This is a genomic window from Methanocalculus natronophilus, from assembly GCF_038751955.1.
GTDB lineage: Archaea > Halobacteriota > Methanomicrobia > Methanomicrobiales > Methanocorpusculaceae > Methanocalculus > Methanocalculus natronophilus.
Genome location: NZ_JBCEXH010000004.1, coordinates 1 through 112,347, shown reverse-complemented (window position 1 = coordinate 112,347; position 112,347 = coordinate 1). Strand labels below are relative to the sequence as shown.

The window sequence follows — 112,347 nt, the reverse complement described above, 5'->3', positions numbered from 1 at the left end:
CAAGATCCACGGAGATTTCATGGCGCCGCAGAGGACGCACTTCTGGGGGAGACTCGTTGTCGAGGGTGACTTAAACCTCGGGCCGCAATCAACAGTGGAAGGCGAGATCGTCTGCGAGAACGCTTTTATAGGCCATGATGCCGTTGTCAAGGGGAAGATCTATGTGAATGACAATGTGACGATCTGTGATCGGGCAGTACTCAATGGGATCGAGGCAGGAGGAGATATCATCATCCGTCCCGGCGCCGTGGTCGGGGATGTGAAAACAGACAATTCTGTCCTCATATACGGCAAGATAACATCAGGAACCTTAATTGGACGAAATGTGAAGATTATCGGGGATTGATTCCGGATCGATCCCGATACTGACCACATCAAAGAGATCCTGCCAGCCGACGATCGTCTCGACACACCCGTCCTTCATCGTCACGACACCCATCCCGACAAGGCCAACCCGGTTACACATATCAAGCCCCTCTTTCACCTCCATGAGACACCCGACACCGATGATCGCCTCGGGATGATACTTCTGCACCATCCGTTTAATAAACGTTGATCCCGGTATGATGAAAATCCTGTATCCAAGGGATTTCATAGCCGGGATGGTTGTACCCAGATCACATCCGCCACAACTAACACAGACGAGACCTTCAGGGGTGAGGTGAGCCGGGCATTTCGCGGAGCGGAGGCACTGTGGCAGAAATACCGCACGTTTTTCGACAGGTATCTCGGCAAATGCCTGGGTATTCATCCGGTTATCAAGCCGGATCATAAAGCGGAGCAGCTCACCTGGCTCAATGCCAATAAAGGTGCAGATACTTTTCACAACACCTTCAAGGAGAACAAGAAAGGGCCGTAAGAGAGCAGGGAAGATGACACGCCCCGACCGGATCGAGGTGACGATCAGAATCGCCATGACTATTGCCAGGGCAAAGAGGAAGAGAGCGACAAAGAGCGTCACCTCTCCAAGGATGACCATCAGGCGTTCCCATGTTGGATCGAGAATGAACATATAGTATTCAGATTATTGATCCTCTGTATGCTTAGCACCTTGCTTCAGGGCAGGAGCCAGGGATGATCATACGGGGGCCTGATCAGACCTTCCTCGGTTATGATTGCGGTCACCAGGGAAAGCGGTGTCGCGTCAAAGGCATAGTTCAGGACAGGCACAGTATCCGGTACCGTCTTCGTGCCACAAAATGATGCCACCTCGTCACGGCCGCGCTCCTCGATGATCACATCAGCCACACGCCGGTTGGAGTCAAAGGTTGAGTGTGGAGCGGCAACATAGAACGGGATGCCATGATGGTGTGCAGATACCGCGTGCATGTATGTCCCGATCTTATTGAAGACACCGTCAGCGCAGATCCGGTCTGCACCAACGATGACGCAGTCGACTGCACCTTTCTGCATCAAAAACGCCGCTTCAGAATCAATAATCGTCGTCACCGGGATACCATCCCTCTCAAGCTCCCACGCTGTCAGGCGGGAACCCTGGAGGAGGGGGCGGGTTTCACACGAGAGAACCGAGACCAATTTCCCATCAGCCACAGCGCTTCTGACAACACCAAGAGCAGTCCCATACGCAGCACAGGCAAGGGCACCGGCATTGCAGTGTGTCAGGACGGTGCATTCATCCGGAAGCAGGCCAGCACCATGTCCTCCGATCATGCGGCAGGTCTCCTCATCCTCATCTGCCAGGCGTTCTGCGCAGGAGAGTGCTTCATGAAATGCCTGCTCCGGGTTCTGCGAGGCTTTCACAGCAGCCATGACCCGATCAACACCCCACCCGAGATTGACTGCTGTCGGGCGGGCAGTACGTATCAGGCCCGCATCCTGCTGGACACGGGAGTAGAAGGCACCCTCAGGCCCGTCAAGCGCATGCTTACAGGCAAGGGCAACGCCGTATGCCCCGGCAACCCCAAGTGCTGGCGCCCCGCGAACCCTGAGAGTCTGGATGGCATGGATCAGGCCGGCCAGGTCAGGAGTCACAATCTCTGTATACGCACCCGGAAGAAGGGTCTGGTCGATCATACCGACACCTGCTTCCTCCCACCAGATCGTCCGCGTTCGCATTATTCACCAGACATCAGGATATCCCGTGTCGCCCGCATGGCAGCAGCTCCAGCGGTCATCACCGAATCAGGGATATCACGGGGTGCAGTGACAGTACCGGCACAGTAAATCCCGGGACGAACAGTTCCAACGGGATCAAGTTTTGCATCGGTTGTGTTCAAAAACCCGTTCTCATCCATCTCAAGGCCGAGTTGGCGGGCAAGCTCCTGTGTGTCGGGAACCGGCTCAAACCCGGCGGAGAGCACCACAAGATCCGCATGGAGACTGATGAATTCACCAGTCTCTGTATCCTCGATCGGGAGGATGAGATCATCCTTGCCTTCAGTCACTTCACCGGGGAAGCCACGAACCAGATTGACGCCTGCTTCCTCGGCACGCATCCGATACTCTTCGTATCCTTTTCCATATGCCCGGATATCGTTGTAGAGGATAGAAACCTCCGTCTCAGGATAGTGTTCAAGGATCAGCATCGCATTCTTCAGGGCATACATGCAGCAGACTGATGAACAGTATGGCCTCTGCAGCGGAATATCACGGGATCCGACACACTGGACAAAGACAACTGAGCGCGGAACCGTTCCATCCGAGAGCCGTCTGAGAGCGCCGCCGGTCGGCCCGCTCGCATTGATCATCCGTTCAAACTCAAGGCTTGTCAGAACATCGGGGTAGCGGAGATACCCAAAGATCTGCTTCTTCCGGGCATCAAAGAGCTGGTAGCCGGTTGCGATGATGATGCTCCCTGCCTCGATCACCTCTCTCTTCTCTGCATCCTCACGAAGAACAGCCTCCCTTCCACAGATATCATAGCAGAGGCCGCATTCGATACAATGCTCTGCATCACGGACAACGAGATTCGGGACTACCTGCGGATGCGCTTTATAGATCGCCTTTCTCACCCCCATACCGGCGTCGAAGCGGTTATAGACCTCAACCGGGCAGATCTCCTCGCAGTCCCCGCACCCGGTGCAGCGTGATGCGTCAATATAGCGCGGGTGCCCGACAACATTCACCCGGAACGCTCCCTGTTCGCCTTCAATTGAGGTGACCTCGGTCATAGTCCTGATAGTGATGAGGGGATGCCGCTCGACATCTACCATCTTCGGCGAGAGGATGCACATCGAACAGTCATTTGTCGGAAACGTCTTGTCCAGCTGGGCCATATGGCCGCCGATAGTCGGTTCACGTTCAATTAAGGTGACCGGGATCCCATGGTTTGCCACATCAAGCGCAGCCTGGATACCGGCAACACCACCCCCAATAACAACAACTCTACGCATTGGTATACCTCGCTGCAAGTTCCCGGTAGTCTGTTGCATTCTTCAGGATGGATTCCCGCTGCTCTGCATTCGTCATAGCAACAACCTTCCCAGGAACACCAAGGACAAGCGAATTCTCCGGGATTGTCTTTCCTTCAGTCACAACCGCACCCGCGCCGATGATGCTCCCAGATCCGATCACCGCACCGTTCATCACAATCGCACCCATTCCAATGAGCACCTCATCTCTGATGGTGCAGCCATGGATTATTGCTCCATGCCCAACAGAGACTTCTTTTCCAATTGTTGCCGGATAGCCTGGGCTTGCGTGGACAACCACATTATCCTGGATATTTGATCCGTCACCAACAACAATGGGTTCGCGATCTCCCCGGATAACCGCAGAAAACCAGACACTCACGTCTTTTCCACAAACCACATCTCCAATGATTGTGGCATTTTCTGCAACAAATCCACACAATCCGGTGAGTCCACCACTACACATAAGAGTATATATGTAGAAGGATTCTTGCATGAACGTTATGGTAGGGGGCACCTTCGATCCCTTTCATGTCGGCCATAAAGTGCTCCTGACACGATCCTTTGAAATCGCTGGGAAAGGCGGTTTTGTCACAATAGGACTTACTTCTGATGATTTTGCATCTGCAAAGACCCATCCTGTCCGCCCCTTTGAAGATCGATTGAGGGAACTGGACGCATGGATCAGTTCAGCTGGTTTTCCTGCAGGCCACCGGATCGAGTGCTTAACGGATAGGTTTGGATCTGCACTCACTGAGGATTTTGAAGCACTTGTCGTCTCTGAAGAGACGTTTCCTGTCGCCGAGGAGATCAACCGGATACGGGGCAGGAAAGGGATGAAGAAAGTGGATATCTACCAGATACACTGTATCATGGCAGATGACGGGAAGATCGTCTCAAGCACCCGGATCTGCCGCGGGGAGATCGATTTGGAAGGCCACCCGATCGAATAATGCAGTTTCTGGCTGTGTGGCAGTCCGGGAAAAGCAGAAAGGAAGAGAATCAGACGATGTAGGATCCAACATCCCGGGTGATCATGGTATCGCAGTACCTGCACCGGTATCCTCTCCGCTGGCAGGCAAACAAGCTCCGGATAGGTTCATTTGCATTTGAGATACAGGCAGGATTTGGGCAGCGGATCACCCCAACCACTTCAGAGGGTATCTCAACACCAATCTTTTGGACAACCCGGTACTCACGGATGATATTGATGCTCGCCTTTGGGGCAATTAAGGATATTCTGTCGACCTCTTCCTTGACAAGTTCGCGGTTCTCGATCTTGACGATATCCTTCTTCCCCATCTGTCTGCTCTCCACATTTGTCGCAACAGAGAGTTCTTCTGTTGTCCTGCCGGTGATCCCGAGGATGCGGAGAACCGGGAGTCCTTCGCCTGCTGCAATATGATCGATGACTGTCCCGTTCCGTATAGGGCTGATCAGGAGTCCGTCTTCAGGCTTTCCTTTCATAAAAACACCTTCTGGAGCATCGCCATACGGACGGGCACACCATTTCTGGATTGTTCAAAGTACCGGGCACAGGGAAGAGCATCGACACGGGGATCTATCTCATCAACCCGTGGAAGCGGATGCATCAGGAGGAACCGATCTGACACACCCCGGATAACGTCAGGTGTCACCCGGTAGCTGGAGGCAATCGAGGCATAATCAGCGGGATCCGGAAACCGCTCCCTCTGGATTCGCGTGACGTACAGCACATCAAGATCCTCCACAACATCCTCTAGATGCTCATGGACGACTATGTCTGTCCCGTACTCGATGAGATCTTCTGTCAGTCCCGGTGGGAGTTCGAGCCCTTTTGGCGTTATCGTATGTATCCGGGCATCATAGCGTGAGAGCGCGGCAGCAAGCGAATGGGCGGTCCTCCCGTACCTGAGATCACCCAAAAACCCGATATTGATCTTCTCAAGGGACATCGACTGCCGGATGGTGAAGAGATCAAGGAGTGTCTGGGACGGGTGCTGGCCTGCACCATCTCCGGCATTGATGACAGGGATGGTTGCAGACTCAGATGCAAACCGTGCTGCCCCTTCCAATGGATGCCTCAATACAATGGCATCTGCATAACCTGAGACAACCCGGATAGTGTCTGCCAGTGTCTCGCCTTTTGCAACCGAACTTGCCTCAACCGATCCAAGCGAGATGACCGACCCGCCAAGCCGCATCATCGCCGAGGCAAATGACATCTGTGTCCGGGTACTTGGTTCAAAGAAAAGATTTGCAAGAATTTTCCCTTTCAGGGCTTCAGAATCAAAATTGCCGGAGTCAATCGCAGACGCGCGATCGAGAATATCATCGATCTCCTCCCTGGATACCTCCCTGATCGAGATGATGTGATGCATCGTGAATCGCCGCTCTTGGGTTCTATACCTCTGTTGCCGCGCCATCAAGATAAAACGAGAGGATCATTTTCGTGCCACGGTGAGGAACCCACTGTGGCCAACTCTCGTTGACGGCCGTGTCCCACGGTTGCTCCGTGTCAGTTCACGCTCCATACACTCAAAACAGGTAACCCCGCCATGAAAGATATCAGAACAGGCATCCATCACAGCAAAGGTCTGCTCAAAAAAGGGCGTATAACTTACAAAGAACCCTCCCGGAACAAGGAGCGAGTGGGCATGGACGACATGTTCCCTCCCAATCATCATATCGAGATGCACAATATCGTAGCTGCCGGATGCAGAAAGAAGATCCCCGGTATGAACCGTTACCGTCTCAAGGCCGGCATCTGCTATATTCTTCTCTGCGAGTTTTGCAAATTCCGGGCGTATCTCATACGTATCGACATGACCTGCGATCCCCCCGAAATAGAGAGCCGCAACCCCGCTCCCGGTGCCTGCATCAAGAACGGTGTCTTTTCTGTTCATGCCGGTATAGGCAATCACCATACCGATATCTTTTGGGAGCATCGGGGCGCCGCTCCGCTTCCCATGTGCAAACAGATCAGGAGGACGCGGAACCCTGATGAGAAACTTCTTCCCAAGATGCGTCTCGATTATCTCTCCCGGCATCTTCCCGATGAGATCAGGGAGCTGAATCTCTCCTGCATCAGATCCAAATTTTCCAGGTCCCGCCCTGAGATAATACTCGCGTCTGGATCCAACCAGGATGACGCGATCACCCTCCTGGATCATTCGCTGCCAAGTTTCATGATTGCTTCAGCAATATCTCCGTTTGCCTCTAGAAGTGCAGAACGGGCTGCGTCTTCAGAAACACCTGTCTGCATGGCGACAAGCTGAACATCATCATCAGTGATCTCGACGTCCAGAGGCTCTGAATCTGCCACTTTCGGGGCTTCAAACCGGGGTTCGCCGGTCAGCTGGTACGTTACCGTGCCCTGCACCGACATAACCACAACCTCGGCTTCGTCAAAGATGTAGTTCCCGCCTTCAGATTCGATAATAACACGGGTTACACCTTCAATCGGATCCATCTTCATGCCGAGCTTGTTCATCATCTGTTTCATCTTCTTTGGGTTCATTCCACCGGGCATCATTGTTTATCCCTTCCCTGTCGTACTTGTACGGCACCGCCGTACTTAAAGTCAGGCATCTCGGTTCCGGAGAGGAGCGCCATCCCCGTTGCAAGCAGGGTGCCATCCTCAGCCACCACAAATACCTCTTCTTCGGCGCGGATCTTCGGATCTGCCGATACAACGTGTTTTGCCATCGCATTCTTTCCAGCCGCGACAAACGGCACTGCATCTTCCATCACCACAACGCGGGCAGCAGGCGGCTTCAGAAATGCAAAGAGACGGGACGCCCCGACAAAACTGAGTGTCAGATGGCCATCCTGCGCACGGACTGTTGCAAGCCTCACACCATCATGGAGGACATAGCGTATCCGCTTCGATGTCGAGTACTGGAATGTACACTCCTCTGGAAAGAGTGCAACTCCGGCTCCGCGCCCAAACTGGAATTCAGCTATTTTCCGCACCCTGCGCAGACTGGCGTGCGAGGATCTCATCGATTCTTCTGACAAAATCTTCCTCCGTTCCTGCAGGAATATATGCTCCTGCGGCAATTGCATGGCCGCCCCCGGCTCCACCCACAGAATCAGACGCCTCACAGAGCGCTGCCTGGAGATCGATTCCGGAACGGACGACCTTATCAATGGTTCTCATCGATACCTTCACCACGTCCGGATCATCGGGGAGGTTGCAGAAGACCATGATCGGGTATCTCCGGTTCAGTTTTGAGAGTGCCATCCCCGCACCGATACCAACGATCGTATCGGGGAAGAGATCACGCGTATGTATCCATTGGAGATGGTCTGTTCTTGCAACACCGGTATCGAGGATGTACTGGAAGAGTTCCCTGATGACACTCCTGTGGTGCCTGAGCATATGCTCCGCTTCCTGGTACAGCAATTCCCGATCACCGCTGCAGACGGCGCTCCCGATGACGGGACGTGCCCACCTGCCGCAGGCATTCAGCATCGTCGCATATTCAGAGGCATTCCTGAGAGGGGATCGCAATGCTTCGTCAGGGAAGATATAGGACTCGCCAAAGAGCCGCTCGACTGGTTCACCATGGGCAATCAGCTGTTCGACCAGGGCCGAGACGATGATCTTTCGCTCATCAGCCGTCAGTTCTTCCCAGACCCGCCAGTTCCCATCGCTGTTCCGGAGGGAGATCCCAAGCTTCTCAAGGAACGCCTGCGCGCCGTTTGGGTTATTGCTGATACCGGGGATAGGCGGATCGTCACTGTAGCTCAGGCAGATATGCACCGGCCGCGTGGAAAGGCCATAGCAGTTGAGATCATGGGGAATAGCCAGGACATTTCCTTCTTCAACGCCGTCCATGGCTATTGCACGGGCAACGCTGACCAGCCCGCACCCCTCACGCGCCATCATGTCACCGACGTTTCCGACAACCGCGAGCTTTGCCAGGTCCCGGTTCCTGCGATCCAGTTCCTTTGCCACAAGGTAGGCTATCCCGGCAGCAGAGAGCTTGGTTATCCCGTATGGGAGGCAGTTTACCTGCCTGTACCCGATGGTCGAGGGCTGACTGATATGATGGTCAAGGATCAGCACGTCGTCAAAAGGAAGACCATGGCCTTCGATCAGGTTCTGCTGGCCTGCTCCAAGATCAACAAAGAGTTTGAGCGTGTCGTCCTTTGGAACCCGCTTCATCATCAGGGGTTCAAGCTGCCTGAGAAAGACCGACTGAACAGGAATCTCCGCTCTCTCAAGTGCCATCCTCATGATGGCCTCGCTTGCAATGCCGTCAGCATCGATATGCGAGATAATGGTGACGGCAGATGCGGATCTGACGATTTCGGATGCCTCCACCAGATCGTCAGCAAAAACCATACACTAATAGTTTCGATCTTCACATACAAGAATGGTGTGTCATGCCTTCCTGGTTAGCAGCGTTGATCGATTGGGAGCCGGTTGGGATCAGACGGATGCAGGCGATCGAGAAGAACGCCGAAGCACTCGGTGTATCCACAATCCAGATGATGGAGGCCGCAGGAAAAGCGCTTGCGGACCGGGCACTCAGTCAATTCCCGGAGTCGGTTCTTATCCTCTGCGGGAAGGGCAATAACGGGGGAGACGGCTTTGTCGCAGCCCGGCATCTTGCCCGCCATACGAAATGTACCTGTATCTATACCGCAGGGGATCGGATCGGTGATGCGGCAGCAAATCTCTCTGCACTCAGATACTGTGGTATCGCCCTGCAGGAGGTCGCATGCAGGGAGGATGTGGCAGAGCAGCAGCACCTCTTTGATGGTGCAGACCTGATCATCGACGCGCTCCTTGGAACCGGTGCGGGCGGAAGCCTGCGCGAGCCGCTTGCATCACTTGTGGAGTCAGCGAACAGATCAGGTGCATCTATCCTTTCAGCAGACCTCCCGACACCAGGTATTCTCTCTGACTTCATCCTGGCATTTCACCGGTCAAAAGGCAGATCAGATGCCGTCTGCGATATCGGGATCCCAATCGAGGCGGAATGCTGTACCGGACCGGGAGACCTCCTCGAAATCCCTGCCAGGGAGACAGGTTCCCATAAGGGAGACGGGGGGAAGGTATTGGTTGTTGGTGGCGGGCCCTACCAGGGTGCACCATACCTTGCAGGCCTTGCCGCGCTGCGGGCAGGTGCTGATATCGTCAGGGTGGCAACGCCGAATGTGATCGATCTGCCAGATCTTATCCATCTGCCAATATCCGGGTCGGTGCTCGGGGAAGCAGATGAAGAGCTGCTTCTTGGCCATGCACGTGACGCTGACGTTGTCGTTATCGGGCCCGGGCTTGGCACTGAAAGCCACGAGACCGTGGTCAGGATTGCCGCGGCATCCCGGCGGGTTGTCGTGGATGCAGATGCACTACGTCTCCCGCTCCCTGGTGGGAAGGAGACAATCCTGACTCCGCACGCGGGCGAGTTTCTGCGCGCATTTGGAGAGTCGCCCACGGGGAACCTTAAGGGAGATTCAGATCTGGTCCGGGAGGCAGCCTCAAAAACAGGTGTCGTGCTGCTAAAAGGCACGTGTGATATTATCAGTGACGGCAGCCGCGTCAGGTTCAACAGGACCGGCACCACCGCCATGACCGTCGGCGGCACAGGAGATATCCTGGCTGGCGTTGCTGCCGCTCTCTTCTGCCGCATGCCCGCATTTGAAGCAGCAGCTCTTGCCGCATATGCAAACGGGCGCGCCGGGGAAGAGGCAGCAACAGAGATCGGAGATGGGCTGATCGCAGGCGATCTTCTTCTGCACCTCTCACGCATACTCTATGGGGAATGAGAATAATGGTTGAATTTACGCATCTTGCAGGTGATCGTGTCCGGATGGTCGATATCACGGAGAAGGCAGACAGTCACCGGTCAGCAACCGCCACCGGCACAATATTCTTATCGGCTGAGACGCTTCGTGCCATCGCTGAAAAGACGACACGAAAAGGGAATGTCCTGGCAACCGCCGAGGTGGCTGCGATCCTGGCTGTGAAGAAGACAGCCACGATCATCCCGATGTGCCACCCAATCCCGGTTGGCGGTGTCACCGTATCATTTTCAGAAAATACCGACTCCATCGGGGCAACCGTCACAGTAAAGACCTACGGAAGGACAGGTGTTGAGATGGAAGCTCTCACCGGCGTCTCGGTAGCCCTTCTTACCATATGGGACATGGTGAAGTCTGCTGAGAAAGATGAGGATGGCCAGTACCCGGCAACCCGGATTGAAGGAATCTCGGTTGTGAGGAAGGAGAAAAGCCTTGCTGAACCATCATCCTTTAAGTCTGCCGGTGACGAATAATAAAGAACACGGGATCGCTCCCGTCAAGGAATGTGGCTTCAATTCAGTAAGCCGAACCTGGAGAATAACATGTCAAAGTCAATGTATTCATATGTCCGTTCCGCATGGAAAAAACCTGACGAGACGGATGTAAAAAAGCTCCTCTGGCATCGTATGCAGAAATGGAGGAGAGAGGAATCAGTCGTCCGGGTCAAACGCCCGACACGTATCGACCGTGCCCGCACACTCGGCTATAAAGCCAAGCAGGGCATCATCGTCGTCCGCGCCCAGGTACGCAGGGGCGGTCGCAGAAAGTCCAGGTACGTCAGGGGACGGAGGACTGCACGGATGGGCATGGCCCGCGTCACAGCCGCCAAAAGCATCCAGCGGATCGCTGAAGAGCGTGCAGGCCGGAAGTACCCGAATATGGAGGTCTTAAACTCCTACTGGGTTGGTGAAGACGGCGTCCGGAAATTCTACGAGGTAATCCTGGTTGATCGCGACCACCCCGGCATCAGAAATGATCCGACACTCAACTGGATCTGCGATGAGAAGAACCGGGCTTTCCGCGGGAAGACCTCCGCAGGCAAGAAAGGCCGTGGTATGCGCCACCGTGGAAGAGGGACTGAGAAGACCCGGCCCAGTATCCGCTCACATAAAAACCAGGGGAAATAACCCCTTCTCTCTTTTTTATGACGGTCACGGATGTTTTCATCCATCCCTTCCCAAAGGGTGACTCGACACTGCTTCGGATGGCTGACACCGCCTCTGCATTTGGCTATGACACCGTCGTTGCCATTGGCCATCCAAACACAGAGATCAAAGGCGTCAGGGTTCTGAATGGAACTATTGTCCACGAAAAATCGTTAAAAGCAGTGAACGCGGCCGTCAGAAAGAGAACCTATGATATCATCGGAGTGCAGGCAGGAGAGAACAGCTTCAACCGGAGCGTCATCCAGACAGACGGGGTGCACCTCCTCACCGATCTCTTCCAGACACAGAGAAATGCATTTGATCATGTAACAGCAAAACTTGCTGCCAAACGGCATATTGCCATTCACCTGGATATCGGGAGGATCATAGTCTGCCATGGCCACATGCGGCAGAAGGTGCTCTCCCGGTACCGGGAGCTGCTTGCCCTGCAGAGAAAATTTGGGTTCTCCTTTGCACTCGGGAGCGGGGCTGAGTCCATTCTTGGCCAGCGGTCTGTCCGGGAGATGGTGCTGCTTGCGGAACTCTTTGGCATGACAGAAGACGAGACGATCCAGGCTTTAGGCACGGTTCCGGATCTCTTTTCAGGATCAGACCTGCCGAAGGTGATCAGATGAAAGTTCTTCCGCCGACGCTCCGGGAGAAGCGGAGATATATCCTGCTCAGGATCACGCCGCGAGGCCTGGTTGCTGATGAGCGTGATCTCTACTATGCAGTCAGCAGGTGCGTCACCCAACTCTTCGGGGATACAACCGCATCACTCATCCACACCGCAACAATCAGCCGCGAAGGAGATTTCCTGATACTCAGGTGCAGGCGGGGATGCGAGAGAATGCTCGCTGCAGCTGTCGCTACAGTGCACCAGGTAAACGACACCCCTGTACACCTGGAGACAGTAGCCACTTCGGGGACACTGAAAGCCATCAGGAGAAGAATGTCAGGAGAAGTTGAGGGTGTCTTCGTCTCCTGCACCATCAACGGAAGGGAGCAAAGCGGGCTCCGGTACCCTGATGGAAAGATTGACCTTATCAGAAGAGATATGAAAGGTCAGGAAGTAGTATTTCTCACACAAGACGATATGGAGAATGTCAATGCAACCACAACCAAATCAGATGGGATATGACCGGGCGATCACTGTGTTCAGCCCGGACGGCCGCCTCTATCAGGTCGAGTATGCACGTGAGGCAGTAAAGAGAGGAACAACTGCTGTTGGAATAAAATGCAAGGAAGGAGCGGTGTTGATCGTTGACAAGCGTGTCAGCTCAAAGCTGCTTGAACCCTCATCAATTGAGAAGATATTCCAGATAGACGCCCATATCGGGGTTGCTTCATCCGGTCTCGTCGGCGATGCACGGGCACTTGTCGACAGGGCGCGGGTCGAGGCTCAGATCAACCGCGTCTCCTATGATGAGGCGATCGATGTGGAGACCCTGGCAAAAAAACTCGGCGACCACATGCAGACATACACCCAGTTCGGGGGTGCACGCCCCTATGGAACGGCCCTGTTGATCGCAGGCATTGCAGATGGTACATGCCACCTCTTCGAGACCGACCCCTCAGGGACGCTGCTTGAGTACAAGGCAACCGGCATCGGTATCGGCAGACCCGCGGTTATGAAAGTCTTTGAAGAAGAGTATAACCCCGAACACACCTGCAAAGAGGCAATTCTCCTCGGCTTAAAGGCCCTCCATGCCGCAACCGAGGGGAAGTTCGATGTGAATACCGTTGAGATTGGGCTGGTCTCCCTCCAGGCGGGCACGTTCCGGAAGATGACACCGGAAGAAGTCGCCATCTGCGTCGAAGAATTCGAGCAGTGAGGTGCATACAATGATCCCTCTCGATCAGGCCGTTGTCGCGCGCCTCGAATCCCATGGGGAGAGGTTTGAGATCCTTGTCGACCCGGATCTGGCGCAGGCGATCCGGGAAGGCGGGGATATCGATGTGGAGGATGCGGTTGCAGCCCGGTATGTGTACGAGAATGCCGCTCATGTCGAGAAGGCATCTGACGAAGCCCTGACAAAGGTCTTTCAGACAACCGAATTTGAGGAAGTCGCACGTGCAATCATCGAAAAGGGAGAGATTCACCTTACATCCGAGCAGCGGAAGCAGCGTTCCGAAGATAAGCGGCGGCAGGTGATCACCTATATCGCCCGGAACGCAATCAATCCCCAGACGAACCTGCCCCATCCTCCCCAGCGGATCGAACTTGCGCTTGAGGAGGTCAGGATCAATTTTGACCCATTCAAATCTGTTGAGGCACTCGTCAAAGAGACTGTCAGGGCGCTCAGGCCGGTTCTCCCAATCAAGTTTGCCGAACGGAAATTCGCTGTTAAAATTCCCCCGGACCACGCGCCACGCGGATACGGCGAGATTGCCGGATCCCCGATGGTGACGATGGAGCGGGAGGAGTGGCAGGCTGATGGATCGTGGATCTGCCTTGTAAAAATCCCGGCAGGCATGCAGGAAGAGTTCTTCTCGCTCGTCAACCGCATCTCCAAAGGTGATGCCGAGGTCAGAATCATAGAGTAACTTAATAGGAACAAATCGCAAATACAATAAGACATCTCTCGGAGATCCCAATCATGGCTAAAGGTAAACACAGAGCAAAAGGTCGCGTCTCTGGAAGCTCAGGGCGTTTTGGACCTCGCTACGGCAGATTCATCAGGAAGAGCATAAACGCGACCGAGAAGGTACAGCGGCGCAAGCACCTCTGTCCACGGTGCGACACCCTGTCAGTGAAGCGCGACGGTACAGGAATCTGGAACTGTAGAAAATGCAGTTTCAAGTTTGCAGGCGGAGCCTATGCACCGCAGACACCCGGCCTGAAGGTCGCGCTGCGGAACATTGATGCGTCGCTGAAGAAGGAGGCGTAGACTGACGTGACCGGATCATACAAGTGCGCCCACTGCAAGAAGAGGGTTGAGATCGATGTGAATGTCCGCTGCCCGTACTGCGGACACCGTATCCTCTTCAAAGAGCGCGGCGCAGTCATCAAAGATCTCAAAGCCAGATGACGATCCTGACAACGTCACGACGGCCGACACAGGAGATCCGGACATTTGCAAAAGATCTTGCATTTGCCCTTGGATGCGAGCATATCAACAGGGGCAAAGCAGGACTCCGGGATCTTGAATCCCGGGATCCGGTCTTTATCTTTCTTGAAAAGCAACAGAACGAGGTTATCCTCCGCCTGGAAGTTGAGGGTGACACCCTGGGAGAGATCAGGCTGGCAGCATGGACTATCAGTCACCGGGTGGGCGAGATGCGAAGAGGAATCTTTGTTTCAGACCAATCGGTTTATGATCTCCTAAAGAAATATGTACCTGTCACCCTGGTGATGGACCAGGAAGAGGGAATCTCCTTCGATGGACGGCAGAGACGGTTATATGGGTGTGATCTCAGGAGATGACGCATACAGCAGAGTTCTGGTTTGCTTCACCGCATGCAGAGGCCATCTGCCAGGCAGTCGCGCCGGAGATGGAAGACGAAACCGGAGAGAGATCGCGCGCAACTATCAGCCAGGAAGGAGAGAAAATCTTCCTCACCATCACTGCCGGGGATATCCCGGCATTGCGGGCCTCATTAAACATGTGGCTCCGCCTCATAACAATAGCAGAAGAGATGCAGGAGATTGATTACATTGGAAAATCCTAACATCCCCCAGAAGGTTCAGAATCAGATTGCACAGCTCCAGCAGATGCAGCAGCAGATGCAGACGATTCTTCAGCAGAAGAGCCAGTATGAAATGACGGTCCGTGAGGCAAAACGGGCAGAAGAAGAACTGAAAGAGACCGAAACTGACGCAAATGTCTACATGAGCGTCGGTTCAGTGATGGTCCAGCAGTCAAAAGAGTATGTCGAGAAGGCCCTCTCCGAGAAGATCGATACACTTGAACTCAGGATCAAGTCACTCGAAAAACAGGAGAAAGCCCTCTCAACAAAATTCGAGGAACTCCAGCAGCAGGTCAGAAACGCCCTTGAAGGCCGGATGCCTGAGGCTGCATAATCTCACTTTTTATTGTAATCTCACTTTTTATTGACAACCAGCATCTTTTCCACAGTCATCTCCCTGATTGTATACGCCGGTCCTTCACGGCCCATGCCTGATTCCCTGACTCCGCCATACGGCATCTCATCAACCCGGAATGTCGGAACATCATTTGCCATCAGCGCACCAACCTCAATTGTCGAGAAAGCCTCCTGCACTGTTTTAAAGGAGTCTGTAAAGATCCCGGCCTGAAGCCCATAAGTCGACTGATTTACCATCCTGAAGGCCTCCTGAGCCGTCTCAAAGGGAGTGAGCAGAAGGACAGGTGCAAAGATCTCCCTGCATGCGATTTCAAGGTCTGGTGCGACATCTGTGAGGACGGTCGGTGCAAGGAATGCTCCATTTCTCTCCCCACCGGTGAGGAGGCGGGCACCACGAGCGAGTGCAGACCTGATCGCCTGCTGCGTGGATTGTGCAGCCTCAGGTGAGATCATCGGGCCAACATCGGTTTTTGGATCCTGTGGATCACCGGTGTGCAGGTTTTTGACACCCGATACAATCAGATCAGCCATAGCCTCATACACGGGCTGCTCGATGAGGACGCGCTGCACCGAGACGCAGTTCTGCCCCGCATTGGCAAACCCGCCGGTGACAATTCGTTCTGCGGCATACGCAAGGTCAGCATCGGCGCAGACGACTGCTGCGGCATTCCCGCCAAGCTCAAGACCGACTTTCTTCTTTCCGGCACGGTTTTTGATATCCCACCCGACAGCCGGGCTCCCGGTGAAGGAGAGATACCCAAACCGATCGTCTCCGATGATTGTATCTGCAACAGCACCCGGCGCCGGTATCATCGAGACAGCTTCCTCAGGGTATCCGGCAGAAAGAACGATCTCTGCAAGGATACCAGATGAGAGGGGTGTGGCTGTTGACGGCTTCAGGAGGAAAGGCGCACCAACGGCAATTGCAGGTCCGATCTTGTGGCAGGCAAGGTTTAACGGGTAGTTGAACGGGGTAATTGCAAGCACCGGGCCAACCGGCACACGGGTCAGGTACCCGGTGCGTCCGGCACCACCAGCGGTCCGGTCAAGCGATAGTATTGTCCCCTCAATCCGTGCGGCCTCTTCCATGGATATCCGGATCGTTTCGATAGCGCGAAACACCTCGCTCTCCGCAACCTTCCTTGTCTTTCCCCCTTCAAGGATGAGCGTCCGTACCAGTTCGTCCCGCCGCTCGTCAAGGAGTGCGGCAATAGTCCTGAGCGTCCGTATCCGTTCATAGAGAGGAAGGGAGCGGGTTTTTTGGAATGCGTCTGCTGCATGGACTGCAGCCAGTCTCAGATCTGCTTCTGTGCCGGTACAGATTGTTGCGATCGTCTCGCCGGTATAGGGATACCTCACAGGTATGGTCTCAGAACCAGTTTTCCATCTTCCGGCAACACAGAACGGCCGTGGTGCTTCCATACAGACGAAATGGTATGGAAAGAATAAAAAAGGTCAGGGTGTGTCCCTGGTAAACTGGAGGAGATTGATCGCATTGATCATCGCCTCGGCTGATGCCATCACGATATCATCTCCGGATGAACTTGCATCATAGGTTCGCCCCTGCTGATCCTCGACCGTAATGGTCACATGGCCGATGGCATCGGTACCACCGCTGATCGCCTCAATCCGGAAGTCCTTGAGCTGGATGCCGATTGGCATCACATTGAGGACAGCCTTTACCGCAGCATCGACAGGGCCGTTTCCAATGGCGCTTGCCACCTTCTCGATACCATCAACCATCGCCCGGACACTGGCTGTTGGAATACTATGATTCCCGCACATCACCGCAATGTCACGGAGCTCAATGGTCTTCTGGACAGCCCGGATATCCATGACATCCTCAGCAATCGCGTAGAGATCGTGATCAGTCACACGCCTGCCCCGTGACGAGATCGTCTTGATCCGCTCAACAATCTCATCCAGTTCGGCGTCAGAGGGATTGATATGAACCAGCGAGAGCATCTGGCGAACCGCATGCCTTCCGACATGTTTGCCAAGCGCCAGACGCCTGCGGTGGCCGACCATCTCGGGAGTCATGATCCCCGGCTCAAATGTCTGTGAGTTTGCGATGATTCCATGCGAATGGATGCCTGATTCATGCGCAAACGCATTGTCACCGACCACCGGCTGGATGGGAACAATCGGTATCCCCGAATACCGGGAGACGAGGCGTGACATTTCGACAAGACGGGTTGTCTCAATGCCTGTGCTGATACCGTGGACAGACTCAAGGATCATCACGGTCTGGGCGATATCGGCATTTCCTGCCCGCTCCCCAATACCATTGACCGTCACCTGCACCTGTGATGCACCGGCTTCAACGGCTGTTGTGGTGTTTGCAACAGCAAGGCCGAAGTCATTGTGGCAGTGGATATCAATTGGGATGGAGATCTCTTCTGCCAGTGCTGAGATCAGTGCCTGCATCTTATTCGGCGTATACACGCCGACAGTATCTGGGATGTTGACGACTGTTGCACCAGCATCGCTTGCGGTTTTCAGGACCTCGATTAAGTATGGAAGATCAGTTCTGGTTGCATCCATCGCAGAGAACATGCAGGCGTCCAGGTGATCGCGGACATACCCGACGATCTCGCCGGTCATTCTGAGAACCTCTTCACGGCTCTTCCTGATGGTATTCTCCCGCTGGATATCTGATGTCGGAATGAAGACATGCACCATATCGACATCGCAGTCAAGGCAGGTGTTGACATCCTCTACCCGTGAGCGGGAGAGACCGCAGATTGAGGCGTCGAAGCCCTCAGCTGCAATACTTTTGACCGTCAGCCTCTCCTGGTCTGAGGAAGAGGGGAAACCAGCCTCGATTGCATGAACGCCAACCTCTGAGAGGATGCGTGCAATATCCAGTTTCTGTTCATAGGTGAATGATACACCCGGTGTCTGTTCACCATCCCTGAGGGTGGTGTCAAAAACAGTTACTCTCTTTGGCGACTTGCTTTCAACAAAGAAAGCAATTCCCCACAGTAGCTTTTGCCGTAGGCATACCAGTCTATTGGCGGTATGAAAAGATAAAGCATTGTATCACGTGAAGCGTCAGCAAAAGAAGTTGGTACGCCCAGATCGGAATTCGAATCCGAGTCGATGCCGTGACAGGGCATCATGATAGGCCACTACACTATCTGGGCACGTGAATACTGATCCCGCCTCCCGGAGTCGAACCGGGGACATCGCGGTAGCCGCGCAGTTCGCCCGCAGGCGAGAATCTTACTACAGCCGCGCACTCTACCAGTCTGAGTTAAGGCGGGTAACTGCACTAAATAAAAAGGATAAGATGACATATAAACATGTCGAATAAGGAATTGCGCTCAAAATCACTCAATACCACGATAAGGGCCAGCATACTACCAAAATAAAGGGAAAAAGTCAGCAATTCAGAGCCTTTCACCCCTCCCCGAAGAGGGTTGCAATGCCTGCTCTGCTCAATTAGGAAGATTGCCGCGCAGCTGATCACGTGGCTCTTTTGATCACGTCCACGGCAAAACCAGAACCAAAGGTTTTCCTGAATACCGGGGCAGCAGATTGAAGGCCGGAGATCTCAAGCGTGCAGTCACCCCGGCAGGCAAGTTTCAGCCTGATACCACCGGCCTGATCACGGGTGATCCTGGCATCGCTGACAAGCCCTGAATGGGTGCGATCCAGGTGCTCTGCAAGCCGCAGGAAGAGCGAGAGTATCCTGATCTCCTCCTGGAGAGCCGGGTCAAAAAGAGAGAAGATGGTATCCTTCTTCCGTGGCGCTTTCTTCCGGTGATACCGGGCAATCTCTGCCATGATCCCAATCTCCTGCAGGTCAAAGCCGACCAGATCGGCATGCCTGATGATATAGGCTGAATGGAGATGGTGATCCGAATAGGATATGAAGTAGCCGATATCGTGGAGATACGCTGCATAGAGAAGGAGGCGCCGGGATTTATGAGAGAGCGTGTGAAGACCCGCGTCACGTGCCGAATCAAAGAGGCTTCCGCTGAGAGTGACGATGGTTTTTGCATGATTCTCATCAATTATGCACGATCTGGCGAGCTGGAGAACGCTTCGTTTCCGGGCAGAGATCTTCAGGGCATGCGGAAATCCGGGGATCCCGGCAAGATATTCCATGAGAAGACCTTCACGGAGACCATCTGGCGAGATCAGTATCTCCTCGCACCCAAGTCCTTCCATGATGGTTTCAAGGATCAACGCTCCACCGATAATTATATCTGCCCGTTCAGGATTGATTCCGGGAACGTTTCTCCGTTCCTCAAGTGTGAGGGAACAGAGCCTGCTGATCACGTGTTTCAGATCCAACAGCCGCAGCCGGGATCCCGATGAAGTCTTTGGAGAGAGGCGGGAGGCGATCCCGGCAAGATTCTGGATCGTCCCCGAGCTTCCATACACATGTGAAAAGTGCTCTCTTCCAAGCCGGTTCAATGGCTGGGCAAGGAGGTTTCTGGCATACGCCTGCATAGTTGCATACTTCCTCTTTGAAACCCTGCCTGTACCGGATTCACGGAAGAAGATGTTCGTCAGCCTGATTGCACCGAGTTTTGTTGACTCAAGCGCAAAATAGTCATGCTGGTTCCCGATGATAAGCTCAGTCGATCCACCCCCGATATCTATGAAGAGTGCACGGTTTTTGCCAAGAGCAAGACCGAAGACAACTCCCCGATAGATCAGGCGCGCCTCCTCTTTTCCGGATACGACCCGCACGTCAAGGTTTGCCTCACGGAGAAGCATCTCCAGAAAGATATCCGCATTGTTTGCCTCCCGTGTCGCCGAGGTGGCAACGGCAACAAACCCGGTTGAGCCAAAGGCAAGACCCAGATCCACAAATTTCCTGCAGATAGTCACTCCACGGCTGATTGCTGCATCCGAGAGCTCTTCCCGGGTAAAGACACCTTCCCCAAGACGTGCCACCTCTTTCTGCTCCGTCAGGACAGTGAACGAAGCATTCCGGTTCAGGCGGACGACAAGGAGCCTGATGGAATTTGTGCCAATATCGATAAAGGAGACGGTCTCTTCCTGTATTCGTTGTTGTTCAGTCATTTTGGCTCGATTGTGGGTACTGATCGGTTGACCGTGCAGTCTGCAGAGATACCATCATCCCCCTGACCAGCAGCATACTTCCCTGCATGAATCTCTGCCTCCTCCATACTGATTCCATACCTGAGCATGGTGCAGAAGATATCCGGGAGACCGGCTTTCTGTATGGCACCAGAGACATAATCGATGTCATAGGGAATCCGGATATGGCAGAGGGAACGGGTTTTTGCCTCCAGAATGCAGTAGCAGGCCCTGGGATCGCCATCAAAGGGCCGTCCGACTGAGCCGCAGTTGATGAAGAGGCAATCATTGACAATACGGTGAAATGGCTGATGGGTATGTGCGGTGACGATGATGTCTGCCTGTGCTGTCCGGGTAAACCGTACCAGATCGGAGTCTGGCGTCTCCACACCAATCCTCCCGGTTGTCGAGTCCGGCGATCCATGGGTGAGAAGGATGGTGTTCCCTCCTGCCTCTGTCCGTAGCTCTGCTGGAAGCGATCGGAGATGCCGGATACTCTCCTTTGTCAGCTTCTTCTTTGTCCAGCAGAGGGCATGCATCTTGGGATCAGGTCCCTCTCTCTGTTTTGGACAGTCTTTCTTTGAGAGAGCAAGGGTTTCCCGATCTATATTTCCGGCAACCCCGGTGATCTCTTCATCCCGGATCCGTGCTGCGGTCTCTTCGGGGAAAGGGCCAAAGCCGACGATATCGCCAAGATGCAGGATATGGGTGACACCGCGTTGCTCAGCATCAGCCAGAACCGCAAGAAGTGCAGGAAGGTTGCCATGCAGATCCCCGATAAAGGCGATCCTGACAGCACCGTCTGCATCATGCAACGAATGCGGCATTGCTGCGAGTGGGGTGGCGATGGCCTGCCTGATCGCCTCGATCACGCCGTCTGCCTTCATCGCGTCCCAGTGGCGGGTGAAGGCAGTATACAGTTCCTCACGGCGAATCCTCCTGTCGTCTGCAAGATGGAGAATGCCCGGCCTGATAAAGCGCATGAACCCGGCATGCCCGAAGAACGACACGACACGCGCTTCCTCCTCGTCCATGAAGCGGGGAAGGGTCTCCAGCCAGACATCACAGTCATGCATATCACCAAGAATATCCTGAAGCCGTTTGATCTGCATGATCGGATCTTTTACGTTGTCGGGATAGAGTTCACGAAAGATCTCCATTGTATACCGCAGCCGTTTTGCAGCAATCCGCATCTCATGGTGTTGAGCAATCCGGGTTCTATCAAAAACATATCGTTCAAATGAGAGGAGTTCAAGCAACCGGGTGCTGATCGATTCGTATGCTGCCTCATATGTATACCTGGAATGGACATCGGTTCCCCGGAGTTCTGCCGTGACAATCTGCTGCCTGCACCAGCTGAGAAGCTCCTCACCAACTCCAGACTCCTCGAATGTATCAACTGAGCAGACAACATCGGGATGAATCCGTCTCCGCATCTCATTCCACCGGAGAAGGAGGCATTCGATACCCGGCCGCACCGGGATCTCAAACGGTGGTGGCGGGGTCTGCACAACAGGAGTGAAATCCCCTGTGATTGCAGACCGTATATGCGCAAGCATCTGTCGGATACGAACGAGTAATCCGGGTGATTTGGGACGTGCAGGACGGGTGACAGCAGACTCGAAATGACTGTCTGGAGGGTGCTCAAGAACCGTGGTTTCTTCTCCGGGAGGCAGAAATTTCGCATGCCAGACCGGGGGAGACTCCGGGGGAAGGGTGTCAAGATACTGGTTGAGAAAATCTATCTGGACATCGAGATCACGGGCAGCTCCAAGCGAACGGGTGATTGCACGGACACCCTTCCTCGTGCGGGTATCCATACCAGTGGGGAAACAAACCGCAAAAAGAGGAAGCGCTGCCCGGATGCGCCGTGATGCCACACGCATCCGGTGGATGTACTCGATATCCTCAGACTGGCGGACACCATCTGCCTCAGCCAGGAGATCGTCAGTCAGCTTCTGAAGTGCCAGAGCCCCAAACAGGCAGAAACCTGCATCGGGCCGGTTTTGTTTCTTACCACCCATGCCAGGCACCCCGGTGGGCAATCAGCCACTCCTGTGAGTTGCATGGTTCTTCACCCTCACCCGGCTGGATCTTCTCATAGACGCCATCGGATCTGAGGTGCCATGCCTTGACGTTGTCCCTGAGATGAATCTTCAGTATCCTGATGAGAGCCCGCCTGATGGCCGGATCACGCACCGGAAATAGGACTTCGACTCTCCGCCTGAGGTTCCGCTGCATCATGTCGGACGAGCCGAGTAGGACCTCGTCATCACCACCATTATGAAAGTGATAAATCCGTGCATGTTCAAGAAACCGCCCCACGATGGAGGTGACGGTGATCGTCTCAGATATATCGGGGACACCGGGCCTGAGTGCACAGAGACCCCGGACATTGAGATCTATCCTGACACCCGCTCCGGATGCACGATAGAGTGCCCCGATGATATCCGGATCGAGGAGTCCGTTTAACTTGAGCGAGATGTAGCCGGACTGGTTCTTCTTCTGGCATTCGATCTCCCGCTCGATCCTCATCAGGATACCATCTCTGAGCGTTATCGGCGCAACAAGAAGTTTTCGAAATGTTTCCCCGTCAGCATACCCGGTTAAATAATTGAAGAGTTCGGTCACATCGGCTGCAATCTCCGGATCTGCTGTCAGATACCCGATATCGCCATATATCCGGGCAGTTTTTGTGTTATAGTTACCTGAACTCAGGTGGATGTAGCGGCAGATGCCGTCACGTTCTTTTCTGACGATCATCGCAACCTTCGCATGAATCTTCAGGCGTTCATGGCCATACACAACATGGACGCCTTCCTGTTCAAGTGCCCGTGCCCAGGTGATATTGTTCTGTTCATCGAATTTGGCTTTTAACTCAAGGACCACCGTCACCTGTTTGCCATTCTGCCGTGCCTTCATCAGTGCATCAACAATGGGAGAGTTGCGGTCGATCCGGTAGAGCGTGATCTTGACTGCAAGAACATCAGGGTCCTCTGCCGCCTGCCTGAAGAGCCGCACCAGCGGACTGAAGCTGTCATAGGGATGGTAGAAGAGTATGTCCTGCCCCCTCGCTGTTGCAAAGATATTTGCGTCGATATCAGGAGCTTGTGGAATATGGGGAACAAACGGCGTATCAAGGAGATCCGGGCGGTGGAGATCATGCAGCTGCCAGAGATCCGCATGTGCAATGAACCCCGATGTCCCAAAGACATCATGTTCTAAAAGACCCAGCCTCTCAGAGAGGAGGAGGATCAGGCGGGAAGGCATCCCTGGATCCACTTCCAGCCGTACCGGCATGCCGGTACGCCTGCACTCAAGACATCCCTCGACTGCCGAGAGGAGATCAGACGCCTCATCGAGCACCACCTTGATCTCAGCATCCCTGGTGAGCCTGAACCTGTAGGATCCCTCGACGATCATACCAGGAAAGAGGAGCGCCAGGTTTTCTGCAACAAGGTCTTCAAGGAGCAGAAACCGGTATCGGCCTTTGCCGCCGGGTGGAACCGGTATAAACCGGCCAAAGGTGAGAGAGGGCACCTTCACCCGTGCAAGGTATCGTCTGCCATCTGTCGTCTTCAGAAGAACTGCAAGGTTCAGCGAGAGGTTGGAGATGAAGGGGAACGGCCGGGCCGCATCGATTGCTATCGGTGTTAAGATCGGGTATATGGTCGTCTGGAAGTAGTTCGTCATCGCCTCTTTCTCTTCAGTTGAAAGATCACTGTATCTGAGAATTGTAATCCCGGCATCGTGGAGTGCCGGAAGAAGCGACCCCTGCCAGGTCTCATCATAGAGGCTGTAGAGTTCAGCGACCTCAAGCTGAAGCTTCCAGAGGAGTTCTGCAGGCAGCATCCCATCCGGCGGCGGCTTTGGGACACCGTCCTTCAGCTGGTGCCTGAGCCCGGATACCCGGACCATGAAGAACTCATCCAGGTTGCTCCCGCAGATCGCAAGGAACTTTATCCGTTCAAGGAGCGGGTGGGTGCTATCATGTGCCTCTGCAAGCACCCGCCGGTTGAAGGAGAGCCAGGAGAGCTCCCGGTTGATGTAGTAGCCTGGTTTATTGATATCTACTGGTTCTTCAGACGCCATGCCAGATCCCCCTGTTCTGGATCATCCATGCCTGTGAGTCAAGTGGCATCTTCCCCGGAGATCCCCGTGAGTATGTCCCATCCTGGTTCATGGTACGCAACTTCAGGGTATCACGGATATGCGGATCAAGTATATGATCGATGATTGCTTGTCTGATCCTCTCATCCCGCACCGGATAGAGGACTTCAACCCGCCTGTCAAGGTTTCGCGGCATCAGATCCGCAGATCCGATCAGTACCTCTGCATCACCCCCGTTTCCGAAGTAATAGATCCGTGTGTGCTCCAAAAACCGCCCGACAATTGAGGAGACACAAATCGTCTCCGAGAGACCCACGACACCGGGACGGAGGCAGCAGATGCCACGCACCTGGAGGTGGATGGCAACACCCTCCTGTGAAGCCCGGTAGAGAGCGGCAATAATTGCCGGATCCACAAGCGCATTACACTTGAAGATGATAGAGCCATTCCCCCTCTCCTTGTGATGCCGGATCTCAGAATCGATCCTCGCTAGAAGGTATGTGCGCATCGTCCCGGTTTTGCCATGGGAAACAAGCAGTCTCCTGTACCGGGTCTTTGTCGAGTAGCCGGTGAGGGCATTGAAGAGATCGGCTGTATCTGCACCCACGTCCGGATCTGCTGTGAAAATACCAAGATCCGTATACACCCTGGCGGTCTGGGCATTGTAGTTGCCGGTCCCGATATGCGTATAGGTAACAAGCCCCTCATGTTCCCGGCGCACCACCATGCAGAGTTTTGCATGGACCTTCAGGCCGATTAAGCCATAGACGACATGCACCCCTGCACGTTCAAGTGCCCGTGCCCAGGTGATATTGTTCTCCTCATCAAACCGCGCCTTCAGCTCAACCAGAACAGTCACCTGTTTGCCCATCTCACGGGCTTCCATCAGGGCGGAGACAACCGGGGAATCCGGGCCAACCCGGTAGAGCGTCTGCTTGATTGCGAGCACATCAGGATCCCGTGCAGCCTGCCTGATGAAGGCAACAACCGGGTTGAAGCTGTCATAGGGATGATACAGGAGATGATCCTGCCTCCTGATCGCAGAAAAGATCGCCTTTTCCAGTTCAAGGGCCCGTGGAACAGAGGGAAGGAAAGGAGGGTCTTTGAGGTCAGGCCTGTTGCTATCGGTCAGTTCCATCAGATCAGCCATACCCATCGGACCGGTGCTGGTATCGACCTGAACGGGGTGGAGACGGAGTTTTGACTGGAGCATCTCCCTGATCCAGGAGGGAGCCGAGTGATCGACCTCAAGCCTCACAGCTCGTCCGATCCGGCGGTGCCCGACGCTCTCCTCGATTGTTGTGAGGAGATCAGATGCTTCATCCTCCTCAATCTCAAAATCGGCATCCCGTGTTACACGGAACGGATAGGCAGCAACCACCGTCATTCCGGGGAAGAGAAGATCCAGGTTTGCCGTGATGAGATCCTCAAGCATGACATAATGGCTCTCACCACTTCCTGTATCCTCCATGGCAGGCAGCCTGACGAACCGTTTTCCAAGGGTTCGCGGTACCTTCACACGGGAGAAGAGCCTGCCGCGCTTCTCATCAGTTATCACAACAGCGAGATTCAGCGAGAGGTTTGAGATAAAGGGGAATGGATGGGAGACATCAAAAGCCATCGGCGTGACAACAGGGAATACCTCTTTCTGAAAGATATCCCGCGCATGCTTCTGATCCTCCGGCCTGAGATCGGCCATCCGGTGGATGATGATCCCCTCATCCCGGAGTTCGGGGAGCAGCTCATCTTCAAAACAGGAGACTGCCTCCTGAAGGAGAGGAAGCAGTTCCTTTCGAACTCCCTGTATCTGCTCCTGCGGAGAGAGGCCATCCGGTGGCCGCTCAAGTGCTCCTGCTTCGGCCTGTCTCCAGAGTCCGGAGAGACGGATCATCACAAATTCATCCAGGTTATTGCCAAATATCGAGAGGAACTTTACCCGTTCCAGAAGCGGATGGTTCGGATCCCTGGCCTCCTCAAGGACCCGCCTGTTGAACTGTATCCAGGAGAGTTCACGATTCAAAAACACTTTTGGCGTGAATAAGAGAACCGAGTGTGCTGGTTCGTCCCGGCTCATGTTGTTCGTCTCCATAGGGATCATTGATACCATTGGGCGCTCAGAAGATAGTTTTTCCCGCGTGCAGGCATACCAGATGGGGGAACAAAGATATGATCCCGTGGAGATATCTGTATGATGAACAACACCAAAAATCATACACGAGCAACCATTGAGGAGGCACTTGAGATCCTGCAGGGAGAGGAGGGCACTGACGTCAGGATTGCAGCTATTGGCATGCTTGCGCAGGAAGCAGCAGAGGGCAATCCACCTCAGGTGGCAAAGGCAGCTCTCCCTCACCTCATCGGAGCACTCAGGGATGAGTCAAAGGAGGTCAGGAATGCGAGTACGAGAGTGCTTGCATCTTTTGGTGAGACTGCATTGCCCGGGCTTGCTGCGCTCCTCTCAGATCAGTGGTGGGTCGTCAGGTACCGTGCCTGTGAGGCGCTTGGGCTGATGAAGAGGCCAGAGGCCCTGCCCCACCTCTCTGCTGCCCTCTCTGATGAGAAGGATCATGTCAGGTACATGGCAGCCAAGGGGCTTCTGCTCCTTGGCATCTCGTCCGCAGTTTTGGATCTTCGCCCGCTTCTTGAAGATGAGAATCCCTATGTCCGGTCGATGGCAGGCCAGGCGATTGAGACGCTGCAGGATACCTGACCACACGTGGTATCATACCCAGACGACATGGGGTTTCCCTTCACCCCAATTTTTTAGCAGTGTACTTCTCAAGAGAAGGGAAATGCTTATAGCCTAATGTTCTAATATACGAACATATGTTCACATTATCGAACATATGTTCGGAAAGAGCCTTCACACTCATCAGGCACCTGGGCAGGCACCCCCGCGACACCTTCTATGTGAGGGAACTGTCGCGGGAACTCGGGCTCCCGCTTGGCCCGGTGAGTGAGACCTTAGTGGAGCTTGCAGGTGCCGGAATAATCAGGCGCAGGGAGCGGGGGCGTATTGTCACCTACCAGGCACGGGAATCAAGCCCCCTGCTGCGTGAGATGAAGATTCTGATCACCCTGTTTGAATGCAGCAGCCTCCTCTCCGACCTTGAGGCTGTATCCAGTACAATTATTCTCTTTGGCAGCTGTGCAGACGGAACCGATACCGCAGAGAGCGAGATTGGACTCTGTATCAGAACAGATGATGCAGGCGTTGCAGAAGAGTGTATCCGGGCTCACACCCCGGTTGGAGGAAGAGATGTCGCTGCAATGATACTGACAGACGATGCATTCAGGAGACTTTCGGAGAGAGAGCAGGCAGTGTATCAGCAGATAATCGCAGGCAACGTCCTCTATCAAAGAGAGGGGGGGCAGGCAGGCAGGCTAAAAGCAGATCAGTTTCAAAAACCCCGGCACTCATCCCATGTCTGGACAGACGACAGTTACGAAGCGTGATGCTGGCAAACCAAGTGCTATCGTACTCTGCACCCGGCTCAATGGCTAAAATACCGTATTGGATGAAACCCAATCGGTTTTCTGCAGAAGATATCAATGACCCCGTTTCTGATGGTATATGTGGAGTGGACGACACGGATCTCTGCTGGAAGCACAATCCATGTCTCATGTTCATTGACCACAAGTGCAACCCTGTCACGCTCGATTCGTGCATAGGGAGCTGAGGTGAGGAGATCGTCTGCTGGCAGTGATGCGGTGATATAAATCCGGTTTTCGGTTTCGATCATCTCGTAGGGGAGATCCGGGGGCCTGCTCTCCACCGGAACAAGCACATAGCCACCAAAGCCCCCTTCCGGGCGGAGTACACACCCGATGATACGGAGGCTTCCTTTGCGGAGGTCTTTGTCATGATCCCTGTGGTGTTCCATAGATACCCTCGATAGAGAAGCGATCCCCCTCCTGCGTGACAATCCCCCGGGCTTTCAGGTCTGCAAGCGAGGCCTGGATTATTGATGTGTCTGTCTCCATGATTTCTGCAAGCTCATCAAGGGTGAGATCCTGGTGGGAGAGCGTAATAATGATATCGAGATCAGTCTCCCTGCTCTCCTCGCTCCGACTCATCCTGACGATCTCATTCATCGTCGCCTCGATGTCCCGCTCAAGGTTCTCAAGCGTATCAAGAAGGCTCTCGCGGGCGCGTGCCATCCGGCGGAGCATGGAGAGTGATTCGATGAGGCGGAGATCAGCAGATGGAAGGCTTGCAACCCGCTGTGTGCGTCTGGTCTCTTTCACCGAGACGACGAGATCGAACTCGGTCTGAAGGAAATAGTATTTTCGCCTCCGTTCATCCAGGAAAAACGAGATAAGCGCCTCACGCTCCATCATATTCAGGTGCTCGATCACTGCTTTTGGGGAGAGGAGGAGCCGATCGGAAATCTCGGTGACAAAGCATGGCTTCTGGCGGAGCAGTTCTATAATCCGCCTCCGGTTGCGGTTTCCAAGGATGTCAAGCAGGCGGGACATCTCGACATGATCAAGCATACTAGCATTATGTTAGTATTCCTGATATAAAACAGCTAGCATAACTGACAATCCCGGACACAGGCAGGAATCGGGGTTTTGATACCGGATCTGATCAGGTTTTTATATATCCCGTGTGAGAGGGAAGCTTTGAGGGAGACAATACAGAGAAAAGTGGTAAGAGAGGCAGGTAAATTGTCTACTCTAAGCCAAGAGAGAAGACAAACCTGCACCAAACCTCAGGAGAGCCGGTAATTCGGAGCCTCGTCTGTGATCACAATATCGTGTGGGTGGCTCTCCTTGATTCCGGCTGCGGTGATCCGCACAAAGCTGGACTTTGTTTTCAGATCCTGGAGCGTCTGTGAACCGGTATACCCCATGGCCGACTTGAGACCCCCGATGAGCTGGTAGATCACATCCGAGACTTCACCAGAGTAGGGAATAGCCCCTTCCACACCCTCAGGCACAAACTTGGTGGCACCAATCCCCTTGGACTGGAAATACCGATCACTTGACTGGCCGCCGGTCATGACTCCAAGTGAACCCATACCCCTGTACTGTTTATACCGCCTGCCCTTTATGACGATGATACGCCCAGGGGATGCATCTGTTCCTGCAAGCATGCTCCCGAGCATGACACAGTCTGCACCAGCAGCAATCGCTTTTGCGACATCGCCAGAGAAACGGATACCGCCATCTGCAATCACCGGCACATCTGCTTCATGCATCACATCAGCAACCGAGGCAATCGCAGAGATCTGCGGGAGACCAACACCGGCGACCACCCGAGTGGTGCAGATGGACCCAGGACCAATACCAACCTTAATCCCGTCGACAACATCCACAAACTCGGATGCTGCCTTTCCGGTGGCGATATTGCCTGCGATGCAGTCTGCTTTTGCACTCTCCTTGATCTCCTTCACCGATTTGACGACCTTCATGTTATGGGCATGAGCGCAGTCGATGACAAGCGCATCCGCACCCGCCTCATCAAGAGCCATCGCACGTTCAAAATCAAATGGGCCAACCGCAGCGGCCACCCGGAGCTTGCCGTGCTCATCACGGTTCGACCGCGGAAACTGCCGCTTCTCAAGGAGATCCTGCATCGTTATAATGCCCAGCAGGTCGCCCTTTTTGTTTAAAACCGGCAGACGCTCAACCTTCTTTGCATACATCAGCTCAAGCGCCTGCTCAGGCGTGACATCCTCACCAACCGTGAATGGATCCCGTGTCATCACCTTCTCAACAGGCTCTTCACCACGCCTGCCAACGATAGCCCGGATATCACGCCTGCTGACGATACCGACAAGCCGGCCGTCCTCAACAACAGGCGCTCCACCGATCCCGTGCTCGTTCATCAGCCTCTCAACAGCAATGATTGTGGACTGTGGGTTGACAAACAGTACATGCCGTTCGATTAAATCCTCTGCACGCTTGACGATACGAACCATCTCGACCTCAGCTTCTGCGCTGAGGTTGCGGTGGAGCACCCCGATCCCCCCTTCCCGGGCCAGGGTGATAGCCATCATTGATTCGGTTACCGTATCCATTGCGGAGCTGCAGATGGGGATAGTCAGCTGGATGTTCTTTGAGAACCGTGAGCGGATATCGGCTTCACTCGGTTCGACATAGGACTCCGCAGGCTCAAGGAGGACATCGTCATATGTCAGTGAAACAGGAATATTCAGCTTTTTTTCAAACATGATTAACACCGGATGAGCTCAAGTGCTTTTTCGACCAGCACAGGGTTAATGGAAGACGAACGGTCACCGCCACAAACCATGCCCCGCACGCCGATGATCTCAGGATCGATCCGCCTGAGCAGTGGAAGATCCTCAAATTTCAGAGAACCTGCAAGTGCGGTCTTCATACTAAGACGGCGGTTCTCCCGGGTAAAGCTGGAAAGCGATGATTCATCCATAAAGGCAAAGGTGCTTTTCCCATCTTTTATCCCGGTATCAACCATCGAGACATCGGCACCTTCCTCGGCTGCAATGAGCGCCATATCAAAGGGAGATATCGTGTTGAGACGCTCATAATCCGAATATGCAGCGATGACAACAGTTTTTTCCGGGAACTTTGGTTTCACCGCATTCACAACAGCATGGATCACCTGGCGCGCATCATCGTGGTCTGCAAAAAATAACCCGATTTTGATATAATCTGCACCTGCACAGGCAGCTCCATATGCAGCAAGGGCAGCAGACCCCGGTTTAGCCGGAAAGTCACCGATAGCCGCCGAAACTGGTTTTTCTCCTGCAATCGCCTTGATCGAGTGTATCACCCATGGAAAGTTCGCACCAAGTGAGCCTTCAGCCGGGCGTTTCACATCGATTATGTCAGCAGATAGAGAGAGTTTCGCCTCTTCCAGAGAACTCGGGCTGACAAGTAATTCCATAGAACTTAATGATCTCAAATGATAATAGTGATTGCGTTCTACGATGGAGCTCATTTGTGCAATAGATCTCAAGTCCGGCATGGTGGTGCACGGAAAAGCTGGAAGACGGTCGGAATATGCCCCTCTTGACTGGGGGCTGGCAAAATCTGCCGAACCGCGAGAATATATCAGTTCGATCCGTCCAAAGTCTGTATATATTGCAGATCTTGACCGGATCGAGGGAAGAGGATCGCATGACGCACTTGTCCTTGGCCTTGGTGATCTCATCTCCCGCTGCTATCTTGACCGTGGATGCAGGGGACCAGACGATATGCTTGATGCGCCATTTATCGAAAATGTCGTTGGAACAGAGACTGCCGGAAGCAATCTCTGTGGTTTTCCCGGGAGATACCTGAGTGTCGATGTCAGGGAGGGGTTCGTTGTACCCGGAGGAGAAGATCCGGCAGCCATCCTGGCACGCGCAGAGGAATTGGGGTTTGCAGGCTGCATCTACCTCAATATCACCGCAGTCGGCGGGAGAGCAGGGATCACACCTGAAAAGGCCTGCGAGATCCGATCCGCAACCGATCTCCCTCTCATCTATGGCGGGGGTGTCCGCGATACACGTGATCTTGAGATGCTTGCAGATGCCGGATATGATGGCGCGATTCTTGCGACTGCCATTCATACCGGAGGTGTGGAGCCTGACCATGTACGGAGGGGAAGATTCTGCTGATAACAATTGAGGGAATTGATGGATCCGGGAAGAGCACGTTGATTGAGTCGCTCAAAACCAGGCTTGCCGATATAGACTGCGTCTTCACGCGGGAGCCCGGTGCAACCTGGATCGGGGAAGCGGTCCGCAGGGTGATTGCAGAAGAGACCGACCCGATAGCAGAAGCCCTGCTCTTTGTCGCCGATCATGCAGTACACCTGAAGACGGTTGTGCTGCCAGCTCTTTCTGAGGAGAAGATCGTGATCTCAGATCGGTTTACTGATTCACGGTTTGCCTACCAGCAGGTGACACTCGCTGGCATACTTGACGATCCAGGAGAGTGGCTTGCCGCACTGCACAGGGGATGGTCAATCACCCCGGATCTGACATTCCTCCTCGTTCTCCCTGTAGACCGGGCTCTTGAGCGGCTCGGATCAGCAGAGGCACTGGAGCATTTCGAGCGTGAAGAAGTGCTTGCCGCTGTCCAGAAAGAGTATCTTGCACGCGCAGAGTCAGATCCCGCGCGGTTTCTGCTCATTGATGCAGAAGAAAAAATGGAGGTGATCGCCTCCTTTGTGGCAGACGAGATCAGGCGCGTCTGCGGATTGCGAGAACCACATCCGGGATCGTAAGGAGATCCACCTCTTCCCCCTCAATTGCATAGGAGAATACCGGGGTATATGCACCCTCCGGAATCTCGCGTGGTGATCCCGCAATCTCAACCGAACTGACTCCTGCTTCAAGTGTTTCCGGTGGAAGTGACCTGATTGCTGCCATCACGGCGCCTGCATCTTTTCTGAAGGCGGGGCCGATGATCCCCATATTGAAGGTGACATCCGAGAGCACGCGGTCAAGACGCGGTTCGGTTGATCGCCAATCGATCTCCGCATTGGTCGTTCTCCCGGCATCACCACCATCATTGATAGAACGGCCCGGAGTATAGACTGTCACATGACCAAGTGGAGCATTCAGGGCCAGTCCGGCATCGTGCTTGTATTTCCTGAGAAGCGAAACGATCGAGACGAGCAGATCACCATCCTGGAGGGATGTGGCATCATCCAGTGGGATCTCAGGCCACGACTGATCAATCACCCGGTTCCCGGTGAGATGATGATAGCATTCGGATGCGAAGAACGGAGTATAGGGCGCGATCATCCGGCAGAGTGCATCCAGCGTCAGGCGAAGGGTGTAGACCGCACCACCACGTGAGGGGAGATCAGAATAGAGCCTGCCCTTGACCAGTTCAAGATAGTTGTCTGCAAGTGAAGACCAGGCAAAGTCACGGATGGCTCGCAGCCCACGGTCATACTGGTAGTTATCAAGGGCATCGGTCACTTCGGCAAGGGTTTCTGAGAGCCGGGACAGGAGCCAGCGATCCGCAAGTTCGGATGGAGCATCCGCAGGATGTGTATCATCTTTTCTAATCTGGAGCAGGGAGAACCGGACGATATTCCACATCTTTGTCTGGAACCGCGAGGCAGCAACGACATCGTTCCAGCTGAAGGTGATGTCAGATCCGGTTGCCCCGCCTGCTGCTGCCCACTGGCGGAGCGCGTCCACCCCGTGCCGGTCGATCAGTTCGTCCGGGGTGATGACATTGTTCCTTGATTTGGACATCTTGAACCCGTCTTCACCAAGCACCATCCCGTTGATCATGATCGCATCCCATGGTTTTTTCCCGGTGAGTGCAACTGACCTGAGGATGGTGTAGAAGGCCCATGTCCGGATGATGTCATGGCCCTGGGGGCGGAGCTGGGTGGGATAGGTATCAGGCGTCTTTCTGCCATCCCACCTGCAGACGGCAAGTGGTGAGATGGATGAATCCATCCAGGTATCAAGGACATCGGTCTCTCCTTTAAAGGAGGTCGATCCGCATTCCGCACAGGGATTCTTCGGAGAGTCGATCGTCGGGTCAATGGGGAGGTCCTGCGCATCCGGAAGAACCATCTGCCCGCAGTCGAGACAGAACCAGACCGGGATAGGTGTTGCAAAGAGGCGCTGGCGGGAGATACACCAGTCCCACTCCATCTGTTGTGTCCAGTTCAGGAGGCGGGTCAGCATATGTTCCGGATACCACGTTATCTCGCGTGCAGACCTGGTTATCTCATCAGCCTGCACTTTGACAAACCATTGCCGGGCAGAGAGGATCTCAATTGGGGTTCCGCAGCGCCAGCATGTTCCGACACGCTGGGGAAGTTCCTCCTGCCGGATCAGGATACCCTGATCCTTCATGGCCGAGAGGATGGCGTTTCTGCATTCCGATGCCGTCATCCCGGCATATGATCCGCAGATCGACGTCATCACACCCTGCTGGTCAATTGCAGGCCTGAGATCGAGATTGTGGGTCTTCCACCAGACGACATCCTGCCTGTCACCGAAGGTGCAGATCATCACCGCACCGGATCCAAATGCCGGATCGACCGCCTCATCTGCGACCACCGGGACAGGATACGTAAAGATCGGAACCGTCAGATGGTTGCCAACCAGATCGCGGTAGCGGGTATCGTCCGGGTGCACGGCGACTGCCACACACGCTGCGAGGAGTTCTGGGCGCGTGGTTGCAATCTCAAGGCCGTCGAAGTCAAAGTAGTTGAGGCGGGTGACATTATCAGAGTAGGCGACTTCGGCAAACGCAATTGCGGTCTCGCACCTGGTGCAGAAGTTGACCGGGTGCTCTGACTGGTAGATATAGCCGTTCTCAAGCATCCTGAGAAACGACTCCTGGGTGAGGCGGTAGTAGCTCTCATCCATGGTGATATATTCCGAGCTCCAGTCCACCGAGAATCCCATCACCCGGATGGAGTTGCGCATCGTCTCGATATTCTCCCGTGTCAGTGCCCGGCACATCTCCCTGAACTCATCACGTGGCACGTCATTTTTCGTGATCCCATGGATCTCCTCGACTTTCACCTCGGTTGGGAGTCCGTGGCAGTCCCACCCTTGCGGAAACATCACATTGTAGCCCCGCATCCGTTTATACCGGGCAACAATATCCATGTATACCCAGTTCAGGGCATGCCCGATATGGAGGCGGCCGGTCGGGTAGGGGGGAGGAGTATCGATGATGTAGCGGGGTTTATCCGAATTCCAGTCAAAATAAAAATCTTCATCCTGCCAGAGATCGAGCCAGCGCCGCTCGACTTCGGTATAATCATAGGTCTTTTGGAGATCCTCGGGTGACGACATTTATACAGGGTTGTCTGCGTCATCTGATATACTGTTCGCAGATCCAGGATTCCGGATAAGAACCTTCTTCTCGTTCTTGAGCCAACTCTTCTCTGTTCATGAAGGTCCCGCCCCGCCTCCTGGCCGCTTCCGCACTCGCCATCGCCGGCATACTGGTTGCTCCCTTCATTCAGCCCCCCTGGCTCTTCTCGATGCTTGTTATCGCCTTTTCAGCAGTTCTTCTGCTGATCCGGGGGACACAGTACATATCGGTTGCACTCGGTGCAACAGCCATCCTCTATGCAACAGGACTGCTGCCGCTTGTTGCGTTTGGTGCAACGATCGCAATTGTTCTCTCTGGAGAACTTGCCTATCGTGCGGGAGGGTGCAGGCCACGGGCATATATTCATTATACCGCAGGGGCATCTGCCGGTGCATTCCTGGTGATGCTCTATCTCGGCTATATTCAGCCGCTTGTCCTCATCATCGGGGTTCTGGTGGCGCTGCTGCTTCGCTCCATTCTGGCAGGACGTGACGATGCCCAGATGATCATCATGCTCGGTGTTGCCATGACGCTGTTCCTCTTCCTGGAACTCGGGTTTCAGGTGGATATCCAGATTCTGGCTCTCGCATTCACTATTGCGGTGCTCTTTGGGTATTTCTCCTACCGGATCGGGGCAGCAGATCTCTCCGGGCTCTTTGCAGGCGCGCTTATCGGAGTCCTGCTGATGGTCTTTGCTGATGTCAGCTGGTTCCTGGTGATGCTTGCCTTCTTCATCATCGGATCTGCCAGTACCCGCTACCAGTATAATCAGAAGCAATCCATGGGTGTTGAACAGGAGCGGGGTGGCGCACGCGGGTATATGAATGCCTTCTCTAACTGCCTCGTCGGCACTGTTGCCGCTGTGCTCTTCGGGCTGACGGGGGAGCCGATCTGGGCTGCGGTCTTTGTCGGGAGTGTTGCAACTGCAACAGCCGATACCGTGGCATCTGAGATCGGTGTGACCGGCGGGCAGCCCTATATGATCACAACCTTCAGGCGTGTTCCTGAGGGAACAAACGGCGGGGTGACGCTACGGGGAGAGGTAGCCGCACTGGTTGGATCAGTTGCCATCGCCGGGATCGCACTTGGGTTTGGGATGATCACCGCTGAAATGTTTCTGATCTGTACACTTGCAGGCCTGATCGGAACAAACATCGACAGCCTCATCGGCGCCACCCTGGAAAACAGGGGGACTGTCGGGAATGCAGGGACCAATCTCCTTGCAACGGCAGGCGGAGGGATTGCTGCTGGCCTGATGGTGCTGCTCTTCTTCTGAATTGCCGATAACAGCACCCGGATTGTTTTTACTAAAAGAAGAGTGAGCAGGAGTCCTGCCTGTCGTTAATACTTATACCATCTGCCTTTCTCATCATAGACACCCACCTGCTGTTCCACACGGGGTGCCTGTTCCAGGCGCTGGAAGAATGCGGCTTTGAAGGCAATTGTAAACGGAGTTGCAATGGTCGCCCAGATAAAGAGGACAACTGCGGTTGCAAAGAGCGCGTCAGGGCCGAGCATTGCCATCACCTCGTCTCCTGTCATCGCACTGATGATCTCTGGATCCATCTCTGCAATCTCACTCATCGATTCCCAGAGGAGCCCGGCCCAGACAAAGGCAAGGCCAAAGAGAAGAGACCCAAGGACAGCAATATTCACAGCAACGAAGAGGAGGATTTTCCAGGAGTATGCCAGCACCATCGTGATGCTTGCCCTGATCGAGTCAAAGATCTTCTCGTCACGGAATACTGCAAAGGCATCATAGAAATACGTGAGAAGAAGGATCGGAACAGAAACACCCATTCCAAGGAAGAAGGCGAGATCTGCTGTCGGAGCGATTCCGACAATGGAGATGCTGAAGAGAACAAGCAGTATTGTCAGGAGTACCGCAAAGAGAATGATCAGAAGCGGCAGCAGGACACGGAAGTAGTATTCCATCCCATATTGTGCATAGAGGGCAAGGGAGCCCTCTTTTTCCCTGATGATGCCATAGCTCCCTGCTATGATGAAAGGAAAGACCAGGAACGCGAGGATCTGAAATCTTCCTGCAAGTACGGTATCTGTTCCTGCAATGAGGAGATCCAAAAGCGTGATCAAGGCAGCAATCAGGCCTCCTGCCCAGAGGAGCGGATAGTTCTTCAGGTGGCCGAGGGTATCGGCCAGGGCTTCGCGGATCATGGATCACCGGTTTCTCGGCATCGCAACGATCTCCCGTACCTGCAGATCAAAAAACGATGCGGTGTGGCCTGGACGGATGACAGCGACACAGTCTGCACCGGTTGCGGTTCCTCCAACAGCCACCACCTCATCGTGGATAGAGATCGCTCCCTGGTCGCTTGCGATCAGCACGCATTCGACCGCCACCTTCATGCCGACAGCAATAACGCGCCTGAGGGCTTCTGCAATCGCCTCGGTGCGTGAGCCCCCGCCTATCCGGGCGGCCCGCGAGAGCGAGCGTTCAAGCCCGGAGAGGGCATGGGTGCCGGTGACGACGAGGTGACCTTCAGCGAGCAGGGCGTCTTTTGCATCGTCCTCAAACTCAGAGACGCCGGGTTCTGCAAACCCGACGACATGCGTCACCACGACAAGCCGGATATCTTTTCCCCGTGCCGCCTCCATGAACGCGCGTGCTGTTGCGCCGGATGTGCTCGCAAGCACAATTGTTCTGCTCTCCAGTTCCTGCGCCCGTGAAACGGCAAGTTCCACAGCATCAGCGGTGTTTGCCGGGCCGGGCGCATCAAAGTATGCAGTTGGTCGCGTGATATATCCCATGCATGTTAATATGCATCGGTCGTACATGTGAATTACGATGATCACGCTTGCTCTTGCTGGAAAACCAAACTGCGGAAAGTCGACGTTCTTTAAGGCCGCGACGCTCGCAGATGTCGAGATTGCAAATTATCCCTTCACCACCATCGATGCAAACCATGGTGTCGCCTATGTCCGGACACCCTGCCCCTGCAGAGAACTCGGGCTGGATTGCGGCATCTGTAAGGAAGGAAACCGGTTTATCGGGGTTGAACTGATTGATGTCGCCGGGCTTGTGCCGGATGCGCACAAGGGAAAAGGGCTTGGCAACCAGTTCCTCGATCACCTGCGTGCAGCAGATGCCATCATCCAGGTGGTTGATGCGAGCGGGGGAACTGATGCCGAAGGCAACCCGGTCGATCCGGGTACCCGGGACCCCATGGAAGATGTCCGCTTTCTCAATGTGGAGATGGCAATGTGGGTTGCAGGCATCATCGAGAAGCATCTCCCCCGCCTGATCCGGACTTCGCAGGGAAAAGAACCGGCACTCATTGAGCTTCTCGCAGACGCGCTTGCCGGGCTTGCAATTTCAGCAGATGATATCAGATCCGCCCTTGATGCAACCGAGGTGGATCTCTTCAAAGCAGATCTTGCTGCACTTAGCATGTTTGCAGATGCCCTGGTTGCTATCAACAAGCCGACTGTTGTGGTGGCAAACAAAGCAGATCTGGCAACCGATGAGATGCTCAAGGAGCTTGATCAGGAGATGATGCGCGCAACTGCAGCAGGAGAACTTGCACTCAGAAATGCGGCGGCAGCTGATCTGATCAGGTATATTCCGGGGGATCCGGGGTTTCTTGAAGTTGAGGAGGCCGCATTGTCACCGCAGCAGAAGAAGGGGCTTGAACTGATACGGGTGCAGATGCAGCGGCTGCACGGCACCGGGGTGCAGCAGGCGATCAATACTGCCGTCTTCTCGCTCCTTGGACTGATTGTTGTCTATCCGGTTGAGGATGAGAGCCATTTCACCGATGGAAAAGGCAGGGTTCTGCCTGATGCGTTCCTCATGGAGAAGGGATCGAACCCCCGCGATCTTGCCTTCCGGGTACACACAGATATTGGAAAGGGTTTCCTGCATGCTGTTGATGCACGGTCAAAGATGCGGATCAAGGATACAACCGAACTCAAAAACGGCGATATCATCAGGATTGTGAGCACCGCGAAGTGACGGGGATTTCCCTGGATTATCTTTACGGCACAATACAGACCTATAGATACCTATGGGAATTACGACCATCCAGGTCTCAACAGAGGTGAAGAGCCGGCTTGATGACCTGAAGTGCTATTCCAGGGAATCATACAATAATGTCGTGAGACGTCTCCTGGATCTGGCCATTGATACCGAACCTCTCAGTGATGAGGCGATTCTGGGGATCGAAGAGGCGCTCCAGGATCTGAAAGCGGGACGGATCTATTCAGAAGAGGAGATCAAAAAAGAATTTGGAGTTCGATGACGTATCTTCCAGTATACGGTCGGCCAATGAAACTGTATACCCATGAGATACACCCTCTCCTATACAGCACGTGCACGGCGCGATCTCCGATCTCTTTCTTCATCTGATGCAGAACGGATCATCCGTTGACTCTCCGCGATTCAGGATGAGCCCTATGCGCACGTCAGGAAGCTGAAGACCGGATCTCCAACAGTCCTCTATTCATGGAGGGTTTGGAGCTACCGTGCGATACTCACTATTGAGGATGAGCAGCTTCTGATACTTGTCCTTGAGATAGATCACCGTCGTGCAGTGTACAGAAAAGTATAGAGAGGAGGCGCCTTGAATGAGATATCACAGGAGACGGGCGCTCCACAGGAAAGGGATTGCTGGTGGTGCCGGGTGTGGCCAGCCAGAATAGCCCTATGGCCATCCCTCTTCCAAACAGCGGTGACGGGTTTGCATGGCAGGTATCCAAAACAAGCCGAAAGACCCTCAAACCATCGAAAGCCTTATATTACCTTGATGAGAAGGAACTATTACGTATGGCTGGCGAGGTCTATCAGGCACAGGTTCTCAAAAACTTCTTTGATACGATTACCGGTACTGATAGAAACCTCACCAGAATATCGATGTGTGTCATCACGCTTGCAAAACTCAGGAGTGAAGACCCAGCCCAGGTGACGTTTCTGATGGACCAGATGCGAAAGTCACGCGAGAAGAAAGAGCTCTCTGTTGATATCCTTGATTACATGGTTGATGCAGCAGCTGCTCTTGATCTTGAAATTGTCCAGACGGCATTTGGCGTCACCAATATCCGGCAGGTTGCAGACGAGTTTGGCTCGGTCTCACTTGATTCGTTTTAGGCAGGGTGCCTGAAAAACTTTATTTCTTCATTGGTAATCTGCATACCATTCTATAGATACGCATCAGGTTGCGGTATACCACGACGTTTTACATCATTTTTTTTAAAATCCTGTTCAAATGTGATTAGTGTCCATTTCCAATGGTCATTTTTGTCCAATTGAAGTGTTCAATACTGTCCAATAGGAATGAATACTTTTATCATTTCCCATGTTCCTTTTCACTATAGCATGATCCTGAAGAGTGAGCTCGCCACAATCCTGAGATCAGAGAGAGATGCATTAGAGAAGTTCAGTCCGGGTGTTATACGGCAGGAACTGGTACGGGTGACGCCACGTGAAAACTTTGCTATTATTATATCAGGCATACGAAGATGTGGGAAAAGCACACTCCTTCTCCAGTCGATGAAGAGAGAAGAGGAGTTTTTTTACCTGAATTTTGAAGATCCCCGTCTTGCTGAGTTTGAACTCAAAGACATTGCACTGCTGGAAGAAGTTTTTTATGAGGAGTTTGGAGAAAAGGATCTCTATTATTTTGATGAGATCCAGAACCTTCCCGGTTGGGAATCATATGTGAGATATCTTCTCGATCGGAAGAAGAAGGTGATCATTACCGGATCGAATGCATCACTTTTGAGCCGGGATCTCGGGACAAAATTAACAGGAAGAAATCTGCGAATAGAGCTCTTTCCATTCTCATATGATGAATATCTAAACTATATGGAATGCAAAGATTCAGCAGATTCTTTTAGGGATTATCTCTCTTCCGGCGGCTTTCCGGAGTACCTGAGAACCGGGCTGGATGAGGTCCTGCAGAACCTGTTGATGGACATCATCGCGCGGGATATCATCTACAGAAACCCCGTAAAAAATCCGGGAATGGTAACTGAACTTGCAATCCACCTGCTTGGAAATATTTCCAGAGAGTTCACGCTTTCGAAATTGCATAAGAAATTTTCTGCTATTGGATCAAAAACCACCATTGCATCATATCTGAATCTCCTTGAAGATGCATACATCATCTTCACCCTCCCACGGTTCTCGTACTCCCAAAAAAGCAGGCAGATCAATCCAAGGAAGGCATATGCCATAGATAACGGGCTGATCCATGCAAATTCAGTTCTCTTTTCAGAGGATCGTGGCAGGTTCCTTGAGAACCATGTTTTTCTGGAGCTCAGGAAGAGATACCGTGAACTCTTCTATTTCAGGGAGAAGGGTGAGTGCGACTTCATTGTGAAAGAACAGACGAAGATTACAAAGGCGATACAGGTCTGTTATGAAGTCAATAGCAGGAATAAAGATCGGGAGATAGGGGGGTTGCTGGAGGCAATGGATTTCTTCGGGCTTGATGCTGGATACATTCTGACGTATGATCAGGAAGAGACTATGATCGTATCCGGAAAACAAATCTCACTCATTCCGGCACGAAATTTTGAATATTGAGAGAAAATTACAGAGATTCTAAAAGATTATCAGGGGGGAGCCTGATTTGAGCTGCCGACTCTCTTCTATATGTTCCTGATCCGGTGCTGGAGCCGGGCGGTCAGGACGATGATCGTCACTGTGAAGAGGGTCATCAATGGGAGTTCCTGCGGAAATTCACTTGGAACAACAAAGAATATGAATGCATAGAGCGGGGTGAACATCGAGACCAGATCCCGCTTTGGATCGGCAAACGCCATGCCGAAGAGGAGGAATGACGAGATGATACAGCCCCAGATGCCCGGTTCGACAATGAACGGCAGGGGGAGCGTGATGCCAAAGAAACTGAGCACCACCCCAAAGATTGCAACACCCGGAGTCAGGTACCAGTACCGGTTAATCAGTTCTGCAAAATGTGGAGTTTCTTTTGTAGAGACCATACGTATACTTCCTTGTGCTGAAGGCAAAATATTCAATCGGTTTCATCCGGCTGTTCTATCAGGCTCTCCGGCCATTGTGTGTGCAGGCGTCAATTCCGGTATATGCGCCAATTCCAATAGGACTGCCATTGGAGGATCAGATCGTTCTCTTGGGGATTTTGAGTTATTCATAATCATTCTCTGCGATCGTCTGTATCCGCTCAACACCCCTGATCTCCCGGATGACATGGACAACTGCTTCCGGAACACAGTGTTCCCACGCTCCTTTAGCCAGGATCAGCCGACGGATCGCTGTTCCGGAGAGGGTTTCGCGGCGGTACATGGGCGGGGACTGCACATTGATGCCCGCTTCCCTGAAGAGCTGGATAACAAGCGGGTTTGAGGTATAGCAGATGTCAAAGGGCGGTGTCATCGAGGTGACATGGGCAACCCAGAGGGCGTTTCTCCTGAGATCCTCAATCGGGATCACGTAGAACGGACAGCCGATATCCTCAAGCGCGCGGGTGATCATCAGCACCCGCTCTCCCGCGGTGAACGGATTCTCAGCATCATGGGAGAGCTGGGCGCTCCCGACACCGATGATGATCTCATCAACCTCCCTGGCGATTCCTTCCAGCACTGCCTGATGGCCGTTATGGTATGGCTGGAAGCGCCCGATGTAAAAGCCGCGTTTCATGGTTTTTCTGCTCCATTGGCGATCTGTGCCGCAAATGCCCCGGCAGTGAAGCCTGCATCAATATTGACGACCGCAAGCACCGCACATGACTGGAGCATGCTGGCAAGTGCCGCTTCGCCTTTGCCCATGTACCCATACCCGACCGAGACAGGCACCCCGATGACAGGCCGGCCAACAAGGCCTGCAACAACAGCAGGGAGCGTTCCTTCCCTCCCGGCGCAGACGATATAGACATCTGCATCCCGGAGGGCCTGGAGGGCCGGAAAGAGCCGGTGAATACCTGCAGCACCGACATCATATGCCGTGAGTGTGCTGCATCCCATCTCCTCTGCAATGATCCGTGCTTCTTCTGCCACGCGGATATCTGATGTACCGGCGGTGATAATAGCCACAGTTCCGCCGGTGGACGGTCTCATCCGGCCATCCGAGAGGATGATGATCCGGGCATCAGGATGATACTCGCAGGTGAGATCAGGTGCTGCCTCTTGTATTGCAGCTGCCTGTTCCTCTGTTGCCCTGCTCGCAAGGCAGCGGCCGGTTGTTTCTGCATACCGCCGCATGATCTTTGCAAGATGCGGGGTATCCTTTCCTTCTGCAAGCACCACCTCAGGTATGCCGCAGCGGATCTGTCTGCCGAGATCGAGCCGGGCGAGTGCGCCAACCTCTTCTATCCTGAGGCCGCCGATCTGCTCTGCTGCCTCTTCAGGGGTAGAGCGGCCGGATCGGACATCTTCAAGGAGTTGTACCAGGCGTTGGTTCATTGGCATGGTCACTATTATCAAGGGACGAGGCGCATAATAAGTTCATTGTATGGATATCCTCTTTCTTGTCACCTGTTTTGGAGCCGCCGTCACCATATTCCTCTGGCTGCGTGATCTCCGGATCTACGGGCGGACCGGATATGCAGGGTACCGGAGAGCGGCAGTCCGGGGAGTCCTCTTCAGCGCTGCTGCAACTGCCGGGATTGCTGCTGCGTGGTTTGGCCAGCCATTCCTTGGGATAGGTCTTGTACTGCTTGCACTCTACCTGCAGGGGAAGGATGAACGGGAGCGGATCTGGACCGATGAGGATGCATTGACACGGTTCTTCGGTGCGGCAACGGTAAAGAAGAGATAATATCGAATGAAGTGGTGCGTGATGATTCAGAGACCAAGAGGAACACGTGATTTTTTTCCTGATGAGCTTGAAGGGCGAAGGAGTATCGAGGCAGCCATGCGAAAGGCCGTCTCATGCTGGGGATACCGGGAGATTGCAACCCCGGCATTTGAACATCTTGAACTCTTCACCACACGGTCAGGCGAGGGTATCGTTGGGGAGATGTATGCCTTCCAGGATAAGGGTGGACGGGATATTTCCCTTCGGCCTGAGCTGACAGCCCCGGTTCTCAGGATGTACGTGAATGAGGCGAAAGTCCTGAAAAAACCGGTCCGCTGGTATTATATGGGAGACTGTTTCCGGTATGAACGGCCCCAGAAAGGGAGATACCGGCAGTTCTGGCAGTTTGGTGTGGAGCTGATCGGAGCGGATTCTGCATATGCAGATGCCGAGGTGATGGCAGTCGGCCATGATCTTCTGAGGTCTGCGGGTGTATCGTTTGAGCTTCGTGTTGGGGATCTTGCGATGATGCGGAGCCTGCTTGCGAACCTTGATCCCGTTCTGCAGAAGCAGGTGCGTGGCTGCCTTGACAAGCGTGACTATGGTGCGCTTGAGGAGATCGATCTGGATGCTGATCTCAGTCTGAATCTCAGGGCATTAATCGAGTCAAAGACACTGGATGATGCCTTTGCAATCACCGGACCAATCCCTGAGGAGGAACGGATCAGGGAGACGTTTGGGATGCTTGAGGCGCACGGCGTGCCGTTTGTCCAGAATTTTGGGATCGCCCGTGGCCTTGATTACTATACCGGATCGGTCTTTGAGGCATTTGCTGAGAACCTTGGGGCCGAGAACCAGATTATGGGTGGAGGCGCCTACCGCCTTGCACACCTCTTTGGCGGCGAAGATACCCCCTCCTGCGGGTTTGCCATCGGCTTTGACCGTGTGATGGTCTCACGGGGGGAGACTCTGGTGAAGCGTCCCTGCACGGTTGCAGTTGCGACCACGCCTGAGGGGCGGAGATATGGGATCTCGGTTGCTGCTGCATTCAGAACGGCAGGGGTCCGGACGATTGCTGATCTGCTTGGACGAAGCCTCTCTGCCCAGCTCTCGCAGGCGGCAAAACATGCCGATTATGTTGTTGTGATCGGTGCTCGCGAGGCAGAAGCCGGGATGGTGACACTCAGGAACCTGGCAACCGGAGAGCAGGAGATGGTGACAATTCAGGATGCTGTCGCCGGGGTGGTTGGCAGTGGTACTTGCTGAGGAACTTGCAAAACAACAGAAAAGCATCAGTGTCGCCGAGTTCTTTGAGAAGAACAAGCATCTGCTTGGATTTGATTCGCCGATACGCGGCCTGATTACCACGCTGAAGGAGGCAATCGATAATGCCCTTGACGCCTGCGAGGAGGCAGCAGTCCTCCCCGATATCCTGGTGATCATCAGAAAGACTGAGTCAGGGACATTCACAATCGCTGTTGAGGATAACGGCCCAGGCATCGTCCCGCAGCAGGTGCCGTTTGTCTTTGGGAAGCTCCTCTATGGATCGCGGTTCCACCAGGTGCGCCAGAGCAGGGGGCAGCAGGGGATTGGGATATCAGCAGCAGTCCTCTATGCACAACTGACGAGCGGAGTTCCTGCCACGGTGATATCGCGCACCAGCGCGAAGACGAAGGCTCATAAATTCTCCCTGATGATCAACACCCGGACAAATGAGCCGGATGTGCTCTCCCACGAGGAGATAGAATGGGCGCTTCCGCATGGAACAAGGATTGAGCTTGAGTTTGAAAGTTCGATCTCGGCAAAGAAGCGGCTGCTTGAGTACCTGAAATATACCTCTATTGTGAACCCCCATGCCCGGTTCCGGATCGAGATTGATTCCGAGGGAACGGTATTTGAACGGGTTTCAGGAGATATTCCGCCATGCCCGCAGTCTATCAGGCCGCATCCATACGGGATTGAGTTTGGGATTTTAAAGAGGATGGCTGCTGCGAGTGATGCAACAGTTGAAACATTTCTCCAGGAGGAGTTTTCAAGGGTCGGGAAGAAGACGGCAACAGAGATCCTCGCCCATGCTCGAGTGCCTGCATCTGCACGGGCCGCTGACCTTGACCCGCAGAACCTGAAGAAGATCCTCGCTGCCATGCAGGAGGTGAGGATCCCGGCTCCACCTGCGTCCACCTGCCTCTCCCCGATTGGAGAGGAACTGATCCTCTCCGGCCTTGAGAAGGAGTTTGCCCTTGATTTTGTGAAGTCCAGAAGCCGGGCGCCGGGCGTCTTCTCAGGCCACTCATTTGTGGTGGAGGCGGCAATCGGGTATGGAGGGCGGCTTGAGGCAGAGGGTTCAGCCCGGATCATGCGGTTTGCAAACCGGGTGCCGCTCCTGTACCAGCAGGGAGCCTGTGCCATTACCCAGTCGGTTGCCTCGGTGAACTGGAAGAGTTATGGGATTGCCCAGTCCGGTCTGCCCCAGGGTCCGGTGCTGATTCTCGTGCATATCGCCTCGACCAATGTGCCCTTTACCAGTGAGAGCAAGGATGCGGTCGCCTCCATCCCTGAGATAGAGAAAGAGATCGTGCTCGCACTCCAGGATCTTGGCCGCGACCTGAAGGCGTTCCTCTCCCGCCGGGACAGAAGCCGGATTGCTGAGGATCGTGCCCGTGCGGTCTGTGCGATCATACCGGATATTGCAGACAAGGTTGCAGAGATCGTCGGGAAGCCGGTGCCTGAGACCGCCGCAATTGAAGGGCGGATCATGCGGCGGGTGGTGGTGAAACGCGGGCTTCTTGATGGAAGGGTGCAGATACGAATTGATAACCACACCACAAAGACAGTTGAACTGACTCTCTATGACATCTCAAATGATTCCGGGGAGGGAGCAACGGTTGCCCCGGACTTTTCAACTGATCTTGATGGCGAGGTGACAAAGTGCTGGCGGGTCGCACTTGAGCCGGCTGCTTCATGGGCGACACAGTATCCGGGTGCCGGTGGCGGCAGCCTGACGGTGCAGGGGATGGATGAGTCGCAGATGGTGGTGATGGACCTTCTGGAGTGAGGTGGGGGGTAGATGGATGGAAGAGGGTCGATGCATGGAGAGGGGTTTTGTGATCTCAGTTGAAAAGGACGACGATGGCTATTTCGCCCATATACCAGCAGTCCAGGGATGCTACGCCCAGGGTGACACCTATGAGGAGGTTCTTGCCAATATCTCGCCAATATACATGAAGTGCTACACCTGATTCTGGAAGGGGAATGAGCAGATCGGGACATAAGACCTACAGAACTCATACAATATTTCACAACATGAGTAGTTCGGGATCAGACCTGTATTCCTGCACGAACGAGAGCTGCCGTGCTAGAGACTGTTTCCCACCGGATATCCTTTTAAGATGAGATTTGACCGGATCTCTTCTTCACACGCAACAGTGGATGAGAACCAGTGTTTGATGGAGAGGGAGAGAGCAGTAACAAGAAATAGGCGCGATAGCGGCCTAATCCCAATGGCGGGTGCGAACAGCACCCGCTCGGTGACCGTTTGGATCGCCAACCCCGAAGACGGAGCGGGGGTTGAGCGGTGCCCCCCCGCGGAGTCTGAGTGGGTCTTATTCTATCAAGGCATCCAATTGCGATTATATGCCGACAGAAATTTATCTCTTTGCTGAATAGAGATACTATGAGTAGATCAATATGACACAAAGCCCGCAGGTACCCATCCCCCATGAGGAGATTGCAGACTTCTGCAAGAAGTATTATATTCGACGCCTGGCCCTTTTTGGATCGGTTCTCAGAGAAGATTTTTCGAGAGAAAGTGATATCGACGTCCTTATCGAGTTTGAAGAGGGAAAAACCCCCGGATTTTTTACAATATTTTCAATGGAAGAAGAATTATCTGAACTCTTTGGAGGAAGGAAGATTGATATCAGGACACCGAAAGATTTGAGTAGATATTTCAGAGATGATGTCATAAATTCGTGTGAAGTCTGTTATGCAACATAACGATACAGTGTACATTCGCCATGCAATTGATGCGGCTGAAAAGGCGATTGAGATCTCTCAGGAGATAAGTAAAAAAGACCTCCATGGAGATGATGTCTACTCCCTTGCACTTATCAGACTTCTTGAGATAATTGGTGAGGCAGCCAATCACGTTTCAAAAAAATATAAATTGGATCATCCAGAGGTTCCATGGAGCCATATGATTGGAATGAGAAACAGACTTATCCACGGTTATTTTGATATAGACATAGATATTGTCTGGGACACTGTAAACAAAGATCTTCCCCCTTTAGTTAGTTTGCTCAAAAAAATATTATGAGACTATAAAGTAGCAATCATCTACCAAAAAATCCATATTCCCGAACATTTCGATTAGAGAAAGAATTGTCACAGAGGAACCCACATTGAAAGAACTATCAGAAAGCGATCAACAGAAGAACACACACACTATCAACCGCCTCGTCGGCATTGCGAGTGCGTGGTATGACCAGATCGCAGATGGCGAGATCCCCTCGATCCGGCTACCGACCCGGACAAAACAGAATATCGCCTATGATGAGGCAACTGACGTCTGGAAGTACGGGGAGAAGGAGAGCACCCGGTCTGCATCGACTGCCCGGAGTGCGATCCATCTTCTGAAGATGGCGTATGTGATCGGGTTTCTAAAGGGCCAGCTCACAGAGAACCGCTCCTCGACGCTGAGGGAGATGTACTATATCTCTGAATCATGGAAGAAGGCGAAGTTCACGGCACAGGATGAGAGCAACTATTTAGTTGAGGATCTTGAGATCGTCACCGCACTTGAACGCGAAGCCTTCCATCTCCGGCCTGAGGAGGATGGGGCAACGATCTTTGGCCCTCTCAGACTCCGGGAGTCGACCCGCCGTGGGATCCGTGAGATACACTGCCGGGATGATGTGGGGGAGGCCGGGTATTCCATCCCAAATAATGTCGGCAATGTTGATCTGATCGACCATGACGCGAAGTTCGTCATTGCGATGGAGACCGGCGGTATGTATGCCCGTCTCCAGGAGAATGGCTTTGATGACGAATTTGGCGCAATCCTCCTCCACCTGAAGGGGCAGCCGGCACGGTCCACCCGGCGGATGCTGAAGAAGCTGAATGAGGAGCTCGGCCTCCCGATCCTCATCTTCACCGACGGCGATCCCTGGAGTTACCGGATCTATGCATCGATCGCCTATGGCTCCATCAAGAGTGCGCATATGTCCGAGCTCCTCGCCACCCCGGCGGCCCGGTTCATCGGCGTCCAGCCCTCGGACATCCGGGACTATGACCTCCCTGCCGACAGTTTAAGCGAGCAGGACATCGCCGCCCTGAAGGCGGAGCTGACCGACCCCCGGTTTGCAACGGATTACTGGCGCGAGCAGATTAACCTTCAGTTGTCGATGGGGCTGAAGTCGGAGCAGCAGGCGTTTGCGGCACGGGGGCTGGACTTTGTGACGGGGGAGTATCTGCCGAAGAGGTTGAGAGAGATGGGGGTTGTGTGAAGAGTAAGGAGATACACTGAATTGTTTAACTACAGGGTAATGGATTGTGATATTGAATAGCTTATCCCTCTCTTTTATCAGGAAAAGACTCCAGAGATTGGTTTAAAACCTGTGAGAATTTTTTAGCCATCTCAAGATGGCTGAATTTCATGATCTCTTCCTTTATACCATAATATGAAACAAACCCTTTTTGTTTGAATTCATGATAGACCTGAATAAGATACCGTTCAAGTTCATCTTCATCTGAAAAGTGTTTACCTGCACGAGTCTGTTTGAGAAGAGTATTCTCGACCCCTCCATTTGTAAAGCCGATTGATAAGATAGGACGTCTGGCTGCAAGATAATCAAAAAATTTTCCTGTACTTACACCATCTTCACCCGGCTCATTCCATGTCAGAAGAAGAAGGAGTTGTGATCGTCTCTGTTCTTCAATGGCAGTTTCCCTTGGAACCCGTCCATGGAGAATAACCACATCATGAAGTTGATATCTGGAAATATACGTCTCCAACCATTCATTATCCCCACCATAGAATTCAATAGAGATATCTTCCTGATCAATCTGATTTGAACTGATTAATGCACTCATCACCCTGAACAGTTGCACAGGGTCCTGATATCCATAGTATAGTGTACCAGTATATACAATTCTAAACTTCTTAGACAGAGGTATACCTGGATTCATCATTTCAGGATCGAACCCATTTGTGACCGAATATGAATGTTCCTTCTTATGAAACTCCTTAAGTTTATCAGCCCATGGCTGTGATAGTGTTGTCAGGGCAGATGCCCGCTCTATGGTATGCAATTCTAATTTTTTCTCGAAATACTTTCGAATAAATGAGTAATCTAAAAAAATATTGAGTGTCCAGAGATCTCGAAAATCAGCAATCCAAGGAATATTATATGTTTTAGCAAGGGTGTGAGCAATAAGATGAGTTGTATTTGGCTTAGATGTGCTAATGATAGCGGCAATAGCATGCTGTTCACAGATCCTGTTCCCGGCATCGACGGCATATGTATACCATCCGATATCTAAATCGGGGTATACCAGGAATTCAACAGGAAGGAATGCAATTTTTTTAAATGTGGGGGGAACTTTTTGTGTATTATATATCCTCATCAATTTATCTTTTGAAAAGGGATCTGCACCCTCACCCTCTTGTTTTTGAATCGATATGTGCAGTTTTTTAAGCCAATACCTGATGATATCATCATATTCAGTTTGAACTACATTGAACGCCCCATCTGGCTCACCTGGAAGTTGTGGTGTTAAAAAGATAGGATTCCACCCATGCTGTGGGAGATATTTTGCAAGTCCATGAGGCCGAACTGATGCAACTTCGGACATGGGAGGAAATGCAAACGTGATAACAAGGACATTTTTCATGAACAGACCTGTTTATTACAAATTATATGTATACACTTACACATTCTCCAAATAACTGAATTTTCCTTTTGGTCGTTTCCTCTCACATTAACGGCAATCTATTTTGGACGCCTGTCAATAAATAGGTTATGTCAGTATCTCCCTGTAAATTAGGCAAGACCTGTACCTAACATCAATTCGATCTCTTCTATATTAAACATTATGTGCAACAATTGGCTGTCGCAAATTCTCTGCCAGTACAGCGGGCTATCCTCACGACAAGGGGGTGGGCTCACCCACCCCCGACCACATGCAGCCACAGGGCACCAGTCACCCGTCATTCCTTTTCTACGGGGATTCAACGGCAGTTCATAGACAGAGCTATTAAACAGCTGCAGGACACTCTCTCGGCGATCTGGTCATCTCATCGACAGGAGGCGATATCGTCAGGTATCGTTTGCCACAGAGCCAGTCTTCATTGATATCGATCAGGATCGACCCTATAAGACGCATCGCTGAATCGCCGTTCGGAAACGCCCCAATACTTCGTGATCTCCTCTTAATCTCAAGATTCACGCGTTCCAGCATATTCGTTGTCCTGAGACGTTTCCAGTGCTCTTCAGGAAACGCCTGGTAGTTGAGAAGGTCCGTAGAGAACCGTTCAAGACTTGCCGCAGCACTCTTGTATCCCATCTCTTCCAACTGTTGTATGGCGTTCTGGAGTGCCTGGAAATCTCCCTGAATTCCATTTCTGACAATCTCAACAACGTTTTTTATATCGGACCTCCTGATCCCCTTGGATTTGATGATCCTGTGCATATGGACATGACACATCTGCCAGCTAGAACCGAGAAAAGCTCGTTGAACTGCATTCTGAATCCCTGTGTGTCCATCAGAGATGAGAAGTTGTACTCCGTGGAGACCACGCTCCTTGAGCATCTCAAAATGTTCGTACCAGAAGGCTTCACCTTCGCTGTCCATCAGGTCGATACTGAGTATCTCACGGAACCCATCCTCCCGGATCCCGGCTGTGATGAGAAGAGCCTGGGATACAACACGGGTACCGCGACGGACCTTGAGATACGTTGCATCAACGATTAAATACGGGAAAGAATGCTCGATTGGACGATTTCTGAATTCTTGTACAACACCGTCAAGTTCCTTGGTGTCAATGTCGGTTTACTTTTCCCCAGTTTCGTCGGCGTAAAAATACCCAAATACGTCGGGATAAAATTCCCCAGTTGTGTCGGAATAAAAATCCCCAATGTGCAACCAGAGAGTATCTGGGATTCACATGCTCAAGGACGAGGAGTATTTTATGTTACTGGATTTAGCTCGTGAACAGGAACTGGCAACAGGGAAAGTCAATATCAGCTTGCTGGCCCGAGAAACCGGTTATGACAGAAAAACCATAGTTCGGCACCTGTCTTTGGATCAACCATCAAAACATCCTCAGACCAGAAATAAGCCAAGCAAGCTGGATCCCTTCAAACCATACATCAAGGAGAGGCTGAACAATTATCCTCGTCTGAGCCGTGTTCGACTTCTGGAAGAGATCCAGGATCTCGGGTATGATGGCGGAACAACAATACTTGGCGATTATATCCGGCAGATTCGTCCTAACATCACCATTCCTGCTGAAATCAGATATGAAACCAAACCAGGAGAGATGATGCAGTGTGACTGGCTTGAGTATCCCTATGAAACGGCCAATGGATCCAAAAAGAAGGTTTATGGCCTCTCAATGGTTCTTGGCTATTCGCGAATGAGATATGTAGAATTCTTCCCCCATCAGGGTCTTCCTGCTCTTCTCAAAGGACACCTGGGCGCCTTTGAGTATTTTGGTGGAGTTACTGAGATGATCCTCTATGATAACCTTCGGAGTGTCGTTCTTAACCGGAAATATCCCTCAACCTCTTCAGAATTTCATCCCCTCTTTGCAGACTTCCGTGACCACTTCGGGTTTACATCACGGCTCTGCCGGCTGGGTCGGGCCAAAACCAAAGGTAAAGTTGAGCGTGCAATTCACTACATCAAAGACAACCTCTTGTACGGCCGAACATTCCATTCTATTGAGGATCTGAATCTTCAGGCACGTACCTGGCTCAACTGCGTCAATGGGAAAGTTCATGGAACCACCAATGAGATTCCGTTTGATCGCCTGGTTCGGGAGAACCTTCGTCCTTTCTCCTCGTACAAACCGTATCTCCTCAAGAGGAAAGAATCCCGAAAAGTTTCCAAAGACTGCTACATCTCGTTATACGGGAATAGCTACTCAGTTCCCTGGAAGTTTGCAGGAAGACGTGTTGACGCATATGTCCACGAGAATCACGTGTCAATTCAAGCTGATGGCACAGAGATCTGCACCCATATTCTCCTGAATGGAAGAAACGAGCGTTCAAAGAAAAAAGAGCATTTTGAAGGGCTTTACAAAGAAATCCTGGGTTTATCCAGCAATACGGCAAAGAAAGAACGGGTAAAAAAGCCAGCCATTGATCAACATTCTGTTGAAACACGAGACCTTGCCGAATATGACGCTTTTGCAGAGGAGGGCCGGGTATGACGACTCTTCTTCTTGAGCAGATCCATCACCGCCTTACCATGATGAAACTGGATGCAATGGATGCTCTGCTTGAACCAACGCTTGAACGTGCAATGAATGAGAACCTCAGTCCCATAGAGACGATCGGGTATCTGGTTGAACAGGAATGGAACAACAGGACATCGACGAGAATTAGAACCCGTACAAAAAGTGCTGGTTTCCCTCTTCTGAAGCGAATTGAAGAGTTTGATTTTACGTTTCAACCCTCAATTGATCAGACGGTGATCAGAGATCTTGCCACTCTGAGATTTATCGATACTGCAGAAAATGTGGTCTTCCTTGGACCACCAGGCGTTGGAAAAACGCATCTGGCGATTGGTCTGGGTGTTTCAGCAATTGAACAGGGGATCCCGGTTCTCTTCATCAATGCGTCTGTCCTGATCGAACAGCTCAAAGAAGCATATCACAGTGATCAGCTTGATCGGTATCTGAAGAAACTCACCCGACCAGGTCTCCTGATCATCGATGAGATCGGGTATCTTCCATTTGATGCTCAGGCAGCGTACTGCTTCTTCCAGTTGATATCCCGGCGATATGAGCAGGGATCAACGATCTTCACCTCGAACAAATCGTTTGGTAACTGGGGAGAGATCTTTCAGGATCAGGTGATTGCCGCAGCACTTCTGGATCGAATCCTGCACCACTGTAGAACGGTGAATATCCGGGGAGAGAGTTATCGTATGAAAGACAGAAAGAGCCACAAATTATGGGTGAACAAGCATGAATCGGCAGAATAGAGGTTTCCTAATGTTTGATAGAGAATTGACGATAGGTTTAAGTGAGGTGGGGAGAATTATTCCGACATACTTGGGGATTTCTAGACCGACGTTGACACTTGGCCATCCTGGAGACGGTATCCGGACAGATATTGGTGATCCCGAAGTGTTTCATCGTTTCATTGATCTTTCGGGTCGAGACACCGTTGATATACGACTCGGTGATTGCAAGAATAAGAGCGCGTTCAACTCGTGAGTATCGCTCAAAGATAATTGTCTGGAATGGCCTCTCACGAAACTCAGGTTTTTGAAGCCGTATGTCGCCGTATCGTGTTTTTAAACCTCGTTCTGAATACCCGTTCCGTGTGGCGGTCCGGTGTTCAGAACGCTCATAATACCCTGCTCCAGCTTGCTGCTCAGCCTCACAGCGCATAACCATGTTCATAAAGGTGGTCAGCAGGGTCTGCATTGCACCCTGTGGATCGGAAAGATAATCTTCTGCTAAATCGTATATATCCATGGCTCTGTTCCTCTTTTGCAATTCTAACTTGGTACAGAGCCTTAATTAAATTTACAGGGAATTACGGATACTATCAATAAATATGTTGAGAATGCGGAAATACACACTAAATATTTACATACAGATCATAACTTATAAATATATTAATTTATAATTATATTTCTTGAACGTACATACCAAGTATATTTATTGTAAAATTCTGATTTAGCGTTTTCTCCTAATTTAAAGCGCAATTCAGTATTATTAAGTAGCCGGGTCATTGCTATAACCCAAGTATCGATATCCTCGGGATCGCAGAGAAGTGCATTATATTCGTCATATAAAACTTCCCTTAAAACTGGTAAATCAGAAGCAACTATAGCTTTTCCTACAGCCATATACTCAAAGATTTTCATCGGAGACATCCAGTTCTCTGTGGTCGTATCGCCTTTACCAAAAACGGATACACGAAGCTGATATGGTGCAATAAGAACGTCACACCCAAGACGATATCGTTCAGCATCACGTGGTGTTTTAAAGCCGTGTATATATAAATTAGAAAGGTGTGAAGTATTATTTTGTAAATAATGAATATCTGTATCTCTTCCACCAATTATGTGAAAATCTGCCCATGAACAAATATCTGCTAATTGACAGATGATATCAATGCCACGCCCCTTATACAAATGGCCAACATAACCAACTTGCAGCTTCCTACCTTGATTTGGAAATTGAAATGGAATAGTTTGTTCTGGGACCATATCCGCCCCATCAGGAGCTACTAGAATTGTCTCTGGTGGTATTGGATAATTATCTAGATAATATTTTTTTAAGGCCTGAGTGATCACTATGATTTTTTTAAGTGTTGGCATGCTAATTAACCTTTGGAAAATCCAATTCGAAAATATCCCAGAATCCTTGATTGGAGCGTGAGATTCAAAGATAACTTGCATATACTGAAGTGTTGCAAAATATGAGGTGACGACATCTCGACTGTATAAAATATGAGGTGACAATTTTTTTGCCTGTTTCACTGCCTTCAGACCATAAGTAATTCTGTTTAGCTTACCAGGTTGGGTGCCACAATATTTTATACTAAAACACCTCTCCACCCCATAAAATTCATACACATCCTCCACACCCGACTCAATCCCCTCTTTCCAGTCCGGTACAATAAGCGTCACCTCATGCCCATTCTGCGCAAACGCCTGGCACATCTTCATCACATGAATACTATTAGCCGTCCGTGACGGGATGGTCGAAGTCGCAATATAAACAATTCTCATACTAACACCTCTACTCCACTACCCAACGGCTTCTCCACCATGTTCGCCGCAAGCCCAATCAGCACACAAAACGCATCCCAATGATCCCGCCGCATATGCTCATCCCGGAGCAGATCCAGGTCCAGCCACGGCACAACCTCTTCATCCTTCAGATAAGAAAAGGCAGCCGCAAGCGTCGCCTGGTAATCCTCCCTGGTGCGGAACATCTCGTCATAGTCCAGGTAGTTTGCCGTGAGCGTCGACCTGATACCAAGCCACGGGGCTCGCCGCTGTACCTGCGATTTGAGGAGATGTGATCCCCCCTGAACAGGGAGAGGAGACGATGCCCCCGGTGAACGCCAAAGTTCGCCTTCCCCGGCAGCGCAAAGAGCGCCGGAAACTTCATGTTGAGCATCTCCAGGTAGAGCTTCTGGCCTTTGCGCATCTCTCGCGGGGCAGCGAGCCAGTAGCCTGCCCAGGCGGGATCGGCGAAGGGAGCGATGACCTGGGCGCCGGATTGATCTTTTCCGATGAAGGGGTTCCAGCGTTTATGGTTGTGCCTGGGATAAATTATCGAGGAGATTGAATGAAGGCAAATTGCGAGGTAATCAAATCTTTGTATCTTGAGTATTGTTGCGTCTTGATGAGTTTTTCGCTCCTTAGTTACGGTATCGTATCTGGATGCTTTAGAGCTATTATTCAATAAAATGTTGTATAAAAAATATTCAGATTTAAGGGAATTGCAATAGAAATTAACTGCGCCGGTATTCATGCACCACCTCTTCCAGAAAAGCTTCAATTTCGTCAACCATTCTATCAGGTGTGAAGTTGGCATGCGCAAAGGCTTGTGCCCGATTGCCGATCTCATCACCTAGCTTTTCATCTTTCAATAACGTCTCAACATCATTAGCCATCTGTTCTATAGTACCGGATACGAAACCCAAATGTTCAGTTTGGATAAGACCATCAGGATCAAATTCTAATGTAATGGTCGGGCAACCCTGTATCCAGGCTTGAATAAAATTATTCCCAAAACCTTCGGGCTCACATGTATGTAGCATACATTCTGCCTTGGCTAAAACGCCATTAACAAATTCAGGTGATTGAAAACCAAGATAGTAAAAATTATTGTGTTCTTCAGCTTCCTGAATGATTGAATTATAGAATTTGTTCTGTATAGCACCAATCATTAAGAAATCTAGTTCAGGGCACCTTTCCTTTAAGATCGAAGCGAGTTTAATATATGCTTCTGGTCGTTTACTAGGTTTGATATTTGCAATCCACACACAATATTTTTTTTCCCAATTGAATGGATCTTCGCTTAGCGGTACACTATTCCATACGACGCGTTGTTTTTTAACCGGAAGTCTTCCTAAATATTGGCTATTGAGTGTGGTCACTGCTGTGACATATTGAAAAGCCCTATAATTCCATCCAGAATGAATCATCTGCACCAAGATAAGAAAGTAAGATAATGCTTTATCCATTCTTGAACGAACCATTATTGGTTTATAAGCATACTTTGTAACATCATTCACATGTGAAACTGCAAAGACAAACGACACGCCTGCCCGTTTACTCTCCTTCACAGCCTGGAGAAGATAATGCTTATTAAACCTCCAATAGATCACATCCGGATTCTCCTCCTGCAACACCTTTGTTAACGCCCCACGACGCTCAATTGCAAGTGACACCACACGATACGGCAATCCTGTATAACTCTCCTTTCGTTTGCGGCCCACAGCCCCGTAGATGACTTCATTCCCCCGCTCTGTAAGCCCGCGTGCGATAAGGTCGCACTGCATTTCGCTGCCACCGAGGGCATCGGAGGGATGGGAATTTATGATAAGAATTTTCATTTAATCTACTTCCTATTAATAGCCAGTGGCACCACACGATACGGCAGCCCCGGATACTCCTCTTTTCGCATGCTCCCCACGGACGCATAGACCACCTGATGCCCGCGCTCCGTGAGCCCGCGTGCGATGAGGTCGCACTGCATTTCGCTCCCACCGAGGGAGTCGGAGGGGTGCTGGTTAATGATGAGGAGGTTCATGACTATCGATACTTATACACATCTAATTCTGGGTGAAGAACAGTTTTTGTATTCATAATAAATAATTCTACACCATTCTTTTCATACATCCAATCTCGTAAACAATAGACATACCGAGGGACAGTATTTGCTGATACAGACTCATCAGTAAAAGTCATTAAATTTGCCGTTCCTTTATCAGGAAGTGAATACTTTTGTTTCACTGAAAGATATGGTTCATAATCCCAAAAATGATCAGGTTTTTGCATATCTATACCACATAGTACAATTCTTTTATAACCCATCTGATAAGCCAACATAATCAATAAGCCCAATGTTCCTCTCCACTTTGGAATGAATTTTGATATATGACTATAAGTCATAAATCCAAGGGCCTCCATGTATCTGAATAGTAGATATGGATCAATTGAACATCTTCCTGCAATAGGATATTCATTTATATAAAAAACAGGATTATTCTTTAGGAGATTTATTCGCTCATCATCAAAATTGAACTCACCCTTTGCAAATGCACTCCCTCTGATGATAAAAGGAATATTGTGGTATTCAGAGTATTTATCCTGAAGGATTTTTAGCATTTCATCATTGCCACCCTGAAACGCATAGAAGGTTGGAACAAATTCATGAGCGAACCAATAATTAAAACCAATTGAGTTATGTTGCCGAATATGCTCCCATTCGGAAGAAGTTATTTCATTAATACTTGGTCCACTTCCAAGTATGAATATCGTATCACTCGTCTTATATTGAATAATATCATCGCTAATAATTGTACCATGCCATTTTGATGCAAGTGTGCTATTCTCATACATTCCAACTAATTCAGTAACAGTGTATTCAAATCCATGGAGATCATTTTTTGGGAGATACTGCATTATTTTATTTTTGAGTGGAGACAAAAGTTTCTTCATCAATGTTTTATCACCGTTATAATTGATATACATTCATATTTTGGTAAGATATATGTAATATAATTCATTCTTATATCCCTTACTTTTGGATTTTCCTCATCCAACCATCCCCCACTCAACACCCTTACCCTTCCTCACATCCCTATTAGCCCGCTTCCCCAATAAAACCTCATAATACTTTGGCGCAAGCCCCAGCCCCGGCCGGACGCACCGCAGGTTCTCCCGCGTGAAGATATCCCCAGCCTTCATATCCTCGGCAACATACAGCGACCGGCGGAACATCAGGGATTTCTTCTCTGCCTCAGTCGGCCCGTACACGACCCCGCCAAGCGACTGCCAGGCGCGCTCTGTCTCCTCTACCAGCATTTTCAGCTCAGCTGGCTCCATCGAGAAGGCGCTGTCCACCCCGCCGTCAGCGCGGCTGAGCGTGAAATGCTTCTCGATCACCGTTGCGCCGTGGGCGACCGCCGCCACCGCTGCGCCGATCCCAAGCGTGTGATCCGAGAGGCCGACCTCACAGTTGAAGAGCTCGCGCATATGCGGGATGGTGAGGATGTTGCTGTTCTCAGGGGTGGCCGGGTAGGTGCTTGTGCACTTGAGAAGGATCAGATCCCGGCATCCGGCATCGCGAGCGGTGTGGATCATGCCTCCATACCAATCTTATTGAGTAGATTAATGATCTCCTCTCTCGTCAACAACTGCGCATCCTTTGAAGAATACGAATCCATTGTCACAAGATGAAAGCCATCATGCACATGGTCCTGAGGTGAATACCCCCTAGCGAAGGGTTGCTGTTTTGGGATCACGACAATCATATCCTCATTATCATATACACAACTTGTTTCATCACTTATCAGGAGTTCTTCATCGATCTTTTCACCAACCCTCATACCAATGATCTCGATAGCAATCTCTTCCGGCTTAAAGCCATATTCTGGAGCAAGGAGATCCCGCATAACCTCTGCAAGATCCATAATACGGGCTGCAGGCATTTTCAGGATGAAGATTTCATTTCCGGTAGACAGCATCCCCGCTTTGAGGATAAGTCCTGTGGCAGATGGAATATCCATGAAGAATCGTCTCATCTCCGGATGAGTGACGGTTATCGGTCCTCCCTTTTGAATCTGCTGTGTAAAGAGTGGTATAACCGATCCCCGTGAATTGAGGACGTTGCCAAAACGGACACAGGAAAAAGACGATCGCTTATGCCCACGGTACATATTTGCAGAGATGGTAAGCCGCTCGGCAAGAAGTTTTGTCGCCCCCATCACATTTGAAGGATTCACTGCTTTATCAGTGCTGATGGTGATGACTTTTTTAACACCCTGATCGTACGCAGCGTCAAGTACATTCTGGGTACCAATGACATTTGTCTTCACCGCATCATACGGATTGAACTCACAGAGAGGAACGTGCTTGAGAGCTGCCGCATGGAAGACGATATCAACACCTTCCATTGCGACAGTAAGCCGCTCTTTATCGCGTATATCCCCAACAAGCAGGCGAATTCGATCTGATTGGAGAGCCTGTTCAAGATCGAAAAGCCCGGTCTCGTTATTATCGAGGACCCGGACACTCATAGGCTCGTACTTGAGGAGTTCCCAAACCAGATAACTACCAATCGACCCAACCCCGCCGGTGACAAGGACCGTCTTTCCCTTATAGAAATCTGCAATATCCATCTACTTCACCGCATAGTACTCTGCCATTGTATCAACCACCCGGATCACTTCCTCTTCTGGCATCCCCGGGTAGATTGGCAGGCTCAGAATATCTCCAGTCACCGTCTCAGTAATAGGAAGTGAGACATCATATCCGGGCAGAGAACGGTAATGCTGTGTCAGATGCACAGGATCAAAATAGATCTTGCTCATAATCCCCTGTTCTGCCAGATACTTCATGAGACCATCCCTCTGTGGTACACGTACTGAAAATAACTGATTCACATGCATATAACCATCCGGAGGACTCATGACCGAGATCTCAGGCACTTTTTCCTGAAGCAGTGTTGTATACAATCCTGCAATAGCCTTTCGCATGGCGATGATTTGATCAACCTTCCGAAGCTGTGCCCGGCCCAGGGCAGCAGCAATATTGGAGAGCCTGAAGTTATATCCCAGCGTGATATAATCCATGCTTACGCATGAAGAGAAATAATCTGCGGTCTCCAGCCTGCCGTGTGAGCGGATCAGTTTTGACCTCTCATAGAGATCACGATCATCTGTAACAAGAGCCCCTCCCTCACCGGTCGTAATCACTTTGTTCTGGCAGAAGCTGAGCATCGATGAGTCACCATACGATCCAACCTTTTTGCCTTCAATAGAGGCACCTAACGCCTCTGCGGCATCTTCGATGAGGATGAGATTATGGTCATCAGCAATCTCCCGGAGCTCCCGAATCATACAGGGGCACCCCCCATAGTGAACAGGCATGAGTACACGGGTTCGTGGAGTGATCTGCTCAAGAACACTATCCGGGTCAAGGCCGAGTGTCGTCTCCTCGATATCGGCAAAGACCGGGCGTGCCCCAACGAAAAGCGGTGCGTTCGCTGTAGCAATGAAGGTGAATGACGGGACAATGACCTCATCCCCAGCGCCGATTCCGTGCGCCAGCAAGGCTGTGTGCAACGCTGATGTACCGGAGTTGAAGGTAAGGCAATATCTGGTGCCGATGTATTCTGCCAGCTCGTTTTCAAATGATGTCACGTCAGATCCAACGGCCCAGTTCATGCCTGAGCGAAGAGCGGCGGAGACTGATTCGATGTCATCTTCATCGTAGTACATTTTAAAGAGGGGTATGTTCCACATGAAATTCACCTAAATAATTGTATGACTTTGTCCATATCTGTAAGCAGGAAAGAATGTATTTTCAGCATTATTAAAAGTGCAAAACTGTGAAAATTCCCGGTATTTTGCATCGTCGAAAATAATTCTACCAGTGTAGTAGGGTGTGATTGTATTTGAAAAACCTTTCTTAAAATTAAATAATGAGTCACTCTCTCCAAATCCACCCCCTAGATGTAAATATGTAAAATCGTTATTTTTTGCCCACTTTATGGCATTCCATATGATTGTTTCAGAAGGATAAACACCTTTTATATTTTTTTTCGATCCTGAAAGATGATAATTAACAATGGAGTTTCCAGCAATAAACATACTAGCACCCATTAGTTGTTCAGAACAATTTACTTCAACTAATACTGAAAAGAGAGATGAAAAGTGATCTTTAATGAAAGATGGAGCAAAAAAATATTTATCGGATGCACAATTATTTTTCATTGTATCATAATATAAAGAAATGAATTCATCAATATCGCTTTCTAGAGGATTTTCAGATATTTTCACTTCACAATTTTCTCTTTTCGTTTTCTTTATGTTGTACTTATGCCCTTTACGTATTCCCTGCCAAATTTTATCAAGATCGTTTCTAAGGTCAATAAGTACTGTATCATTGTTATAATGCAATGATATGTGATTCTCGAAACCCTCAGAAAAGGTTTCCCAGTTCTTTAAGACCGGATGAAAACGAATAAATTCAGAAATATAATTATTCTCTTTGGCGAAGTGATAATAATCCCTCATAAATAATTGCAATGATTTCGTTCTTTTTGAAATATCATCGTTTTTATAATGGATTAGGGGACCTCCGTATCCATAAGGAGTTATAAGATCAAAATAATTATGCGTATCATTTAATGTGTTCGGAATCCCTCTTATAAGATGTGACCAGAATATGCATACGTGCTGATCTTCCCATACTAGTCCTTCAGGTTTTGCATTATAATGATTAGCGAATAATTTAAAATACTCATAATGAAAATAAACATCATTGAAATTTGAAAATCGTGTTAGCACCCGATTCCATTCATCTTTCTCAGTTATTATTTCCATCAATAGACTCCAGGGTTCGCATTATATGACTCACTATCTTTTCAGATGCGCATCCATCACCATATGGATTTTGTATATGTTTTATTTTCTCTATAAATGAACTATCATGCATTGCAAAATGAACGGCATCAATAATCTCATCTATATCACAATTAACATTCAGTGTGTTACCTGCTCTCAATCTGTTATTCTGCCTTGAACCGATGCATACGAAGGGTTTTTTAAAACTTGGTAATTCAACAATTCCCGCACTTGAATTTCCGAGCATTATAGTGCACTTATCTAATAACCCAAGAAAATCCCGCCTTTCAAGGTGTGGGAAGACTTGAAAGAATGGTAATTCTTTAGCTTTTTTTTCAAGGACTGAATTAATTATTCTTCCTCCAGAATCAGCATTCGAATAAACTGCAATAGTAGATATTTCTAATTCATTAATTGCATCCAAAATTATTCTCATTTGTGTTTCAACATCCAAAATTTCTTTAGTGTCTGGATGATGCATCAACAATATTAATGGTTGTCCAGATAAAAGACAAAACTTTGCATCGATTTCATCTTCGGGTGTATACTCTCGTAATATAATATCGTCAAGACCCGGTTCCCCCACCATAGCAATTGTTTCTTCCACAATTCCTGAATTAATGAGTCTTAGATAACTCTCCTGATTTCCAGTCAGGTGAAAATCAGATAAAACGGTTATTGCAGATCGAATTTTGTCATCTATGGAACCTGAAAGATCGCCACCCCCATGGTGGACAATAGGTATATTTAAATGCGTGGCAGAGATAGCACCAGCAAGACTTTCACCTCTGTCTCCTTCAATAAAAACGAGATCTGGTTTAATCTCCTCTAGAATTTGGGTTATTCCATACAGTCCAATCCCAAGAGATTTAGCCATCGATCCAAGACTGTTATTGTCAAATAACATATCAACTTTTCTAATAGTAAATCCATCAGTTTGTATCTCTCTTAACGTATTACCAAATTGATCACTAAGGTGCATACATGTTGCCACGATAGTAAGTTCTGTTAATTGATTCAAATGTAACAGAGTTCGTTTGATGAGAGAATAATCTGATCTTGAACCAGATACATAAACAATTTTTTTCTTCATGTTTTCACCTGATTAAGAATTTTACAAATGCCCGTCATTTGGTCTGAATCATATCGTTGATCAATCGGAACTGATAAAATCTTCTTACTTAACTGATGCTCATAGAGAAATGACCCAGGTACTATACCCTTGATATCCCAATGAATAGGTGGATAAATACCATTATTTATTAATAGACTTTGTAGATCTTCCCTCTTTTGGTTATTATGTAAAACCAATGGAACCATAAATGGACTTTTTATGTCATTCAATCCATATAAAAATAATTCATTTTTTTTACAACAATCATAAAGTGTATGAATATTTTGCCATCGTCGCTCTACAATTGTGTTAATATCGAGACTTGAAAGAATTAATAATGAAATTTGGGGGATGTGATGAAGTGCAATAGATCGGCAATCTTTATCTTCTTCATATTTTTTATATTTCACCATAAATAAATTTTTTACATCCATATTATGAATTCTAGAAAGATTATAATTCTTATTTAGGTATGTTCTTTTTAAAATCATCGCATCAAGCATGGGTACATAAGATTCTGAACCCTCCATATTAATATCAAATTCAATATTAGAATGAAGAATCACTCCACCATCTGGAATTGGAAATGTTTTTCTGAGACTTGAAATATAAAAGAGATTCTTATGACTTAATTGAAGCCTTGACTTATCTAATAGAGAATGAGTTACGTCAAGTATGATAGAATTGCCGTTTTCAAGCAATTTCTTTATTTGATTTAATAAGTAAAATTCTGTTCCAAAATAATCTATAATTAGAATTATGGAGTTGTATACATTTTCATCAATATTCTGTGTCAAAGGATGTATGTGATCGTAAAAAAAGATATTTAATCGCATTTCCTGGAAGGGCTGAATAATCGAATGACAAAGATATGTAGGGAGGTAACAATTTTTCTGTTGAACGTCTTGTATCTGCTGAAGGACAAATTTTATTGCCTGGCGCCCATCCTGAATAAAAAGACACTTGTTATCACCGATAGAATTATTTAAATAATGTAGGACTGAATTTTTGGAGTCTATATACTCAATATCCGGAAAATGAAAAAAACCTCCAATCTCCATATGCAATCACACATCGTAAATATATTTTCTCATTTGGTAAGTTTTATCATCACACGGAATATATTGATTTCTTACATCAATTGTTGGATAAAAACTGTTTTTTTTAAATATTTTCTGTGATGTAACATTATTTTCTAGAATCCAACAAATTATTTTAAAAAATTTATATTCATTTTTTATCAATTTCAACAAAGTTTCAATTGCAAAATTACCTAATCCCTGATTTTGATAAACCTCACTGATCCCAATAGATATCTCTATAATTACCTTATCTTTTTTATTGATGTAAGAATTATCAATTAATGTCTTTGGTGATTCCAGAATTTTTTCCAATCCTTCCGTTTCAATTATACTATCTGTTATGATATCTAAATATGAATAACCTACCTTCACGTCATTCAAATAAATAATATATATTAATCTTTTTTCACTATTTATTTGCCCTTCAAACCATATTTTCAAAGAAAAGGCGTCTGGTTTTTTATCGTGACCTGTCCAATATATATTTGATTTTTCGGACTTTATTGAATAGAAAAAATCAAAATCATCGATTTTTGCTTTTCTAAGAGAAATCTGTTTAACATCATGTTGCATAAAGCATCAGAGACTCCAAACGATTATAAATTTTAATGATATAATACCTTTTTTCAAGAAACCATCATACGATCTCATCATGAGTTGTTAAGTTAATCCAACAAGCCCATTGTCTGCACGTGTTCCGGTTATGTAGAGTATTTTTCTGGTCATTCCACCATATCCCATGTAATGACATGATCTCTTGGAATCGCTATCTTTGCCTTTTTACCAATCAATAGATCTATATATTTCGGTTCTATTCCGGTCCCAGGTCGTTTTATTGCCAGGTCTTCAGATTGAATTAATGCCCCAACAGCGATGTCTCTTTTCGCCACAATACTACGCCGGGCAACCTTCTTTATTGCCATCTCCTCTTCACACGGACACTTCACGCCATCCCCAAATGCACGCTCCACATCCCGTATTGCCTGAACCATTGCCTTCAGTTCATCCGGCTCAAGAGATGCCCGGTGATCCGGCCCTGGGAGCGAGCGATCCAATGTAAAATGTTTTTCAATTACTTTTGCCCCCATGGTGGCAGCAGCAATCGGGATGGTGATTCCTTCCGTATGATCCGAATACCCAACAGGCACCTTGAATGCACAGCCCATCGTCTCCATTGCCCGCAAGTTCACCGAATGGATAGGAGCGGGATAGCTGGTTGTGCAGTGAAGAAGCATAAGCTCCTGAGCACCATGCTGCCGAAGATAGTTAACTGCCTCCTCCACCTCGCCGAGGGTTGCCATTCCTGTGGAGAGGATAATAGGCTTCTTTTTTTCTGCAATCTTCTTCAGGAGGAGGACATTGGTGATCTCACCTGAAGGTATTTTGAATGCCGGAATTCCAAGCCGAACAAGGAAGTCAACACTCTCTTCATCAAACGGAGTGGAGAGGAAGATGATGCCCTTGCTCCCGGCATAATCATACAGCTCCTGAAACTCTTGATAGGTGAGTTCAAGCTGCTTGATCATCTCATACTGTGATGCTTCAGATCCTGTTGTTTGTTTCTGATATGCTGCCTTCTCGGCAGTGAAGGTGACAATGGCATCTGCCCTGAATGTCTGGAACTTGACAGCATCGGCTCCCGCATCCACTGCTGCATCAATGAGCCGTTTTGCGAGGTTGATATCGCCGTTGTGGTTGACACCGGCCTCGGCGATGATGAAGCAGGGGTGATCTACACTTATGGTTTTATGGGCGATGTGGATTGGTTGCATCATTGTATCCAGCCTTTTCATTCTGCTTTAGACATTTCAATATCTCTCTGAATTGCACTTATTCTGAGTCGAAATGTATCTTAAACAAAGAACATCAATTCATTCAGATATATGATCTATAGACTCTTTCCTTAATATCCAATATCTGTTGAAGATTATTAGTATAATACTCATCAATGCTTTTTTTCACACCATCCTCTACATCTAATTGTACACAGTTTTTATTTATATCTACAATGCTTTGGTGTAGATCCAGATAATCGATTACATCTGCAAGATTTAACACATTTTTAAACGGTACATTTGTATGGATGGCTCTCATCACCTCATAATCTTCCAGGTAATCCAGCGTAAACCGCAATTCAGGACGGCATAGTTTCCCCTTTGCACCAATTGTTTTTATGGAAAAAACTTCCGGACGTCTGATAAGATACCCCCAAATTTCTGTATCCACAATCTGCTTAATCTCACACATTGTTTCCAGTGCCTGAATCTTCATCCCATATGTTGCACTCCCAAGGGGGAGTCCATCAATCTCTATGAAATCATAGTGGCCTTTCTGGATCTCATCAACAATCAGGTTGGAATAATATATTGAAATCAAAGGGTTATCTGCTGTTATTCCAAGAAAATAATCAATCCCAAAAAAACGGCCTGCATCATAAAGACGCTTGAGGACATCAACTTCATCTCCGCAGAAATAGTAGATATCATTTTTTTTTGCGATATTCACCAGAATTTTATCCTGTGGATGAGTTGAGGTACAGAGCACAATTTCCGAAATTCCCTGAATCTCTTTGATTCTATCGATGAGACGTTCGATCACAGTCTTACCATTCAGATCCATAATCACTTTGAGTGGAAGTCGGGATGACTTAAGCCGGGCAGTTATTAAAAAGCCAATTTTCATTCCAATTACCTTTTAATATTTGTATAATCCTCTGCACTACCTGTTTTGAAATTATATTCAATATCACTGAATGTAATACTATCATCTTTTTTCAAAGCTCGACTTGCTTTCAGACCAATAAACTTTGAAAAGTCCAATTGCTTTATTGGACTTTCCGTTTCTGTCCTTTTGAAGATTAAATCGTCTGCATCGAGGATTGTTCCTTTTTGGATATCATGTGCTGCTACGATTGCTTTTTTCATGGGACCGGTGTTTCCATACTTTTTCTCAGCAGAGCTCATTCCGGGGGATCCATCTCCAACAACTAGTAGCGCGAGTTCCATCAACTCTTTTATCTCTTTCATCTGATCCTTTCCAACAGCTGCATGATAATCAATTCTTTCCACCCCATAATCCGGAGTATAATGTTTTTCAAGGATTGGGATACCCATCATGGCACCCATGCAACTGATGAGAACATTATTTGAATCATCATAGGCTGTGTGATCGGCATATCCTACCGGTAGGTTAAAGAAGTCCTTTATTTTGAGCATCTTTTTCAGGTTAATCTCGGCATAGTTCGTGGGATAACTCTGAAACCCATACATCAGAAGAATATCCTCTTTTCCTTTATTTCTCAAAAATTCTACAGCATAATGAATTTCATCTAATGTTGAACCGCCAATACCAAGAATAACCTTACCGGGGAACTGTGCTGCTTCTTTGAGCATGTGATAGTCATTTAAACTTACAGCATGCAATTCGACAGCGAAGATATCTGGAAATGTTGTAATAATAAACTCAAGACTCTCTCTATCATCGCAAAGAGCAACGATATCCAGACCTCGCGCATGAGCAATCCGGAAAGCCTCCATCCATTGTTCTTTTGAAAACATCCAGCTTTTAATTGTTTTTGAAAGAGGATGGTTTTCGACCATATAGGATGACGTATCAAGAAGAAGGTGATATTTGATTGCCTGGACGCCGAGTGCTCCGATCTCTTCTGTCATCTTCAGAAGGTAATTGAAATTACCTTCATGGTTGTATGCAGTTTCTGCGATGATGTAGGGGATCATAGTTAACACCTTAGAATTCATAATAACTTGTTTGTAATTTGTTTTATTAACTTAAAGGGAAATAACATATACGCTAGAGTTTTTCGTTTATAAACAAAAACCCTGTAAATTCTATAACAATATCGTCCATATCCATAACACAACTCTTCATCAGTAGTTTTGAAAAAATTTTGACAATCTTTTTTCAAGCAGTTGTTCTGTTTGATACTTACTAAGCTTTGGTGTTGACGCCCCCAAGACTCTTTGATGTTTTCTCGAACCAACCAAAAATCCTTTGATATGATGATATTCCCACAAAATGAAAAATGTGTACCTAATACAAGCTCATAAAAATTATGATTCTTATAATGATACAAATTTAACATTTTATATCCTTTTAATAGAACATTTCTTTTCGAAAGACTCCATAACACATTTTTATAGTTTATAAAAAAAGATTTTGCCCTATTCCATTTATCCCCACAAACAATCCGTTTTTCTTGAGCATTGGCTTTCTTTTGTAGAATAAAAGATCCATTATCTTGAAGAAATGAACAACTATTTCCATAATACAAAACATAATCGGGATTATTCTGCATAAATGTATATCCATTTATTAATTCATGAATAATCAAGAAATCATCATCTGCACAAGTACAAACAAATTTGGTATTAATCTTTTCCAAAGCATAAATCATTTTTTCTACAAACGAATAACCTGGTAAGTGGAGATATTGAATATTATCATAGTAGTCATTTATTGTATACTGAACATCAGTTGAGTCAACATAAATACATTTGATTCCAAATATTTTATAATAATTTATTGAACGCTCTATCATATCATGTCTATTATGACTCGGAATAACTATGGTTAAATCCAATGATTTTTTTTCAACACCATAAGTACCATTGATAATATTGTACGTACCATTTTCAACTAATCCTTTAATACACTTTAAATTCTCCTTTGTATCCAATATCAACACCTTTTTTGATTCAGTATGATATTTATCTACTTCTTCAACCATTTCTCTGCACCTTCCTTACCACTCAACAAACTCTGGTCGCTCCAGAAATAGTCCCATTCACCAAACCTTCCGATCGTTATTATTCCTTGCTGCTCTAGATATTCACGGATGATCTTTCGACTATCATAGATCTCATGATTAAAAATTACATTCGCATATTGCTCTATCCGAATATCTTTTACGATTAAATCATCTTTTGTGAAAAGACCCATATGAACATAATTCTCTATTTCGTCCTCCAATAAAGTTGAGATCTCTTTTTCCAATGGTTTTTCCTGAGAGAAATATATCTCCCCCTGAATTGAGCTGCACCCATCAGGTACATTATCTCTAGATTTTATGCTCGGAGAATATATTCGCGAAGTCAAAATATCCTCATCATAAATATAGAACCAGAGACATCTCGGGATATCAGGTTTGTTAAAACCTAATGAGATAATTGCACCAGACGTCCATTTTAATTTCTTGCTCGCCTCACGAACAATATCCGGGACATTGTCAATCAATCGAACGATCTCGGGCAATGGAAGACTAGAGATAAGCCAATCAAATTTTTCGATTTGCCTGCCATTTATCTCAATTTCCTTTGTTTCCAGATTAATGCGTGTAATTTCAGATTTAAGGTGGATATTAGCATCTAATGCCATATTATTTATAAATGATTTATACCCACCTTTTATTGGATATCTCATCTCTTTTGCATAATAGGTATTTGGAGTATCAGACGTCATTGCCCCTTCAAGTACTTCTTCGATTGTAGGTAGATACATCCTGCCACCTATCCATCGCGTTTCAAGTTCATCTGCATCAACGGTCCAATATTTCCTTGTATAGACAAGAGGAAAATTTTCTGCAAAATAGTTACCAAATTGAACCCGTAACCATTCTTCATAATTGTCAATAATATCTTCAGAGGATGTATCTACCCTGTTGATGAAGTCAACAATGATCTTAATTTTTTCCTCAATATCCAGATGAAATAAGTTATTTTGGACAGGATGCTTGAGCCAATGCCCTTTGTAATAATTCAATGGATGAGGAATATGCACCTGAGACTGTACACTTTCCGCAAAAAGATCTCTTACATATCTCTCCTCCGTAAATGACAGATGAATAAATGTATCAAATCTAAACCCATCGATCACAAAATTATCACAAAGGCCCCCCCAGGAGTTGGCTTTTTCATAAATAATTGAATCAAAACCAGCTTCTTTAAGATGATAAGCAGCTGAGATACCTGATATTCCAGCACCGAGAATAATTATTTTCATTGACATGAAAAACATACACACATACTAAAAAATTAATTAATATTCAATGGTTTCTTTAAACCGATTCTAACTAGATATAAGATAAGCCTCAATTTTTTCCTTTGATGTTGAATGAAGCCTCTCAAACATTTCAATAAGGGTGGGAATGTGATAAGGCAGATCTCTCTGAATCTTCTCTGACGAGATAGTTCCCATTTGAGGTCTTTTTACAGAAAAAAACTCGGAAGTAACTCCTTCGATATAATTACGATCTAAATCAAATATCTCCATTAACAAGCTATTAAATTCATATTTACTAATAACTTCAGTTGAACCAATATTATAGATACCCTGAACATCACTTTCAATAATTTTTACAAGTATATCGACAACAGTATCTACATAAATTGGATTGAAGAACTGATCTCGTGGTGAATACATTACCCTTTTGGAACGAATAATCTCAAGAAGTTGCATAAAATAATTATTATTTTTGTGATGATCCACAAATCCAAAAATTACAGAGGGGCGAAGGATAACATGGTTATTCATTTTTTTAACATATTCTTCTGCCTCTAACTTTGTCTGAACGTAATAGTTTGATGCACTGGTCTCACAGAGTTCATTGCATCGACCTGTAGGTGTATCATAAACAGCGCATGTTGAAAAATATATAAAATATGAATTTGAAAATATTTCGCATAGATTAGCGGTTGCATCAACATTTGTTGTATAGCAGATCTCAGGATATTTATCACACTCATTAGCCCCGACAATTGCAGCCGTGTGAATTATAACATCAGGTTGTATGGATTTTTTTATTCGTTCCACATCTACTTTTTTTGTGAGGTCTGCAATACAATCTACCATAGGCCCTTTCTTCCGACTTGTTCCAATAACACTCCAAGATGTCATTTCACGAAGGTATTCACTCAATCGATAACCAACAAGACCGTTCACTCCAGTAATCAGTATTTTTTTTTGCTTAACCATGTCGAATACCCCAAGTATACCCAATCGTTGGATCAAAGGGATCAAACCGCTCTATCTCATCTGGATCATGTGGTATAGATGCACAATTTGCAACAATTGCTTTCTCTCCACCCATACTGGTAAACCCATTTACAACATGCGGTGGTACTTTGACAAGTACATAGTTATCTTCACCTATGAAGATCTCCTGTAATTCCCCATGTGTTATTGATTCTTCCCTGGCATCATAGAGGACAAGCTTAATATTCCCGGATATAACTGCATAATTCAATTCCATCTTCCGGTGTACATGCCATGCCTTTATAGCATCTGGAAAGATGATTGAGAAATATATTTCACCAAACTGTGAAAAATGAGGATCAGACGACCGCATCATGTGTCGTACCATCCCCCGCTCATCCATGATTGTTTTTAAGGGCGTTATCATCACACCATCTATCATGTAATCACCTTCTTTTTGAGATTGTCCGGCCAGATTAATAGGTGAAATGGTTTGCATAACAGTTTAAAACAGGTCATAATCAAGCTCCAAAATCATTGAAAAATTGATTAAAGGAATTCAGAATATACGCATTCTGTTCTTCATCAATACCCGGGTAAACACCGATCCAGAAGAGGTTATTCATCACGCGATCGGTGTTTTCAAGCGAACTGGCCACTCGATGCGGTATACCAAGGTATGCTGGCTGTTTGAGTAGGTTTCCCCCAAATAACATCCTTGTTGCAATTTTATGTTTTTCAAGATAGGTAACAATATCTCCTCTCGTAAACGATGCATCATCGTACACCATAATGGGGAAACCAAACCAGCTGGGATCTGATTGTTCCGTGGCGCTGGGCAAAACCAATTCATCCTCATATTCTTTTAATCCATGATGAAGTGTAGCAAAGTTTTCTTTCCGCTTTTGAATGAATCCAGGAAGTTTCTTCAACTGTTCAACTCCGATAGCAGCCTGCATTTCAGTCACTTTGAGATTATATCCAATATGCGAGTAGATGTATTTGTGATCATACCCATAGGGAAGATCACCCATTTTCCAATCAAATCTCTTTTTGCAGGAGTTATCACACCCTGGACCACACCAGCAATCCCGCCCCCAATCCCGGAAAGATCCAAGTATCCTGTTAAGCAGTGGATCACTGGTAAGGACTGCACCCCCTTCACCCATGGTGATATGGTGGGCAGGATAAAAACTGCATGTGGAGATATGACCAAAAGTACCAGTATACTTACCCTGATAACGCGATCCAAGGGCATCACAATTGTCCTCAACAAACCAGAGATCATGATCTTGTACAATCTCCATGATTCTACCAAGATCTGCAGGATTTCCCAGTGTATGTGGGATCACAATTGCCTTCGTTTTTTTAGATAATGCCCCTTCAATCTGGTCTGCCTGAATATTATAGGTTTCATTTTCCACATCAAGAAAAACAGGAATCAGGTTATTTTGTAGAATTGGATTCAATGTCGTGGGAAAACCACAGGCTGTTGTGATAACTTCATCGCCTGTTCTTAAGCGTTTTTCACCAAGTTTTGGAGAAGTAAGAGCTGACACTGCTAGAAGGTTTGCAGATGATCCAGAGTTTGTCAGCAAACAGTGTTTTGCACCAAGAAAAGCTGCCAGTTCTTTTTCGAACTGTTCAGTGTACCGTCCATGAGTCAACCAGAAATCAAGAGAGGCATCAACGAGACTAATTATTTCGCGTTCATCGTAGATTCGCCCAGCATATTGTATATATGTCTCTCCCGGAATGAAAGGATCGGTTTTTTTTTGCAGAAATAGTTCCTTTACTTTGGTAAAGATTTCTGTCCTGTCTTCTGAAGTATGATTCATTCGTTTCTTCTCCAATTGAAATTTATATAATAGGTTCTATCAGGGTCTTGTGTAGAATATAGTTGCAATTGGGTAGCAGGAAGATCTGGTAATACACTGGATACCTCATGAATCATACTCTGAGGTACCTCTCATACTATGTTCATATGCATCAATATCAGTCAAACTGACAGCCTGAATAGACCCAACATCTCCCTGATAATACGCCTTATACCACCCAGCTGTTCTCCTCACAGCCTCATCGAGATTCCACCTTGGCTTCCATTGTAACTGGTGGATTGCCTTATCAATTGCTAACCGTAACACCGAAGCCTCATGGGGCGCGTGATCCTGATGAAGATGCGTCCATGATGCCCCAGAACCCCATTCCTTACAGAAGATATCCATCAGTTCCGAGACCGGACATTCATCATAGCTGAGCGGGCCGAAATTCCATGCAGATGACAGGCCCGGCTCCCTCGTCTCAGCCATCCTGGCTGCTAGTGTCAGGTAGCCGGATAATGGCTCGAGCACATGCTGCCAGGGCCGGACTGCATGAGGATTACGAACATGAACTGCCTTTCCTTCAGATAAAGCCCGCACCGCATCCGGGATGATCCTATCTGCTGCCCAGTCACCTCCACCGATAACATTGCCAGCCCTTACGGTGGCAACACACACCCCATGATCATCTATACAGTCTTTTGGGAAGAAAGAACGCTGATATGAAGAGATGGCAATTTCCGCGGCGGCCTTGCTTGCACTATAAGGATCATGCCCTCCAAGAGGATCGCACTCACGATACCCCCATGTCTGGCCAGAATTCTCATAACACTTATCACTAGTTACCATGACAACCGAGCAAGGCTGCTCACGTTCGTGGATAGTTTCAAGAACATTCAGCGATCCGATGACATTTGTCTGAAACGTACTGATTGGATGCTCATAGCTCAACCTCACAAGGGGCTGGGCAGCAAGATGAAAGACGAAATCAGGATCAGCCTGCCTGATAGCGGTTTTCAAAGAACTCACATCTAAGATATCAGCGGTTGTTTCCCCGGAAAGAAGATCACTTACTGAAGAGACCGAATAATTATTTGGAGTGGTATCCGGAGATAACGAGTACCCATATACCTCGGCACCCAGCTTTGAAAGCCATAGAGAGAGCCACGATCCCTTAAAGCCGGTATGACCGGTAACAACCACCCTCGAGTTCCGGTACTGTGAAAATGGTGATTTCATATTATCTCTTATCCCATACTTTCCATCGGGCCTTCCCTTCATTCCATAACTGATTCAACTGCTGCATATCCCTTTGGGTATCCATGCACTGCCAAAAATCTGTATGCTTGTATGTAAATAGCTGCCCATCTCGACTTAATTCTTCAAGAGGTTCACGTTCAAAGGTAGTCATATCTCCATTTTGTATATAATCAAAAACCCCGGGTTCACAGACAAAAAAACCACTATTAACCCAATTGCCATCGCCAACAGGCTTTTCTATGAATGATTTTACCTTTCCCGATTGATCAGAAGAGATCGACCCAAAACGTCCTTCTGGTTGCACTGAGGTTAATGTCGCCAGATGACCATGTGAACGGTGGAACTCAACAAGTGTTTGAAGATTCACATTGGCAACCCCATCACCATATGTCAGCATAAAAGTCTCATCGCCTATATAATCCCGTGCTCTCAGGATGCGCCCCCCCGTCATTGTGTTTAACCCGGTGTCAAGAAGGGTTACCACCCACGGTTCTGAATGGTTGGTATGAACTTTGATTGAGTTTGTGGCAATATCGATGGTAACATCACTCTGGTGGAGGAAATAGTTTGCAAAATATTCTTTTATAATATATCCCTTATAGCCAAGGAGTATGACAAAATCGTTGAAACCATAGTGTGAGTACAGCTTCATGATATGCCAGAGTATCGGGCGCCCACCGATCTCAAGCATCGGCTTTGGGATAGTGTGTGTTTCTTCGGCAAGCCGTGTGCCAAATCCACCGGCAAGGATGATGATTTTCATGAGGGATCACCCAAATACCATCCAGTGAGTTTCAACCAATGTTTGTTTTCTTGTCTTTCTTGAATCACGCTGCATCTACTCCAATCTAGATAATTAAACGACATTTGCAACCTTCTTTTCTCTACACATCAATATTGAAACCATCCTAAATCGGATTACTAATCAGTTAAATTCAATCCAATTATAACCATTAGAAAGGCAATTGATCGGTTGGGTGTTTATCATATACTTCATCCTAACAATCACCATACTTTGTAATTTTGATTTTTTGGAGAGTGATTTTTCTAAAATATACTACCAAGTATATTTTAATCCTAACTAAATAATTTAATAATGCAAATAGGCAAAATTTAATTTTTCTGGTAGGAGACATATCTCTCCGTCTAACTTGATAAAAGAAAAATTTCATTTCGTACCTCATTGGCTTAAAAATAACTATTGGTGCCAATAGGTACATTACGTAATATAATAAGTTTCCATGCTTTCGAGGATGATTAAATGCCATGAATTGATTATGATATAAAAATTCGATTATAAGATTATCAATTTGACTTAATTTACCTTTCCATCTATTGATTTTCCCAAATTCCGGATTAAAACCATTAATAAATTTAGGGGACATAATATCTCCCCACCACAATTTTCCATGATAACTTGATTCCAATAATATTTCTGGTAAAAATTGTATATTTACATCTTTACAAAAGCAGCTAAGTATCTTAGATGGCTCATGATGAAGATCCCTGAGAGAAAGGAAGATGACATCATCATATTTCTTAACATAATAAAAAATCGATGAATATGTGCTCAATGGGGCAATATGAGAGTCTGGTCGACAGTAACTAGCTGATCCAGGTTTTCTATGTTCAATATATGAAACTAATCCATCTCTGAGATCCCTTGTCATTATTATAATTTTAAAATTTGGGAAATCAGGCATATATCTTTCCCAGTTTTTAATATGATGAATATGATAAAAAATAATCTTCGCATTTTTAATATTCTGACCCAAGGTTAAAGCATATGCACCATGAACCGCTAAAAAGAAATTACGGAAGTTTACTTCTTTTCCTTCCATAAAACCCAGTGCATGTTGGCGGAATAACGGAATATCTACTTCAAAATGTTCATTTTTATTAACACCAAGTTTATTCCATCTCTCTGTAACTCTGAATCTTGAATCAAAAAGGGGCATATGATATGGGAAATATATAAATTCTTCAACTAGATCCTGTACATTATCTTTTGATACAGCAGAACCCCAAAACCCATGATATCTATAAAGGCAGGTTCCAGTTGTCTGAATAATTTCCGGATGACCATCAGTTAAGCTCTGGAAAAAATCAGATCCGGGTCGTGTATAATCTATACCAAGAACAACAATTTTCAGGTTTTCAAGGTGATGAAATAAATCATTATAATTAATACTCATTAACGCACCATTCATTTTTTATATGAACTACTCACACTACCGACTTGATGATAAAAAATGATAATAAATCCTTACCCCCATGAAAATCCGATCCTCCGGTCATCATCAACCCATACGTAAGTGCCAATCCCTTATAATACTCAACCTGCTCTTCTGTATGCTTTGCATAATACACCTCCACCCCATCCAACCCTAACCCGACATACCGCGCAATATCTTCTTCACCAAGCGTACTCCGATCACCAAGATAACCTGGATGCGCAAGAACAGCCACACCGCCAGCCTCATGAATCAGTGAGATGGCATCCGCGGGCGTTATCTTAAACCGCTCAATATATGCCCTTCCGCCGCTGCCGATGTACTCTGTTGTGAATGCTTCAGACTGCTCTTCAATATAGCCCATCTCCTGCATTACCCGCGCAATATGCGGTCTGCCGATAAATGTTGTTCCTGAAATCTCACGCACCCTTTCAACGGTAATCTCGATCCCAAGCTCATTGAGTTTCTCCACCATACGAACAGCCCGATTCTCCCGGGCATCAATCATCTTTTGGATGATGGCATTTAAACTGCAATTCGTGGGATCAATGAAATAACCCAGGATATGAATCTCCTTTTTGCCGTCTATTGTAGAGAGTTCGATTCCAGGGATCACCTCCAGATCAAACTCGCGGCCAGCTCGGCATGCCTCTTCGATGCCATCGATCGTATCATGATCGGTGATAGCAATGGTGGAGAGCCCTGCATCTTTTGCCGCGATAACTAGCTCACGGGGGGTGAGGGTGCCGTCGGAGGCGGTGGTGTGGAGGTGGAGATCGGCGTATTTTGGAGGAGGTCCATCTGTTTCAAGAGCAAGGATCTCCTGTTCTTTACCAAATATCCAGCGATCCAGCCGATTTTTCATACAATCCCCGCTGCTTTTAAAATACCATAAGCGATGTCTTCAGGGCTGGGTGCTGTTTCATCATTACAAATTGTATAATCAGAAGTTTTTGGAGGGGTGAAGGGAAGATCGATCCCAACAACATTTGTTTCTGTACCCGCTGCTGCCCGGCTGTAAAGACCCTTCGGATCTCTCTTTTTCAGAAGTTCAATTGGTGCATCAATAAAGACCTGATAGTACTTAGAAAACCGCTCCCGATTATTGATATAGATATCTTCAAAGTTACTGATGGTACAGCAGATCACATTAATATCCTGTTCATCCAGCCATAAACAGATCTCAGCATATTGCATGGCCAGATTTCTTCGCCCCTCCATTGTATAGTCACGGGGCTCGGTATCACAGCCAAGTATCCTCCGGACATCGTCCCCATCAACCATGACGGTATTTGGAGCATGAGGCTTCCAGAGCTTATACATCTCTCTTCCAATGGTTGTCTTCCCTGACCCGGACAACCCTACCAGCCATATGATCATATCAGAGAACCTCAACAAATCGTTTTGAACTATTTGGGAAAAACAAGCTCTCCTGCCCGAACCTTTCCTTCAGCAACTTCAAGATCAGATCCATCATCAACCTCGCACCATACCCCATCCCAGGGTACTCCCTGAATAGAATGTCCGTCCTGAATAAGGCGTGATAGTAGAGACGTCATATCCAGTTTGTTCTTCAACTCGACCTGATTATCAAGCAGTGTAGCAATCCACCGGTATGATTCAGGAGTGAACTTCAACAAACCCATGTATTGTCCATGGATATCATCAAATGAAACTCCTTTCCGCCCAATATCCAGAATATTTCCATTCTCATCAACAGAGAAACTCTCTGCATCAGAGAGCGGATCATCAAACCGCTCCTGCCAGAGTTCGCGCCACCGTGTATCATAGAGGATGGCAAGTGATCCATCCGCATTACTCAACTGAGTAATGGCATCTGCACCATACACGATATCAGAGTATGATATAATACACTCATCCTCAGCAAGCCATTCATGGGCACACATCAGGCTTGCTACCATGTGTGTCTGCGGCCAGTCGGGGTTATCACGCACCTCAAATGCTCCTTTTATCATCTCACCGCGATATCCTCTGACAACAAGAATATCATCGATGCCTGCATTATGCATCGCTCCCAGTTGCCACTCTAATAGCGGATGTCCGGATAGCTCCACCAGGCATTTCGGCCTGTCATCGGTTCTTCGGTCCAGTCGTGAACCGCGTCCTGCTGCAAGTATGATTCCACGCATTTTTATTCCTCTTATCTCGAAAAGAAAGTTCTAATTAGATATTCGTCAAAGTCTGACGCCGGATTCTCTCTCTCGGGATGCCACATGATACCAAGCAACGTCTTTTCGGCATTTATGACCCCCTCAACAAGTCCATCATCGGCAATGGCAAATGACTTTAACTCTCCTCTAAAATGATCGCCTGTACCCACACACTGCTCATGGAATGAGTTGACCGTCAATTCATCTTCATCCCATTGCAGAAAATTGTCTGTCAAATGTACCCTGTGGATTGTTGCAACATGGTTGTGAGGATTCTGGCAGGGGAGAGGACTCTGATTATAGTAATGGCAGATCATCTGCATCCCCCGGCAGACCCCAAGGACCGGCAATGTATTCCGGGTTGCATACTCCAGCATAGTCAATTCGGTTTCATCACGTATTGGAGCATCATGGATATTGTTCCCACCTGTCAGGATGAAACCATTCAAACCCCAGTACTCAATTAATTCACTAACATCCTTCCCAATATTGGGTACAGGAATCCAGTGGGCGTCCGGAAGTACACGCTTTAAAAAGACCGACCAGTCCTGTGCCAGGGCATCACGAGGCTCAACATATCCGGTCGCTTCCACAACCCGCATGGATAGACCCAGACGGAGATCCGTACTACCCCTCATAATACCCCAGAGGTCTGATTACCCTTGATTCACAATTCAGTACAATCTTCCGGCAGTTCCGTAACCTTTCAAAGAGATCCTCACCACAGCCGATGGCAGCAGGCAGCTGCAGTTCGGCACAACGGATCGCCATATGAGAGTTTGCCCCCCCATATTTAGTAATTAATCCTGCAATACCCTTTGAAAAGATCCAGTCAAAACCGGGGTCCGCATTGTCGATACAGATGATATAATCTTTCAATGAGCCTGAATTGAGCGTTGTTGCATCAAGGAACTTGCAAGGCCTCTCGATCTTCTTCTGTGTAATGAAGTTCGGCTCAGAGCGGTGGATAGGTACGACATGAATGTCCCGGACACCACGAATCAGATAGCTGAGTTTCAACAGTTTGGCAAAAGATTGTCCGATGCGTGCCTGATCTACTTTCTGCATCAGGACAGATGTCATTTCATCCCGCGTTGAGGTGTAGCAGCTGTCGATGATATCATCAATTGTGAGATAAGAAAGATCCTCTCTCCCGAGGGTATAGAACTCACCCCATGATGCAATCGCCTCAAGCGCTGCTGAAAGGTTGCGGGAGAAGACAAACTTCCCATACTCCCTCCCGCAAATTGCTGCCTGAGCATATGCAAAGAGTCCTTCTGCGTCTATGGAGCCAACGCCCGCCTTTTGCAAAAGAGTATTGATTGCCTGCTCTTCCTCATCTGTTAAAGTGAATGGACCCTGATGATCGGCTCTATCTGCTATGTTGCAGTTGTCAAAGAGATCGGGTCGATCCCGATAGCAGGGTGACATAATATCAAAAGTACCGGGACGCAGGTGACCGTAGCGCTCGTGAAATACAGCTTCATCGAGGCGGCCTTCACAAACCGCCTGCGTATCACGTGCAAGTTCACCCATAATAGTATTGAATGATGATTTGAACTCAGCGACCCTTTCCCTGGTGATCGCGCCACGTTGTATGGCAGAGCGAAGCAGCGTCTCAGCTATGAACCCGTGCCGGGCAATAATGGTAAACGGAATGGTGCCATACTGAATACAGTCTTCCAGAAGATCGGCAATAAACGCTGCCAGAGCAACAGGGCTCTCTGTCTTGATTTCAAGGGCACCATTGCTCTGTTCCTCTGCCAGGCTATCAATTCTGGAGAGTGCCTTTGGCAGGCTGCCAGCAGCGGTCATATCAAGAGCATTGTTCGTAAATTCCTGTAGGCAGGCTTTGAAGATACAAGTCTCCTCAGGAGTTAGAACGTCACCATATCGCTCAGCAAATACGGTATCAAATGTGAAGTCCAGCACTGTGTGGGCGACCTCAAACTCGACTTTATCATGGAGACTTGGGTTGGCCGAGAGTCTGGCAAGCCATGCATTGATCAGCTTCTCTCCAATCTCTTCAGGGATCCCTTTTGGGAGAAATGAGTTGAAACTGGCCCGGACATCAATATATGCCCGTCCGCCGATGAGCACCATCAACTCTGTACGGGGTATCTTATGGTAGCCAATCTGCGCCCGTGCAACACTCCAGGCATTCGAAGAGATCAGTTTTCGGAAGAGTGATGCGGCGAGGGGAGAAGGGATTGGACCGATCAGTTCTGCCGGATTCCAATCCGGCATATTGCCAAATATTGACGATGCCCCGAAAAGACCTTTTCTTCGTGCAGAGAGGTGCTCAATAAAACGTTCTACCTGAGGGATTACACGAGATACCCGGTGTTCTGTATCCGGATGCCAGCCTCCAACGGTGCTGATCCTCCGAACCTGTAATAGATACACGGAGCCATCATGATCAATAGCAAACTCAATATCAAGGGGGACCCACCCGCAGATCTCTTCAATTTCCTGAGCTAAAGCAAGCATCTTTCGGACACGGGGAGAATCGAAATATTCTTCCTTATATTTCCGGTACACCATCACCGTCTTGTGAACGCCGGTACCGCCTGTGATGGAATCGGTTCGGCCGGTCTCGTCATCATAGTTGAGCACATAATAGGGAGATCCATCATCAACGAAGCGGGTTAGGATGACACCACTGACGGCAATCCCTGTAACCATCTGTTGAACAAGAACCTGATCTGCTTCATCCTGTTCAGGATAAGAGGCGAATACCTTTTCAATCGCTTCACGAAGTTCTTTTGTATTGTCTGGATTAATATTGAGGATAGATTCAAATGCCCCGGCATTTGACAGACCGATTCCGTCTTCACAGGCTGCCGAGCTGCGTACTGCAACAAGATAAGGTTGGAATGATTTTGATATCTTTTCCAGCAGAGAAGCTGACTGAATTCTCCAGTCTTTTCGAGAGAAGAATGTGAAGGGCGGTATCGTACATGATAATGATAAATTATTGATTTGTGCAAGCGTCTCGGCTTTCGAGCCGAATTTGATTTTTTTCTGTGAATCAATAGAAATCATTCAGATCTCCTTCAATCACAATAATGAATATCATCATCTCATTCACACCCCACTTTCATACAACTCCCAGTACTTCCCCTTCCTCTCCAGCAACTCCTCATGTCCCCCGCTCTCAACGATCCTCCCCTTGCTCATCACATAGATCGTATCTGCCCTTCGGATCGTCGAGAGCCGGTGGGCGATGATAAAGGTGGTGATCGTCTCTGATATCTGGTTGATGGATGCCTGGACGATCGCCTCTGACTCGTTGTCCAGGTTGCTCGTCGCCTCGTCCAGCACCAAGATCTCGGGCTCGCGGACGAGGGCGCGGGCGATCGCGATCCGCTGCTTCTCGCCGCCGGAGAGCTTCAGCCCCTGGTCGCCGACGATTGCGTCATAGCCATCCGGGAGGGCGGCGATGAAGGTGTGGATGTTGGCACGCTCTGCAGCGGCGATAATCTGGTCATCCGGAGCTACAAAGTTCTGTAAACACATTCTTCCCTGACCTTTATATCATTCCGCAACATACCGGTCACATCAACAACGATCGGTTTGCCATTGCAGATCCCGCAGACCGTCTCCAGCGTCAGTTCTGAGAAAGACGCGTGTGGGGCATTGATCACAATGCAGTCAACCGGGCCACCAATCTCTCCAAGCGATGTCACAGGTCGCGCCCCAAAATACTCGATATCCTCTGCCCTGAGGAGGGGGTCGTACCCATAGACCTCGATCTCAAACTCTTTTAACTCCCGGATCATCTCCTCCACCGGGCTCTCACGAGTGTCAGGGACATTCTCCTTGTAGGTAAGGCCCATGATGAGGAGGCGGGAGCCTTTGATCACCCTGCCTGCCCGGTTCAGCTCCTTGATCGCCAGCTGGGCAACATGCCGGGGCATCGCGTCGTTGATCGCCCGGCCGGCCAGGATCACCTGCGGGTGGTAGCCGAGCTCTTCTGCCTTCATCACCAGATAGTAAGGGTCAACCGGGATGCAGTGGCCGCCGACGAGGCCCGGCCGGTAGCGGTGGAAGTTCCACTTGGTGGCAGCCGCCTCAAGGACTGCCCGGGTGTCGATACCCATCCTGCCGAAGATGATCGCAAGCTCGTTCATCAGAGCGATATTTAAGTCCCGCTGGACATTCTCGATCACTTTTGCCGCCTCAGCTGTCCGGATGTCAGGCGCAAGATGGACAGTTGTGATCATTCCATACAGGGCGGCGAGCCGGGCCGCGGTTGCCTCGTCCATGCCGGCGACGACTTTTGTGATCTTCTCGAGGGTATGGTCGTCGTCGCCCGGGTTGATCCGCTCAGGCGAGTAGCCGACGAAGAAGTCGCGGCCGCAGACAAGGCCTGATGCACGCTCAAGCGCCGGGACGAAGACCTCCTCGGTGAGGCCGGGGTAGACGGTTGATTCAAGAACAACGATCGCACCTGCTTTCATCTGCTTCCCCACCGTCTCCCCGGCAGAGACGATATACGAGATATCAGGATCCTTGGCCTTTGTGACCGGTGTCGGGACAGCAACGATGACAATATCTGCAGTTCCTATCGGCGTTGGATCAGTCGTCGCCTCGATTAGGTTGCCGGGGGTAGCGTTGATCGCGGCGATCTTCTTCGCATCGACGTCATAGCCGATCGTCTGGATCTTTTCAGCAAATGCACATGCGAGCGGGTAGCCGACATACCCGAGGCCGACGACGCAGACTGTGGGATCCGGATGTTCTGTTAAAACCATGTGCTGACAATGCACCTCTCTTCATACTATTCGTACAGAAAGCGATAAGTGCTTTGATAAGTGCTCTGGTAAGGGGCGGCTGAGAACAGCACCACAGTCCAATCCAGTTCAGCCACCAGAAAACTTCAGGAAGATAGCTCGTTCTTCTCGTTCTTCTCTTCCCTCTCCTGCCCAAGATACAACCGATAGTACTCTCCTCTCCGCCCCAGCAGCTCTTCATGGCTCCCGCTCTCCACTATCCTCCCCTCACTTAACACATAGATCACATCCGCATTCTGAATTGTTGAGAGCCGGTGGGCAATTGTGATCACCGTCATATTCTTTGAGAGCTGCTGGATTGCATCAACAATCCGCTTCTCAGAGATATTGTCAAGCGAACTTGTTGCCTCATCCAGGAGCAGGATCTCCGGGTTCCGAAGAATAATTCGTGCGATCGCAACCCGCTGCCGCTGGCCGCCTGAGAGCTTCATGCCCTGATCGCCAATGATGGTATCATAGCCATGATCGGTTGCCATGATGAATGAATGGGCATCCGCACGTTGTGCGGCAGCGATAATCTCTTCATCGGTGCAGTGGAGCCCAAACCGGATATTCTCTCCGATTGTATCGTGATAGATAAACGTCTCCTGGCCGATGTAGCCAAGAGCTCGCAGGTACTCTCTGGGATCATATTCATGTACATCTGTTCCATCGACTGCGATCACCCCCCTATCCGGCGTATACAGAAGGGCAAGGAGATTGGCAATCGTCGTCTTCCCAGATCCGGAATCCCCGACAATTGCAACTGTTGACTTCTTTTGTATCTCAAAGGAGACATCACGAATCGTATCCCGTGTTGCAGCAGGATAGCGGAAATAAACATTCTGAAACCGGATTGAGTCTCTGAATGCAAACGGCTTGCCCTGCCCCTCTTTCGCCCGCTTCTCCCGCTCACCGTCCTCACGGCTCAGTTCTGCATAGATGAGTTCAAGCGCCGGGAGATACTGTACCATTGACGTCAGATTGGTCTGCGCCTGGGTTGCTGCAGGAACAAGACGGTACAATGCAAGCATGAATGTCCCGAAAAGTCCGATGTACGAGAGGAAATCCCCGCCTGTCGACACATACAGCACAACCGCACCAAGCGCGATGATCGAGAACATGAGAAAGTCATTGATGATGGAGGGGAGTTTACCGAGTGCCTGAACAAAGGTATATGCCTTCTTGAGCTTGCGGACCGCAGCATCATACCTATCAGCCCAGAAGGAATGGGAGCCGGTGATGAAGATCGTCTTGATACCTGAGATGAACTCCTGGTAGGCAACCGACTTCTCCATAAGTGCTGCATTTAAAATCGAGCTGTTTCTGTATACACGGGTGAAGAGCTGCTGCCTGATAAGGATGGCATACACTGCACCCAGGATGAGAAGTGCTACCGTCAGCCAGAACGAGAGATACAAGATAAACAGCAGGTAGAGGAGGGCCATCAGTGAGTTCTTGATACATTCCATGAAGCTTTTAATAGCCTGTCCACCTTCTGTCACTGCCCCCTGCCCGATATACAGCAGATCCCCCTGCTTTTTTGCTGCAAAGTAGCTGTAATCATTTCCAATCAGGCGGGCAAAGATACGCCGATCGAGTGAATCACGGACTGTTGCAAAGACATATGCTCCGGCATATGCAACCACAGCATAAAAGCCGGCAATCACACCAGTTGTCAGAAGGAGCAGCAGTGCCGAGGCGAGGAACGGATGCACTGATGCAGGGAGGATCAGATCAAAAAATGTGTCAAGCAGCCGGTGCTGGTTATCAACATCAAGCCCGAAATTAATGATCGGATAGACAAGCGACACCCGGAAAACTTCCAGCCCCGCAAGTACTATCACCGCAAGAAGATACAGAGCAAGCAGCTTCTTGAAGGGGCCAAAGAGATAGTAGAGAATGGAGCTGGCGTTTCTGATGGTCGACACGGTTGATCCTCGTTGCTACCGAATTGTTTGATGGGCAGACGTATGTAGTATTCGATTATAAAGGTGGAGGGGGTCTGATCAATCATCCGGATCCGGGCATGGTGCACAACCTTTGACAGAACCATGGCTTCCATCTCAAAGACCTCGCTGCTTCTGTGATTCGCATATTCCCTTCTGGTGTGTTCCGGGTCTAACAGACTACCACGGAGCTATCTCACACACGCAAAGGAAATTGGCTGTGAGCTTTTGTGGGGTAGCTATCAAAAGATTATGCACGCAATCACTCACGCAATCCCTCGCCATGGTTGCCAGTCTATCAGAAGGTTATTTATTCACCAAATGCTAGAGAACCCAGGTGTAGAATTATGGATAAAATGAGAGAACGGGTTGGAGTGGATGGATTTGAATTTTATAATTTTTCTTGAACAGGATGAGGATGGATGGTATATCGCTACAGTTCCGCACTTCCGGGGTGCATCTCTCAAGGAAAAAATGAGGAGGAGGCAAAGAAGAATATTGCCGAAGCAATCGAACTTCATCTTCGTTCGCTTGCACAGGATGGTGTTCCACTCTATCAGAAAGAAGGACGAAAAGAGACATTTGTTGCCATCAACCTATGATATCTAAACTGCCAGTCCTTTCAGGGAAGGAGGTGGTAAAAGCGCTGAGGATAATGGTCAGGATGTAAAAATGTTGGTTGTACGGGAACAGTATACGCAAAATCGATCTTGTATACCTTCCCGTTATGGACTGGAACAATAGTCACTTCACGGATCTGGTTTGGCTGGATATGTGGCGGAATTTTGAAGGTCAGTTCTTTCCCGGTTAAACCATGCTGTTTTTTAAACATTCGTGCCATGCCGAGGGTGACATTGCCGTTTCGGATCGTGATATGTGACGCAGGAAAAGCCAGTTTGTACCGACCATCCTTCTCCAGATAGCGTGGAAGACGTGGTCGGTGTGGGAGTCCGCCGGAGTGGTAGATCCGCATGAGTGCAAAATACGAGCTGTACGCTTCTTCAACACTTCTGATGGTCTGCTGCGCAACATCACTATGGAGCAGCGGATAGTTCTCATTCTGGCGGGACCGGGCATAATTTGAGATATCTTTGTAGGGAAAGTCTTTCTTCCGGGTATAGGGGAGAAAGGAACCGACACAGGTGGTGACCTTTGATGCAATATCCGGCCGAATCGTCTGGAGAACCGAAATGTTTTCGCAATATTCAAAGTAATGCTGCCGGGTATTGTACAATGCAACATTGTACAGATTCTTTGCATGGTATGCGAGCGTGTCAATAATATAATGCTGTCGTTGGGACAGTCGCAGATAATTTGACACTGTTCGAATAGCCATTATATCGATTTGGGTTGTACCACACGTTATACGTTATGTTTCAATTTCGGGCGATTTCTCCCCGGCATGAATGCCGGAGTCTCCTCGCCCATTTAGATGATTCTGAAATGATCTGGCGAGCCATATTCATTCCGAAAACGAAAGAGACGTAAAACGACTTCACAAGCCCGATAAACGGGGGGGGGGAAAGAAGCATAGATCGGATTGTATGAGAAGATATCTGCATTATATCGTTTCCCAACTCTCACCTCCAAACGGCAAATCCCATCACTCAAGGTTTCTGTAGACGACCCTTCTTGGACCAACCTTAATCACAAATATGATCAACGCATTTCGTTTTATATCAAGAATAACCCTGTATTTGCCCACCCGGTATTTATACCAGGGTGATCCCGCCAACCGGTCAATGTGCGGAAAGGGATCGTCACGAATATCGTCGACACGCTCGATGATCCTTGCAGCGGTTTTTTTTGGTATTTTTTCAAGGTTTTTTCGGGATTTGTCGGTCCAGACAATTGCATATTCCATTCAATCAAGACCGAGTTTCTCTTTCAGCTGAGCAGTCGAATATACACGGCCCGCCTTGATATCCTCAAGCGCTTCCTCAATATCACAGATATCTTCTTCAGTAATTCCTTCTTCCTCATTTTCCGCTGCAAGCCGTGAGATTATCTCGTTATAAGACTCGCGGGGAAATCGTCTCAACGTATCAAGTCTTTGTTTCACACCGGGAGTAATTTTGATGGTGGTCACTTCTCCTGCCATATACTAAAGTATACCTGAAGGGATATAGGTATTCCGCTGAGCCTTGAGGAGGAGAATTGTCGTGATAATACAAATTCAGAGCCGCTTTTTTCTGCTCTTCAAGTGTGGTTGTCGATTCAGTTCTTCGCTCTGCCACCATGGTCAGATCATGGAGATCTTCCTGCAACTGCTCGTACGCTTCAAGAGGCTGGGTGACTGCAGTACGCTCCCCCCCGCTCATCAATAAGACTCTTCTCCAAATTTCTGATTCGCCCAGGTTTTCCTGATTCATGAGTAATTATTGGAAGGTATCGAGGTATCATCCTCACTTCAGATCTACAGATATCTCTCCTACCCGCGGGAAAATCGATCCCAATGCAACACCGAGATCATGAAAAGTGATTGAAGCACATGCGGCGCGGGTATCGGAGGCGGTGGGGAGGTTCAGAAATATGGAGAAGAACCCAAAAAAGATATGAGGAAACCCTCTTTTTAGATCCTCAATCCCTCAATCACCGCCTGGTATGGAACAGATACCTCCTGCCCGGTCTCAACAATCCGGTACGGTCCTGTTGCCACAACCACATCATCAGGCCCTGCCTCGGTTGGATACGGCAGTACAAATACCCCATCCCGGCTCTCCTGCCGATAGGTGAATGTGCGGCCGGTATTCGTCTCAACTGGCACCTCAATCATCCCTTCACCCTCGAGAACAGCACCAGGCACAACTTCAAAGACCTTCACGTACCTGATGTCGCCGCCGTCCCTGAGAACATTTGTCGGCGATTCATATACAAGCCGGATATTTGGGAGTGCGTCCAGCTCAGTAGAAGAGACAAACATCTCGGGGGAGAGGATCTCGGCTGTCTGGCCGGCAGGTGCCGTCTTCTCAAATTCAGCAATATATGCCCGCGCCTCATCAACCGATTCTGTCTCACCAACACCAATGATCACAGGTGTTGAGGTATCGGCAATGCCAAGCTCATTTGCTGGCGCGGACTGAACAACCAGTATCTGTTCTGGAACTACTGCAGATCCATCAAACGCATGGAGCCGCTGGATCATCGTCTGGAAATAACTCTCGCGCTGGAGCTGTACCTGTGAATATGAGCCCGCAGACTCCTCGTAGAGAACCCGCTTCTGGAAGTGGCCAGTCGCATTCACCGGATCGTGCCAGGTTGCCATTGCCCAGAACTTGCCGGTTGTCATCTCAATGTCGGTGATAATATACCTGACGCCAAGATCATCAAGCATTGCTGATGCAGCATCGACATCTGTCTCCATGAAGAAATGAGCAGACGTTCGTGCATTTTGCTGGAACGGATTTGCAACCGGTATTCTCTTTGAGACAAACGTTATCCAGTGGCCATAATCCCACCAGGAGAGAACCCCATATGCTTCTGGCGGATACTCAAAGACATCGCGTGCTTGTGGTGAATCATAGATCTCATAATAGTCCACACCAGGATCCGGCGAATTCTCTCCAAGCCATGTGAGTGCAACCAGCCAGTCTGAATTAATACCCTCCCTGACATTAGTGCCGATCGTATAATTCGCCGAGGCTCCGGAATGTACAAAGAGAAGGGCGATGAGTACTGTCACAACGAGCAGGCCTGATCGGAGCGGGCTTGCAGGCGGTTCTGCCGGGGCTTTTTTCCGCTCCTTTCTTTTCTGCTGATCCTTTTTCTGTTTTTGTCCCTTCTTTCCGGGCTTTTCCGGGATATCAGGAAGATCCTCCGGAGGCACGGCGTCATCCTTAGGCTTGAGGAATTTCGCAATGCCAGTGAGCCGGAGCAGATCCCGGCCGCCGATCTGCATGACAGCACCAACACATATCGCCGCCATCAGGGCAATATTTGCGGCCAGGTAGTATTCAAACCGGACCTGCCGCATGGTCATGAAGAGGATGAGCGCAAACCAGACGAGCGTGAAGAGGGCAGGTGCATCGTTTCTCTTCCATATCAGGTACAGGAGATACAAAACCCCCCCGGCAACGAGGATCCAGCCCCAGTTAAATACCGATACCGCGTTTGCAAACTGCCAGGGCATCGCCTCCTGGACAGTCAGCGTCGTTGCACCCATCCCGACAACACTGCTAAACCGCCCATACCAGGCACCAAATACTGTAGGAAGGGCAAGATTACCAACAATCCATGAGATCACACACAAACCCGCAAGGGACGCAGGGTAATAGTACCAGGGGCGATCTGCCAGATACCGAGAGATAGCATAGAGAAGGAGGGATCCAATAATAACAAATAAGGCGAGCAGAAGATTGCCAACGTTATAGCGGCCCAGCCCAAACCCGGTGTGAACCAGCCCAAAGGGGATAAGACCGATTATCACAACGAAAAATGTGACCGCATTTGTCACGACAAGATAATCCGTCTCTTGCTTTCTGATATGATCCACGATCATCTGGATAAGGGTATAGACGGCAACAAGAAGGAGGAAGACAAGCATTGTCCCCATGTTGTACATGCCAAGGAGAAACGCAAAGCCCGCAAGCGCAGGATAGATCAGTACCGGATTTTTCAGGCTCTCCAGATCTGTAAGGCGCACCCCGCTCTCCTTCAGCTTCATCATCGCGATGATAAAACACAAACAGAAGAGTGCCGAGAAGAGCGTCTCGGTGATATGATGATCGATAAACGAGTAGAGCGAACGATACGCATACTGCCCGGCAACAATCGAGATAAACCCGGCAGACACAAGCCCCGTCTTCCAGTCCACAAGCTTTGCGCCGAGCCCATACATCACCGGGACCATTGCAACCGCCATCAGGGGAGAGAGAAACGAAGCAACATACATCATCTCAGGCCGTGTTGATGCTCCCATCAGGAGAACGAGTACCGAAGCCATTAATGGATAAAGTGGGCCCCAATGAACTACCCGACCATCCGGGAAACCAGTCATCGGGTCAAACCACGAGTATGATGGAAAATGTGTCACGATCTGTTCAATCTGCCGGAGACTGAACCAGACATCCGGACAGCCAACAGCAATGAGGCTGGCCCAGTGCTCGGTAGCAATCTGGGAGACCGGGAGTGTCCGAAACCAGAATGTGAGGAGGGCAAACGCGACGAGACAGACGGCGATGAAAAGATATCGTACCGTCCGCTTTTGTATTTGAATATCTGACCCCTTAAGCATGTGATCATTCTATGCATTTGATCATAATAAAAATGGATCATGAAAGCACAGAAGCCATCGGAGCCATCAAAACAAACCCCATCCTGATTTGATGGGATGAAATTCAGGGTCATTTGTTTTGATGGCCTCATAACCTCAAACCCTTCCGAAGTCATTTATATATCCTCCCATAAAAATGTACTAATGCTGCTTTCTTTAACCCTCTTCATTGGATTCTTCATCCTCGTCGTCGCAATCTTTCCCTACCTTGTTTTCTTTACAGGAATTCATCTGGGAAAAAAAGAAGTCCCTGCTCAGGAACCAGAGGATTATCCGGAGATCAGTATCATCATTGCAGCATACAACGAAGCATCAGTTATCAGGGAGAGGATCTTCAATATAAAAGAATCCGAGTATCCAATCGATAAATATGAAATAATTCTTGTTGATGACTGTTCATCAGATAATACACTTGGGGATGCAGAAGATGCTTGTCGGGAGGCGGGCATCAACAATACGGTAATGAAGAACCAGGAACGTATGGGGACAAACAGATCCATTAACAGAGCGATCGAAGCTGCAAGCCATTCCATTCTGGTTACAACAGATGCCGATGTCTTCTTTGAGAAAAATGCTCTTAAAAAGCTGATCACAAGGCTCATGAGCGAAGATAGGATTGCTGCAGTCTGTGGTGATCTCAGGCCACTCCCTGAAGAATTGACACACACATCCCAAATAGAGAACACATATCGCGACTACTATGGGAGGATGTGTGCATGGGAGAGCGCAGTCGATTCAACATATAACTTTAATGGCGGGCTTGTTGCATTTAAAAAAGATCGCGTGCATCGGATCGATGATCGCCGTGGTGCAGACGATGCAAACACCGCTTTTGAAGCTATCAGACGCGGATACAGGGCAGTCTATGAAATTGATGCTGTTGTTTACGAGGATATACCAGAGAACTTTTCAAGACAATATAAACAAAAGATCCGGAGAGCCACCAGGCTGATTGAGGCAACAGTCGCAAATTTTGACTTATTGAAGAAAAAGAGACCATTTTCACGACTCTTCTACCCGCTCAGAATAATGATGTACCTTCTAACTCCTCTCCTCTTCTTCATCAGTTGTATCTTCCTGCTGACCAGCCTTCTTCTCATCAATTTTCTCCTACCCATTGGAGCAATTGCTGCATTTCTAGCAATCAGCCTCATCTCGAAGAGCAATATCATAACAGCCTTTGTAACAAACCAGGCATATCTCCTCAGAGGACTCCTCAACCTGGGAAAAGACATGCGGGTGTGGGAGAGTACCTCAAAGAAGCAGTAACATTTAATCGAAGATGGCGTGTATAATACCACACCCAAATTGGCCCAGATACACTTGTCTGAGTATAATTTTTACCTTCTCAAGCCGTAGATGTATTCCATGTGCGGCATTGCAGGGCAGTGTATCATAGGTGGCGGGCAGGTCAGTCCTGACCTTCTCCACCGGATGTCTCAAACCCTTGCTCACCGGGGACCGGATGGCGATGGAGTCTATGTAGACGACCGGATCGGCCTTGCACACCGTCGCCTTGCGATCATCGACCTCTCGGAAACCGGTAACCAACCGATGTCAAATCAGGATGAGACCATCTGGATCGTCTACAACGGTGAGATCTACAATTATAAGGAATTGCGAGAGGAACTCCGGGATCTTGGCCATACATTTAGTTCCGAATCTGATACCGAGGTGATTATTCATGCCTATGAAGAGTGGGGTGCAGAATGCCTGTCACGCTTCAATGGGATGTGGGCATTTGCACTCTGGGATAGTATGAGAGAGGAGCTCTTCTGCGCACGTGATCGTTTCGGGATTAAGCCGTTCTATTATTTAATAATGAACGGTTCATTCATCTTCGCATCCGAGATCAAGGCACTAAGGGAACACCCATGTATTGGAAGATCCGTAAACGAAGCACGCCTCTCTGACTTCCTTGGATGGGCGTTAACCGATCATACAGAAGAAACCCTCTTTGACGGCATCTTCCAGATCCTTCCCGGCCATACCCTGACTGTGACAGAAGCAGGTGTCGGAGAACAGATCCCATACTGGGAGATCTCCATGAACCCGGCACTCAGAACAACCTCGACAACCGATGAAGAGTATGCTGAGGATTTTCTTGCCCTGATGAAAGATGCAGTCAGGCTGCATCTCAGATCTGACGTGCCGGTTGGAACCTGCCTCTCAGGCGGACTTGACTCCTCAACTCTCACCGCACTTATTAACAGGGTGCTTCGACACGATAATTCCAACAATGGCAATGAACTCCAGAATACCTTCTCAGCATGTTTCTCAGATAAGCAGTTTGATGAGAGTGAGTACATCGACATCATTGCAGACGATACACACGTCAGATCACATCCAACCTATCCAGGACCAGAGACAATATGGGAGGATCTCGATCACCTCCTCTACAGCAATGATGAGCCATTCGCAAGCCTCACCATGTATTCCCAGTACTGTGTGATGCGGAAAGCGAGCAGACATGTCAAGGTTGTTCTGGACGGTCAGGGTGCAGATGAGCTGCTTGGAGGTTATATCGCCTACCACATCCCACATCTCCGGGGCCTGATCAGGGCCAGTCATCCCCTCATTGCGATTAAGGAGGTGATCGGTATCCTCCGGCATCACCGGAGCTTCTTCTGGTTTGCACTACACCAGGTCATCACCCGGAGGAAGCGACGTGGATTGATCAGGATTGTAGGGGCTGATCCCCTTCCCAGATACCAGGGTACCCTTGGAGAAGCATTAGCAGTCGATCTCACCCGTGCAAACCTCCCCTACATGCTCCACTGGGAAGACAGGACATCAATGGCCTTCTCAATTGAGTCGCGTGTTCCGTTCCTCGACTACCGCCTGGTTGAATACCTCGCATCACTTCCTGAAGATCAGAAGATCAGGGGAGGCATTACAAAATATATCCTGAGAAAAGCAACAAAAGGACTCCTTCCGGAAACAATCAGGTGCCGGATGGATAAGCGCGGCTTCTCAACACCAGAGGAAGTATGGATGAAGGAGGCAATGCAGCCCAAAATTGTAAAGATCCTCACCTTACCCTCATTCAGATCACGCCCCTACTGAAATGCAGACGAGGTGCTTGCAACCTACCGTGACTTCGTCGAGGGCCGCTCCTCCTATTCAGGCGAGCTCCTATTCAGGCGAAATCTGGCGGATAATCTGCACGGAGCTCTGGCTCAGGCAGTGTATCGATACGCCCGGACAGGAAGATATGCCTGCCAGAGATATACCTGCAAGAGTTACAGAACCTGATCTGAACACAAATCCTATCTAACGGGAAAATACAAAATACAAAGAAGAGGCCATGTCAGGTCAGATTAATGGCTATCCCCGCCATCAATCCACGCCACATACCTCTCCAGCCCCTCGTGAATCCGCACCTTCGCAGACCACCCAAGGCCCTTCTCCGCCTTCTGCGCATCTGCCCAGGTATCCTGGACATCGCCTTTCTGCTCGTCGGCATACTCGATCCTCGCCGTTTTGCCTGTTGCCCCCTCAATGGCGGCGATCAGATCCCGGACACTGATCCGGTTGCCGCCGCCGATATTGAAGGTCTCACCACAGACAGCACTATTGTTGGCGTCACAGAGAGCCGCCGCCACATTCGCCTCGACGGCATCATCAATATAGGTGAAGTCGCGGGTCTGGGTTCCGTCGCCATAGATGGTGATCGGATCACCCTTCAGGATGGCCTTGACAAACTTGTTGATTCCCATGTCGGGCCGCTGCCGGGGGCCGTAGACTGTGAAGTAGCGGAGCGATACAGTCGGCACCCCATAATTCTTCCAGTACAGGTAGCAGAGGTGCTCGGCGGCGAGCTTCGAGACGCCATAGGGGGAGACGGGCTGCAGCATCCGGTCTTCACGCATCGGGAGCTCAATGTCGCCATAGACTGATGAAGAGGAGGAGTAGACGAAGCGCTTCAGCCGCTCAGATGGGCGCCCACCGGTTTCGGTTGCGGCGGCGGGTGCGGCCGCATCCGTTGCATTGGCATCAGGTGCATTGGCTTCAGTTGCATAGAAATCCAGCAGCCGCTGGGTCGCCTGGATGTTGTCGCGGGTGTAGATATCAAAGCTCCTCCCCCAGGATGCCCGGACACCTGCCTGGGCGGCAAGGTGAAAGACATAATCGACTGCGGGGAACGTGGTCATCTCCACGATATCCGCTTCAATGAGGGTGAACCGGGGGTGCTGCATGGCAGCAGCAAGGTTCTCTTCTTTTAGATCACGTGCATAGTAGTCCGAGAAACGGTCGATCCCGATCACCGCAAACCCGTCTGCGAGCAGCCGGTCGGTCAGGGTGCTCCCGATGAACCCGGCACACCCGGTGACGAGGGCTTTTGGCCTGGTATCCGGATCTGCTTCAATTTCCTTCTTTGATGAGCCCATGCGTATATGCACCTATATCCCTGCCCCCATATCTTTCTTTTCAGTTTCGTCGCAGGTTATTCTTCTGATTCTCCTGAGGTTTCATAGGTCAATCTCATGCCAGAAGCCTCAAGCACCAAGAACATAGCCCATGAACTGAAACACCCGATCAACCGCTATGAGCGCGAAGCGCTGATATCTTCTCGGCGGGGCGGGTAGCCCCGTTCGGTGACCGACAGGTCGCCCACTCCAAGAACCGGAGGGGGTAGGCGGTGCCCCCCGGAGGAGCGAGGAGTCAAGCCTCACTCAGTCACCAGTCCCGGCAGATCACCTTTCCATCAGACAAGCGCTTACAGGCAGCTTCCATCTCTAATTCGCATCTGCAGTCCTGTGACACTCCTCCCTTAGGCAATCCCCCCTGCCCCCCCTTCACTTGAAGGGGGGAGTAAGGATAGCAGGGGGGTCCGGGCAATCGGGGGGAGCGCTGGCGCCTGGTGCGGGCAATGGGTAAGCCCATGGAGGCGCGGTACAGAAATTAGTACTATGGCGATTGCAGGCCGGGGTGCGTTCTCCTTTTCGTGGGGGCACGGTAGGGAGCGGTAATTTGTTTCAGGTGCAATTCATTTTTCAACACCAATTGAAATGGCAATAAAGGAACACAATAGGCTCTTGACACACTCCCAGGACAATAGTAGTGGGCTTTCTGCTGCTATGATCGTAAGACTGAAGATGAGGAAAAGAAAAACACAAAAGCAATTGAACTCCAGCTCATTGCGTTTGCATGTGATAGTATCCCATTAGATCCGAAGCCAAGAGCGAGAGAGACGTATGTAGCCATTAATCTATATCCAATCCCGAATATGTAGTATGATTGGATTATTCCAGCGAGGAACTTCTAGCTTACACTCAATAGCTATTTATGGAGAATCTGGAGGGGTATCGTGAAAATGTATCTTGATGTATGCTGCTTATGCCGACCATTCGATAACCAGGCAATGAATCGTATTCACCTTGAGTCTGAGGCGATTAAAGAGATCCTGATACGATGTACAACATCTGACTAATCCTTGGTAACAAGTGATGCGATTCGATATGAGATCTCACGAATTCCTGACATGACATTAAAGAGAAAAGTAGAGCAACTTGCGGCTATAGCAACCGAGCATGTTCACATCACAAAAACGATCTCAGAGCGATACTTTTCGTTTGTAGGATTGGGTGTCGATTCTGCGGATGCTCTGCATCTTGCATGTGCTGAATCCATTGGTGCTATTATGCTTACAACAGATGACGCACTTATAAAAATTATTAAGAGCAACAAGGATAAGATATCTCTTAAAGTTATAAATCCGGTTGAATGGCTCATGGAGGTGAGCAGATATGCAGACTAAAACATTGAATGAAATTCATAAGCAGGGAATTGATGCACTGGTACAAATTCTTGGTCCGGTTGATGCAGTTCGTTTCCTCCAGATATATGATCCTGGTGCCGGTGATTACACAAAAGATAGGAAACGGTGGCTGGAATCAGATCCGGAAAAATATATAGCGGATGTCATTGCCCATAGTGCAAAAAGTCAAAAAACTTGATGCGTATAAAAACCAGTTAGATATTGTCTTCTAAAGACAGATCTTTTCTTTTCCCGAAAGACCACATTAGACAAGCGCTTACAGGCAGCCTCCCTCTCTCTTTGATATCTGTCAGACTGTGCCATTGACATCACCCCGGCAATCCCCCCTGCCCCCCCTTCACTTGAAGGGGGGAGTAAGGATAGCAGGGGGGTCAGGGCAATCGCGGGGAGCGCTGGCGCCTGATGCGGGTAATGGGTAAGCCCATGGAGTCGCAGTGCATGGAGTAGTACGCCAGCGATTGCAGGCAGGCGGTGCTCCTCTTCTCAAATGGGATCGGCAGGGCGCGTCAACTATCGATATTCTGCATCTGAAGGAGAAACAGTGCAACCTCATGAGTGCAAGAGCGCAGATATCTTCCCGGCGGGGCGGAAAGCCCCGCTTGGTGACCGCAAGGCCGCCCTCACCGGAGACCAGAAGGAGGATAGCAGTGCCCCCCTGAAGGCCGCAGTGAATAAGGAGTTATTCGGTTATGTCCCATATAAACGGATAGGCAGGTGCTTTGCATACAGAATAAAGTCACGATCTGAGGTATAAATCTGCAGATCTGCTTCAACTGCCACTGCACAGATTAAAAAGTCAATATGTGAACCCTGAACACCGGATCGTCTGCAGATGTTAAAAAAGTCAGCGGCCCTCTCATAGTACTCACGGTAAAGGGGCAGGTCTTCAAAGGATTGCAGATGCTCTGTGAGTTCATTGAACTGTGACATTGATGAGACCCCTGAGAGTAATTCCTGCCTGATTGGACCGATCATAACAACCCGTGCATCATCGATCAGATCGATCAATACACTGACCAGTACTTTTTCATCCTCTGACAGAACACCTCTTCTCCTGAGCGCAAGAGACCAGATTGAGGTATCAACAAGGACTTTCATCTTCGCAGACGGTGTTTTTTATAGTCATACTCTGGATCATACTCTATCTTTCCAAAGAGTTCCGTGATCCGTACCTGTTTTCTTCTCCGAATATATTCCTCAAGAGCTTCAGTAACCGCGGCTTTCTTCGTGCGGGCTCCCCCGATTGCCTGGGCCTCAGCAATGAGATGATCATCGAGCGCAAGATTTGTCCCCATAGTACACATACCACCACACATTTGGTTACACAAAAGTGGTTTCATATACGTATAAATTTAACCCGCATCTTCGATCGTTACCAGGTGCAGTTGGTGGCGTCTACGGAAATACTCTCTAGTTCATGGAGGATCAGAGCTCCGTTCTTCTTCCGATCCTGATACGTTGAAATGAGGAGGATTTCATCATCCTCCAGCTCAACTTCTCCAATGAGCAGGGAATCGATGATTCGTTCAATTTCGTGTTGGAGGGGCAAAACATCAGTTATCTCTGGTTGTTTCATTTCATCGCTTTATGGTTTATTGTGCTGACCTGTCATAATACATATGATGATGAACACCCATTACGTACATATGAGATCCTGCATGCCCCCCACAGAAGACCTTGCAGACAAAGCCCTGAAGCGTATCAAAGCTATCGATGGCTTTGATCGCGTCTGTTTCATCTTCCTCTATGGATCTGTTGCAGCGGGGCAGGCACGGGCAAATTCGGATGTCGATCTCTGTCTCTGGTATGATGGCGATACAACTGAGGCTGAACGATTCCGGTTTGCATGCATAAAAGAATTATCAGATTTCCGTATTGATATCCAGATTTTTTCACATCTCCCGCTCTACATCAGAATTGAGGTCATCCGGGGCCGTCTGCTCTATGCAAAGGATTTGCGTTTTGCGTATGATGTTGCATACCGGACGATCAGGGAATTTGATAGGTTCAAACACCGTTTCTACGACTATATCGGAAAAGAGGCGATGGTATGAGGGGCGGCATGAGTGGTGTAGTCAGGGACACACTGATCCGGACAAAGCTTATCGAAATGGAGGAGAGCGTCCTGCTGGTGAAGAAACATCTGCCGGAATCGTTTGAAGAGTTCCTTGATATGGGCCTCTTGAAGGATGGGATCTACAAACGAATCGAATATGCAATTGAAAATGTCTTCGACATCTGCGCAATCCTGAATGCGGATCTGAAGCTTGGGATTCCAGGCGAGGATGAGGATAGTATCATCCACCTCGTGACACATGGAATCATCAGGTCTGAAATGTATGAAAAACTCAGGACAATGAAGGGTTTTCGCAATCTGGTGGTTCACAGATATGGCCGGATAAACGATGAGATTGCATTTACAATCCTGCAGGAAAACCTTGGAGACTTTGCTCTCTTCAAACAGGCCATTATAGAATACCTCAACACAAATGCAGATTGATTTGGATAATTCGTCTTTCGATCCCAAATCCCTACACCACTGCGGAATAAGATGCCGGGTTCCTCTCCCGGCCGAAATTAGTCTCTACGTTTTGGAGTTCCTGGTATTAAGTGATCCAACCCGAAATGAGATCATGCAGTCTCCAGCTGAACCGAAGTCAATACGGTAGAAGGCACACGCCTGGAGATATTGAGGATCTCAATTCCAACCAGGTTATTCTCGTCATCGTAATCGAGGATGACACCCGGCTTGATCTCTTCTGAATCCTTAATAGGGGCATCAGCCTCTTTATCGATGATCACTTTCATGGTCGTTATCTTCTGTCAACGATATTGTTATCACACGATTTGGAGATAGAATTGAATTTATGATGACTCGGAGTTGCCTTCTCTTTATATTCCCTCTTTGGCTTCCAAATGGCAAATCACATTATTCCAGATTTCTGTAGACAACTTTCCCTGGACCGACTTTGATTACATATATTATCAACGTATTTCGTTTTATATCAAGAATAACCCGGTATTTGCCCACCCGATATGTATACCAGGCTGAACCCGCCAACCGGTCAATGTGCTGAAATGGATCGTCACCAATGGCGTCGACACGCTCGATTATCCTGGCTGCGGTATCTTTTTGTAATTTCTCAAGGTTTTTCCTGGATTTATCAGTCCAGATAATGGTGTATCCCATTCAATCAAGACCGAGTTTCTGTTTGAGCTGGGCAGTCGAATAGACCCGGCCTGCCTTGATATCCTCAAGCGCTTCCTCAATATCCAAAATATCTTCTTCAGTTATTCCCTCTTCTTCTTTTTCCGTGGTAAGCCGTGAGATTATCTCGTTATAAGACTCACGGGGATATCGCCTCAACCTATCAAGTCTTTGTTTCACACCTGGAGTAATCTTGATGGTGGTTACTTCTCCTGCCATATACTAAAGTATACCTGAAGAGACATAGGTATTCCGCTAGACCATAAGGAATAGGAGAGTTGTCAGGGTAAACTCCCCACGGCTAAAGGGCAGGGCTTCCTGCACCACCGTCCACAACACCACCTGGTTGAATTGCAGAAGGAAGATACCAGGTTTCACGCAGTGACTTCGTCGTTTCCTTACTGGTTTCTTTTCATAAGGGAGCGGCAGGGCGCGTCAACCATTCATTTTATGCAGGGAAGGACAGAAATCAGGTATCTCCAGCTTTCCTCTGTATCTCATGGAGACCCAGTACAACCTCATGAGCGCAGGAGCGCTGCAATCCTCTCGGCGGGGCTATTAGCCCCGTTCGGTGACCACGAGGATCGCCATTACTGGAGACCGGAAAGGGGGTTCGGAGGTGCTCACCCTGAAAGGGCGGATGTACCATGATCCCATAATCAGATGATAATTCCACCCTTATATCCGGGTCCGCGGAGACAAGCGTTGACGATAGGGTCTTGTTTCTTCTCATCCCGGTGAAAGAAATTATATCTATGATCAGCATATAATAGAAATTAATGTCGGCTACGGAGATTATTCCCGTCTCAAAAAAGACCTATAACGAGATTCTGGATCTCAGACTCACGAACGAGACGCTCGACGAGACGCTTGCGCGACTGGTAGATAGAATAAAAAAAAGAGCGCCTCGCGGATGATATCGAAGAGGTAATGGCTCGCAATGAATTCATGGAGTTAGAGCTTTGACATTCCACCTTATGGTGGACAAACGAGGGCTTGAGTTTCTCAATTCGCTTGATATAAAAGATCAACGGATTATCAAAGACAAGCTGAAAATTTTACAGAATAATCCATATCCGGGTCAGGATGGAGACAAAGAAAAGCTTCGTACACATAAGAAACGGGAATCATACCGTCTCCATATCGCACGCTCGTTCACTGTGATCTATACCATCGATCCAGATGAGAAAACCGTCTATATCACTCATATCATGTCTATCGAAAAGGCACACCGAAGAAATGGGCATATTTAATAAAGCATTCATACCACCTGGATAACAGGAGCCCGGAGACTCACTCCGACCTCTCCACAATCCCCTTCATATATGCCACCAGATCGCCCCGCAGATCGTCCTGCTCAAGTGCAACATCAAGAATTGCCTCCAGGTAGCCCATCCGATCCCCGGTATCATACCGCCTGCCCGAGAACTCATAGGCATAGATATTCTGGCGGGCATTCAAAAGCCGGATCGCATCAGTCAGCTGGATCTCCCCACCCACACCCTGGCGGGTTGCATGGAGGCAGTCAAAGATCTCGGGCGTGAAGACGTACCGCCCGATCGCACCCGTCCGGGATGGGGCGTCTGCAAGGGACGGCTTCTCGATGATATCCTCCAGAAGCGAGAGCGAATCCTCAAGCGGCTTTCCCCTGATGATCCCATAACTTGAGACCATCGCATCAGAGACCTCTTCAACCGCCAGCACCGAGCAGCGGTACCGGGTGTAGGTATCGATCAGCTGCTGCGTACAGGGGGTATCGTTCTTGATGATATCATCACCAAGGAGAACGGCAAACGGCTCGCCGCTGATATGCTTCTCAGCCCTGAGTACCGCATCACCAAGCCCAAGCGGCTCCTTCTGCCGGACATAGTGGATATCAGCAAGCTTTGAAATATCACGAACCATCGACAGCACGCTGGCATTCTTTGGGTTCTTTGCAAGATGCATCTCCAGTTCCGGCGCATCATCAAAATAATCCTCTATCGCCCGCTTGCTCCGGCCGGTGATGATGATGATATCGTCAATTCCTGAGGCAAGCGCCTCCTGGACAACATAATGGATCACGGGAACATCAATGATCGGGAGCATCTCTTTCGGCATTGATTTGGTGACCGGCAGGAACCGGGTGCCGAGGCCGGCTGCCGGGATGACGGCTTTTGTGATGGTCATGGGCAGACAACCCCCGGTGCAGGGACTGATAGAGTACTGTTACGCGTCATTCTTATCGTCTTCTCCGTGGTTTGAGTATCTTGTTGTATCCCATTCATATGAGACGTCACGCACCTTCATAAGCATCTCATTTTTGAATTCTTCAAGTGGCAGGCAGGCGGGTTTTGAAAACCCGATTGCTTCGAGAGAGGATGGAATCCGGTATCTGATCAGGTTTCGGTCGGACGTCAGAAAATAGTCTGAATGATATGCCATCGAATAGGCGAGGTGAGTGCGATCGGTCGGCTCACGGATCATCCGGGTGTCAACTTCTTCTTCTCCCATAGTATAACAGAGTATCCGGACAGAATCATTTGGAAAGTGGACTGCGACATTCCAGTCATTGAGGAACTGATTCATACTGGTGATATAATCAAGCGCTTTTTTGTGCTCATGCATCTGGATGAAGGCTTCACCTAGAACCGATATGGACGTCTGAATTAAATAGCCTGCATTTCTGGCATGCTGAAGAGTGGTTCTTGATCGCGTATCTTCAGCACAGGTGAAAAAGATTGGTGTATCCAGAAAAATGGTTGGATTGTTCATGAATTCCTGCAGAATCGTGTGTTAGCGATCAGATGGCTTGTTCAAAACTGATCGGAGACGCCTCATATCTTCCAGGTACTCTTCCTCACTGACAGCATAGGATATCCGACCCCTTGTCACTGATCCACCGTAGGGTAACATCCCTCTCCTGTAAGGTTTCCCGATGACATCTTCGGGATTGAATTTCTTCTCCTTCATAATCTCCGGCTCCATATTATTCATATTCCTGAGAAAACAGATAATCCTTTGGATAAATCACCCATCCATACGCTTTGCCCTCGTTCCAATGCAGAGCCTGGTACAGTACACGATCGGATCACACATTACCAGCAGACCCCCTCATAGATGGATCCAACCGCTGCCTTCGGAACCCGCCGACCATCAATCACCAGCTTCCCGGTGTAATCGAGTGCGTCAAACTCCTTCCATTCTGTTGTGAGAAGGACTGCATCTGCAGTTGAAACCAGATCCTCTGCGGAATCTGCATATGAGATATCAGGGAAGAGTCTCCCAAATGATTCCATTGCCAGGGGATCATAAGCGATAACGCCCGCCCCCTCTTTCTGGAGTTCTTCGATGATCGGGATCGCCCGGCTCTCCCGGATATCATCGGTATCCGGCTTGAAGGCTAGTCCGAGGACACCGATTCTCCTGCCCCGGAGATCCGGGATATGCTTCTTCAGTAATATAACAAGCCGGAGGGGCTGGTTTTCGTTTACCGCAACCACACTTGTTAGGATCTGCGGAGGGACACCCTGAGACCTGGCCTGTGCAATTAGTGCACGGACATCCTTTGGGAAGCAGGAGCCGCCAAACCCGATGCCTGATCTGAAGAAAGCCGGGTTAATCCTGGCATCGAGGCCAACACCTTCAAAGACCTCGGCTGTATCGATGCCCATTGATTTACAGAGGTTGCCGATCTCGTTTGCAAAGCTGATCTTGGTGGCTAGAAACGCATTGCTCACGTACTTGATCATCTCGGCAACCGGGATTGCACAGGCGATCTTCGGGCAGTCAAAAGACCCATACAGGCTCTCAAGGATCTCGCGTGATGTTGAGTCTTCAGCACCAATCACAATCCTATCCGGCGAGAAGACGTCCGTGAGTGCTGATCCTTCCCGTAAGAATTCAGGGTTTGCTGCGAGCCCGAAATCGCGGAAGGCAACCTTCCCGGATGCGTCTTCAAGTGTTGACCGAACAATTCCCGTTGTTGTTCCAGACACAACAGTGCTCTTCATTACAACCGTATGCCATCCATCCTTCTCCCTGAGCACCTGCCCGATATCCCGGCAGGCAGCCTCGACATACCCAAGATCGATTGAACCATCCGGATTCGAAGGAGTCCCGACACAGATGAAGGTTACATCGGTATCCCGGATCGCGTCTCTGGTATTCGTTGTCGCAGAGATCCGATCCAGATTCTTTGTGAGCAGATCATCAAGGCCAGGTTCGAAGATAGGAGACCTGCCGGTACGGATACAGTCTGTTCTGGCAGGATCGATATCCACAAAGACAACGTCATTCCCAAGCTCTGCAAAGCAGGCGCCTGTTACTGCACCGACATAACCGGTTCCAAGTATTGATATGTTCACAATATATCACCGAACAAATAACGCTAAAGGAGTTACTACAATTATATCCGGGAGATTATTATTTGTAGATACCGTCTTTACCCAGATGAAGGAAGTCTAGGAAGCTTCAGTTTGGACCTGCCTGACCAGGAGGCAGAACCAGCAATCCTGTGGTCATGTCCCAAACAGAAGAGACCCACAAAAAGCAACCCTCATTATCACCCCCGATCAACAGATTATCCATGCACTACCTCATCACCGGCGGTGCCGGCTTCATCGGATCAAACCTCGCTGACCATCTCGCTGCAAACCACGAGATAACAATTGTTGATAACCTCACCACCGGCAGGCAGGAGAACATCAGGCATCAGAGAGATCACAGGAATATCACCATTATCAATGGGAGCATCACCGATTATGACCTGATGGTCGAGATCACAGACGGAATCGATGGTATCTTCCACCAGGCAGCAATCCCCTCTGTACCCCGCTCAGTCAAGGATCCAATCACCACAAACGAAGCAAACATCACCGGCACCCTCCGGCTCCTCGTTGCAGCAAAAGAAAACGGCGTCCGGAAAGTCGTTGCCGCCTCATCTTCATCAGTCTATGGCGACACCCCCATCCTCCCAAAGGAGGAGGGGATGATGCCAAATCCCCTCTCCCCGTATGCAGTCACAAAACTTACCGATGAATACTACGGCAAGGTCTTCACCGAACTCTATGGCATCCAGACAGTCTTCCTCAGGTACTTCAATGTCTTCGGCCCCCGCCAGGATCCGGCATCAGAATATGCAGCGGTCATCCCGAAGTTCATCACCCGCCTTCTGAACAACCAGAGCCCGATCATCTACGGTGATGGAAACCAGACACGCGACTTCACGTATATCAAAGACGTCGTCATGGCAAACATGCAGGCAATGGAAAGCGATGCAACCGGCGTCTACAACATCGCCTGCGGAAGGCGGATCACACTCAATGAACTCGCAGAAACCCTGATGGAGATCACAGGCAGCAGGCAACAAGTAATCTACGAAGCACCGCGTGAAGGCGATATCAGGGACTCGCTTGCCGACATCTCACGGGCAACGGCAGCATTTGGCTACACTCCCGGATATACACTTGAAGAAGGATTACAAGAGACGGTTGCGTGGTTTTTGGACCAGATGTAACATTCATACCGGACAGCCGCACGATTAACCCTTCCATCAGACGATTCATGTCTCATCCCCCAGTTTACCAAACATCCAATCCAGACCATCACCTGTATCATTTTCGTTGACTATGAAGTAGTCTACTTATATCTCAACAAATCTTCGTTGATCGCGATGATGAACTCCGCTTCCTCATGGGTCGATATCACTCGCAGAAACCCGAATGCATCATCATTCATGGCAGACGGCGAGTAGGAAAGACCACGCTCCTTGCACAGTTCCTGAAGAAGGCCAGGGGCTTCTACTTTCTGGCCTCAGAAGAAGGGACACATGCAAATATCCAGATTTTTGCACACGATGCGGGAGAATACCTGGGAGGAAAAACCCCATAAATCAACCAGAATCGAAAAAGAAGATGGGCCTGTCCGGATTCGAACCGGAGATCTTCGCCGTGTAAGGGCGACGTCATAACCAGCTAGACCACAAGCCCGACTCTGATTCCAATAGAATTGGCTTCTATCGAATTAAATACTGCCGATCACAGGAACAGATCAGCACTTTAAACAAAACTCCACAATACCCCTGCCTCAACCAACAGGGTGGAAACAAAAAGGGGGAAAATCAGCCCCTCCATGTCCTCCATGTCACCTTCGAAATGACAAAACCCACTTCAGAGTAGCCCAAATGACTTCAGCGTAACCTCTGAGTTCACAGCACCCACATGGTACACCGCGCCCTCGGAGATCTCGTTAATCACCACTTCTGCAGGGGAGAAGAGCGACGTATCGATCTGGTAGAAGTCATAGTTGGCCTCTTTGAAGATGTCGTTGAAGGGCTTTCCATACCCCTTCGAGGTGTTGCTTGGTATCTTGTCGAGATAGTCCTTAATCTCCGGCGCATCCATCGTCAGGCAGATCTGCCCGTGGTAGATGGTTGCGTCATTTGTGACACCCATCGCAAGTTTTGGTCCGCGAACCGGCGGAATCGGTGCAGTGCCAATACCCGAGATGATCTTCTTTGTGTCAAACCCAAGCTCGTTGAGCTTATAGACCGCAGTCTCGACACACCGTCCGGCAACCTGAATCGACCCGACAAGTGATGATGTCGGTGCAACAACTGCCGCAACATTCTCAACCTCGACCTTGCAGGCTTCTGCAATCTTCTCCATAACCTCGCCATTGGGCAGAATATCAGACTCAAGGCAGATCACGGTTGCATCGAATTCATCCTCGTACTCGATTACTTCATAGGTGTGTTTCGGCTTCAGGGAGAGCGCACGTGCAGGACCGCTGCCCATTGCGAAATAGTTCCCGGCCTTCACTGTCCACCCGGCCTTCTGGGCGCCGAGACAGGAGATCGCGGGGAAGTCCGTATTGATATCAATGAACGGCTGGGGAATCCCGCCAATCTCGCCCATCCGGTAGGTAACCTCTCCAAGGCCTCCCATGCAGATCCGGGTGAAGAACTCGCCCGCACCATACCCGCCGGGAACAGCAACGCCACAGTCGACGATGCGTGAGCCGTTGTCAAGTTCATGATACGCCACATTGAAGAGATCTGAGAGTTCCACAAGCTCTTCGAAGAGATCCAATCCAAGTTCATTTACACTGACCATATAATCCCTCTGTCACCAGTACTAGGGTTTTGGAAAACAGATAAGAGTTGCTAAATTGATTCACGTACCCCCATCTCGGCGAGCACCATATCCGGGCTGTAACGCGGCGTTATCACCCGCGTTCTCCCCCTTCCGGTTCTATAATCAAGGTTTATCAGCCGGATGGTATCCAGCTTCCGGATGATCTCATAGTACCTCGTATACCCAAGAGTCATCTCCTCCTTTACCCGGGCATACACGTCTCCAGCTGCCATTCCCGCCTCTTCAGTACTCATCCTGGCAATCACCCCGAGAACCGACTGTTCGTCACGCGAGAGAGCCTTCACAAGCGACGCAAGATGGAAGCGCCGTGAGACCTCGTAAGCGCGGTGGATATCATCCTCCTCAATCGATCGCCGGGCATCCCGTTCCGCGAGCAGGCCTGCACGTTTCAGGAGATCGATCCCAACACGCAGATCCCCGGCCTTCATTGTGTTGTCGACCACCTGCTGAAGCATCTCTTCTGAGATGACCCCGGGATAGAAACCCTGCTGTATGCGCATTCTCAGGATCTCCTCCATCTCTGCTGCAGTATAGGGGGGGAAGAAGACCTCAGTCGGCCTCAGGACAGATGCAACACGTGAATCAAAAGCAGTCGCCGGATCAACATCCATATCAGAGAAGATGACGATTACACCCACCTTCACCATCTCATAGGTTTCATGCGCACGGAGGAGCGGGTAGATGACGTTATTCAGCTCATTTTCATAGAGGAGATAATTTGCATCATCAAGGCAGATGACCAGGACAAGATCCTCCTTCTGGAGGACCCGGCATACTGCGTCATAGACCTGGTTGAAACTGGTCCCGCTGGTTTTTGGAAGATGGCCTGCCAGATGCTTGTAGACCCTTGCAAGAATCGCATATCGGGTGTTATCGATCTTGCAGTTCACGTGGACGCAGGCAATCTTTTTCGTATTCTCCTCTATCTCGTCGAAGAGCTTCCGGACAGTCGTCGTCTTCCCGGTACCAGGCGGGCCGCGGCAGAGTGAGTTGAGCGGCCGGCTACCCCGGAGCGCTGGCTGAACCTGAAACGAGAGATCAGCCATCTGGGCATCACGGAACCGGAACTCGTCGGGAACATGATCTATTTCAAAGACCAGGGGGTCGCGGAAGAGCGTCTCATCCCACATCAGCAGCTTCTTCGCCAAGAACCTAAACCTCGTTTGAATCAGGATTTATTCATGCATTCCTTGCAGAGTGTTTTGTTCATAAAGAGGTGGCTGACATCATGCTGAACCTTATTCACCTCCACACCACATGCCTCGCAGACAAATGCAGATGCGGCAGGCTCGCGCATTTTGGAGGGAGCAGCTCCAGCAGATGTGTCACCTGCCAGAAGAACATCATTGCCTGAAGATGGCTCCGGACCAGGTGCTGGTTCGTCGGGTGATCCAAAACCACTATCTGTACCATCACCTGTTTCCATAGATTTTTCAGGAGATCCAGGAGTATCTGGGCCACTCCCCTGTCCCATTTCTGCAGGCTCTTCCAAAACCCCTGCATGCACATCTCCACCCTCTGCTGCACGCTCCTCTTCCGGACGTTCTGCATTATCTGACGCAAGCAAAAGATCGCCAGATAGTTCGAGTGGATCCGGCGTGTCGTTTCCAGACGAGTCATAGTACGCGGGATCCTCCATGCGCTCCTCGTCACCTGTTACCGGGCACGAGGTGAAGGTGCTCTCTGGCATCCCAAAATCGCCTTCCAATGATTCTTTCTGGAAATATGATCCAAAAACCCGGTTTCTGTAGTGATCGACCCGCTCCCGTGTCGCCTGATCATCACGGCCGATTGTGTCGAGCACACCATCAAGAAACCTGACAAGTTCAGAGACATCCTCCTCTGATTCAGCCTCCCCTTTGAGATCAAACCTGATGTTCTCGAAGTTATCAAGATTGATCGTAATGCCGATCGTCACCTCTTTGCGGGTACCCATACAATCACTATCCTCTCAAGGGTGAATATGGTTTGCGGAAAAAACCTTCCCGCCAGACAACCCTGACAATAGTGAGTGGCAGATGATGAGAGTTACCCCCGCTGACGAAACGGATGATGATGCAAGGGGTCTGATGCCACCGCTTCCACTTTTTCACTCATTCGTCCTAGAGAAGAGAAACGGCAGGAGCTCCGGCCCCTGCAGTATTCCATAGGATCCACGCTCCCCTTCCCGCTCAGAGTACTGCGTAGTCTCATCACGACCAAGTCCAAGAACCGCAAACGGAACGGGATCGCGCGTATGCGTCTTCAGGCGTATTGGAGTCGGATGATCGGGGAGGAGCACAATCATCCCGTCAAATTCTTCCAAAGCAATCCCAATTGCCTCATCAAGCCGCTCAATTGCGCGTATCTTCTCTTCAATGCTGCCAAGATGACCTGCCTCGTCAGGTGCTTCAACATGCACATACACAAAATCAAGCCTCGCTGCCGCATCAACTGCATACCGGATCTTTTCCCGGTAATTGGTATCCAGGTATCCGGTTGCACCAGGCACCCTGATCACCTCCATCTTCGCAATCCGCGCGATCCCAAAGAGGAGATCAACCCCTGAGATCATGCCGCCTGACCGGGAGAACTGTTCCTGAAACGAGGGAAGGGATGGTGTCTTCCCCCCGCTCCATGGCCATATCATGGTCGCCTCAGATTTCCCTTCCCGTGCACGCGCCCGGTTCACCGGGTGATCTGCAAAGACCTCTGCTGAGACCTTCATGCAATGGCGCAGTATCTCTTTATCCTCACCCTCAGGAAGGAACGAGTCTATCTCTTTGCCGACGATATCGTGTGGCGGTGTCGTCTCTGCACCGCGTGCATGATGGAGGAGCAGGAGATTCCGGTAGCTGATCCCGGAATAAAGAGACGTACCAGCCAGCGCTGGTTGCAGTGAAGCAAAGAGCTCCCTGCCCTCTTCACTTGAGATATGCCCGGCAGAAAAATCTGCCATCACACCGTCCTGAACCGTCACCAGGTTGCAACGGTATGCGATATCATCATGAGCAAGTACCACGCCCATTGATGCCGCCTCAAGCGGCCCCCGGCCTGTATAGTAGCGTGCCGGATCATAGCCAAGAACCGAGAGGTTTGCTATATCTGATCCTGGCTCAAATCCTGACGGAATAGTCTGAAGCATCCCCATACGTCCATGCCGTGCGATATAATCCATATTCGGCGTCGATGCCGCTTCAAGAACAGTCCTGCCGCCAAGTTCCGCAATCGGCTCATCAGCCATGCCATCTCCGAGGATGAGCAGGCACTTTTGCTGTGATGTCTGTAGTACACCCGGGTTCATCCGGATCAACATTCGTCTTTCGTATCATTAAAAGCCCCCATAGCACCAACACTACCCTGTGAAACCTGCAATGAGATTCATGGAGGCAGTCGGCATCTTTCTGCGAGGCCTCCTGATGGGAGGATCAGACATCATACCAGGCGTATCCGGCGGCACAATGGCCTTTATTACCGGCATTTACGGGCGGCTCATCAATGCGATAGCCGCTGTGCGCCCACAGACTGCCATCAGGCTACTGCGCGGAGACATCCAGGGGTTCAGGCAGGAGATTCTCAGAACCGATCCCCTCTTTCTCATCACCCTGCTTGCCGGTATCGGTACTGCCGCGCTGCTCATGTCACGAGCAATCCTGCATATCCTCGACAGCTATCCGGGCGAGGCATTCGGCCTCTTCTTTGGGATCATCGTTGCCTCGTCCATTGTCATCGCACTCCAGGTGGAAGCTGAAAAGCGGGATGCGTTTCTCTTCATTGCAGCAGGCTTCTGTGGAGGCTACCTGGTGGGAAGCCTGCCAATTGGATCATTTGGTCACTCACTCCCGGTGATATTTGCAACCGGCATGATAGCGCTCTGCGCAATGATCCTTCCAGGCATCTCAGGCGCGTACCTGACGCTCGTCCTCGGCCAGTATGAGTATATGCTCGAGGCGTTGCGCGATGTATCCATCCCTGAGATCACCGCCTTTATTGCAGGCGGCGCAATCGGAATACTCCTCTTCTCCCGCGCTCTCCGATACCTCCTTGACCGCTATACCGCTGCTGTCCTCGCCACCCTGACCGGCCTGATGCTCGGATCAACGAGAACACTCATTGAGCGGATCAATGACGCAGGCGGATTCACAACCGACGTTATCCTGGCCTGCATAGCCGGAGCGGTACTGATCGGCACAATTGAGTATTTCAGGCAGAAGAAGCGGGAGAGCGTGATACAGAAGACCCAATAAGTGAGAGAGCAGCTCATCCCAATTCCGACTCTTCTCCAGCGTTCTGATCGCCAAGTTTTTCCTGAATTCTTCGGAACGTGGGAAATGATCCAGGGGAAGAGATCCCGATGCAACAACCGGGAACATTTGGGAGTGACTAAAAGCAGTTGCAGCGCGGATATCGGGGGCGGGGTCAAGCGAAGGGAACAGGATGACAGAGATGATAAACCCTTGCTCATCAGAGCAACCTGAAAGGCGATTCTGAAAGAATCGGGCGTTTATCTGCTCTGGCCAGCCCCCGAAGCATTCCCGCCCCTTCCGTGCCAGCATCTGCGGCCACCTGGCTCAACCTCTCCTGCGAAGCATGTGCGGACGGAGAAGAGGGCGGTGGGGGCCTACTGACATATGTCGTCATTTTTATAATCTAGAGCTTTTCGATTAACCCAACCAACAACGATCACTTGAGAGTTGAAAACCCAA

The 112,347-nt window shown here is 49.3% G+C and carries 122 protein-coding genes and 3 tRNA genes (1 of these 125 only partly in view); 44 read left to right on the top strand and 81 right to left on the bottom strand.

Translation table 11 applies throughout. The features are described 5' to 3' along the window. Positions 1-346: the 3' portion of a polymer-forming cytoskeletal protein gene (locus tag ABCO64_RS06085; RefSeq protein WP_253460456.1), read on the top strand. It extends 65 nt beyond the left edge of the window; only the last 346 of its 411 coding nucleotides appear in the window; the start codon falls outside the window, past its left edge; it ends in the stop codon at positions 344-346. On the opposite strand, the gene ABCO64_RS06080 is transcribed toward ABCO64_RS06085, so the two are convergent. Genes ABCO64_RS06080 through ABCO64_RS06065 form a run of 4 tightly spaced genes read right to left on the bottom strand, consistent with a single transcriptional unit; the run spans position 311 to position 3,837 of the window. Continuing rightward, entirely contained in the window at positions 311-1,012 is a 702-nt protein-coding gene (locus tag ABCO64_RS06080) for a DUF116 domain-containing protein (protein ID WP_253460459.1), read from the bottom strand. The two genes, ABCO64_RS06085 and ABCO64_RS06080, sit on opposite strands and share 36 nt — an antisense overlap. Positions 1,013-1,056: 44 nt before the next feature. Continuing rightward, positions 1,057-2,076 carry an S-methyl-5-thioribose-1-phosphate isomerase gene (mtnA, locus tag ABCO64_RS06075; RefSeq protein WP_253460462.1) on the bottom strand — a complete coding sequence of 340 codons (1,020 nt, stop codon included), beginning with the start codon at positions 2,074-2,076 and terminating at the stop codon, positions 1,057-1,059. Then, entirely contained in the window at positions 2,076-3,353 is a 1,278-nt protein-coding gene (locus ABCO64_RS06070; RefSeq protein WP_253460465.1) for a CoB--CoM heterodisulfide reductase iron-sulfur subunit A family protein, read from the bottom strand. The genes mtnA and ABCO64_RS06070 overlap by 1 nt, the downstream gene beginning before the upstream one ends. Next, positions 3,346-3,837: a gamma carbonic anhydrase family protein gene (locus tag ABCO64_RS06065; protein WP_253460468.1), complete on the bottom strand. Its 492-nt coding sequence runs from the start codon at positions 3,835-3,837 to the stop codon at positions 3,346-3,348. The genes ABCO64_RS06070 and ABCO64_RS06065 overlap by 8 nt, the downstream gene beginning before the upstream one ends. Positions 3,838-3,865: 28 nt before the next feature. Here ABCO64_RS06065 and ABCO64_RS06060 point away from each other — a divergent pair, with 28 nt between their 5' ends. Then, on the top strand, positions 3,866-4,324 hold the full coding sequence (locus ABCO64_RS06060; protein WP_253460471.1) for a phosphopantetheine adenylyltransferase: 459 nt from the start codon (positions 3,866-3,868) through the stop codon (positions 4,322-4,324). Between the two features lie 49 nt (positions 4,325-4,373). Here ABCO64_RS06060 and pyrI read toward each other — a convergent pair whose 3' ends face one another. From pyrI to recJ, 6 genes are all read right to left on the bottom strand, one after another. Continuing rightward, positions 4,374-4,838 carry an aspartate carbamoyltransferase regulatory subunit gene (gene pyrI / locus ABCO64_RS06055; protein ID WP_253460477.1) on the bottom strand — a complete coding sequence of 155 codons (465 nt, stop codon included), beginning with the start codon at positions 4,836-4,838 and terminating at the stop codon, positions 4,374-4,376. Beyond that, positions 4,835-5,731: an aspartate carbamoyltransferase gene (gene pyrB, locus ABCO64_RS06050; protein ID WP_253460479.1), complete on the bottom strand. Its 897-nt coding sequence runs from the start codon at positions 5,729-5,731 to the stop codon at positions 4,835-4,837. Before pyrB ends, pyrI begins: the two co-directional genes overlap by 4 nt. 63 nt (positions 5,732-5,794) lie before the next feature. Beyond that, positions 5,795-6,523 carry a protein-L-isoaspartate carboxylmethyltransferase gene (locus tag ABCO64_RS06045; protein WP_253460482.1) on the bottom strand — a complete coding sequence of 243 codons (729 nt, stop codon included), beginning with the start codon at positions 6,521-6,523 and terminating at the stop codon, positions 5,795-5,797. Further along, complete coding sequence (locus ABCO64_RS06040; protein ID WP_253460485.1) at positions 6,520-6,885, bottom strand: nascent polypeptide-associated complex protein; 366 nt, start codon at positions 6,883-6,885, stop codon at positions 6,520-6,522. Before ABCO64_RS06040 ends, ABCO64_RS06045 begins: the two co-directional genes overlap by 4 nt. After that, a complete protein-coding gene (locus ABCO64_RS06035) occupies positions 6,882-7,325 on the bottom strand; it encodes a PUA domain-containing protein (protein ID WP_343089286.1) in 444 nt (147 codons plus the stop codon). The genes ABCO64_RS06040 and ABCO64_RS06035 overlap by 4 nt, the downstream gene beginning before the upstream one ends. After that, on the bottom strand, positions 7,309-8,703 hold the full coding sequence (gene recJ, locus ABCO64_RS06030) for a RecJ family nuclease (protein ID WP_253460492.1): 1,395 nt from the start codon (positions 8,701-8,703) through the stop codon (positions 7,309-7,311). Before recJ ends, ABCO64_RS06035 begins: the two co-directional genes overlap by 17 nt. A gap of 41 nt (positions 8,704-8,744) precedes the next feature. Here recJ and ABCO64_RS06025 point away from each other — a divergent pair, with 41 nt between their 5' ends. From ABCO64_RS06025 to ABCO64_RS05970, 12 genes are all read left to right on the top strand, one after another. Next, positions 8,745-10,133 (top strand): NAD(P)H-hydrate dehydratase, encoded by a 1,389-nt coding sequence (locus tag ABCO64_RS06025; protein WP_253460494.1) that lies wholly within the window; start codon positions 8,745-8,747, stop codon positions 10,131-10,133. Positions 10,134-10,138: 5 nt separating this feature from the next. Continuing rightward, on the top strand, positions 10,139-10,642 hold the full coding sequence (gene moaC / locus ABCO64_RS06020; RefSeq protein WP_253460497.1) for a cyclic pyranopterin monophosphate synthase MoaC: 504 nt from the start codon (positions 10,139-10,141) through the stop codon (positions 10,640-10,642). 69 nt (positions 10,643-10,711) lie between these two features. Next, a complete protein-coding gene (locus ABCO64_RS06015; protein ID WP_253460500.1) occupies positions 10,712-11,296 on the top strand; it encodes a 50S ribosomal protein L15e in 585 nt (194 codons plus the stop codon). Positions 11,297-11,313: 17 nt separating this feature from the next. Further along, positions 11,314-11,949: an RNase P subunit p30 family protein gene (locus ABCO64_RS06010; protein ID WP_253460504.1), complete on the top strand. Its 636-nt coding sequence runs from the start codon at positions 11,314-11,316 to the stop codon at positions 11,947-11,949. After that, entirely contained in the window at positions 11,946-12,455 is a 510-nt protein-coding gene (locus ABCO64_RS06005; RefSeq protein WP_253460507.1) for an Rpp14/Pop5 family protein, read from the top strand. The genes ABCO64_RS06010 and ABCO64_RS06005 overlap by 4 nt, the downstream gene beginning before the upstream one ends. Further along, complete coding sequence (gene psmA / locus ABCO64_RS06000) at positions 12,424-13,149, top strand: archaeal proteasome endopeptidase complex subunit alpha (RefSeq protein ID WP_253460510.1); 726 nt, start codon at positions 12,424-12,426, stop codon at positions 13,147-13,149. The genes ABCO64_RS06005 and psmA overlap by 32 nt, the downstream gene beginning before the upstream one ends. A 10-nt stretch (positions 13,150-13,159) precedes the next feature. After that, the gene (locus ABCO64_RS05995) at positions 13,160-13,861 is read left to right on the top strand and encodes a ribosome assembly factor SBDS (RefSeq protein WP_253460513.1); all 702 of its coding nucleotides are present in this window, start codon (positions 13,160-13,162) and stop codon (positions 13,859-13,861) included. A 53-nt stretch (positions 13,862-13,914) separates the two neighbouring features. Continuing rightward, positions 13,915-14,205 carry a 50S ribosomal protein L37ae gene (locus ABCO64_RS05990; RefSeq protein WP_253460516.1) on the top strand — a complete coding sequence of 97 codons (291 nt, stop codon included), beginning with the start codon at positions 13,915-13,917 and terminating at the stop codon, positions 14,203-14,205. Positions 14,206-14,211: 6 nt separating this feature from the next. Next, complete coding sequence (locus ABCO64_RS05985; RefSeq protein ID WP_253460519.1) at positions 14,212-14,346, top strand: DNA-directed RNA polymerase subunit P; 135 nt, start codon at positions 14,212-14,214, stop codon at positions 14,344-14,346. After that, entirely contained in the window at positions 14,343-14,741 is a 399-nt protein-coding gene (locus tag ABCO64_RS05980; RefSeq protein ID WP_253460522.1) for a hypothetical protein, read from the top strand. The genes ABCO64_RS05985 and ABCO64_RS05980 overlap by 4 nt, the downstream gene beginning before the upstream one ends. Beyond that, positions 14,738-14,986: a KEOPS complex subunit Pcc1 gene (locus tag ABCO64_RS05975; RefSeq protein WP_253460525.1), complete on the top strand. Its 249-nt coding sequence runs from the start codon at positions 14,738-14,740 to the stop codon at positions 14,984-14,986. The genes ABCO64_RS05980 and ABCO64_RS05975 overlap by 4 nt, the downstream gene beginning before the upstream one ends. Beyond that, a complete protein-coding gene (locus ABCO64_RS05970; RefSeq protein ID WP_256472531.1) occupies positions 14,973-15,338 on the top strand; it encodes a prefoldin subunit beta in 366 nt (121 codons plus the stop codon). Before ABCO64_RS05975 ends, ABCO64_RS05970 begins: the two co-directional genes overlap by 14 nt. A gap of 20 nt (positions 15,339-15,358) precedes the next feature. Here ABCO64_RS05970 and ABCO64_RS05965 read toward each other — a convergent pair whose 3' ends face one another. The 8 genes from ABCO64_RS05965 to ppk1 (ABCO64_RS05930) form a co-directional block, all read right to left on the bottom strand. After that, on the bottom strand, positions 15,359-16,783 hold the full coding sequence (locus ABCO64_RS05965) for an aldehyde dehydrogenase family protein (RefSeq protein ID WP_253460528.1): 1,425 nt from the start codon (positions 16,781-16,783) through the stop codon (positions 15,359-15,361). Positions 16,784-16,816: 33 nt separating this feature from the next. Further along, complete coding sequence (locus ABCO64_RS05960; protein ID WP_371922880.1) at positions 16,817-18,337, bottom strand: 2-isopropylmalate synthase; 1,521 nt, start codon at positions 18,335-18,337, stop codon at positions 16,817-16,819. 97 nt (positions 18,338-18,434) lie between these two features. Continuing rightward, a tRNA-Asp gene (locus ABCO64_RS05955) sits at positions 18,435-18,507 on the bottom strand. Between the two features lie 13 nt (positions 18,508-18,520). Continuing rightward, positions 18,521-18,627 (bottom strand) — tRNA-Tyr (locus ABCO64_RS05950). A 202-nt stretch (positions 18,628-18,829) separates the two neighbouring features. Continuing rightward, positions 18,830-20,401, bottom strand: a complete 1,572-nt coding sequence (locus ABCO64_RS05945; RefSeq protein ID WP_253460531.1) for a Ppx/GppA phosphatase family protein — start codon at positions 20,399-20,401, stop codon at positions 18,830-18,832. After that, complete coding sequence (locus ABCO64_RS05940) at positions 20,398-22,443, bottom strand: CHAD domain-containing protein (RefSeq protein ID WP_253460534.1); 2,046 nt, start codon at positions 22,441-22,443, stop codon at positions 20,398-20,400. The genes ABCO64_RS05945 and ABCO64_RS05940 overlap by 4 nt, the downstream gene beginning before the upstream one ends. After that, positions 22,433-24,511: a polyphosphate kinase 1 gene (gene ppk1 / locus ABCO64_RS05935; RefSeq protein ID WP_253460537.1), complete on the bottom strand. Its 2,079-nt coding sequence runs from the start codon at positions 24,509-24,511 to the stop codon at positions 22,433-22,435. The genes ABCO64_RS05940 and ppk1 (ABCO64_RS05935) overlap by 11 nt, the downstream gene beginning before the upstream one ends. Further along, positions 24,501-26,618 carry a polyphosphate kinase 1 gene (gene ppk1, locus ABCO64_RS05930; protein WP_253460540.1) on the bottom strand — a complete coding sequence of 706 codons (2,118 nt, stop codon included), beginning with the start codon at positions 26,616-26,618 and terminating at the stop codon, positions 24,501-24,503. The genes ppk1 (ABCO64_RS05935) and ppk1 (ABCO64_RS05930) overlap by 11 nt, the downstream gene beginning before the upstream one ends. Positions 26,619-26,717: 99 nt before the next feature. Between ppk1 (ABCO64_RS05930) and ABCO64_RS05925 the strand changes: the two genes are divergently transcribed. Beyond that, positions 26,718-27,239, top strand: a complete 522-nt coding sequence (locus tag ABCO64_RS05925; protein ID WP_253460543.1) for a HEAT repeat domain-containing protein — start codon at positions 26,718-26,720, stop codon at positions 27,237-27,239. A 116-nt stretch (positions 27,240-27,355) separates the two neighbouring features. Beyond that, on the top strand, positions 27,356-27,985 hold the full coding sequence (locus tag ABCO64_RS05920) for a helix-turn-helix domain-containing protein (protein WP_253460545.1): 630 nt from the start codon (positions 27,356-27,358) through the stop codon (positions 27,983-27,985). A gap of 38 nt (positions 27,986-28,023) precedes the next feature. Here the strand turns inward: ABCO64_RS05920 and ABCO64_RS05915 are convergent, their stop codons facing one another. From ABCO64_RS05915 to ABCO64_RS05900, 4 genes are all read right to left on the bottom strand, one after another. After that, positions 28,024-28,413 (bottom strand): hypothetical protein, encoded by a 390-nt coding sequence (locus ABCO64_RS05915; RefSeq protein WP_253460548.1) that lies wholly within the window; start codon positions 28,411-28,413, stop codon positions 28,024-28,026. Beyond that, positions 28,391-29,026 carry an ArsR family transcriptional regulator gene (locus tag ABCO64_RS05910; protein WP_253460551.1) on the bottom strand — a complete coding sequence of 212 codons (636 nt, stop codon included), beginning with the start codon at positions 29,024-29,026 and terminating at the stop codon, positions 28,391-28,393. Before ABCO64_RS05910 ends, ABCO64_RS05915 begins: the two co-directional genes overlap by 23 nt. Before the next feature lie 218 nt (positions 29,027-29,244). Next, positions 29,245-30,708, bottom strand: coding sequence for an IMP dehydrogenase (gene guaB, locus ABCO64_RS05905; protein ID WP_253460554.1), 1,464 nt, complete (start codon positions 30,706-30,708; stop codon positions 29,245-29,247). 2 nt (positions 30,709-30,710) lie between these two features. Beyond that, positions 30,711-31,403, bottom strand: a complete 693-nt coding sequence (locus ABCO64_RS05900; protein WP_253460557.1) for a (5-formylfuran-3-yl)methyl phosphate synthase — start codon at positions 31,401-31,403, stop codon at positions 30,711-30,713. 43 nt (positions 31,404-31,446) lie between these two features. On the opposite strand from ABCO64_RS05900, the gene ABCO64_RS05895 reads away from it, so the two are divergent. Both ABCO64_RS05895 and tmk read left to right on the top strand, forming a co-directional pair. Further along, entirely contained in the window at positions 31,447-32,118 is a 672-nt protein-coding gene (locus ABCO64_RS05895; protein ID WP_253460561.1) for a HisA/HisF-related TIM barrel protein, read from the top strand. After that, positions 32,112-32,729 carry a dTMP kinase gene (gene tmk, locus ABCO64_RS05890; RefSeq protein WP_253460646.1) on the top strand — a complete coding sequence of 206 codons (618 nt, stop codon included), beginning with the start codon at positions 32,112-32,114 and terminating at the stop codon, positions 32,727-32,729. The genes ABCO64_RS05895 and tmk overlap by 7 nt, the downstream gene beginning before the upstream one ends. Here tmk and ABCO64_RS05885 read toward each other — a convergent pair. Beyond that, positions 32,686-35,283 carry a valine--tRNA ligase gene (locus tag ABCO64_RS05885; protein WP_253460564.1) on the bottom strand — a complete coding sequence of 866 codons (2,598 nt, stop codon included), beginning with the start codon at positions 35,281-35,283 and terminating at the stop codon, positions 32,686-32,688. The two genes, tmk and ABCO64_RS05885, sit on opposite strands and share 44 nt — an antisense overlap. A gap of 98 nt (positions 35,284-35,381) precedes the next feature. On the opposite strand from ABCO64_RS05885, the gene ABCO64_RS05880 reads away from it, so the two are divergent. Further along, positions 35,382-36,581 carry a TIGR00297 family protein gene (locus tag ABCO64_RS05880; protein ID WP_253460567.1) on the top strand — a complete coding sequence of 400 codons (1,200 nt, stop codon included), beginning with the start codon at positions 35,382-35,384 and terminating at the stop codon, positions 36,579-36,581. A 65-nt stretch (positions 36,582-36,646) separates the two neighbouring features. Here the strand turns inward: ABCO64_RS05880 and ABCO64_RS05875 are convergent, their stop codons facing one another. After that, positions 36,647-37,480, bottom strand: a complete 834-nt coding sequence (locus ABCO64_RS05875; RefSeq protein ID WP_253460571.1) for a DUF7847 domain-containing protein — start codon at positions 37,478-37,480, stop codon at positions 36,647-36,649. Positions 37,481-37,483: 3 nt separating this feature from the next. Beyond that, entirely contained in the window at positions 37,484-38,074 is a 591-nt protein-coding gene (locus ABCO64_RS05870) for a pyruvate kinase alpha/beta domain-containing protein (protein WP_253460574.1), read from the bottom strand. Positions 38,075-38,111: 37 nt separating this feature from the next. On the opposite strand from ABCO64_RS05870, the gene ABCO64_RS05865 reads away from it, so the two are divergent. From ABCO64_RS05865 to ABCO64_RS05850, 4 genes are all read left to right on the top strand, one after another. Beyond that, positions 38,112-39,278, top strand: coding sequence for a redox-regulated ATPase YchF (locus ABCO64_RS05865; RefSeq protein ID WP_253460577.1), 1,167 nt, complete (start codon positions 38,112-38,114; stop codon positions 39,276-39,278). 52 nt (positions 39,279-39,330) lie between these two features. Beyond that, positions 39,331-39,564, top strand: coding sequence for a DUF7557 family protein (locus ABCO64_RS05860; RefSeq protein ID WP_253460580.1), 234 nt, complete (start codon positions 39,331-39,333; stop codon positions 39,562-39,564). Between the two features lie 524 nt (positions 39,565-40,088). Continuing rightward, positions 40,089-40,409, top strand: coding sequence for a hypothetical protein (locus ABCO64_RS05855; RefSeq protein ID WP_253460649.1), 321 nt, complete (start codon positions 40,089-40,091; stop codon positions 40,407-40,409). A gap of 228 nt (positions 40,410-40,637) precedes the next feature. Continuing rightward, the gene (locus ABCO64_RS05850) at positions 40,638-41,849 is read left to right on the top strand and encodes an ATP-binding protein (protein WP_253460583.1); all 1,212 of its coding nucleotides are present in this window, start codon (positions 40,638-40,640) and stop codon (positions 41,847-41,849) included. Between the two features lie 65 nt (positions 41,850-41,914). Here ABCO64_RS05850 and ABCO64_RS05845 read toward each other — a convergent pair whose 3' ends face one another. The 3 genes from ABCO64_RS05845 to larB form a co-directional block, all read right to left on the bottom strand. Next, positions 41,915-42,268: a hypothetical protein gene (locus ABCO64_RS05845; protein WP_253460586.1), complete on the bottom strand. Its 354-nt coding sequence runs from the start codon at positions 42,266-42,268 to the stop codon at positions 41,915-41,917. A gap of 163 nt (positions 42,269-42,431) precedes the next feature. Continuing rightward, positions 42,432-42,944 carry a nicotinamide-nucleotide adenylyltransferase gene (locus tag ABCO64_RS05840; protein WP_253460589.1) on the bottom strand — a complete coding sequence of 171 codons (513 nt, stop codon included), beginning with the start codon at positions 42,942-42,944 and terminating at the stop codon, positions 42,432-42,434. Beyond that, entirely contained in the window at positions 42,941-43,711 is a 771-nt protein-coding gene (gene larB, locus ABCO64_RS05835; RefSeq protein WP_253460592.1) for a nickel pincer cofactor biosynthesis protein LarB, read from the bottom strand. The genes ABCO64_RS05840 and larB overlap by 4 nt, the downstream gene beginning before the upstream one ends. A 43-nt stretch (positions 43,712-43,754) precedes the next feature. Here larB and ABCO64_RS05830 point away from each other — a divergent pair, with 43 nt between their 5' ends. The 7 genes from ABCO64_RS05830 (at position 43,755) to ABCO64_RS05800 (ending at position 49,543) form a co-directional block, all read left to right on the top strand. Continuing rightward, the gene (locus ABCO64_RS05830; protein ID WP_253460595.1) at positions 43,755-44,060 is read left to right on the top strand and encodes an ABC transporter permease; all 306 of its coding nucleotides are present in this window, start codon (positions 43,755-43,757) and stop codon (positions 44,058-44,060) included. Between the two features lie 21 nt (positions 44,061-44,081). Further along, the gene (gene hisS, locus ABCO64_RS05825; protein WP_253460598.1) at positions 44,082-45,305 is read left to right on the top strand and encodes a histidine--tRNA ligase; all 1,224 of its coding nucleotides are present in this window, start codon (positions 44,082-44,084) and stop codon (positions 45,303-45,305) included. Next, the gene (locus ABCO64_RS05820) at positions 45,292-47,094 is read left to right on the top strand and encodes a DNA topoisomerase VI subunit B (protein ID WP_253460601.1); all 1,803 of its coding nucleotides are present in this window, start codon (positions 45,292-45,294) and stop codon (positions 47,092-47,094) included. The genes hisS and ABCO64_RS05820 overlap by 14 nt, the downstream gene beginning before the upstream one ends. 16 nt (positions 47,095-47,110) lie before the next feature. Continuing rightward, a complete protein-coding gene (locus ABCO64_RS05815; RefSeq protein ID WP_253460604.1) occupies positions 47,111-47,278 on the top strand; it encodes a type II toxin-antitoxin system HicB family antitoxin in 168 nt (55 codons plus the stop codon). A gap of 448 nt (positions 47,279-47,726) precedes the next feature. Next, a complete protein-coding gene (locus ABCO64_RS05810; protein ID WP_253460607.1) occupies positions 47,727-48,035 on the top strand; it encodes a nucleotidyltransferase family protein in 309 nt (102 codons plus the stop codon). Then, complete coding sequence (locus ABCO64_RS05805; RefSeq protein WP_253460610.1) at positions 48,025-48,354, top strand: HepT-like ribonuclease domain-containing protein; 330 nt, start codon at positions 48,025-48,027, stop codon at positions 48,352-48,354. Before ABCO64_RS05810 ends, ABCO64_RS05805 begins: the two co-directional genes overlap by 11 nt. Before the next feature lie 85 nt (positions 48,355-48,439). Then, positions 48,440-49,543 carry a DNA topoisomerase IV subunit A gene (locus ABCO64_RS05800; RefSeq protein WP_343089285.1) on the top strand — a complete coding sequence of 368 codons (1,104 nt, stop codon included), beginning with the start codon at positions 48,440-48,442 and terminating at the stop codon, positions 49,541-49,543. A 61-nt stretch (positions 49,544-49,604) separates the two neighbouring features. On the opposite strand, the gene ABCO64_RS05795 is transcribed toward ABCO64_RS05800, so the two are convergent. Together ABCO64_RS05795 and ABCO64_RS05790 are read right to left on the bottom strand one after the other, a co-directional pair. After that, positions 49,605-50,930: a glycosyltransferase family protein gene (locus ABCO64_RS05795; protein ID WP_343089284.1), complete on the bottom strand. Its 1,326-nt coding sequence runs from the start codon at positions 50,928-50,930 to the stop codon at positions 49,605-49,607. Positions 50,931-51,293: 363 nt separating this feature from the next. Then, positions 51,294-52,031 carry an IS256 family transposase gene (locus ABCO64_RS05790; RefSeq protein WP_343089305.1) on the bottom strand — a complete coding sequence of 246 codons (738 nt, stop codon included), beginning with the start codon at positions 52,029-52,031 and terminating at the stop codon, positions 51,294-51,296. A gap of 196 nt (positions 52,032-52,227) precedes the next feature. Here ABCO64_RS05790 and istA point away from each other — a divergent pair, with 196 nt between their 5' ends. Further along, positions 52,228-53,472, top strand: coding sequence for an IS21 family transposase (gene istA, locus ABCO64_RS05785; RefSeq protein WP_253461068.1), 1,245 nt, complete (start codon positions 52,228-52,230; stop codon positions 53,470-53,472). Next, positions 53,469-54,248, top strand: a complete 780-nt coding sequence (gene istB / locus ABCO64_RS05780; protein ID WP_305884774.1) for an IS21-like element helper ATPase IstB — start codon at positions 53,469-53,471, stop codon at positions 54,246-54,248. Before istA ends, istB begins: the two co-directional genes overlap by 4 nt. Positions 54,249-54,285: 37 nt before the next feature. Here the strand turns inward: istB and ABCO64_RS05775 are convergent, their stop codons facing one another. The 3 genes from ABCO64_RS05775 to ABCO64_RS05765 all read right to left on the bottom strand — a co-directional run bounded on the left by ABCO64_RS05775 (position 54,286) and on the right by ABCO64_RS05765 (position 56,218). Next, entirely contained in the window at positions 54,286-54,747 is a 462-nt protein-coding gene (locus ABCO64_RS05775) for a transposase (RefSeq protein ID WP_343089283.1), read from the bottom strand. Positions 54,748-54,890: 143 nt separating this feature from the next. Next, positions 54,891-56,012 (bottom strand): glycosyltransferase family 4 protein, encoded by a 1,122-nt coding sequence (locus ABCO64_RS05770; protein ID WP_343089282.1) that lies wholly within the window; start codon positions 56,010-56,012, stop codon positions 54,891-54,893. Beyond that, complete coding sequence (locus ABCO64_RS05765) at positions 56,009-56,218, bottom strand: hypothetical protein (protein WP_343089281.1); 210 nt, start codon at positions 56,216-56,218, stop codon at positions 56,009-56,011. The genes ABCO64_RS05770 and ABCO64_RS05765 overlap by 4 nt, the downstream gene beginning before the upstream one ends. Positions 56,219-56,304: 86 nt before the next feature. On the opposite strand from ABCO64_RS05765, the gene ABCO64_RS05760 reads away from it, so the two are divergent. After that, positions 56,305-56,577 carry a hypothetical protein gene (locus ABCO64_RS05760; protein WP_343089280.1) on the top strand — a complete coding sequence of 91 codons (273 nt, stop codon included), beginning with the start codon at positions 56,305-56,307 and terminating at the stop codon, positions 56,575-56,577. 166 nt (positions 56,578-56,743) lie between these two features. On the opposite strand, the gene ABCO64_RS05755 is transcribed toward ABCO64_RS05760, so the two are convergent. From ABCO64_RS05755 to ABCO64_RS05620, 28 genes are all read right to left on the bottom strand, one after another. Next, a complete protein-coding gene (locus ABCO64_RS05755; protein ID WP_343089279.1) occupies positions 56,744-57,850 on the bottom strand; it encodes a glycosyltransferase family 4 protein in 1,107 nt (368 codons plus the stop codon). A gap of 199 nt (positions 57,851-58,049) precedes the next feature. Then, positions 58,050-58,958 (bottom strand): hypothetical protein, encoded by a 909-nt coding sequence (locus tag ABCO64_RS05750; protein WP_343089278.1) that lies wholly within the window; start codon positions 58,956-58,958, stop codon positions 58,050-58,052. A 96-nt stretch (positions 58,959-59,054) separates the two neighbouring features. Then, positions 59,055-59,603, bottom strand: a complete 549-nt coding sequence (locus ABCO64_RS05745) for an N-acetylneuraminate synthase family protein (protein ID WP_343089277.1) — start codon at positions 59,601-59,603, stop codon at positions 59,055-59,057. Further along, positions 59,600-60,640, bottom strand: coding sequence for a UDP-N-acetylglucosamine 4,6-dehydratase family protein (locus ABCO64_RS05740; protein WP_343089276.1), 1,041 nt, complete (start codon positions 60,638-60,640; stop codon positions 59,600-59,602). The genes ABCO64_RS05745 and ABCO64_RS05740 overlap by 4 nt, the downstream gene beginning before the upstream one ends. Beyond that, positions 60,641-61,765, bottom strand: coding sequence for a DegT/DnrJ/EryC1/StrS family aminotransferase (locus ABCO64_RS05735; RefSeq protein WP_343089275.1), 1,125 nt, complete (start codon positions 61,763-61,765; stop codon positions 60,641-60,643). A gap of 9 nt (positions 61,766-61,774) precedes the next feature. Further along, positions 61,775-62,848 (bottom strand): peptidoglycan bridge formation glycyltransferase FemA/FemB family protein, encoded by a 1,074-nt coding sequence (locus ABCO64_RS05730; protein WP_343089274.1) that lies wholly within the window; start codon positions 62,846-62,848, stop codon positions 61,775-61,777. Further along, positions 62,832-63,962 (bottom strand): UDP-N-acetylglucosamine 2-epimerase, encoded by a 1,131-nt coding sequence (gene neuC, locus ABCO64_RS05725; protein ID WP_343089273.1) that lies wholly within the window; start codon positions 63,960-63,962, stop codon positions 62,832-62,834. Before neuC ends, ABCO64_RS05730 begins: the two co-directional genes overlap by 17 nt. Then, a complete protein-coding gene (locus ABCO64_RS05720) occupies positions 63,959-65,044 on the bottom strand; it encodes a hypothetical protein (RefSeq protein ID WP_343089272.1) in 1,086 nt (361 codons plus the stop codon). The genes neuC and ABCO64_RS05720 overlap by 4 nt, the downstream gene beginning before the upstream one ends. A gap of 6 nt (positions 65,045-65,050) precedes the next feature. Beyond that, complete coding sequence (locus ABCO64_RS05715) at positions 65,051-65,638, bottom strand: GNAT family N-acetyltransferase (protein WP_343089271.1); 588 nt, start codon at positions 65,636-65,638, stop codon at positions 65,051-65,053. 149 nt (positions 65,639-65,787) lie between these two features. Beyond that, positions 65,788-66,840, bottom strand: coding sequence for an N-acetylneuraminate synthase (gene neuB, locus ABCO64_RS05710; RefSeq protein WP_343089270.1), 1,053 nt, complete (start codon positions 66,838-66,840; stop codon positions 65,788-65,790). Between the two features lie 100 nt (positions 66,841-66,940). Continuing rightward, positions 66,941-67,747: a cytidylyltransferase domain-containing protein gene (locus ABCO64_RS05705; protein WP_343089269.1), complete on the bottom strand. Its 807-nt coding sequence runs from the start codon at positions 67,745-67,747 to the stop codon at positions 66,941-66,943. 5 nt (positions 67,748-67,752) lie between these two features. Then, complete coding sequence (locus ABCO64_RS05700) at positions 67,753-68,802, bottom strand: N-acetylneuraminate synthase family protein (RefSeq protein ID WP_343089268.1); 1,050 nt, start codon at positions 68,800-68,802, stop codon at positions 67,753-67,755. A 17-nt stretch (positions 68,803-68,819) separates the two neighbouring features. Continuing rightward, positions 68,820-69,812 (bottom strand): TIGR00180 family glycosyltransferase, encoded by a 993-nt coding sequence (locus ABCO64_RS05695; RefSeq protein WP_343089267.1) that lies wholly within the window; start codon positions 69,810-69,812, stop codon positions 68,820-68,822. Then, positions 69,797-71,083: a protoporphyrinogen/coproporphyrinogen oxidase gene (locus ABCO64_RS05690; RefSeq protein ID WP_343089266.1), complete on the bottom strand. Its 1,287-nt coding sequence runs from the start codon at positions 71,081-71,083 to the stop codon at positions 69,797-69,799. The genes ABCO64_RS05695 and ABCO64_RS05690 overlap by 16 nt, the downstream gene beginning before the upstream one ends. A 66-nt stretch (positions 71,084-71,149) precedes the next feature. Further along, a complete protein-coding gene (locus tag ABCO64_RS05685; protein ID WP_343089265.1) occupies positions 71,150-72,055 on the bottom strand; it encodes an SDR family oxidoreductase in 906 nt (301 codons plus the stop codon). After that, complete coding sequence (locus ABCO64_RS05680) at positions 72,048-72,497, bottom strand: dTDP-4-dehydrorhamnose 3,5-epimerase family protein (RefSeq protein ID WP_343089264.1); 450 nt, start codon at positions 72,495-72,497, stop codon at positions 72,048-72,050. The genes ABCO64_RS05685 and ABCO64_RS05680 overlap by 8 nt, the downstream gene beginning before the upstream one ends. A gap of 79 nt (positions 72,498-72,576) precedes the next feature. Further along, positions 72,577-73,893 carry a lipopolysaccharide biosynthesis protein RfbH gene (gene rfbH / locus ABCO64_RS05675; RefSeq protein WP_343089263.1) on the bottom strand — a complete coding sequence of 439 codons (1,317 nt, stop codon included), beginning with the start codon at positions 73,891-73,893 and terminating at the stop codon, positions 72,577-72,579. A 105-nt stretch (positions 73,894-73,998) separates the two neighbouring features. Beyond that, positions 73,999-75,114, bottom strand: coding sequence for a CDP-glucose 4,6-dehydratase (rfbG, locus tag ABCO64_RS05670; protein WP_343089262.1), 1,116 nt, complete (start codon positions 75,112-75,114; stop codon positions 73,999-74,001). 1 nt (position 75,115) lies between these two features. After that, a complete protein-coding gene (gene rfbF / locus ABCO64_RS05665) occupies positions 75,116-75,898 on the bottom strand; it encodes a glucose-1-phosphate cytidylyltransferase (protein WP_343089261.1) in 783 nt (260 codons plus the stop codon). A 235-nt stretch (positions 75,899-76,133) separates the two neighbouring features. Then, on the bottom strand, positions 76,134-77,345 hold the full coding sequence (locus ABCO64_RS05660) for a hypothetical protein (RefSeq protein ID WP_343089260.1): 1,212 nt from the start codon (positions 77,343-77,345) through the stop codon (positions 76,134-76,136). A 16-nt stretch (positions 77,346-77,361) separates the two neighbouring features. Then, positions 77,362-78,234: a PHP domain-containing protein gene (locus tag ABCO64_RS05655; RefSeq protein WP_343089259.1), complete on the bottom strand. Its 873-nt coding sequence runs from the start codon at positions 78,232-78,234 to the stop codon at positions 77,362-77,364. Beyond that, positions 78,231-78,749, bottom strand: coding sequence for an adenylyl-sulfate kinase (locus ABCO64_RS05650; protein ID WP_343089258.1), 519 nt, complete (start codon positions 78,747-78,749; stop codon positions 78,231-78,233). The genes ABCO64_RS05655 and ABCO64_RS05650 overlap by 4 nt, the downstream gene beginning before the upstream one ends. Positions 78,750-78,778: 29 nt before the next feature. Then, a complete protein-coding gene (locus ABCO64_RS05645; protein ID WP_253489590.1) occupies positions 78,779-79,519 on the bottom strand; it encodes a phosphocholine cytidylyltransferase family protein in 741 nt (246 codons plus the stop codon). An 11-nt stretch (positions 79,520-79,530) separates the two neighbouring features. Beyond that, positions 79,531-80,178: a gamma-glutamyl-gamma-aminobutyrate hydrolase family protein gene (locus ABCO64_RS05640; RefSeq protein WP_343089257.1), complete on the bottom strand. Its 648-nt coding sequence runs from the start codon at positions 80,176-80,178 to the stop codon at positions 79,531-79,533. Next, positions 80,168-82,585: a PEP/pyruvate-binding domain-containing protein gene (locus tag ABCO64_RS05635; protein WP_343089256.1), complete on the bottom strand. Its 2,418-nt coding sequence runs from the start codon at positions 82,583-82,585 to the stop codon at positions 80,168-80,170. The genes ABCO64_RS05640 and ABCO64_RS05635 overlap by 11 nt, the downstream gene beginning before the upstream one ends. A 42-nt stretch (positions 82,586-82,627) precedes the next feature. Beyond that, positions 82,628-83,059, bottom strand: a complete 432-nt coding sequence (locus tag ABCO64_RS05630; RefSeq protein WP_343089255.1) for an ATP-binding cassette domain-containing protein — start codon at positions 83,057-83,059, stop codon at positions 82,628-82,630. Continuing rightward, positions 83,038-84,297, bottom strand: a complete 1,260-nt coding sequence (locus ABCO64_RS05625) for a nucleotide sugar dehydrogenase (protein WP_343089254.1) — start codon at positions 84,295-84,297, stop codon at positions 83,038-83,040. The genes ABCO64_RS05630 and ABCO64_RS05625 overlap by 22 nt, the downstream gene beginning before the upstream one ends. A gap of 125 nt (positions 84,298-84,422) precedes the next feature. Continuing rightward, entirely contained in the window at positions 84,423-86,246 is a 1,824-nt protein-coding gene (locus tag ABCO64_RS05620) for an ABC transporter ATP-binding protein (RefSeq protein ID WP_343089253.1), read from the bottom strand. A 440-nt stretch (positions 86,247-86,686) separates the two neighbouring features. On the opposite strand from ABCO64_RS05620, the gene ABCO64_RS05615 reads away from it, so the two are divergent. After that, the gene (locus tag ABCO64_RS05615) at positions 86,687-86,866 is read left to right on the top strand and encodes a type II toxin-antitoxin system HicB family antitoxin (protein ID WP_253460895.1); all 180 of its coding nucleotides are present in this window, start codon (positions 86,687-86,689) and stop codon (positions 86,864-86,866) included. Between the two features lie 20 nt (positions 86,867-86,886). On the opposite strand, the gene ABCO64_RS05610 is transcribed toward ABCO64_RS05615, so the two are convergent. The 4 genes from ABCO64_RS05610 to ABCO64_RS05595 all read right to left on the bottom strand — a co-directional run bounded on the left by ABCO64_RS05610 (position 86,887) and on the right by ABCO64_RS05595 (position 91,497). Further along, on the bottom strand, positions 86,887-87,600 hold the full coding sequence (locus tag ABCO64_RS05610) for a hypothetical protein (RefSeq protein ID WP_253460892.1): 714 nt from the start codon (positions 87,598-87,600) through the stop codon (positions 86,887-86,889). Positions 87,601-87,867: 267 nt separating this feature from the next. Then, on the bottom strand, positions 87,868-88,128 hold the full coding sequence (locus ABCO64_RS05605) for a type II toxin-antitoxin system RelE family toxin (protein WP_253460889.1): 261 nt from the start codon (positions 88,126-88,128) through the stop codon (positions 87,868-87,870). Beyond that, positions 88,129-88,365, bottom strand: a complete 237-nt coding sequence (locus tag ABCO64_RS05600; RefSeq protein WP_253460886.1) for a DUF7557 family protein — start codon at positions 88,363-88,365, stop codon at positions 88,129-88,131. A gap of 471 nt (positions 88,366-88,836) precedes the next feature. Continuing rightward, positions 88,837-91,497, bottom strand: coding sequence for an oligosaccharyl transferase, archaeosortase A system-associated (locus ABCO64_RS05595; RefSeq protein ID WP_292615874.1), 2,661 nt, complete (start codon positions 91,495-91,497; stop codon positions 88,837-88,839). Between the two features lie 183 nt (positions 91,498-91,680). Between ABCO64_RS05595 and ABCO64_RS05590 the strand changes: the two genes are divergently transcribed. Beyond that, the gene (locus ABCO64_RS05590) at positions 91,681-92,805 is read left to right on the top strand and encodes a glycosyltransferase (RefSeq protein ID WP_253460880.1); all 1,125 of its coding nucleotides are present in this window, start codon (positions 91,681-91,683) and stop codon (positions 92,803-92,805) included. 99 nt (positions 92,806-92,904) lie between these two features. Further along, positions 92,905-94,602 carry an asparagine synthase (glutamine-hydrolyzing) gene (asnB, locus tag ABCO64_RS05585; RefSeq protein WP_253460877.1) on the top strand — a complete coding sequence of 566 codons (1,698 nt, stop codon included), beginning with the start codon at positions 92,905-92,907 and terminating at the stop codon, positions 94,600-94,602. Positions 94,603-94,856: 254 nt separating this feature from the next. Here the strand turns inward: asnB and ABCO64_RS05580 are convergent, their stop codons facing one another. Further along, positions 94,857-95,939 (bottom strand): GDP-mannose 4,6-dehydratase, encoded by a 1,083-nt coding sequence (locus ABCO64_RS05580; RefSeq protein ID WP_343089252.1) that lies wholly within the window; start codon positions 95,937-95,939, stop codon positions 94,857-94,859. A gap of 1,034 nt (positions 95,940-96,973) precedes the next feature. Here ABCO64_RS05580 and ABCO64_RS05575 point away from each other — a divergent pair. Together ABCO64_RS05575 and ABCO64_RS05570 are read left to right on the top strand one after the other, a co-directional pair. Then, positions 96,974-97,297 (top strand): PIN domain-containing protein, encoded by a 324-nt coding sequence (locus ABCO64_RS05575; protein ID WP_253460871.1) that lies wholly within the window; start codon positions 96,974-96,976, stop codon positions 97,295-97,297. Beyond that, on the top strand, positions 97,287-97,496 hold the full coding sequence (locus ABCO64_RS05570; RefSeq protein ID WP_253460868.1) for a hypothetical protein: 210 nt from the start codon (positions 97,287-97,289) through the stop codon (positions 97,494-97,496). Before ABCO64_RS05575 ends, ABCO64_RS05570 begins: the two co-directional genes overlap by 11 nt. A gap of 509 nt (positions 97,497-98,005) precedes the next feature. Here the strand turns inward: ABCO64_RS05570 and vapC are convergent. The 3 genes from vapC to ABCO64_RS05555 all read right to left on the bottom strand — a co-directional run bounded on the left by vapC (position 98,006) and on the right by ABCO64_RS05555 (position 98,894). Continuing rightward, complete coding sequence (gene vapC, locus ABCO64_RS05565) at positions 98,006-98,416, bottom strand: type II toxin-antitoxin system VapC family toxin (protein ID WP_253460865.1); 411 nt, start codon at positions 98,414-98,416, stop codon at positions 98,006-98,008. Further along, a complete protein-coding gene (locus ABCO64_RS05560; RefSeq protein ID WP_211529865.1) occupies positions 98,413-98,613 on the bottom strand; it encodes a type II toxin-antitoxin system VapB family antitoxin in 201 nt (66 codons plus the stop codon). The genes vapC and ABCO64_RS05560 overlap by 4 nt, the downstream gene beginning before the upstream one ends. A 77-nt stretch (positions 98,614-98,690) precedes the next feature. Next, positions 98,691-98,894, bottom strand: a complete 204-nt coding sequence (locus ABCO64_RS05555) for a hypothetical protein (protein WP_253460862.1) — start codon at positions 98,892-98,894, stop codon at positions 98,691-98,693. 82 nt (positions 98,895-98,976) lie between these two features. On the opposite strand from ABCO64_RS05555, the gene ABCO64_RS05550 reads away from it, so the two are divergent. Both ABCO64_RS05550 and hepT read left to right on the top strand, forming a co-directional pair. Further along, positions 98,977-99,372 (top strand): nucleotidyltransferase domain-containing protein, encoded by a 396-nt coding sequence (locus ABCO64_RS05550; RefSeq protein ID WP_253460859.1) that lies wholly within the window; start codon positions 98,977-98,979, stop codon positions 99,370-99,372. A gap of 8 nt (positions 99,373-99,380) precedes the next feature. Next, positions 99,381-99,818 (top strand): type VII toxin-antitoxin system HepT family RNase toxin, encoded by a 438-nt coding sequence (hepT, locus tag ABCO64_RS05545; protein ID WP_253460855.1) that lies wholly within the window; start codon positions 99,381-99,383, stop codon positions 99,816-99,818. A gap of 131 nt (positions 99,819-99,949) precedes the next feature. Here hepT and ABCO64_RS05540 read toward each other — a convergent pair whose 3' ends face one another. The 3 genes from ABCO64_RS05540 to ABCO64_RS05535 form a co-directional block, all read right to left on the bottom strand. Beyond that, a complete protein-coding gene (locus tag ABCO64_RS05540; protein WP_253460851.1) occupies positions 99,950-100,126 on the bottom strand; it encodes a DUF2283 domain-containing protein in 177 nt (58 codons plus the stop codon). A gap of 121 nt (positions 100,127-100,247) precedes the next feature. Continuing rightward, entirely contained in the window at positions 100,248-100,508 is a 261-nt protein-coding gene (locus tag ABCO64_RS10965) for a type II toxin-antitoxin system RelE family toxin (RefSeq protein ID WP_367227091.1), read from the bottom strand. Next, positions 100,509-100,745, bottom strand: coding sequence for a DUF7557 family protein (locus ABCO64_RS05535; protein ID WP_253460848.1), 237 nt, complete (start codon positions 100,743-100,745; stop codon positions 100,509-100,511). A gap of 560 nt (positions 100,746-101,305) precedes the next feature. On the opposite strand from ABCO64_RS05535, the gene ABCO64_RS05530 reads away from it, so the two are divergent. Beyond that, complete coding sequence (locus ABCO64_RS05530) at positions 101,306-101,443, top strand: hypothetical protein (protein ID WP_253460845.1); 138 nt, start codon at positions 101,306-101,308, stop codon at positions 101,441-101,443. Positions 101,444-101,819: 376 nt separating this feature from the next. Here the strand turns inward: ABCO64_RS05530 and galU are convergent, their stop codons facing one another. The 4 genes from galU to ABCO64_RS05510 form a co-directional block, all read right to left on the bottom strand. Further along, positions 101,820-102,695, bottom strand: a complete 876-nt coding sequence (gene galU, locus ABCO64_RS05525) for a UTP--glucose-1-phosphate uridylyltransferase GalU (protein WP_253460842.1) — start codon at positions 102,693-102,695, stop codon at positions 101,820-101,822. 39 nt (positions 102,696-102,734) lie between these two features. Continuing rightward, positions 102,735-103,280, bottom strand: coding sequence for a hypothetical protein (locus ABCO64_RS05520; RefSeq protein WP_253460839.1), 546 nt, complete (start codon positions 103,278-103,280; stop codon positions 102,735-102,737). A 21-nt stretch (positions 103,281-103,301) separates the two neighbouring features. After that, positions 103,302-103,493: a hypothetical protein gene (locus tag ABCO64_RS05515; RefSeq protein WP_253460836.1), complete on the bottom strand. Its 192-nt coding sequence runs from the start codon at positions 103,491-103,493 to the stop codon at positions 103,302-103,304. A gap of 110 nt (positions 103,494-103,603) precedes the next feature. After that, complete coding sequence (locus ABCO64_RS05510) at positions 103,604-104,872, bottom strand: UDP-glucose dehydrogenase family protein (RefSeq protein WP_253460833.1); 1,269 nt, start codon at positions 104,870-104,872, stop codon at positions 103,604-103,606. 221 nt (positions 104,873-105,093) lie between these two features. Between ABCO64_RS05510 and ABCO64_RS05505 the strand changes: the two genes are divergently transcribed. Together ABCO64_RS05505 and ABCO64_RS05500 are read left to right on the top strand one after the other, a co-directional pair. Next, a complete protein-coding gene (locus ABCO64_RS05505; RefSeq protein ID WP_253460831.1) occupies positions 105,094-106,023 on the top strand; it encodes an SDR family oxidoreductase in 930 nt (309 codons plus the stop codon). A 128-nt stretch (positions 106,024-106,151) separates the two neighbouring features. Next, on the top strand, positions 106,152-106,397 hold the full coding sequence (locus ABCO64_RS05500; RefSeq protein ID WP_343089304.1) for an ATP-binding protein: 246 nt from the start codon (positions 106,152-106,154) through the stop codon (positions 106,395-106,397). A 24-nt stretch (positions 106,398-106,421) separates the two neighbouring features. On the opposite strand, the gene ABCO64_RS05495 is transcribed toward ABCO64_RS05500, so the two are convergent. The 5 genes from ABCO64_RS05495 to ABCO64_RS05475 form a co-directional block, all read right to left on the bottom strand. Continuing rightward, a tRNA-Val gene (locus tag ABCO64_RS05495) sits at positions 106,422-106,495 on the bottom strand. A 180-nt stretch (positions 106,496-106,675) separates the two neighbouring features. After that, complete coding sequence (gene mch / locus ABCO64_RS05490; protein WP_253460825.1) at positions 106,676-107,620, bottom strand: methenyltetrahydromethanopterin cyclohydrolase; 945 nt, start codon at positions 107,618-107,620, stop codon at positions 106,676-106,678. 50 nt (positions 107,621-107,670) lie between these two features. Next, a complete protein-coding gene (locus ABCO64_RS05485; RefSeq protein WP_253460822.1) occupies positions 107,671-108,810 on the bottom strand; it encodes an ORC1-type DNA replication protein in 1,140 nt (379 codons plus the stop codon). Positions 108,811-108,830: 20 nt separating this feature from the next. Then, a complete protein-coding gene (locus tag ABCO64_RS05480) occupies positions 108,831-109,598 on the bottom strand; it encodes a hypothetical protein (RefSeq protein ID WP_253460819.1) in 768 nt (255 codons plus the stop codon). Positions 109,599-109,751: 153 nt separating this feature from the next. Next, entirely contained in the window at positions 109,752-110,945 is a 1,194-nt protein-coding gene (locus ABCO64_RS05475) for a cofactor-independent phosphoglycerate mutase (protein ID WP_256472537.1), read from the bottom strand. Between the two features lie 70 nt (positions 110,946-111,015). Between ABCO64_RS05475 and ABCO64_RS05470 the strand changes: the two genes are divergently transcribed. Further along, a complete protein-coding gene (locus ABCO64_RS05470) occupies positions 111,016-111,888 on the top strand; it encodes a DUF368 domain-containing protein (protein ID WP_253460813.1) in 873 nt (290 codons plus the stop codon). The last annotated feature ends 459 nt before the right edge of the window (positions 111,889-112,347 follow it).

What these genes read in the sequence shown, in the direction of transcription:
- ABCO64_RS06080 (WP_253460459.1), bottom strand. Translation starts at nt 1,012, where the DNA reads ATGTTCATTCTCGATCCAACATGGGAACGCCTGATGGTCATCCTTGGA.
- mtnA (WP_253460462.1), bottom strand. Translation starts at nt 2,076, where the DNA reads ATGCGAACGCGGACGATCTGGTGGGAGGAAGCAGGTGTCGGTATGATC.
- ABCO64_RS06070 (WP_253460465.1), bottom strand. Translation starts at nt 3,353, where the DNA reads ATGCGTAGAGTTGTTGTTATTGGGGGTGGTGTTGCCGGTATCCAGGCT.
- ABCO64_RS06065 (WP_253460468.1), bottom strand. Translation starts at nt 3,837, where the DNA reads ATGTGTAGTGGTGGACTCACCGGATTGTGTGGATTTGTTGCAGAAAAT.
- ABCO64_RS06060 (WP_253460471.1), top strand. Translation starts at nt 3,866, where the DNA reads ATGAACGTTATGGTAGGGGGCACCTTCGATCCCTTTCATGTCGGCCAT.
- pyrI (WP_253460477.1), bottom strand. Translation starts at nt 4,838, where the DNA reads ATGAAAGGAAAGCCTGAAGACGGACTCCTGATCAGCCCTATACGGAAC.
- pyrB (WP_253460479.1), bottom strand. Translation starts at nt 5,731, where the DNA reads ATGCATCACATCATCTCGATCAGGGAGGTATCCAGGGAGGAGATCGAT.
- ABCO64_RS06045 (WP_253460482.1), bottom strand. Translation starts at nt 6,523, where the DNA reads ATGATCCAGGAGGGTGATCGCGTCATCCTGGTTGGATCCAGACGCGAG.
- ABCO64_RS06040 (WP_253460485.1), bottom strand. Translation starts at nt 6,885, where the DNA reads ATGATGCCCGGTGGAATGAACCCAAAGAAGATGAAACAGATGATGAAC.
- recJ (WP_253460492.1), bottom strand. Translation starts at nt 8,703, where the DNA reads ATGGTTTTTGCTGACGATCTGGTGGAGGCATCCGAAATCGTCAGATCC.
- ABCO64_RS06025 (WP_253460494.1), top strand. Translation starts at nt 8,745, where the DNA reads ATGCCTTCCTGGTTAGCAGCGTTGATCGATTGGGAGCCGGTTGGGATC.
- moaC (WP_253460497.1), top strand. Translation starts at nt 10,139, where the DNA reads ATGGTTGAATTTACGCATCTTGCAGGTGATCGTGTCCGGATGGTCGAT.
- ABCO64_RS06015 (WP_253460500.1), top strand. Translation starts at nt 10,712, where the DNA reads ATGTCAAAGTCAATGTATTCATATGTCCGTTCCGCATGGAAAAAACCT.
- ABCO64_RS06010 (WP_253460504.1), top strand. Translation starts at nt 11,314, where the DNA reads ATGACGGTCACGGATGTTTTCATCCATCCCTTCCCAAAGGGTGACTCG.
- ABCO64_RS06005 (WP_253460507.1), top strand. Translation starts at nt 11,946, where the DNA reads ATGAAAGTTCTTCCGCCGACGCTCCGGGAGAAGCGGAGATATATCCTG.
- psmA (WP_253460510.1), top strand. Translation starts at nt 12,424, where the DNA reads ATGCAACCACAACCAAATCAGATGGGATATGACCGGGCGATCACTGTG.
- ABCO64_RS05995 (WP_253460513.1), top strand. Translation starts at nt 13,160, where the DNA reads ATGATCCCTCTCGATCAGGCCGTTGTCGCGCGCCTCGAATCCCATGGG.
- ABCO64_RS05990 (WP_253460516.1), top strand. Translation starts at nt 13,915, where the DNA reads ATGGCTAAAGGTAAACACAGAGCAAAAGGTCGCGTCTCTGGAAGCTCA.
- ABCO64_RS05980 (WP_253460522.1), top strand. Translation starts at nt 14,343, where the DNA reads ATGACGATCCTGACAACGTCACGACGGCCGACACAGGAGATCCGGACA.
- ABCO64_RS05975 (WP_253460525.1), top strand. Translation starts at nt 14,738, where the DNA reads ATGACGCATACAGCAGAGTTCTGGTTTGCTTCACCGCATGCAGAGGCC.
- ABCO64_RS05965 (WP_253460528.1), bottom strand. Translation starts at nt 16,783, where the DNA reads ATGGAAGCACCACGGCCGTTCTGTGTTGCCGGAAGATGGAAAACTGGT.
- ABCO64_RS05945 (WP_253460531.1), bottom strand. Translation starts at nt 20,401, where the DNA reads ATGACTGAACAACAACGAATACAGGAAGAGACCGTCTCCTTTATCGAT.
- ABCO64_RS05940 (WP_253460534.1), bottom strand. Translation starts at nt 22,443, where the DNA reads ATGGGTGGTAAGAAACAAAACCGGCCCGATGCAGGTTTCTGCCTGTTT.
- ppk1 (WP_253460537.1), bottom strand. Translation starts at nt 24,511, where the DNA reads ATGGCGTCTGAAGAACCAGTAGATATCAATAAACCAGGCTACTACATC.
- ppk1 (WP_253460540.1), bottom strand. Translation starts at nt 26,618, where the DNA reads ATGGAGACGAACAACATGAGCCGGGACGAACCAGCACACTCGGTTCTC.
- ABCO64_RS05925 (WP_253460543.1), top strand. Translation starts at nt 26,718, where the DNA reads ATGATGAACAACACCAAAAATCATACACGAGCAACCATTGAGGAGGCA.
- ABCO64_RS05920 (WP_253460545.1), top strand. Translation starts at nt 27,356, where the DNA reads ATGTTCACATTATCGAACATATGTTCGGAAAGAGCCTTCACACTCATC.
- ABCO64_RS05915 (WP_253460548.1), bottom strand. Translation starts at nt 28,413, where the DNA reads ATGGAACACCACAGGGATCATGACAAAGACCTCCGCAAAGGAAGCCTC.
- ABCO64_RS05910 (WP_253460551.1), bottom strand. Translation starts at nt 29,026, where the DNA reads ATGCTTGATCATGTCGAGATGTCCCGCCTGCTTGACATCCTTGGAAAC.
- guaB (WP_253460554.1), bottom strand. Translation starts at nt 30,708, where the DNA reads ATGTTTGAAAAAAAGCTGAATATTCCTGTTTCACTGACATATGACGAT.
- ABCO64_RS05900 (WP_253460557.1), bottom strand. Translation starts at nt 31,403, where the DNA reads ATGGAATTACTTGTCAGCCCGAGTTCTCTGGAAGAGGCGAAACTCTCT.
- ABCO64_RS05895 (WP_253460561.1), top strand. Translation starts at nt 31,447, where the DNA reads ATGGAGCTCATTTGTGCAATAGATCTCAAGTCCGGCATGGTGGTGCAC.
- ABCO64_RS05885 (WP_253460564.1), bottom strand. Translation starts at nt 35,283, where the DNA reads ATGTCGTCACCCGAGGATCTCCAAAAGACCTATGATTATACCGAAGTC.
- ABCO64_RS05880 (WP_253460567.1), top strand. Translation starts at nt 35,382, where the DNA reads ATGAAGGTCCCGCCCCGCCTCCTGGCCGCTTCCGCACTCGCCATCGCC.
- ABCO64_RS05875 (WP_253460571.1), bottom strand. Translation starts at nt 37,480, where the DNA reads ATGATCCGCGAAGCCCTGGCCGATACCCTCGGCCACCTGAAGAACTAT.
- ABCO64_RS05870 (WP_253460574.1), bottom strand. Translation starts at nt 38,074, where the DNA reads ATGGGATATATCACGCGACCAACTGCATACTTTGATGCGCCCGGCCCG.
- ABCO64_RS05865 (WP_253460577.1), top strand. Translation starts at nt 38,112, where the DNA reads ATGATCACGCTTGCTCTTGCTGGAAAACCAAACTGCGGAAAGTCGACG.
- ABCO64_RS05860 (WP_253460580.1), top strand. Translation starts at nt 39,331, where the DNA reads ATGGGAATTACGACCATCCAGGTCTCAACAGAGGTGAAGAGCCGGCTT.
- ABCO64_RS05855 (WP_253460649.1), top strand. Translation starts at nt 40,089, where the DNA reads ATGGCTGGCGAGGTCTATCAGGCACAGGTTCTCAAAAACTTCTTTGAT.
- ABCO64_RS05850 (WP_253460583.1), top strand. Translation starts at nt 40,638, where the DNA reads ATGATCCTGAAGAGTGAGCTCGCCACAATCCTGAGATCAGAGAGAGAT.
- ABCO64_RS05845 (WP_253460586.1), bottom strand. Translation starts at nt 42,268, where the DNA reads ATGGTCTCTACAAAAGAAACTCCACATTTTGCAGAACTGATTAACCGG.
- ABCO64_RS05840 (WP_253460589.1), bottom strand. Translation starts at nt 42,944, where the DNA reads ATGAAACGCGGCTTTTACATCGGGCGCTTCCAGCCATACCATAACGGC.
- larB (WP_253460592.1), bottom strand. Translation starts at nt 43,711, where the DNA reads ATGCCAATGAACCAACGCCTGGTACAACTCCTTGAAGATGTCCGATCC.
- ABCO64_RS05830 (WP_253460595.1), top strand. Translation starts at nt 43,755, where the DNA reads ATGGATATCCTCTTTCTTGTCACCTGTTTTGGAGCCGCCGTCACCATA.
- hisS (WP_253460598.1), top strand. Translation starts at nt 44,082, where the DNA reads ATGATTCAGAGACCAAGAGGAACACGTGATTTTTTTCCTGATGAGCTT.
- ABCO64_RS05815 (WP_253460604.1), top strand. Translation starts at nt 47,111, where the DNA reads ATGGAAGAGGGTCGATGCATGGAGAGGGGTTTTGTGATCTCAGTTGAA.
- ABCO64_RS05810 (WP_253460607.1), top strand. Translation starts at nt 47,727, where the DNA reads ATGACACAAAGCCCGCAGGTACCCATCCCCCATGAGGAGATTGCAGAC.
- ABCO64_RS05805 (WP_253460610.1), top strand. Translation starts at nt 48,025, where the DNA reads ATGCAACATAACGATACAGTGTACATTCGCCATGCAATTGATGCGGCT.
- ABCO64_RS05795 (WP_343089284.1), bottom strand. Translation starts at nt 50,930, where the DNA reads ATGAAAAATGTCCTTGTTATCACGTTTGCATTTCCTCCCATGTCCGAA.
- istA (WP_253461068.1), top strand. Translation starts at nt 52,228, where the DNA reads ATGTTACTGGATTTAGCTCGTGAACAGGAACTGGCAACAGGGAAAGTC.
- istB (WP_305884774.1), top strand. Translation starts at nt 53,469, where the DNA reads ATGACGACTCTTCTTCTTGAGCAGATCCATCACCGCCTTACCATGATG.
- ABCO64_RS05775 (WP_343089283.1), bottom strand. Translation starts at nt 54,747, where the DNA reads ATGGATATATACGATTTAGCAGAAGATTATCTTTCCGATCCACAGGGT.
- ABCO64_RS05770 (WP_343089282.1), bottom strand. Translation starts at nt 56,012, where the DNA reads ATGAGAATTGTTTATATTGCGACTTCGACCATCCCGTCACGGACGGCT.
- ABCO64_RS05765 (WP_343089281.1), bottom strand. Translation starts at nt 56,218, where the DNA reads ATGTTCCGCACCAGGGAGGATTACCAGGCGACGCTTGCGGCTGCCTTT.
- ABCO64_RS05755 (WP_343089279.1), bottom strand. Translation starts at nt 57,850, where the DNA reads ATGAAAATTCTTATCATAAATTCCCATCCCTCCGATGCCCTCGGTGGC.
- ABCO64_RS05750 (WP_343089278.1), bottom strand. Translation starts at nt 58,958, where the DNA reads ATGAAGAAACTTTTGTCTCCACTCAAAAATAAAATAATGCAGTATCTC.
- ABCO64_RS05745 (WP_343089277.1), bottom strand. Translation starts at nt 59,603, where the DNA reads ATGATCCACACCGCTCGCGATGCCGGATGCCGGGATCTGATCCTTCTC.
- ABCO64_RS05740 (WP_343089276.1), bottom strand. Translation starts at nt 60,640, where the DNA reads ATGGATATTGCAGATTTCTATAAGGGAAAGACGGTCCTTGTCACCGGC.
- ABCO64_RS05735 (WP_343089275.1), bottom strand. Translation starts at nt 61,765, where the DNA reads ATGTGGAACATACCCCTCTTTAAAATGTACTACGATGAAGATGACATC.
- ABCO64_RS05730 (WP_343089274.1), bottom strand. Translation starts at nt 62,848, where the DNA reads ATGGAAATAATAACTGAGAAAGATGAATGGAATCGGGTGCTAACACGA.
- neuC (WP_343089273.1), bottom strand. Translation starts at nt 63,962, where the DNA reads ATGAAGAAAAAAATTGTTTATGTATCTGGTTCAAGATCAGATTATTCT.
- ABCO64_RS05720 (WP_343089272.1), bottom strand. Translation starts at nt 65,044, where the DNA reads ATGGAGATTGGAGGTTTTTTTCATTTTCCGGATATTGAGTATATAGAC.
- ABCO64_RS05715 (WP_343089271.1), bottom strand. Translation starts at nt 65,638, where the DNA reads ATGCAACATGATGTTAAACAGATTTCTCTTAGAAAAGCAAAAATCGAT.
- neuB (WP_343089270.1), bottom strand. Translation starts at nt 66,840, where the DNA reads ATGATGCAACCAATCCACATCGCCCATAAAACCATAAGTGTAGATCAC.
- ABCO64_RS05705 (WP_343089269.1), bottom strand. Translation starts at nt 67,747, where the DNA reads ATGAAAATTGGCTTTTTAATAACTGCCCGGCTTAAGTCATCCCGACTT.
- ABCO64_RS05700 (WP_343089268.1), bottom strand. Translation starts at nt 68,802, where the DNA reads ATGATCCCCTACATCATCGCAGAAACTGCATACAACCATGAAGGTAAT.
- ABCO64_RS05695 (WP_343089267.1), bottom strand. Translation starts at nt 69,812, where the DNA reads ATGGTTGAAGAAGTAGATAAATATCATACTGAATCAAAAAAGGTGTTG.
- ABCO64_RS05690 (WP_343089266.1), bottom strand. Translation starts at nt 71,083, where the DNA reads ATGAAAATAATTATTCTCGGTGCTGGAATATCAGGTATCTCAGCTGCT.
- ABCO64_RS05685 (WP_343089265.1), bottom strand. Translation starts at nt 72,055, where the DNA reads ATGGTTAAGCAAAAAAAAATACTGATTACTGGAGTGAACGGTCTTGTT.
- ABCO64_RS05680 (WP_343089264.1), bottom strand. Translation starts at nt 72,497, where the DNA reads ATGATAGATGGTGTGATGATAACGCCCTTAAAAACAATCATGGATGAG.
- rfbH (WP_343089263.1), bottom strand. Translation starts at nt 73,893, where the DNA reads ATGAATCATACTTCAGAAGACAGGACAGAAATCTTTACCAAAGTAAAG.
- rfbG (WP_343089262.1), bottom strand. Translation starts at nt 75,114, where the DNA reads ATGAAATCACCATTTTCACAGTACCGGAACTCGAGGGTGGTTGTTACC.
- rfbF (WP_343089261.1), bottom strand. Translation starts at nt 75,898, where the DNA reads ATGAAAATCATCATCCTTGCCGGTGGATTTGGCACACGGCTTGCCGAA.
- ABCO64_RS05660 (WP_343089260.1), bottom strand. Translation starts at nt 77,345, where the DNA reads ATGAATGGTGCGTTAATGAGTATTAATTATAATGATTTATTTCATCAC.
- ABCO64_RS05655 (WP_343089259.1), bottom strand. Translation starts at nt 78,234, where the DNA reads ATGAAAAATCGGCTGGATCGCTGGATATTTGGTAAAGAACAGGAGATC.
- ABCO64_RS05650 (WP_343089258.1), bottom strand. Translation starts at nt 78,749, where the DNA reads ATGATCATATGGCTGGTAGGGTTGTCCGGGTCAGGGAAGACAACCATT.
- ABCO64_RS05645 (WP_253489590.1), bottom strand. Translation starts at nt 79,519, where the DNA reads ATGCGTGGAATCATACTTGCAGCAGGACGCGGTTCACGACTGGACCGA.
- ABCO64_RS05640 (WP_343089257.1), bottom strand. Translation starts at nt 80,178, where the DNA reads ATGAGGGGTAGTACGGATCTCCGTCTGGGTCTATCCATGCGGGTTGTG.
- ABCO64_RS05635 (WP_343089256.1), bottom strand. Translation starts at nt 82,585, where the DNA reads ATGATTTCTATTGATTCACAGAAAAAAATCAAATTCGGCTCGAAAGCC.
- ABCO64_RS05630 (WP_343089255.1), bottom strand. Translation starts at nt 83,059, where the DNA reads ATGTGTTTACAGAACTTTGTAGCTCCGGATGACCAGATTATCGCCGCT.
- ABCO64_RS05625 (WP_343089254.1), bottom strand. Translation starts at nt 84,297, where the DNA reads ATGGTTTTAACAGAACATCCGGATCCCACAGTCTGCGTCGTCGGCCTC.
- ABCO64_RS05615 (WP_253460895.1), top strand. Translation starts at nt 86,687, where the DNA reads ATGGTATATCGCTACAGTTCCGCACTTCCGGGGTGCATCTCTCAAGGA.
- ABCO64_RS05610 (WP_253460892.1), bottom strand. Translation starts at nt 87,600, where the DNA reads ATGGCTATTCGAACAGTGTCAAATTATCTGCGACTGTCCCAACGACAG.
- ABCO64_RS05605 (WP_253460889.1), bottom strand. Translation starts at nt 88,128, where the DNA reads ATGGAATATGCAATTGTCTGGACCGACAAATCCCGAAAAAACCTTGAA.
- ABCO64_RS05600 (WP_253460886.1), bottom strand. Translation starts at nt 88,365, where the DNA reads ATGGCAGGAGAAGTGACCACCATCAAAATTACTCCCGGTGTGAAACAA.
- ABCO64_RS05595 (WP_292615874.1), bottom strand. Translation starts at nt 91,497, where the DNA reads ATGCTTAAGGGGTCAGATATTCAAATACAAAAGCGGACGGTACGATAT.
- ABCO64_RS05590 (WP_253460880.1), top strand. Translation starts at nt 91,681, where the DNA reads ATGCTGCTTTCTTTAACCCTCTTCATTGGATTCTTCATCCTCGTCGTC.
- asnB (WP_253460877.1), top strand. Translation starts at nt 92,905, where the DNA reads ATGTGCGGCATTGCAGGGCAGTGTATCATAGGTGGCGGGCAGGTCAGT.
- ABCO64_RS05570 (WP_253460868.1), top strand. Translation starts at nt 97,287, where the DNA reads ATGCAGACTAAAACATTGAATGAAATTCATAAGCAGGGAATTGATGCA.
- vapC (WP_253460865.1), bottom strand. Translation starts at nt 98,416, where the DNA reads ATGAAAGTCCTTGTTGATACCTCAATCTGGTCTCTTGCGCTCAGGAGA.
- ABCO64_RS05560 (WP_211529865.1), bottom strand. Translation starts at nt 98,613, where the DNA reads ATGGGGACAAATCTTGCGCTCGATGATCATCTCATTGCTGAGGCCCAG.
- ABCO64_RS05555 (WP_253460862.1), bottom strand. Translation starts at nt 98,894, where the DNA reads ATGAAACAACCAGAGATAACTGATGTTTTGCCCCTCCAACACGAAATT.
- ABCO64_RS05550 (WP_253460859.1), top strand. Translation starts at nt 98,977, where the DNA reads ATGCCCCCCACAGAAGACCTTGCAGACAAAGCCCTGAAGCGTATCAAA.
- hepT (WP_253460855.1), top strand. Translation starts at nt 99,381, where the DNA reads ATGAGTGGTGTAGTCAGGGACACACTGATCCGGACAAAGCTTATCGAA.
- ABCO64_RS05540 (WP_253460851.1), bottom strand. Translation starts at nt 100,126, where the DNA reads ATGAAAGTGATCATCGATAAAGAGGCTGATGCCCCTATTAAGGATTCA.
- ABCO64_RS10965 (WP_367227091.1), bottom strand. Translation starts at nt 100,508, where the DNA reads ATGGGATACACCATTATCTGGACTGATAAATCCAGGAAAAACCTTGAG.
- ABCO64_RS05535 (WP_253460848.1), bottom strand. Translation starts at nt 100,745, where the DNA reads ATGGCAGGAGAAGTAACCACCATCAAGATTACTCCAGGTGTGAAACAA.
- ABCO64_RS05530 (WP_253460845.1), top strand. Translation starts at nt 101,306, where the DNA reads ATGTCGGCTACGGAGATTATTCCCGTCTCAAAAAAGACCTATAACGAG.
- galU (WP_253460842.1), bottom strand. Translation starts at nt 102,695, where the DNA reads ATGACCATCACAAAAGCCGTCATCCCGGCAGCCGGCCTCGGCACCCGG.
- ABCO64_RS05520 (WP_253460839.1), bottom strand. Translation starts at nt 103,280, where the DNA reads ATGAACAATCCAACCATTTTTCTGGATACACCAATCTTTTTCACCTGT.
- ABCO64_RS05515 (WP_253460836.1), bottom strand. Translation starts at nt 103,493, where the DNA reads ATGGAGCCGGAGATTATGAAGGAGAAGAAATTCAATCCCGAAGATGTC.
- ABCO64_RS05505 (WP_253460831.1), top strand. Translation starts at nt 105,094, where the DNA reads ATGCACTACCTCATCACCGGCGGTGCCGGCTTCATCGGATCAAACCTC.
- mch (WP_253460825.1), bottom strand. Translation starts at nt 107,620, where the DNA reads ATGGTCAGTGTAAATGAACTTGGATTGGATCTCTTCGAAGAGCTTGTG.
- ABCO64_RS05480 (WP_253460819.1), bottom strand. Translation starts at nt 109,598, where the DNA reads ATGGGTACCCGCAAAGAGGTGACGATCGGCATTACGATCAATCTTGAT.
- ABCO64_RS05475 (WP_256472537.1), bottom strand. Translation starts at nt 110,945, where the DNA reads ATGAACCCGGGTGTACTACAGACATCACAGCAAAAGTGCCTGCTCATC.
- ABCO64_RS05470 (WP_253460813.1), top strand. Translation starts at nt 111,016, where the DNA reads ATGAGATTCATGGAGGCAGTCGGCATCTTTCTGCGAGGCCTCCTGATG.